Origin of the sequence: Bacillus sp. AFS002410 (assembly GCF_002556365.1) — a bacterium.
Lineage (GTDB): Bacteria > Bacillota > Bacilli > Bacillales > Bacillaceae_G > Gottfriedia.
On record NZ_NUEU01000019.1, the window covers coordinates 1 to 115,343 of the forward strand.

The following is a 115,343-nucleotide window of genomic DNA, read 5'->3' on the forward strand; positions in this document are numbered from 1 at the left end:
CCTGATTTTATTTGCGATTCCTCATTTTTATTTGCGATTTCCAGATTTTAATTGCGATCCTTCATTTTTATTTGCGCTTCAACTCTTAATTGCAGTTACACTTCTTTTATTTGCACCATTACGTTGATTCGACGATACGCCCCTCCTTCATTTCCACTGATTCAATATTTCCATCTATTTAACTCCAAATAAAAACAAAAAAAGCCCAGGACCATTTAATCCTAAGCTTTTCAATATTTTACTTTGTTGATTGGCGAATTTGAAGATGATGAGGAAGGATAACTGTATTGTCTTCCACCGTCTCTTTATTCATGTACTTCGTCAATAATCTCATTGCAACTGCACCAATATCATACATTGGTTGTGCAACAGATGATAGTTTCGGTCGAACCATTAGTGCAAGTCTTGTGTTATCAAAACCGATCACCTCTAGGTTATTTGGTACTAGAATACCGTGGTCTTGAGCACTGTGGATTACACCAATTGCCATTTCATCAGATGCGACGAAAATTGCACTCGGAATTATGTTACGTTCATGGAATGATTCAAATGCTTCACTTCCAGATTCATATGAGTTATCACCATATGTAACTAAATCCTCATCGAATTCAATTCCATTTTCTTGTAAGGCACGTTTGTATCCTTCTAACTTACTTTGTCCGATAATATTTGTTTCTGTTGGACCGTTTACGAATGCTACTTTTTGATGACCTTTTTTAATTAAGTAATCTACTGCATCAAAAGCACCTTGTGCATAGTCAATATTTACTGATGGAATTTTATTCGTTTCATCAAATGTAGTTGCTAATACGATTGGAACGCCAGCTTTTTCGTACTCTTCATTATGAATATCGGTAATTGTACCACCAATAAATAAAATTCCGTCAACTTGCTTTGCTAGCATATTATTGATTAATGTAATTTCTTTTTCTATATTCTCATCTGAATTACTTAAAATAATATTGTATTTGTACATTGTTGCGATATCTTCAATACCTCGAGCAAGTTCTGCATAAAACGTATTTGAAATATCCGGAATAATTACTCCTACTGTTGTTGTTTTTTTACTTGCTAGCCCTCTTGCTACAGCATTTGGTCTATATCCTAAACGACTGATCGCTTCATTTACTTTTTTGCGTGTTGTAGGCTTAACATTTGGATTGCCATTAACTACTCGTGAAACTGTAGCCATGGAAACGTTTGCCTCACGTGCCACGTCATAAATGGTAACCGTCATTTTCATCACTCCTCTATTTTATTCTATCTATTATGTAGTTTGTTTTTATTTAAGTAAAATAGTCATAAAACGTAATATTCCACAAAAATAGTGCTTCTTTCTATCTTATAGTGAAACGAATATTCGTTCAATAGACCTATTAGTAAAAAATGTAAATTATTCGTAGTTTATCACTATATACTGCTAATTTAAAACAAACGTTCACAAATTATTCAAAAAGCGCCGACTGATTTTGTTCAGCCAGCGCTTTTATGATGATTATCGATTTATGAATGAATTAACTTCAGACATAAATTGGTCAAATTGATCAAAATTCATTTGCTGTGAAGAGTCACTTAAAGCAGTAGCAGGATCAGGATGAACCTCTGCCATAATACCATCAGCACCAATCGCTAGTCCCGCTTTCGCTGCAGGTATTAGTAGGTCTCTTCTTCCAGTTGAATGAGTTACATCCACTAATACTGGTAGATGAGTTTCTTGTTTTAAAATTGGAACAGCTGTTATATCTAATGTATTTCTAGTAGCTTTTTCATAAGTTCTTATGCCACGTTCGCATAGAATTATTTCTTGATTGCCTTCTGACATTATATATTCAGCCGCATAAATGAATTCTTCTATTGTCGCTGATAAACCTCTTTTTAATAAAATTGGTTTATTTACAGAACCTGCTGCTTTTAATAGTTCAAAGTTCTGCATATTTCTTGCGCCGATTTGAATGATATCAACATAATCTAATGCCATTTCAATATGCTCTGGGCTTACTATTTCACTAATAATTGCCAAACCATGGTTTTGGCCAACCTCTTTTAAAATCTTCAAGCCCTCTTCTCCGAGTCCTTGGAAATCATAAGGTGAAGTTCGCGGTTTGAATGCTCCACCGCGCATAATTTTTATTCCTTGCTCTTTTAACACTTTAGCAACAGAATCAACTTGTTCATAGCTTTCAACTGCGCATGGACCTGCAATAATAATTGGGCTTCCATCACCAATATTGACACCATTTACATTTACAATAGTGTTTTCAGATTTTCTTTTTCTTGAAACAAGTAGTACTTTTTTGTCATCTTCTTCTTGAAGCTCCAAACTACTTTTAAAAATTTCTTTAAATATGTGTTGGAGTGTTGCGGTACTAAAAGGACCTTCATTAATTTCTGCTATATGATCAAGCATTTTTCGTTCTCTGACTGGGTCATAACGCTTAACGCCTTGATCTATTTTAGCAACTCCAATTTTTTTAGCGATTTCGCCTCTTCTATTTAATAACTCAAATATTTGATGATTAATCTCGTCGATTTCACTTCTTAATTGTTCTAAATCATTTTTAGTCAATTTAAATCCTCCTTGCAAATACCATTATCTCTTTTGTTATTATGACACTTTATTGAAAGCTAATCAAAACATGAGCATTATTTTAGTAAAATGTTTTTTTAATGAATATTTTGTATCTTAGTTGAAAATACTAGCAATCCAAATAAAAAAGGAAGAGTTATTTACGTAACTCTTCCTAAAAGTATGTTCACATTAATCCTTTGTAATAATAACCCCTTCTATGTTTAGCACTCTATCTAGCCATTCATTGATCAACGAGTTAAATAAATTTTCTTGTTCGATTTGAAGATTATGGCCAGCTTTATCTAAAATCGCAAATGTTGCTCTAGGATAATTTTCTAGTACGCTCAATGCGTCTTTAAATCCAACAACTGAATCTTGTAGCCCTAATAAAAATAAACTAGGAGCATTAAACTTAAACTTATCTATCTCAAAAGAAAAACCGTAATGATTCTTTATTTTAGATAAGAATTCCTGATCAGCAATTGAACACCCACTTGCAATCTCGTTTTTATAACGCTCCCAAGTTTTTTCAACTAAAACAACATTGTTTGAACGAAATTCCTCTACTTCATATTCATTTAATTGCTTTATAAAATTTTTGTCTTCCACTATGATTGCGTGGCTAGGAAGCAACCTTTTTTCAAATTCTGGAATAATCACCGGACAAATAAATGCAGCACCTACTACTTTTTCTGCTCTATTTGCAATAATTCCTCGTGCTAAATAACCCCCGTAAGATTCTCCGGCTAATAAAAAAGATTGACCCGGTATTATTGTGTCAATAAACTCTAATACAATGTTCAGCATATCGTCTGTCGTATTAACGTTTACTCCGCCCTTTGTTTTCCCCATGCCTGGAAGATCAAAGTAAATCCTTTTATAACCATTTCTTTTCTTAAAAATAGGTTCCATACAACCTTGCATTAACCTTAAGTCTGGTGTAAACCCATGAATCATTACTATTGGTTTACCTTCTCCTTTAATTTCATAGTTAATGTCTATATTATTTATAGTACAAAAAGGCATTTTACTTACCTCCAATTTAACTATTCATTTTTGTTTATTTCACTGATTTTAATATTATGAGGTAATATGGCATGAACACCCTTCATATGGTTAACAATTTGAGTAATTCTCAAATCAACACATACGCTAGCTAATGCAACTGCCTCGGTTTTTTCGATTCCATAAAGCTCTTGAATTAACGCGACCATCCCATTTAATGCTGTTACGGTTGCTTTATTTAAATCTTCATCAAATCCAAATGTAATCCACCCTGCTGGAGTATTAGCGCGTGGCATCGTAATGTCCAAATCTTCTCTAACTGTAAGGGTAAGATTTACTTTTTCAAAAGGTGCTTCGATCGCCTGACCTGATACTTCTCCATCACCCTGTGCAGCGTGACCATCACCTGCGGAAAAAAGTGCACCTTCTACAGCGATTGGTAAGTAAAGTATACTTCCTTCTACCAACTCCTTGCAGTCAATATTTCCACCACAATACCTCGGTGGAATTGTTGAATGAACTCCAGTTTCAGAAGGTGCAGTGCCAAGAACACCTAAAAATGGAACTAAAGGCACTGAAACTTCTAGGTCTTTAATTTTTGTCTTTGCTATATTGTTTTCATTATTAATTAACCAATTAAGTGTTACTTCGGGATCTCCAGAGATACCTAATGCATCGTTTTGCCAATTTCCTTTTCCACCAGCACAATTCCATCCGTACCAATCAGCTTTTAATTCATTTATTCTAATTTCAAGTGTCATCCCTGGCTTTGCACCTTCTACATAAAAAGGCCCAATCATAGGGTGACCCCAGTCTTTCTCATTCTCCCTTGACTCGAATCTTACTCTTTCACCATTTTGATTCGTAAAACCCCATCCGATATCAATAGTGTCAAACTCGATTGAATCACCAGAACGAATGATTTGTATAGCCTCATACTCGTTACTATAAGAAGCATGCAAAAGCTGATTAGATGTTTTAAATTTATATGTTTCTGGCATCAATATTCCTTCTTTCAACTTTCTAATTAAATATGTAAAAATAATTTAACTATAACTATTTCTGCAAATAACTTAATTTCCCTTGTTTTGAATTACCTTTCTCTTTTCAATCTCATCTTTGGAATTCGTATAATCCGCTCCCCCAATTTGAATTACACATCCTTTTCATTGTATTGTATAGTTGAGATTTCCAATTTTAGGAATATCCAATTTATTATACTGGAGGAATAAAAATGGCAATTACTTTTAAACAAATGGTTACAGAAGCACGTGAGAATGTACAAGGAATTAGTTCAGCTGATGCTCGTGAAAAAATTAATTCGAATCCAGAGACATTTGTCATTGATGTACAAGATGCTACCGATGCAGGTGCATGTGGTTTAATTCCAAGTAGCATGAATATCTCACTTGGTATGTTACCAATCCGTGCAGACCTAGAGTTACCAGAACACTTACGCGAACCTAAATTAGCAGATCGAAATCGCCCAGTTCTTGTAACATGTGGTGCAGGAGGTCAAGCAGCATTAGGGGCATATTTACTTAAAAAAATGGGTTTCACTGATGTAGCTTATATCGATGGCGGAACTGCAGCGTGGAAAGCTGCTGGTTTTGATGTAGAGTAATTTCAAGTTATCCAATCGGTAAAAGTACTTGAGAATTTGTCTATACTACATAGTAAGAAAGATTTATAATCTCTAGTTCTATTTATAAATAAAAACTGCACCTTAAATTAAAATTTAAGGTGCAGTTTTTTGTTATTTTTTTAATAATGCTTTTTCAATTTCATCCTTCTTAATCGAAAAATGAGATGTATTGTAAACTACATTTCCATTTTCAAAAATAAATAATTGAGGTGACTCATGTTTTAAAGCAGTCTTCTCAGCTATATAATTTGATAGCTCTCTGTCATCTTGAACTTGTAAATAGTATAGCGGTACACTTTCATACGCTGAAGCAAATGCTAAAAATTCAGTATAAGCTGCATGACTAATCGGGCAAGTTGTACTATGCTTTAAAAACACAAATTTTTCTTCGTTGTTCACTAGCTCATCAAATTGTTGAATCGTTGATATTCGATTTACCATTTTTCTTTTTTCCCTCACGCTTCGTTTTATACTTTTCCCATAAATCCAATGCTGTTGTTCCCCAGTTCATAACTTGGGACATTTTTTCTGTACTAACTTTTACAGTATTTGATACATTATTAGCAGTATCTCGTACTCTTTCGTTCATTTCTGAAATTGTAACTCCAACTTCTTCAACTGACTTAGCTAATACATCAAGGGATTTTGCACGTTCACGCATATCTTTCGTAAGTTCATTAGAATTATTCACAAAAATTTTCGCTTCATTTGCTAAATGATTTGAAGTATGTACTAATTGAACGGCTTCTACACATACATTATGTAAATCTTTTTGTGTCTCAGAAATAGTTGATTCTACTCCTCTAAACACTTTTTCAAGTCGGAATAAAGTACGACTAATAAAAACAACTAAGATCACAAATGCAATCGCTGCAATTAATGCACTAACTGAAATTATACTCATTCGAAAAACCCCTTTCCATCATGGACTTCCATAAATTTCATCACTTATTTCGTATTATACTACAAATTTTACCAAACACTAAACTAGTCGTTAAACAAGTTTTCAAATTCTTTTGTAAAAAAAGAATACTATAGTAAACAAAACTGACTAAATAGTTTACAATAGGTATATAGTTATAATTATTGGAGGGAATTTTCAATGAAAGATCCACGTATTTCAAAATTAGCTAAAAATTTAATCAATTACTCAGTAAAATTACAACCAGGAGAAAAAATCTTAATTGAAAACTTTAAGCTTGAAACTGAATTAGTTACAGCTTTAGTTAAAGAAGCATATGCTGCTGGCGGCTTTCCTTTCGTATCAATTAAAGATCATAAAGTAGATCGCGCATTATTAATGGGTGCTACTGAAGAACACTTTAATAAAGTAGCAGAATACGAAGCAAATGTAATGAAGGATATGGATGCTTATATCGGATTACGTTCAGGTGTTAATATTAACGAACTTTCTGATGTGCCTAGTGAAAAAACTAAAATCCATGGTAAAACTGTAGGTCAAAAAGTACATAGAGAAATTCGAGTTCCAAAAACGAAATGGGTAGTATTACGTTTCCCAACTGATTCAATGGCTCAATCAGCAAAAATGAGTACTGAAGCATTTGAAGATTTCTATTTCAACGTATGTAATTTAGATTACGGTAAAATGGACAAAGCAATGGATGCTTTAGTTGATTTAATGAACCGTACTGATAAAGTACAACTTAAAGGTCCTGGAACTGACCTTACATTCTCAATTAAAGATATCCCAGCCATTAAATGTGCTGGTGAAATGAATATTCCTGATGGTGAAGTATTTACAGCACCAGTTCGTGATTCAGTAAATGGTACACTTTCTTATAACACGCCATCTCCTCAAAATGGTTTTACATTTGAAAATGTTCAACTTAAATTCAAAGATGGTAAAATTGTTGAAGCAACTGCTAATGATACTGAGCGTATCAACAAAATCTTTGATACAGACGAAGGTGCACGCTTTATCGGTGAATTCGCAATTGGTGTAAACCCTTACATCTTACACCCAATGGGAGACATTTTATTCGATGAAAAAATCGATGGAAGCTTCCACTTTACGCCAGGTCAAGCTTATGATGAAGCATACAATGGCAACAACTCAAATATCCACTGGGATATGGTTTGTATCCAACGTCCTGAATACGGCGGAGGAGAAATCTATTTCGACGACGTATTAATCCGTAAAGACGGTCTATTCGTAATCGATGAATTACAAGGATTAAACCCTGAAAATTTAAAATAAGAATTAGTGGCAATCTTAAAAGCCTCTTAATATGCAGAAAATCCACAAGGTTATTTACTTCCCTTGTGGATTTTTTGTATTTTTACTTGAATCAAATTCCTTCTAACTTATCGAAACATACACTAGACGAATACGCTTAGTAATAAAGTAAAGCCTAATCCGCAGACCGATATGATTGTTTCTAATAATGTCCACGTTGCGAACGTTTCTTTCATACTTAATCCGAAATATTCTTTAAACATCCAGAAACCTGCATCGTTAACATGTGATGCAATTAAGCTACCTGCTCCTGTAGCAAGTACAACTAATGCAAGATTTACATCAGTTGTACCTAGCATTGGAATCACTAATCCAGAAGTAGTTAATGCCGCAACAGTTGCCGATCCTAATGATATTCGTAAAATTGCTGCAATAAGCCAAGCTAGGATAATTGGTGACAAAGATGTTCCTTTGAATAATTCAGCTACATAGTCACCTACGCCACCACTAATTAGAACTTGTTTGAAGGCACCGCCGCCTCCAATAATTAAAAGCATCATACCAATATGTGAAATTGCTGTAGAACAAGAATCCATCACTTCTTTAATTGGTATTTTCCTTGCTAATCCCATTGTATAAATTGCCACTAATAATGAAATCACCATTGCAGGAGATGCATTACCAATAAAGCGAATAATTGCTAGTGCTTTATTATCTTCAAATCCAATTGTTTTTTGAAGTAAAGTAATAATTGTAGCAATTGACATTAAAATTACTGGAAGCATTGCAGTAAATACACTAATTCCAAATCCTGGAGTTTCTTCAAGTTTAAAGACTTTTTGTTCACCTAAAGAAGCAATATTCCCAGTTTTCTCAAATGATGCTGGAACCAATTTTTTAGCAATCTTTGTGAATAAAGGACCAGCGATAAAAACAGTTGGAATGGAAATGATTATTCCGTAAAGTAATACTTCACCAATATTTGCTTTATATTCGCCAGCAATTACAGTCGGACCCGGGTGTGGCGGTAAAAAACCGTGCGTAACTGATAGAGCTGCAGCCATCGGTATTCCAAGATACAATATAGAAACTTTTAATTGTTTTGAAATTGCAAATACGATCGGAATTAATAGTACTAACCCTACTTCGAAAAATAAAGCGATACCAATTATGAATGAAGCAGCAACTACTGCCCACTGAATATTTTTTTCTCCAAATTTATCTACAAGAGTCATTGCAATACGTTGGGCTCCCCCAGAATCTGCAATCAACTTACCAAGCATCGCTCCTAGTCCGAAGATTAATGCTAAATGTCCAAGTGTTCCACCTAATCCAGTTTCAATTGTCGTAACAACATCATCTAACTTCATCCCAAGGGCTAGAGCTACGCCAAATGAAACAATGATTAATGAAACAAATGTATTTAATCTTAAACCCATGATTAAGATCAGTAATGCTACAATTCCTATCCCTACTATAACTAGTGGCATTGTTATTCCCCCAATTAGTCTAATTTTTTTTATTAATTAATCCTCTTTGATAATTAGCAATTTTGCTATAATCTTTTTCTAATACTCTCGATAAGCTAATGAAAATTGGCAATAACTCTCTATATTCTTTTACTGCATCTTCATTAGGTGTGTGTCTGTGGGTATTACCAACCATCTCAGAAACGATTTCAAATGATTCGATTTTGCCAGTTGCATATAGACCTAAAATACAAGCTCCTAGACATGAACTTTCATAGCTTTCTGGTACAAGTACTTCTAAGTCAAAAATATCGGACATCATTTGACGCCATTCATTGGACCTTGCGAATCCACCAGTTGCTTGGATTCGTGACACTGGTCCATCCATACATTCAATTAAAGCTAAAAATACTGTGTATAAATTGTATATAACACCTTCAAGTGCCGCTCGAATCATGTGTTCCTTCTTATGTGCCATCGTTAATCCGAAAAATGAGCCTCGAACGTCAGGATTCCATAATGGTGCACGTTCACCCGCTAAGTATGGATGAAATAACAAACCATCTGCTCCTGGCCTTACACCTTCAGCAATCTTTGTTAATACTTCATATGGATCAATGCCTAGTCTTTTCGCTGTTTCAACCTCTGAAGCCGCAAACTCATCACGAATCCAGCGTAAAACCATTCCACCATTGTTAACTGGTCCACCAATTACCCAATGTTTTTCCGTTAATGCGTAGCAAAATATTCGACCTTTTTCATCAGTTTGTGGACGATCAATAATCGTTCGAATCGCCCCACTTGTCCCAATTGTGACTGCAATTTCTCCTTTTCGAATCGCATTCACACCAAGATTCGAAAGAACTCCATCACTTGCCCCAATGACAAATGGAGTTTGTGGATCAATCCCCATTTGTTTAGCTAGATTAGGATTACAGTTTGTAAAGATCTCTGTAGTAGGTACTAGTCTAGATAATTGGTCAGGTGTGATTCCTGCGATTTGTAACGCTTCATTATCCCAATCCAGCGTTTTAAGATTCATCATTCCCATAGCTGAGGCAAGAGAATGATCTACAACATATTGGTCAAAGAATTTTTTAAATATATATTCTTTAATCCCAATATATTTTTTCGCTTTGTTAGCGATCTCTGGTCGATCATTTACAATCCACGTAATCTTGCTTAAAGGGGACATCGGGTGAATTGGAGTACCTGTTCGTTTATAAACTTCTAAACCATTTAATTCTTCATTAATTTTCCGTGTCCAAGACTCACTTCGATTATCAGCCCATGTAATACAAGCCGTTAATGGTTGATCATTTTCATCCATAGCAATTAAGCTATGCATTGCACTACTAAAAGAAATAAATAAAATCTCTTTTTGAGGCTGTTGCTTCACTATTCTTGTAATCCCCTGCACCACAGCCGCAAAAATTTCTTCCGGGTCTTGTTCTGCTGTTGAAATATCAGGTGTGTAGAGTGGGTATCCTATATTCTCTTGCTGTATAACTTCGCCAGTTTCACTAAATAAAACGGCTTTTGTGCTTGTGGTACCAATATCTAAACCTAACATATAGCTTGTCATTATTCTTGTACTCCTTTTGAAAGCATTTCTTGAGATTTCCATAAATCCTCTACTTTTCCTTGAACATCATCAAAGTTTTGATGTAAGGATTGAATCATAAGCTCTCTATTCTTTGTATCAATCGCATCGATATATAGCTGATGATTTTCAACGATTCGTGGAAAGTCTTCGTACTGTTCCTTGAAACGTACTCTCATCGATAATAGAATAAACGCTTCCATTACCGGTTTTGCATTATTCCAAATCATCATGATATATGAATGATTAATTGCTCGAATGATTGTTTCATGGAATATTACATCTTGAAGTGAAAACTCATCAGCATCTTGAAATTTAATGGCGATTTTCATCATTTCAAGAATTTTCCTCAGTTCCTTAACCAATTCTTTCGTATCTATTTTTACTAACCGTTCAAATACAAATGTTTCAATAAGTAAACGGACATCATAAATTTCTTCTATTTCTTTTTCAGTTAATCCAACAACAACTGCACCCATTCTCTCTAATCGAATCAAGTTTTCTGTTGCTAGTGTTTTTAAAGCTTCTCTAATTGGAGAACGGCTCACATTAAAATCAGCAGCCAATTTATTTTCCGATAACTTGGTACCGCTTTCAATCAGTCCAGAAATTATCTGCATTCTTAATTCATACGTTACACGATCACCAGCTGAAGCTTTTGATAGCCATTTTGTAGGATATAAACTTTGCTCTAAATCTTTCATTTTTTACCCTCATTCCATACTAGTGTACTTGTATACAAGTATTATATTTTTTTTGAAATAAAAATGCAAGCGCTTTATATTATCTTGAATCTTGTTAAGACTATTTTTACCAAACTTTGGTAAAAGCTGAATAGATGCTATTGGAAAAGCAAACTGCTTTAAAAGGTCACTTGCACTAATTTTTATCTTATCCAAAATAGGAATTTTGTTATGTGAAACGAAAAAAAGCAACTCCCTATATTCAGTGAGTTGCCAAAAATAAGTTGTACCTTTTATTTCCATTACATCCTTTGTAATAAAGGTACGCCCGCTGTTTTTCTAATCTGATAAAAAGAAAAAAAAGATAATAAGGACATTAACCTTACTATCTTTTCATTGAAACATTATGCGGCTTTTTTGCCGTTAGTCAATCTCTCAATTAACATACTAACAGATAAATCGCCTGTTGCATTTAACATAGTTGCAGGTGGATCAATTAGCGCACTAATTGCGGCAAGAATTGGTAAAGATTCGATTGGCAATCCAAATAATGAAAGAATTAACATTTCTCCAATCATTCCACCATTCGGGATTGCTCCCATTACCATACCAACTAATAATGCAATACCGATCGTTACAAGATAAATATTTAAGCCTGAAAAATTCATGCCAAATACGCCAAAGGCAAAGGCAATTTTTACTACGCCACCCATAACTGAGCCATCTTTGTGAAGTGCACTAGCTATAGGAATGACAGCTTCACTTACATTTTTAGATACACCCATTTTTTCAGCATTTTCAAAATTTGTTGGAATCGTTGCTGCACTACTACAAGTTCCTAGCGACGTAAATGTTGATGGCCATACATTTTTCCAATAAATTTTAAATCCCTTACTACCACCGGCCATATAAGCAACAATACTATAAAAAATAAAAAAGAATAGAATAGCAGTTACATAATATAAAATAAACACTCTCTTATATGAACCTAGTAATTGCTCGCCATATGTTGGAACAAGATATGCAAAATATGCCCCAAGTCCTAAAGGTGCAAGATACATAATGTAGTTAACCATATTCATGATCACTGTATTACCGCTTGATAATAATTTCTTTACAATATCAGCTTTATCGCCAGCTTTATTTGTAGCTAGTCCAACTAATACAGCAAAAACAATAATTGCTAACATATTACTTCTTGAAAATAAACCAGAGAAATCATTAACTGTAAATGTATTTACAATTTGCTCTGCTACTGATACTTTATCAGCTGCATCTGGCTTAACTAATGGAATATGAACACCATGTGCAGGTGGATAAATTTTCAGTACAACAAGCATTATGATCGCAGCAACAATACCAGTAAATAAAAATACCCCTGACATATTACGAATAATCTTACCGAATCTTTCTCCTCCACCATTTGCAAAACTTGATGCAACTGAGAAAAATACAAGCGGTACAACGACTACGAATAGTAAGTTTAAAAAGAAATCGCCTATTGGTTTAAGGGCAACTCCTGCGCTTGGAACTTTATAACCGATGACTGAACCAATGATGATACAACTTAGTAAAATCAAAGGGAAAGCGTAATTTCTAAATGAAAATCTCATAACTTCCTCCTAAAATAATTGCTATAGCCTAGTATACCGAAAAATTGATAGTTTGTACTCCAAAATTTTAATAAATCCTACAAATTACTACATAAACATACAAAAAAGAACACTTAGTATGATTCTACAAGTGTTCTTTTTTATAGGGTTTAGGAATTTTAGCTTATTATTCTAAACGAAAAGCTATACAAAATTCACATCCATGTGTAATTAAGTAATTGCCCCCTAATCATGCCCTTATTATCTTAAAACTTCATCAAAAGCAGCAGAAACTTTTTCAAACTCTTCTTCTGTTTCAATGTCATAAAACTCTCCGTCTTCTGCCACTCTTAAAAAGTAAACGTCCATTGCCTCTTCACTTTCTTGTTCAACATCATCTAATAATCCTACAGCTATGTATTCTGATTCCTCAATCGTAATTGAACCTAATACTTCGTAATCTTGCTCGTCTCCTTCTTCATAACTAAGTGTTAGAATTTGACCAACTTCAACTTTTTCCATAATATCTTTACCTCTCTTATTTCAAATTCATTTTACATAAAGTAAATCTTTATGTGTCATAAGTGTATCAGAATGACGCAAAACGTGAAACTTTAAATACACTTAAAGCTTTTCTAAATCCTCACACTTTTAAACCAAGTAATTTTCTTTTACATCATTTCATTGAAAAAAACAAAAAAATTTAAGAATATTTTTACCAAAACAGTAATATGATTTAGAACAAGCTAATGTGATGTTTCTTTAAATTTTATTAAGTTGGACAAGCTCTATGTCTTCAAATAATAGATATTTTCTATATTTAGGGAGGATAACTGAATGTCAAAATTAATAATGATTCAAGAACAAAAAACAACTAAAAAAAATAATGTGAAATTGAAGTCATTCTTTCAACGTTTTACGAAAAAAAAATTAATTGATGAAACACCTTCCCAACTTTTACATAATGAATTACGAAGCTTACAAAGACTATTAGAACTGAAAGAAACCAATTTTATTTATGCCGAAACCGAATACATTGATGTCGCGATTATGGAATTAGAAGCTATTCGTACAAAATATAGCATTACTGTTAGACAATTAAAGGAATTAAATGCGACGAATGTAATATAAAAAAAGGCCGTCCTACTAGTCAGCATAACTGACAAATAGGCGGCTTTTTTCAGATCAAGAAGTGATTTTAGATGTATGGATAAGTGTCATCAATTTAAATTAGGGGTATATTTCAATTCATGTTGAGTTTACGATCACCATTTATAGAGATTTAGTAGTTAGCTTCACTTTTTTAGTCGGTATAGAAAGAAATAGAGGAAACTTATTAAATTCCCATATTTGTGTAGCTATTTTTGAATAATTATTACGGATAAATCCCCTAACCGGTATAGGGATTATCCCATCTAATTTCGTATTCTAGGTAATTTAATTGCAGTTTTACTAATTTTATTTGCAGTTCGGTCATTATTTGCAGTTGCTGACTGCTTAATTGCACTCCAACATTTTTATAAACGTTTCTTCTTTCAATTACACCTATAAATATAAAAATGAGGATGCCCAAAATTGGGACATCCTCATTTTTAACCTTTTATCAAGAACTAGCCTCATACTTAGTTTCATATGTCTTAACTTTTTTAAATAAATTGGTGAAGATCGTTAGACATGGTAATAGCCATAAAAAGATTGCATATGGTAAATACTGATGTAATTTCATATTAATGACAGTACCGCTCATGATCGCAAGAACATTCCAAGGAATCATCGCTGGAAATAATAGAGTCGTGTCTGCCATTAGCCGTGCCAATTCTTCTTTATTATATTTATTTGACCAGTGGCCTAAAAAAGATCGACCCGTTAAAATAATTGGCATCGTTTGGTTTCCTGCAATGACACATATGACGGCTGTTGCGCCAATCGTTTTCAGTGAATCAGATATCATTGAAGTTGAGGTTTGAAGCCATTTATCTAGCATCGGCTGAATAATATTGAGTTCCTCCAATAAAGCATTATAAACTCCTGCTATAGCAATAAATAGTAATAAACTATACATATGACTTAGTCCTCCACCAAGCCCTTCGATCCCTTGCCAAAAAGAATTTACAATTTTACTAAACGAAATTCCATTAAATAATGCTATTAAACTACCTGATAAAATACTAATCACGTAAGAATAAATAATATTAATTCTAAATAAAACGAGTACAACTAATAATATTGGTGGTATAAATTGTATGAACGATACATTCTTATTGCTCACGATTGCATGATGAGCTTCTGTAATGCCTTTAGCAAATTGTAAATCCATTATGCTAAAAAATAAGATTGTTACAATCACGGCAGTAATTGATGTAAAGAGCATAGCTTTACCTTGTTTTTTTACAGTCGTTTCAAGAATATTTGCTAAAAGTTGATGTGCACTTGAAAATGGTGAAGTTCGATCACCTACAAATGCCCCTGAAATAACCGCCCCTGCTGAAATCTCAACTGGTATATGTAGTAATACCGCACTACTAATAAGTGGCACGCCTAAAGCACTTAATGTTCCAATCGATGATCCTAAAATCATTGAAAAAATCATCGTCGTTAGAAAACAAAACACAAAAAAATGATGTGGATTAATTGCTTGCAATGTAATAGAAACCATTGAAGTAATCGTACCTGATAAATACCAAGAAGGAAGCAAAAAACTAATTAAGAATAAAATAAAAAGTACTATTTTAACTTTACCGACTCCTTGATAGCTTAACCTCATTATACGTCTAACTTTATATCCCCTTTTTAAACTTAAAACGAGTAAATAAATTAGCCCAGGTAATATTCCAAATACTAGGGAAATATGTAATACAACGGAACTAATAATTCCAGCTAAAGTTACTAATATTAAAAAACTTGCCTGTTTAACCGAATATTGATCCATTCTTATCCTTCTTTCAAATAAATTTAATACGTATTGTTTACATGTGATTTATTAATTATATAAGCATTCGAATAATAATACACCAAAAAGCACTACTTCATTTTTAAAAGTAATGCTTCAAAACTTATAAACTATTTAACTAAAATGAATATCCGTTCCATAGTGAACTAATTTTAATTTTCTTGCGACTGCTTGTGATGCGTAATTATCCCACGATGTACTATATAATGCTATTCGTCCCTGACTTTGTATGTCCGCAGCCCATGCTTTTGAAACGATTACCCCATATTCTTTTCCACGAAAATCTTCAAGTGTATATACACTTGCCTCGGAAGCTTCGTCAGTTTGCCTTGCACTGCAGCAAATTGAAACGGCAATATTATTCTCAATAATGGCGTAACAAGGTTCCTTTAATTCTAACTCATCATATGTATAAGGAAAGTTTGGAAGTAAACATTGTTTATTTGAATTGTTAATCTTTACTGCCCTTGGTGATACTTCACTAACTTGTTCAAATACATATGCAGGCCCAATCCATAGATCGTCTATCTGATTGTTTTTACTTAAAATTTGTAGGATATTTACGAAAGGTACACTTGAATTTTCATTTAAGACCTTCTCCAATATACTTAGGTCCTCTTCGTTTAGACAATCTAAATACTTGATCACATTTCCTTCCCTTGTACTTCCTATATAAAATCTTGGTGCTATGTCATATGGTGGTTCATTAATATGTGTTATTTTACCTTTTTCATTGTGTTTAAATAATACTTTACTATGCATTTCCATAAGATGTAGCTCAGATTTCAATAGAATTCCCCCTAATTTATCAATTAGTTACTTTATCGGTTTAACTTTTACGAAAGTACCCTTTGCCGATTTTTCAATCGCTTTTGTATTCATTTTTGCAATTTTAGTAGATAAAAGAGAGGATTGTTGGACAGTTTTCCCGTCTAGCGAAACAGTAAGATCAATTATCCTTTTTTTCCCTTTTCTATGTACGTCATAATCTTGTTCATTCTCTTCAAGCTCAACTTTTGCATTTAAACGATCGATTAACGCTAAAATTTCACGATCATTGCTTTCTTGAATTAACTTTATAAACTGCATATCGTCTAATAATAAGTCATCCAAACTAATAATCGCTTTATTTAAAGCAAGCTTTATAATCTTTGCAAGTGAATCGTAAGAATAGATACTGATTGGACCTAAAAAATAATCGATAGCGAGCTTATAGTAAATTTCTGTAAACCACTCTGCCATTTCAATCGAGTTTACACAGATTTCTCCATTTACAATAATTAAAGAATTTAAAAATGCTTCTATTTCATTTTTAGGTGTTCCGAAATAATGATACATATCTCTTAGTGTGTAATCTATTCGATCTGCACATAGCTTTGGTAGCTCTTTTTCAAGTAATTCCCATCTGTCTATGTCAAAAATCACTTGAATATCAATAGCATGCTTTTGGAGTATTACAGGGATCTCAGAGTTTAAAATGACTTTTTCAAAAATTGTTTCATGATAATTTTCTTCATTTATATCGAAAACAAAATCAATAACATGAGAAAATGCCGTATGGGATACGTCATGTAATAAACCAGCTATTTGTTCCTCTACAGAACCTCCTAGTCTTTTTATTAGCAGCATCACCCCGATTGAATGATCGTACCTAGTACCATTAAAGCGATTATCCAATAAATAAGTAGCGCCAGCTTGATGTATATTCTTTAATCGTTGAATAGGCTTAGTATTTATTAATTCCACAAGTACTTGATCTATTTTGAATTGCCCATAAAGTTCATCATTTAATAACATTCTATTCTCCTTTTCTAGGTTATATTTGAAATTGCATCTCTTTCACGTAAACAGCATCTCCAGTAATTTCTACTTCATAATTCGAATTAACCTTTTTTACTTTTACTTTTACACGTCCGTCTTTCTCGATTTCTGTACCTTGTTCAACGACTAATTCAATTTCATCATTTACACCTTTATTAATATACTTAGCATAATAAGCTCCCATAATGCCAGAGGCAGTTCCTGTAACTGGATCTTCCATTGTTCCTGAAAATCCCGAAGAAAAATGACGAGCATGGAAATCTGCATTTGAATCATATGTTTCTAAACAAAAAGGATGTACAGACGCTTTCGGAATTTCACTTAATATACTAGGAAATAATCGATTATTAGGCTTCATTTTATCAAACGAAGACAATTTTTTAATTGGTAAAAGTAGGTTCCAAGCACCAGTGCTTCCATATAAAACTGGTAAACTTAAATCAATTTCCTCTACACTAATACCGATTGAAGATGCTAACTCATCTAAAGATCCATTAAATTCTTCAAACTCTGGAGCTTTTTGTTGCATCGTAATAGAAAATTCACTATTAGACTGACAAATCGTAATTGGTAAAATTCCAGCTCTTGTTTCAATTGTTAATGCATTTTTAAATTCAATTATTCCTTTTGTAACTAGGGCATATATTACAGCCATTGTTCCGTGCCCACATAAATCCATTTCATGGCCCGGCGTAAAATAACGAATTTTAAAATCAGCAACATTCGATTTTAAGAGAAAAGAAGTTTCATTAAACCCTACTTGTTTTGCAATATCTTGCATTTCGCTCTCCGCCAAAAAATCTCCATCTAAAACAACCCCAGCTGGATTTCCTTTATTAGGTATTTTACTAAAGGCATCATAGTGATATACAGTAATGTTTTTCATTTTTCCACCTCAATTAGTTACTATTATTCATTAATTATATATTTTCTGACATCAATCGAAAAATAGAAAGTCCTTTTAAAGAAATATTAGTTGCATGTATGACCTTCGTTTAGTTCAACTGCAAATAAAATAAATTAAAAAGTTGTAAATCTATGATTATAAATTTTCCCAATATTTTTAATGTTAATATTTTGATAAAATGTAATTAGACTTACAACTATTGGAGGAATATATGTCATTATTCATTACAGCTTTCGGTATAAAGTTTCTAGCATGTATTTTGTTTACGCTAATCTGCTTCTTAATTGCATGGCCTGTAGGATTGTATTTTAAATACAAAGATGCTCAAAAAATGAAAGAAGTATTACGCGATCAACCACTTAATAGACGAAAATACTGGTTAAAGCAATTTTTAAAGTTAAGTTTATCGATTTTGGTTTTTTATGTTGTCTCTTTTATCATTGCACTTTATTTTGAGATGTCTTTCTCATCAACAGCACCATTTGTTGGACTTTTCTCTCTATTAATTATGCTTTATATTAAATTCGCCCCACGCACAACTGGTGAAGTGACACCTGATGTTGACGGTTGGTATAAAACATCTATTATCGTCGACCCTGATGAATATTTTACGTCAACAGGTGCAACAATTATTTTTGGATCATTTATTTTTACTGCTTTTGAATTTATAAGTGTTCTTTATTAAAAACTTTAAATGATTAATCTGGAAGAAGAGCATTACTGCTCTTCTTTTCCTTCATATAGTAGATTCATTTATAAGTCTCTCTAGTTCCTCATCTATTCTGCTAATATCAATTCTTTCAAAAAGAGGTTTCACATCGTTAAGTTTTACTAAATTAGAAGATATTTCATTCCATTCAAAGCTTGGTATATTAAGCATTTCTTTTATTTCATTACTTGAAAACGGTAGGAATGGATGCAAAATTTGCGCTAAATTGGTAATTGTATATATACAACTCGCCATTGTATTATGACACTCTACAGGACTCTCTTTGACTTGCTTCCAAGGCTGAGTTTCATCAAAGTATTTGTTTGCAGATCGGATAAACTCAAAAATTTCTTCTAGTGCTTTTTTGAAATTAGTCGCTTCAATATGTGAGCCTACAATCTTGTATAGTCTTGTAATCCCTAAACGAATTGTTTTGTCTATTTCTCCCTCTGGGACTTCTCCATTATAGTATTTTTCAATAAACTTTAATGTGCGGTTTATAAAATTACCATATGCTCCAAGCAATTCACTATTATGACTGTATATGAATTCCCTCCAAGAAAAATCAGTGTCACGATTTTCCGGTGCATTCATTGTTAAAAAATACCGGATTGAATCTGGGTGATATTTTTGGATTATATCTGGGACCCACACTGCCCAGTTTTTACTAGTAGATAATTTTTTCTTCTCAAGTGTTAGATATTCATTAGAAACGATATGGGTTGGAAGCGCCTCTTTCTTAAGACCAATTAAAATTGATGGCCAAATGATTGTATGGAATGGAATGTTGTCTTTTCCGTGAATATAATAAGATCTTGTTTCTTTATTCCAAAAGTTTGCATCAACTTTATTGGTTATACTTGCCCATTGTTTACTTGCTGAATAATATCCAGACACTGCTTCGATCCACACATAAATTTTCTTCTGTTCATATCCTTTAACTGGTACGCTTACCCCGTTTGGTAAATCTCTCGAAACGGCTCGGTCATGGAGTCCTTCGTTTAAATATCGCTCAGTTAATTGGATCGCATTTGAGCGCCAGTTTCCGTTTTCTTTAGAAAAATTATAATATTCCTTTAGTTCATCTTGTAATTTGCTTAATGAAAAATAAAAGTGCTCAGTCGTTTTAACAGATGGAGGATTGCCACATAATTTGCATGTTTTATTTAATAAATCTAAAGGATCTAAAATCGCAGAGCAAAAATCACACTGATCTCCACGAGCATGCTGACCACAATTTGGACAAGTTCCTTCTACATATCGGTCTGGGAGAAACTGTTGATATTCTTCACAATAGCATTGTTCAATCTCCTTTTTATAAATTAATCCACTTTGCAATAAATTTAGAAAAATGTCTTGAACGGTTGTATGATGATGTTCTGCGTCCGTTCTTGTATAACAATCATAGGTAAATCCCAATGTTCTAAAATTATTTTCGAATTCATTATGGTAACGATCTGCAATTTCTTTATAAGTCACATTTTCTTGTTTTGCTTTAATTGCAATTGGTGTTCCATTACAGTCACTTCCTGAAACATACAACACATTCGCCTTTTTTAATCGATAATATCGAGCTAAAATATCACCTGGTAATAAAGCAGCGATATGACCTAAATGCAAGGAACCATTTGCATAAGGCCAAGCTCCACCAATAAAAATATCCATATATAATTCCTCCTAATGTTTATAAAATACAAAAAACCTCGCCCCTATCTTTAACAGATAAGGACGAGGTTTAAAATCCACGTGGTACCACCTTAGTTCACAACGTATTTGCATACGATTGTCTTTACAAGTACGAGCATAGTTGCTGATACTGTGACTTTGATAACAAGTGCCAACTCTTGTCGTAGCCTACTAGTAATTAGTTTACGTTCAGTACGAAGCTCCGAGGCCATTTTTCAAATGAGTATTCATGCTTCTTTTCAGCTACCAAAGCTCTCTGTAAAAAATAACTTCATTTTACTTTTCCTCTTCATTGCCTATATTTAGATGTTAAAAAGATTTTATATAAAAGATATTGAAAAGTCAAACTATTTATAAGGAATGATCAGTTTCTATCTATATCATATTTGATGCAGATTAAAAGTTGATTCATTTACTAAGTTTTTTGTCGAAACAATCATTATTATGTGTGAAGGGATTTTAAAATGAAAGTTAAATATATTCAATAATCAATGTTTTAGGAGGAGAATTCATGTCTAACTGGAAGACTGCATTATTTGAATTACAAAAAACAGATATGTCATTTTCGACGTTTAAAGAGGTAAAAGCTGAGCACTTAGATTTCAATAATGTAAGCTTGGCTAATTCAAAATTTACAAATGCCAATATGAGAAATTTAGAATTGAATGATGTGAATTTATTTGGTACCCAAATATCAGATGTCAATTTATCTAATTCGAAAATACAAAATGGTAATTTAAGAGATTTAGTCATTGATCATGTTCATTTAGCTGGCACAAGCTTTCGTAATATTGTTGTTCCTGAAGATCTTAATCATGATAGTCAATCAAATTCTATTAAATTTGAAAAATGCAATCTAACAAATAGCCAGTTTACTGACTGTGATTTGAGTAATATCGAAATTAGTAATTGTAAACTGACAGGGATGAAAATAAATGGAATCTTAATTGAAGATTTATTAAATAGTTTTAGCGAAAGAAAATAATTTTTTCTATATTAAAAGAGGCTATCTCAAAAGTTCATCAACTTTAGAGATAGCCCTTTTTTTCTTTATTTAATGGTCGTCCAGAACGACATTTCTGTTGGTATTTCCTGTTAACTGCGCCTCGAACATATCAATTATATGCATAAACCGATCTGCTTCTCTAAATACATGATCTGCAAGTAGTGGATGAATAATACTTTTAATTCGGCAAGCTTCAATTAAATCGCGAGCTGTTTTCTTAAACTCTCTAAGCGATTTAACTGAAACACGGTTTTCATTAAGGAATTGGTCAAGTATCGGAACGGTTTCCGATTGCGGTCTCATTGATTCTAAGTCCACAGCCTGGTATAAAAGTTGGTCAAAATCATGGCTAAATTCTCTAGCTTGATCGACTAATTTTCTTTCTGATGGATCTAAAAGATGTCCGATAAATTTTGCATGGTCTGCCATAATTCTTAAAAAGAAAACATTCTCTTGTATAATTGCAGCTGGTAGCGGCTGAAGTTGACCATTATTCAATTCGGTTAAGCGATTTGCAAAATATGCTGCTTCTCTACTAGTATGATCAACTAATAAAGGAAAGTTATTACCAGTTATTTTACAAGTAAGAAGTAAATTAAGAATTTTTCTCTTATATGCCCAAATCATTGAAGCTGACTGATGCACCTCATTATTAAACTGTTTAATTTGCTGAGGATCCGTTTGCACTGAAAATGATTGTGCTTTATTTCCAATCGTATCGAACACATTATAAAAATGGTCTGCCTCTTGGATTAACTCTGTATCATCACAATTGAACCCTAGTTTAAGAAAAAGGGAATGCTCTTTCATGATCCTCGACCAAAACAGTATCTCATCCAAGGACCTCGCTACAAACGCATCTGACATCAGGACCCCTCCTAACTCTATTTCACTTCCCTTTCTAATATATTGATATTTAAATGAAATATTACATATACACCTTATTAAAGTGGAATTGTCTACTAGATTCCTAATAACCATAAAATCCAATAAAAAAAGCATTACTTCAAATCGAAGCAATGCAATATATTTCCATTCATTATGATTTCAAAATATCATGGTCAACGTAACGATTACCATTTAACTGGCTAATGACATTAATCGCAACTTTTGCTCCGTCACCTGCTGTAATAATTGTGTGCACGCTCGAGCCAGCAACAGTACCCGCTGCCCATACTCCCTCAATATTTGTTTTACCTGTTGAATCAACATCAAGTATAGTCTTAATGCGCGGTTCTGTACCAGGCTTTGTATTTAGGCCAATTTTTTCAGCTAATTCAACACTTAAGCCTGTAGCTAAAATAACTTGATTCGCTTCATAAGTAGCCGTTTCAGTTTCAATAGTGAATGAATTTTCTGTTGGAACTATGTTTTGCACAGTTCCTTGAATAATTTCAGCACCAAATTTTCTAACTTGATTTTTTCCTGTTTCAACTAAATCTGGGCCAGTAATTTCTGATACCCCATAATGATTTTCAATCCATGCTTTTTTCGTGATACTTTTGTCATTATCTAGGACTAAAGTTTTTTTACCAGCTTTTGCTGCAAATAAAGCAGCACTTGCTCCTGCAGGTCCGGCGCCAATAACTACGATCTCATACATTTTCAAATCGCTCCCTTTTACAGATAAGATTGATTTAGTACAGTAATACTAATTCTGCCGGCGCCTTATTTATCCCTGCAAGAATGAATAACAAATTATTTAAATCCTGGGAAATTAGAGAGATCCGAATAGTTAATCCATAATAGTACAAATCCAATAATGCCTAATAATAATATTGTAAAAGTTTGTTTAAACGAATCTTTCACTCGAATATGTGCAATTATTCCACCGATTGCTACAACTCCTAATAATAATCCACCAGCTGGGACCCAACTTGCTTCCCAAAATCCAATGATTAATGAAGCTACACCAATCAATTCCACTAATCCAGTAATGACTCTAAACCACTGTGGTAATTTCAAATGATTAAAGCTTTCAACACTTGAACTAGAACCAAAAACTTTCCCAAACCCAGCAATCAAAAACATAAGAGCTAATAAAATTTGTAATATAGTTGATAAAATATCCACTTTTTATCACCCCTTTGCTTAATATATATGCAATTTTAAAAAGAACATATTACTTTAAAATACTTATTTCACTTAAAATTTTGATTAGAACGTTTATTAAAATTGTAAAATATTGTTAAAACCCTCGATTTAACTTGCTTTCATTTTGATAATTACAAATTGAAAAAGGTCATTTTAAGCAAAATAAAAAAGCAGTTTTACCTGCTTTAACGCTGCTGCGAAAAGAATTTGTCAATTAATCAACAATATTTTCAATGTAAATGAAGCTGTTTGATATTGATTTCCACTACAGGATTCTCGCTTTCCATGGGGCGAGACCTGAGCCTCCTCGGCAAGCCTGCGGGGTCTCAGGCTTCCCGCTTTTCCCATAGGAGTCGAGAATCCTTCCGTTCCAATCAACTTCTTCTACAAAAAAGCTTACATCAAAGAACGGAATTATGATTCTTAATTTAGAAATAGAAATTAATTACTCAATATCTTTGACAATCTCGATAGATCCTCTATATTTAATCTAATCATTTGATTTTTTTCTTCAAAAGTTTAAAAACTAAATATTCATAGATTCTGAAAAGGATAAACCATAAATTTTGTTGTTATTCTATAAATAAACGATTAGTTAAAAACACCAATACAACATCATCAAAAGATTACTACTTAATCATCAAATATTTCACTTAGTGTACTTTTTAAATATTGACTTTCAACACTTTAAAATAAAAAAGCAGTTTACCTGTTTTCAAGTGTCTCGATAAAGTTCCCAAATACTTATCTACTATAATTTAAAGCCCAAAATGCTGTTTCGCTAATTCCTTATATCTTATTTCGTCAATAACCTCTTTTGTTACTACGCCGTTAACCCATTGCGTAAATGAGCTATTCGTTAATGTTTTATTCCCTTCATCTGTAAGTTGAGTAATTAAAGGATTTTTATTGAATGGAGATTCCTCATGCTCAGCAATGATTGTTTGGATTTCATTAAATTCAGATACATCCGAAATTATGTCATTTGAATCAAAGGCGTAACCAATTCTCCAATTAGTATCTTTATGCTTTAGCTTTATTAACAATACATAATCCCCATATTCAGTGTCCTTTTTCTCAATTCGGAATTCACCATTACTTGAACTGATCAGCACTCCAGTTAAGGGTACTGCTCTTAAAGGGAGATTTGCACCAAATCCTGTATCGACTAAATACGTTTCTTCATTATGTGTCAAAAGGATTGTGACATGTGTTCTTCCAAATGTAGGGTATTTTTGAGTTACGTTGTCATACACAACACCTCTTGATAACCTAACGTTAAAACCATGTTCTAGTAAAAATAAATATAATAAAGAATTCAATTCATAGCAAAGTCCGCCCTCATTTTTTACTAATAATTTGCTTATTAAATTCTCTCGTGTGATTCCTTGAGTTTTATTTTTCATAATACATAGATTTTCAAAAGGAATATTTTTTGCTGTCTTTTCGAGAATTAAATCTAAATGACTAAAATTAAGTTCTTCTTGAATTTGTAATCCAATTCTTTTTCGAAACAATAAGTTAAACTCACTCATTAATTGTCCCTCCATCTCATAAATCTCTTTCATTAATATTATCATTTAAGCTAACAAAAAAATAATAAGCCACTTATGCGGCTTATCATTTATAGTCTCTTTTCAAAATAGTATTGATTATATCCCTTTGGATGATCTTCAATCACTCCAAAAACTTTATATCCATGCATCTTATAAAACGCTGGAGCTTGGAAACTAAAAGTATCTACTTTAATAAGACGGCAATCTTTTTCTATTGCAAATTCTTCCATTTGTTTGATCAAATTGCTACCAAAACCTTCGTGCCTATAATCTTCTGATACCCATAAAAATTCTATCGATAAATGATGCCAGTATATTCTACCAGTAATTCCTCCTACTATATCATCCTGATCATTTCTAATGACAAAGCTTACATTTTCAGACGGCGCATTTTTCTCATCTGGTAGGTTATTAGAATTATATTCAATTACTTTTTTTCTTATAAAATCACTATCTTCTTGCACCCATTGTTTTACTATTTTCATCATTTTTTCTCCTATTATATTTACATACTTTTTGATAAATTACTGACTTAATACTGCATATCCAAGCCATCCAACTAAAATATAATTTGGTGAAATTAAAAGTAGCAAATACTTTGTTTTATATTTTTTATGCATCTTAAATGCCGCCAATAAATAGAGAAGCGGAAATATTAATCCCCAAATAAAAAAAAGCGGTGTTGCTGCTAAATAAAGTGACATTGGTGTAAATAAAATTGTTGTAATAATTAGTAGAGAAGGCTTCTTTACTATTAATGCTACTATCGATAAAAAAATAGAGACAATTGTAAATGGCCAAAATAAGATCAGCATATATACCTCCTAAAAACTACTTTCTCTAAAGATATCTATATTCCTTTTGAAGTTTAGTCATTCTTAAACAAGAATTAGATATAAAAAAATAAAATATTCATATAAATTAGAAAGCTTTAATATTAAAAACATGGTATAATCTTCCAAAAAGGAGTGAGTTAAATATGCATGGTGACGCATTTTATTCTCTTTTTGCACTCATACCGCTTATTATTTACGTCGCACCAATCGTTTTTATTATTTGGTTTTTATTAAAATTCCTAAAGCTCCAGCAGGAGAAAAATCAAATTCTTAAAAGTATTTCCGATAAGCTTGATAACTTTACTAACGATCATTCAGAATCTTAAAGAGCATTTTGCTCTTTTTTTTTGCTTTGTAAAAGGAGATTTATAAATTATCAGTAAAAAAGACAATTTTCCCAAATTACAATTACTCATTCCTTCTATATAATTAATTTAATAATGAAATATTTATAGAGGTGTAAGGAAAATGTTGTTACTAAAAAAATATTTAAAGTGGATTTCTAAAAATAAAGCTAGAAGGTATGACCTTGCTGAACTACTGTCTGGGATAATTTTTGTACCTACGATGTTTATTGGACTTGAGTTGCTGCGTCCCAAGTATTCTGTATGGTTTACGTTATTAATACTGTTTTTGATAATAAATTTGTATATATTATGTGATAATTTATTTTTGGGTATTTTGGGTAAATTTAATGTTAAAATTTCAAAATGGACGATTGTTATTCCGTGGTTTTTGGTGTTCACTTATTTTGTTTTAAGTGATTTTTAAATAAAAACAAACCTTAAACATTTTTTATCCAATATTTATAATGGTTGATAAAAAATCGCATTTGTTAGCAATGCTCTTATTCAGCTAAATCACGTTTTAGTTCAACATCACAAAGCTGCTTCGGTAGCTTTTTTTTATCCAAGTAAATGGCATATTAGTTGAAAAAGGAAAAATAGAGGAATATATAAATATTTCAAGTATTTGTATGTGTATGTGGTGTATTTTCACTGAATAATGGTTTTGGAGGATTTTATATGAATCATATTACTACGCCTGACCTTTCATCTAGGCCCTTTGGTTTAATCGTTGAAAGATTAATGGAATCATCCCCAAATTTACTTTATAGAGCGTGGACGGATCAGTTTGATCGTTGGTGTGCAGCTCCTGGTACAGTGTTAATGACAGATGAAGTCAATACCGTTTTCTTTTTCGAGACTTATTTTGAAGGAAAACGTCATCCACATTACGGAAGATTTCTAAGACTCGTACCTGATCGTCTTGTAGAGTTGACATGGGTTACTGGAGATGGAGGAACAAAAGGTGTTGAAACTGTTGTAACAGTAGAAATTGAGCCTAATGGTAACGGTACTCGATTGCGACTCACACATAAGGGTTTTCCAGATGAGGAAACAAAAAATGGACACGAAAATGCTTGGGGCTTTGCACTTGAGCACTTGGATAAGAAGATGTTGGAAAAATATAATTTAAACTAGTACTCTTATTGAAATGAAAGGAGTTAATAGTCATGGAATTGACTAATGCACAGCTATCGGCAATAGAATACATTACTAATTATTCTAGGAACTTTAAAAGTGATGCTAAAGCAACAATTAAGCACATTCTTCAAATGTCTAATGTCTCAAGTAATTTATATGAAAATGCAGTCGAAAAGCTAAAGGCTCATGCTAAGGTTGCTCTTCATTTTCACCCAGATAGACCAGTTTCCAATATGAAAAATGTTTCTGAAGCGCTTCTTCAGCAAGGAGTTTATAAAAGTCAATTTGAAACATTTATATCAAATGGTAGCGTGTCCGCCTATCCTGGGGGTGAACGTGATTTATGGGAGAAAAAGATTTTTGGAGGAGCATATCAACAAAAAGGAGCAACCAATACCCAGCGTCCCAAATATGGGGCATTAAATTTAATGCTACATCCCGATGGTCCTTCACCTCGTTTTGGTTCTTGTTATTTTCTCCTATCATCAGAGGCATCACATCGTTGCACATTTACGTATTTGGATTCACACCAAGATCCAAAGGAAAAAGGCACATATAAAGAGTTTGATCTTATTTTGGCAGCTCTTTTGGAAGAGGTTTACATAAGAGATTTTGGAATCGGTGAAACAAATCTAACCCCTTCAAAATTAATTAATCATTTGCTAGTTAATCTTGAAAAACCGTTCGTGGACCCTAAAAATATGGAAGCAAACCGCAATCTTAATCACTATATTGAAGCTCAAGTTCATGGAGATATTTCGCTTAATGAGGACGTGGAAATGCTTGTTGCAGATCCATCTTTCAAGAATACACCTGTAGGTATTTGCTTAGAACAAATATGCTATAAATATTCAATTGAACTTTATTGGCATATGGGGTTTGTACTTACTGTCGACGAGGTTCCCGTTGACTTTAGAGGTCCTTCTATGCCCTCCTTAGCAAAACGTATTGCATGCAATAACATTATCGATGCAAATGTGATAGGTTCTGCGGTAATGAGCTTAGAAAGTACTCCTTTATCTTGGAGCGACCTGGGAACATATAAAGAAGTACTTCAAGAGCTAAAACTATTGTGGCATGTTCTAGTAAGATATGGGAAGCCCATTCGAGATTTTTCATAATATTGATTACCTAGAATACTTAGTTTTGTGTAACTAACGCATGCGATTCTTCAATAGAAGATCGCTTTTTTTATTTCACAAAATGGCAGTCTCGTTGAAAAAGGAAATGATATAATTGAATTAAAAATACAAATGGAATATTACTATTTTGCCCAGTTTTTTCTTATGAGAAAGGTCGATAAAATTGAAATTAACTTCTAATCTTACAAAACAATATAAAGAAATGTTTAAAGAGACTTTATTTCCATTAGGGTTTATTATGAAAGGTTCGTTATTTATTAGGGTGACAAATAATGAGATTATTCAAACGATTAATATCTTTAAAAGTTCACCAATTGATTTCACCCTAAATATAGGCATTTTCCCATTTTCAAGGGATAACGATAAAAGTCTATTAAAAGAAGGTTCATTTAGATTGTATGATTACGGAGATTACGATTCTGGTGAGTTTCAATATAATCCTTTGAGTTTAAAAAGTATTCAACAAGAACTTGAAAAATGTAAAAATCAGTTCAAAAAAGAGATTTTACCAATTTTTGAAAGTGTTCAAACTGAAGAAGAGTTTTTGAAATTCGAAATTGAATCTGATATACGAAATTACGGGGAAATAAGTTTTATTAGTAATGAAAAACTAAACTTATATTTAAAATTCAAAAATTATGAAGATGCATTAAAAGTAGTAGAAGCATTCATAAATCAAAACATCTCAGCAATAATTGATAATCATAGAAGTGAATTCAATAGTGAAGAAGAGTTTCAAATTTTCTTAAAAGATGAACTTAAAGAATTGAATGAATTAAAGGATGCAATCGAATCAAATAACACAAAATTTCTAAATCAAATTGTGATGACAAATATTGAAAACACAAAAATTATCTTAAAAGATTATGGATATAAATTCATATAAGTCTTATTCGACTAAAGCATGCTTTAGTTGAATAGCATTTTTTATTATGTTCTTTTAGATTTCTTAATTAATCTATTAAATAGTGCAATAACTCCTGGGATAAAAGTAGTTATGGCTGTTATTACTAAACTAATTAATGGTTATGTTTTTTCATTAATTTAGTATCGAATACTCACTGTAAATCAAAATCAATACAATAAGAATAAAAGCAATCTTATTCCATAGACGATATTTAGATGACTTATTATTTTCTGAATCACTTTTTTTATTTTTCGAAGTAGACATTGCATAAACAAGTGGAGCCACTCCAACTAAACAAACTATTAAGTTAAAAATTATTTCCATTCTTTCCTCCCATTTCTAAAGATGTGTTACTTCTATTACAAATTCTTTTCATAAGACTTTAACTTGGGGAATTTCGCCTTTTTTACTTGAAATTTAATATTTCTAATTCTACTAAACTGCCATTTAGTCGAATAAGAAAAAGCCACCTGAATTGACAGCTTCTATTCAACTCATGCATGCATTAGTTGAATAAGGTATAAAATGGCTGTTAATTACCTGTGAATCTTATCAAAAGGTCTATAAAAAATATAATAACCACTAATATAATCATAGGAATGCAGCCTATTTTTGATATTCCATTTAAGTCACCCGACATTGAATTGTTAACTGCATCATTGAGGTTTTCAACTGGATTCTTTTTAATTTTCATAGCAACCTCCAAAAATCCAGCCTGTAAATACTCTAATTACTCTTTATTCTTCTAATTTTGTTTGAGAGCGAACGCAATGCGTTAGTTACATAGTGATGTTTATTTATGGTTAATATCTAAAACTACTGCCATTTCTTTACCAAATCGATCTCCATGATCAATGAATCCTAAACTTGAATATAAATTATGTGCTCCTAGGTTTTCAGGATGATAGCCTACAACAATTTTTTTTGCATTTGGTAGTTTAGCAATTTCATCGATCGTTAACTGAGTCGCCTTTTTACCTATGCCTTTTTGTTGAAAGTTCTTATCAACCATTATTCTATATATCCAATAGCCATCAAGCTCTTCCTCAGTAGTATTAAACATTAAAAATCCAACTATATTGCCTTCAAATTGAATAGCAAATGGCTTTAGTGAAGATTCAAATTTCGATTGAGCAATCGAGATTGCATTTGGTTCGATGTAACTCTTTTGATCTTCAGATACCTCTAATTGACAGCATTTATACCAGTTTTCTGAATTTAACTCCACAAGTTCTATGTTTTTATCCTGCATAATTTCTCCTTCGTTTCAGTTGTTTGAGCAAGACTTGCTCTAATTATAATTTTAACAAATATTTCCAACGTTTAATTGGGACATTTATACTAATTCAATTAATCTGGCATTTACTGAAACAAAAATAGAGTCACCGAAGCAACTCAAGTAATTGAACTAATGAAGTCCTTTAGTTAAATAAGAGTTCCAAAGGATGTCTAATTAGACATCCTTTTTTAGTTCAAAAATCAACATATTAATTTAAAGAGCCTATTTTTTCGAAATCGGAATCCATATCTCACTTTTAAAAGTTGGTGAAGTAATGTCCTTATGCTCATTCCACAAAATTTCAGGCCCTTCTTCTTGTTGGTAATTTGATGAAGGAAACCATTCAGAATAAATTCGTCCCCATACTTCTTGCAATGCTTCTGGGAATTTCCCAACAGCTTCGAATACTGCCCATGTTGATGCAGTTACCTCAAGTTGTATGAATTCGTCCGGACACTTATTTGTAGTGGCAACACCAATATAATGATCAAGTTCACCTTTTTCTTCCATCCTACTTTCAGAAAAATTTGTTGATGCGCTTATAATGCCATTTGGCTCAACGTTTGAGAGCTCTTTTAATTGTGTGATTTTATCCATCGTTAAACTTTTCCACATCGAGGCAATTTCCGGATTAACTCCATTAAAAATAATCGGAACTCGCTTTTTTATACCAACGATTCGAAACGCTTCTTTTTCTTCAATTCGATAGTTCATTTCATTTCCCCCTTTAATTGATAATTGGAAGGTCATTCGTGGAAATGCTTTAAGTGAATTGCCATTAACTCTCGCTTCTGAAGGAGTTATTCCATGTAGATTTTGAAATGCTCTCGTAAACGAATCCGGAGAATTGTATCCGTATTTTAAAGCAAGATCAATTATTTTTGTGTTATGTTCTTTCAGTTCAAATGCTGCTAGTGTAAGACGGCGACGACGAATATATTCCGACAGTGAAATTCCAGCAAGAAACGAAAACATTCTTTTAAAATGATACTCGGAACAAAAAGCCCTCCTAGAAATTTCTTTATAATCCATAGTACTTGTAAGATTTTCTTCAATATATACTAGTGCATCATTCATATTCTTAAGCAAATCCATTTGACTACCTCCCTTATCAATAGAATAACAGGAACAAAAATAACATATCCGACATTTCATGTTTAGTTATGTAGGGTCTTAATTTACTAAAAAAAAGAGCTACCTTCCTTAAGTAGCTCCCAAAATAATGTATTACATCGATAATTTATATTCATCGTTAACATTCAACTTCTTATTTACTTTAACGTAAACCAACACTGCATTAAATAATAATAGTGCACTTGTTACAAAGAATACGTATTTTACGCCTAAATATGCTCCAATTTGGCCACCTAAAACCGATCCGACAAATACGCCTAAATAACCAGCTGACATATTTAACCCAAATACTCTACCCGTAATAGCATCTGGTGTGATTCGTTTAACTAATGTATTAACAGAAGGAGTTAACCCTGCGGTTGCTAATCCTAAAATAAATCGTAGCCCCATCAACTGCCAGGCGTTTTTTACAAAAGCTTGCGGAATAACCATCAGACCTGAAACAACCAGTGCAACAAATATAACTTTATGTGGACCAATTCGATCTGAAATCTTCCCTAATCTTGGAGCAGCTATAATACTTGCTAACCCTGAAGCTGAGAATGCCATACCTGCTAATAATGCAACATGTGTAGAATGAGCAGACAACTGAGAAATATAGACTGTAATAACTGGCTCGATTGAATAAAGAGCGATTGTTAAAACAAAAAAGGTAATAAACATTGTGATCATTAAGCCTTTATCGGGAATAATATTCCATATTTCCTTCATTTTAAGCACCTTTTTATCTTGGCGAGTAAAGGATTCTTTAACAAATAATGCTGTTGTAATGAATGCAACCATGATAAGTGCACCCGTCACAAAAAATACATTTTGTAAACCTACAGTCTCTCCAATATATCCACCAATCATAGGTCCAAGTAATGAACCTCCTATACTTGCTGTTGAAAGTGTACCTAAAGCCGATCCAGCATGCTCTTTATCAGTTTGCGTAGCGATTAAAGTAGTACAAGCTGTTCCATAACCAGTGATGACACCTTGTAAAAGTCTTAAACCAATTAATATATAGACATTATGTGCAAAACCCATACAAAAAATAATAATCGACATACCAAGGCTTGCTCTTAGTAGCATTGGTTTTCGACCAAATTTATCTGCTGCCAAACCCCAAATTGGAGAAAATATTGCAGATATAATGAAGGTTACTCCAAACGCTATCCCAGAAAATTGACTAATTAGGGCAGAATTATGAACACCTAGTTTATCAATATATAGAGGTAATACTGGACCAAGTTGGCTCATTCCAATACTCGTTACGAACATCCCAAACCAACAGACAATTAGATTTCTTTTCCACAATAACATAATATCCCCCTCTCTTTTTGATAAAAATAAATCAATATAATAAGTCCCGAAAATGAGACTAATAAACAATATCTCATTAGTTTAACGATACATATAAGACTAAACTATATTTTATAGTTTGTAAATTATATAATATAGTTTACTAATTATTAACTAAAGTGTTAAACTATTTTTAGTAAAAATAAGTGGGAGTGAAAAAATGGTTCAAAAAAGAAATTTAACTAAAGAAAAAATTATTGATGTAGCTTTTCAATTGGCTAATGAAATTGGTCTTAATCAAGTTACTTTTCCGAAGATTGCAGAGAAACTAGATATTAAATATCCATCGTTATATAACCATTTCGCTAATATGGATGATTTAAAATTAAAGATGACAAATTCACTTTTAAATAAGTTAAATTCGAATTTAATGCAAAGATTAGTTGGTAAAAGCGGTGAACAAGCAATTCGAGAAATTGCTTATGTATACCGTGATTTTGCATTTGAAAATAGAACTGGTTATGGGCTTTTTATGAATATTCCAAGTACAGAAAATGAAGATGTCAAACAGCTCGCTAAAGAAACAACTGGAATTATTCATCAAGTATTAGAGTTTTATATTACGGACCGCACCTTACTAATTCATCAAGGTCGAGCATTAAGAAGCATTTTACACGGATTTGTCTCAATGAACTTCCTTGGATATTTTCAGCATCCGGTAAATGTGGATGATAGCTTTGATGTTATGATTGATGACTTTATTACTTCCGTTTCAAAAGCTCAAAAATAGTTTCAAGTTTTTAAAGAGATATAAAAAATGTGAACACTAAGCTAAGAACCTTAAGAAATTAAGATACCTAGTTTAGTGCTCACATAAAATCAAAGGGAGGTGCGGTAAGAGCATAGCGCTTTTACCCTACAAATGAAAATAGATAAAGGTATTGAAACAATTGAATTAGTAATGAACTTTATGGGATCAGAAAGAATTATTCATCCCACATTACTTTGGGATGATCATGAAGTAATCTTAGTAGATACAGGAATGCCAGGACAAACTGGAGAAATTCGTGAAGCGATTGAGAAAGCTGGTTTAGAATTTAACAAACTGTCTAAAATCATACTTACACATCAAGATATAGATCATATCGGTAGCCTTACTGCAATTTTAAAAACTGCAGATCAAAACATTGAAGTGTTAGCCCATAATGAAGACAAACCTTATATTGAAGGCGACAAAACGTTTATTAAAATGAATCCTGAACGAATCGCAAAAATGATCGAATCACTTCCTGAAGAACAGGCTCAAAAAATAAAAGCGATGTTCGATATACAACTTACTACAAAGGTTGATACTACAGTAACTGATGAAGAGGTATTACCATACGCTGGAGGAATTACTGTCATCTATACTCCTGGACATACTCCTGGTCACATTAGTTTATATCATCATCAAAGTAAAACTCTAATTGCAGGAGATGCGCTAACTTCAGAAAATGGTGTAATCATGGGGCCAAATCAAAGTAATACACCTGATATGGAGACAGCTCTTGAGTCCATTAAGAAATTCACTAAATATGATATCGAAACTGTTATTTGTTACCACGGCGGAGTAGTAAATGAAAATGTAAATGCACAGCTTTTAGCATTAGCTAATTCTAACTAAATTAAAAAATAAAGGGCACCTGTATAGGTGCCCTTTGTCTATTTAATTAAGCTTGTTTTTACCTTTCATAAATGAACATAAAACTAATACGATTAAAATTCCTAAGCATACAAATATACTTAATCTATTGTCTTTACTAAAAGCAAATGCTATACAACTCACACCTAATGCAAGGACTGTGAAAGAAGTTATATATGGAAATCCCCATACTCTAAAGTGTGGCATTTTCGTATACGTTTTGCGAAGCTTTAGTTGTGCTAAACAAATGCTGATCCATACTATTGATACCGTAAACCCAGGAATCGCCATTAAATAACCAAATACGCGATCTGGAGAGAAATAAGCTACGAATGTGCCTCCAATTAAAATAATTGCACTTACAATGACCGCATAAACTGGTACACCATTTTTTGAAATTTTTGCAAAAGCTTTCGGAGCTTCCCCTTCAGTTGCTAATGAATACATCATACGTGTACAGCCATAAATACCAGAATTGGCTGCAGATAATACTGCCGTAATTAAAACAAAGTTCATAATATGAGCTGCACCGTGAAATCCAACTGTCGATAATACTTGAACAAATGGACTTTCTTGATTACCGATTTCATTCCATGGAATTAAACCGCAAATTATCAAAATTGGAAGAGTGTAGAATAAAACAATTCTCCAAATAACTCCTTTAACAACTTTTGGAATTACTTTTTCAGCGTCTTTTGTTTCTGATAAAGTCAATCCAATTAGTTCTGAACCACCATAAGAAAAAATGACAATTAATAAAGCAGAAAATACGCCAGACCAACCGTGTGGTAAAAATCCTTTATGTTGAACATAGTTATGAACATAATCACTATTTCCACTTGGAATTATGCCAAATAAAATCCCTGCGCCTAACGCAATAAATAAAACAATCATTGTAACTTTAATTCCAGCAAACCAGAATTCTATTTCGCCATATCGTTTCACATTCATAAAATTAACGATCACAATAAAAATTGCACTAATAAAACTTAAAGACCATAATGACATTGAAGGAAACCAATATTGTAAAAAGCTTCCAGCTGCAATTACTTCAATCACACAAACAACTAACCACATAAAGCAGTACAACCAACCGATCACAAAAGATACTCTTGTACCAAACGCTTTATGAATAAATCCTTTCATATTTAGACCAGGAAAAGCAATCGCCATCTCCGCAATCGCACTCATTACAACAAGAAGTAATAATCCAGCAAATATATAAGAAAAAATAACCGCTGGCCCCGCTATCGATACAGTTTCTGATGTTCCTTTAAAAATACCAGTTCCAATTGCTCCGCCGAGTGCCATGAAACGTATATGCCTTGGCAATAAATTTTTTTGTAATTCCATCTCTCTATCTCCTCTTTCTAGCTGTATATTTATAAAAAAAAATCGCCCCTGTCACTTATGACAGGGACGATTTACACCGTGGTACCACCCTAATTGCAGATAAATCTGCCTCTTGTTTTAGTTAACGATCAATGACCGTCTTTCTCTAATAAATGTCGACCTTTATTTCGAAAAAGATGCTCCAGGATTGTAATTCATGTTTATTTTTGTACTGATTCACACCATCCATCAGCTCTCTTAAACAGTGAAACAAACATTACTGTATTCCCTTCATTGCAGTTCATATATTAAATTTTAAATAATAAAAAAGTCCCTACTGATTTACTCAGTAGGGACGAATTGTTCGCGGTACCACCCTAGTTGCAGAATTAATCTGCCTCTTAAAATTTGATAACGATCATAATTGACCGTTTTTCCCTCAGTAAAGATGAAACTTTACCTCGAAAAAAATAGCTCCAGGACCGTAATTCATCCTTATCTTTGTACTGATTTCCACCAACCATCAGCTCTCTATTACAGTGAGATAAGCACTACTTCAATACCCTTCATTGCTTAAAACTATATTAATCTACTATTAGTAACTTGGTTCTTTTTTTAATATGTTTTGTATTATAGAGGTTATTTAACAATTCTGTCAACACCTTTTTTTACTAGTTAACTCTACTTCAATTGAAAAACGCTGCTATATGTAAATTGTAACCGTTTAACTTTAATTGGATTTAATCAGTCATTTTCATACCATTCCATAACTTCCGAAAGCTTTTCTCTTATACTTTGTAAAAGTTGAATTGGCTCTTTAACTTTAGCTTCTTTTCCGATTGAAATAAATAGTTGAGCGATAAAAGGAATTTCATTTTGACCAATCCAATCTTCAATAAAACCAGTTCCATCTTCTCGTACTTGTACTTTAAACCTCGGATCAATTATTGTCTCACATCTTTGAACTCCGTCTCTACTAAGCTCTACATAAAACTTAATTAATCTCTCTTCTTTCATACTTGCTAATTTCTTTCCAAGCGATATATGTGGCAAATTTAACGGTTCATTTTCCACATCATGACAAACTGAAAGAATTTTATCGCATCTAAATAGTCGATAATCATCACTATTAAAACAATATGCTGGACAATACCATAATCCATTGTTCGCATAAATTCCGATTGGCTGAATTTCTCGTTTCGACCTCCCTTTATACGAATCATATTCAATGCTAATCACACTTTGACTAATAGCGGTTTCTAAAAGTATTGAAAGAAATTCGGATTTCGCTTGCTTTGTAGGGATTATAAAGTCAAAACGATTTTTCATTTCATCAATTCGATTTTTCACATCAGATGGTAAATAGGCGTAAAACTTTTTCAACGCTGACTTTGACTCTGCTTCAAAGGGAAGCGTAGAAAAATGCCGCAATGCATGACTAGCAAAAAATAATGAAACTGCTTCTTCTTCAGTAAATGTAATAGGTGGCAGAACTCTTTCGTTCAACACTTGATATCCACCATGAGGACCCACTTCAGAATATAACGGCACCCCTAATTCACTTAACTCTTGCAAATCTCTTAAAATCGTTCTTGGTGACACATTAAATTCATAGGCTAATTCCTTAACCGTAAACTTGCGCTTTCGATTGACAAGCATCATTAATTCAATTAATCGTTTTGATTTAGCAGACATATTTTCACCTTTTTTGATAACTATGACAATTTTTGTCACTATTATAATCTATCATATGTCTTAAGCCAAACAAAAAAGGAGAATTTAGCTATGAAAACAATTGAACAAAATAATAAAGAATTAGTAAAAGAATTTATTGAAGTTTTTTGGAACAAGAATAACCTAGACAGTACAGCCAATTTATTATCACCTGAATACATTGATTACTCTTATGGTTCAACAGAGGGATTAAAGCAATTCGCTAGTGTAATTTTTACAGGCTTCCCAGATAGCCATTACACGATTGAAGAAATCGTCTCTAATGAAGACACTGTCATTACAAGACTGGAATTTACAGGTACACACTCTGGATTATTTAGAGGAACTCCACCAACTGGAAATTCCGTAAAGGTTACTTTATTTAGAGAATTTAAAATCGAAAATGGCAAAATTTTATCTCACCGCGGATTATTTGATACAGCAACACTAATGAGCCAATTAATGACAAAATAAAAATATAAAGCTACCAATCATATTTAAATGATCGGTAGCTTTTTATAATCTTCTTTAAACACAAAACTCTCATTACCTCTTCCGATTATACTTCTCAAAAGAAACTGACTGAACTTCGTATTTCTTTCCATTCCAATCATAAATTAACATCAAATTCCCGATTGCTCCTCCGCCATCCGTTGAAATCATGACGACAGCATCGGCAATTAATTTTTTCTTTTCAACAATATAATCAACTGGAACATGGGTATATACACTATCGTCGGAAGAAGTATCTTTAAATCCTAACGATTTCAAATTAACTTTATATGTTTTTTTCTTAGTTGTAATCGTGACAATATCCCCTTTTTTCTCCATTTCAACGAGTCGCTTAACTGCCTCAGGTACCGATTCTACTGGTACTTCCTTATATTCTTCGTTCTGACCATCACTTCTAATTTGCAATAAATGAATAGGATCATTGAAATTATCCAGCGAAATGATAATTTCATCCTGCCTGTCCTTATTCAAGTCTTCACTAAACATTTTTGTACCGTACTTCCCACTTTTCCATGTTGGAAAATGATATAAAGCTCCCTCATTTCCAATTTGGACATCAAAATTACGATATTCTTTCCAATCAATTCGATCAGCAATAAGATATATATTTTCCTGCCAAACTTCACTCGGAAAACTATTCATAACTACACGCTCAGCTGCTTGTGCACTGACAGTTGAACATGAGAATAATGTAAAAATACTAGTAAGAACTATGGTTAAATGTCTGCTCATCGAAACACCACCCTTTTTAATTAAGATGTCCAAATTAGGTAAATATAACCATTTATTTAACTTGAACACATTCCTGAAAATTGAAGAGAATACTTTTTCTTTCATCGAGGACTTTGCTTATTTTTTGTCATAAAGTGGGGGGTATCTATGTAGAATTTTTCATAAATCATTGAATTTATGAATCATAATTTATAGAATACAAGGAAATTTCATCAATTTTGATATGATTTAGTAGGGATTGGGGCAAATTTGATAGTTTTCCATTTGAACGGACTGCTTTGAAGTAAATATTTAGTAGAAATACCCGACCTGGTATAGGTATTTTCTCAACTTAATTGAGGTGCTATGGATTTTAATTGCAGATTCGCTAATTTTAATTGCACTTTCACTATTTTTATTTGCAGTTTTGCCAATTTTAATTGCACTTTCACTATTGTTATTTGCACTTCACCTTTTATTTGCAGTTTCTCACTTCTTATTTGCACACTTCCTATTTTTATTTGCGGTTTCTCACTTCTTATTTGCACCCTTCACATTCTTATTCATATTTCCTTTTTGCATTTTCTCACCTCGTATTTGCACTTCGACTGATCTGCAGTTGAGCATTCAAGATTATACAATCATAATATAAAAAGGGCTCTCAAAATGAGAAACCCTCTTTTCAAATCAAGAATTCACTTCAACTGAATGCCCTTGCTCCTGTAATACTTCTCCTTTAATTCTTCTTTCTAATGCAGGTGTAATTCTTATAAATATAAGAATTCCGATTACACCTAGGCTTGTTAAAAAGATGGATGTTGAAAGTTTTGATAAATACGCGCTTAGTGAAACAGTCATTGAACATATAAACATCGCTAAATTGAACGATAAACCTGCAACTGCCATATATGAACTTCTTGTTTCGTCAGCTGGTAAATTAGCCATGTAATTTTGTTGTACTGGTACTCTTAAAACTTCGGCAACAGTTGCTACAAACATCGCTATAAATAAAAGCAAAATGGAATTACTATATGAAATTACTGCATAACCACTTACAAATGCTATACAGCTCCAGATTAGCGTTTTTTGATCGTCCAATTTGCTTACTATTTTAGACGCAAAAAGTGCCATTACAACTACTAGAATCGTATTTTCTGTGCGAAGGAAACCAGTCATCTCGATTCCACCAAATGTCCAGTCAAATAAATGTTGTGTGTGGAAATCGTTCGCTAATCGAATACTAATATAATTTGTTAATTGAAATTCCATCGAGAGTACTAGTAAGCCTGCTAGTACATAAAGGATAAAGAGCCTATCTTGAAAAACGTCTCGATAATTTGAAATCATTTTATGAGCGTGATGACCAATCGTCTTCGTTTCTGTCTTTTCAGTGACCAAACTTTCTTCAACAAAAAAGGTAATTAAAATCCATGTAACTAGCGAGGCAAATGAAAGAGCTATTAATAATTCAAAAAAATATGTTTTAAATAAAAATCCGCCAAGCATTCCACCAATTGCAATTGATAAATTATTCGACCAATACATAATCGAATACATAAGCTTTCGTTCTTCCGGTTTACTTACATCGATTAACATTGCTTGATTCGCAGGACCTGCTAGTCCCCAACAGATACTATTTAAAGTCATCATCAAGAATGTAATATGAGGAGATGTATACCAAGGTGAATTACACAACATCATCGTAATAAACGCTAATAAACGTAATGTTTCAGCAAATACCATTGTCTTTTTTCGACCAAATTGATCTGAAAAATATCCCCCAAAAAAGTTCATTATAATTCCAATAAATACATTTACAAGTAAAAGCAAACCCGCTTGTTTTACACCAAAATGCTTTGATAAATAAATCGCCATAAATGGGAAGATCATACTTCCGATCGATGAACTTAAAAAAGATTCGAGTAATCGAATTTTTATATTTTTGTGAAACTTAAGTATCCCCATACTTATTCAACCTTTCTTTCCCCAATAAAAGAGCTTTTGTTGTACTGCTTTTAGGTCTATATTCAGGCATAAAAATTATTCGCATGAAAATTCCCCCTTTTTAAACTTTTCACTAAATTAGAATATCAGTAATTTTTGAGTATGCCAATATCAAACAATCAAACTTTTCTCCTATAAAAAAAGAGAGTAAACTTCTCCACCAGCTATTTTTTCAAAAATCGATAGTTGAAATAATAAAGTGATTAGATTATTATCTAATTAGATAATAATAAAAGTAGGTGCTTAATAAGTGCAGTTAAATAAAATTGTAGAATTTCACAAAGCTTTAGGTGATCTTACTCGTGTACGCATTATTGCTTTATTACAACAAGGTCCATTAAACGGGCAAGAAATTGCAAGTAAATTAGGTCTTAAGCCACCAACGATAACTCATCATATGACAAAGCTTAGAGAAGTTGGGCTCATAAAAGAACGACGTGATAAAAATACAATCTATTTCTCTTTAAATACAAAAATTTTAGAAATGAGTGCGAAAGCAATTTTCACCGTAGGAACAGGAGGAGATTCCAATATGGAAATGGCAGTTACTGAAAGTGAACGCACAAGCATTATTAACAATTTCTTTACGAAAGAAGGAAAACTTAAAGTTTACCCTGCACAACGAAAGAAAAAACTCGTCGTTTTAGAGCATATGATTAAGGGACTAGAATTTGGAAGGGTTTATCCAGAGAAAGAAATAAACGATTATTTAAAGGAATTTCATGAAGATTACGCTACGTTAAGACGAGAGCTTATCATGTGTCAGTTTATGTACCGTGAAAATAATCAATATGAATTAAACCCTGTTGAGTTATGGTGGTTGAAGTAAGGACAGGGAATAGAAATGCAAAAGCACCTCGCTAACATCTTAAATAGATGATAACAAAGGTGCTTTTATTTTTTATTACTTATGTGATTGTTTAGAAATATATTGCTGAACTACTTCAACTACATACTCTTGGCATGCTTCAGCAGTCGTTGCATTGTATTGACCACCATTTGTTTTATTGTTTGATAAAACACGAATTCCTAAGAAAGGTACATTATAAGCTTGAGCGATTTGAGCTGCAGCAGCACCTTCCATTTCTTCTACTGAAGTACCATAATTAGTATGGAACCATTTAATGCGATCAACTTCATTATTCCATACGTCTGCAGAACCGATTGTACCTTCTACAACTTTACCTTTAGTGTATTTATTTTTTACTGCATTAGCAGCCGCTAATAAATCTTTATTACCATCGTAAAAGCGTGGTTTTTCAGCATTTGGGTCTTCACCAGCGCTACCTTCTGAAGCCATTAAGTCCATTGGTTTCCAAAGAGTTGCATCAATTCCTTGGTTTTCGTCTTTCGTTTCAGTTTTTAAAGAACCAATATTAGTTGTTTTTTGACCTAATACAATATCAAAAACATTTAATTTTGGATCGTGGCCACCAGATGTACCTTGGTTAATAATTGCAATTGGTTTATATTTTTCAATAGCAATTGCAGTAGCAGCTGCTGTATTTTCCATACCTTTACCTGTCTTTGCTACGATAACTGGATATTTATCTAAATTACCTTTGTAAAATACGAAGCTACCTGATTTTTCTACTTTTACATTTTTTAACTTACTTGCAAATTTTTCAGCCTCTATTGGCATTGGACCTTCAATTATAATTGGTCTTAATTCCTTAGTTTTTGCTTCTGCAATATTTGATTTAAAGTTATTACCTACAGATACTGAGATTAATAACGCACTAGCAATTCCTAATAAACCGTACTTTTTTAACATAATTTTTCCCCCTTGATGTATCACACTCGATGCTTTGGCCCAAAAAAATGGTCTAGAAAATGTAGAACAATCTCTACCTTCTAGACCTACGTAAGTTAAAGTATAGGTAAGCAATTAATAAAACTTAAATGCTTGACACTAATTATCGGCAACATAAAATGATTACCAATATTACTTTAACTCGTAGTCCAGTTCTTCCATTGGGAACCAGGTAGAGACGCTCAGACCATATTACTGAGCATATACGAGTAATGTTTTATGAATGATTACAATGCTAATATATCAAATCAGAAATATATTTTCAAGATAAAATATGAACTTTTAAAACTTTTTTTTATAAATCGTTCGTATTTTAGTGGATACAGAAGGAGAAAACAGAAAAAAAGTTAAATAAATAACGTTTTTAAACAATCTCTTAAAATCTACGAAATAAATTTTCACTTTATTGGAATTCGAATTTTAATGGTCTTAAAAATAATTCTTCTAAAGTTTCTTTAGCGTTTTTATGTTCAAAAATTATATCAAACAATGCGTTACAGATTGGCAGTTCAACATCATACTGATTAGAAAGCTGCTTTAGTGCCTTAATTGTAGAAACCCCTTCTGCTAATTTATCAAACGGTTTTCCTTCGACAAATGCTTGCCCAAATTTTCGATTATGACTGTGCATTGAAAATAATGTTGCTTCATAATCTCCTAAATGACTTAAGCCGTAAATGGTTAAATCATTTCCTCCCATTGCTCTTATTAAACGTGAAATCTCTCTAGTCCCTCTTGCCATCAAAGAACCCTTTAAACTACTATAATTCAATCCATCAAGCATTCCTGCTGCTATTCCCATGGCATTTTTAGTTGCTGCTCCAACTTCATTACCAATTAGATCTTGCCCGTAATAAAATCTTATTAACTCACTGTTAAATGCCTTAGTAATCTGTTTTGATACTTCTATATTCTCAGAACCAATAACCATACAATTTGGTATATTCCTTACAAAGTCTTGTACGTGTCCAGGTCCTATCCAAACGGCTACATCACAGTTTTTTCCTACTTCTTCACTAAAGACTTTTGTCAGTCTTTTTCCTGTGGCAGATTCTAAACCCTTCATACAAAGTATAAAAGTTTTTCCTTGTATTCCATTATTTTGACTTAAACGCTTTGCAAATGTTCTTAGCTCTTGAGCACTAATTGAAATAATAATGATTTCTCCAAATGATATTGCACCTTCCAATGAACTCGTTAATTCAATTTCGTCCGGTAAGCCTAAATAATCATTTTTTCTTGTCTGTTTTAAGCCTATATAATTACTAGAGTTTTCTCTTCCCCATATAACTACTTCGTGACCAGTACGATTAGCATACCAAGCTAAAAAACTTCCCCAACGTCCGCAGCCTAAGACAGATACATTCATACATTTCTCTTCCTTCCAGAACTTAATAAAGAGTAACAAGATGATCGAGTTAGATTTTTTCTGTTTTGGGCTTTTTTTCTTACTCATGAACCCTCTATGAGTAACATATTTTCTCTTTTTGGCTCTTTTACTTACTCATGAACCCTCTATGAGTAACACTTTTTCTCTTTTTTCCTCTTTTACTTACTCATGAACCACTCATGAGTAACATTTTTTCTGTTTTTGGCTCTTTTACTTACTCATGAACCCTCTATGAGTATCACTTTTTCTCTTTTTTCCTCTTTTACTTACTCATGAACCACTCATGAGTAACACTTTTTCTCTTTTTTCCTCTTTTGCTTACTCATGAACCTTCTATGAGTAACACTTCTTCTCTTTTTCGCCCTTTTACTTACTCATGAACCCTCTATGAGTAACACTTTTTCTGTTTGTTCCTCATTTACTTACTCATGAACCACTCATGAGTAACACTTTTTCTCTTTTTCGCCCTTTTACTTACTCATGAACCCTCTATGAGTAACACTTTTGCTCTTTTTCGCCCTTTTGCTTACTCATGAACTTTTATGAGTATGAAATTTCATCTTATTATTAAAAACCCCTATTTTATATAGTCCAATTAATTAGCAATCCAGCGTGCGTTAATCCACCACCAAAACCATATAATAAAACTTTATCTCCATATTTAAGCTTTCCATCATTCACTCCTTTAGTTAAAGATAAAGGAATTGTTGCTGATGATGTATTTCCGCAATCTACTAAACTATGCAGAGTTTTTTCAATAGGGAATTCACTTCTTTCGCAGATCGATTCAATCATTCTTAGATTGGCACTATGCGGAACAAACCAATCAACTTCATTTATTAAAGTCGAACCGTTATTAAGTACAGCCTGCATGCCCTTAGGTACAGTTGTAACAGCCCATTTATATACCTCGCGTCCATTTTGAACAATATAATTGGTGTTCATAATATCTTCACCAAACATTTGATTCGATAAGTTTGAGCAGTATAAGTGTTTACCTTTTTCACCTTCTGAACCTAAATATGAAGAAATAAAACTAGGTTGCTCTTCATCGTACTCTACTAGGGCTGCACCGGCACCATCTCCAAATAAAATGCAAGTTGTGCGATCTTCGAAATCCGTTATTTTAGATAAAGTCTCTGCTCCAATAACTAAGATTTTTTTATTTAATCCAGATGTTATTAATCCATTTGCCATATACAACCCATAAGTAAATCCAGCGCAAGCAGCGTTTAAATCGATTGCCCCAGCATTTTTTATCCCTAGCTTTGCCTGAACGATTGAAGCAACACTTGGCGTTTTAAAATCTGGTGTTAATGTACAAACGATCATCATATCAACATCTTCAACTGACTTATTGTATTTTTCCATTAAGTTTTTTACTGCCATATAACTTAAATCACTTGTATGCTCATCTTCTTTTGTCATTCTTCTCTCTTTAATTCCAGTACGTTTTACAATCCACTCATCATTTGTTTCTACTATTTTTTCTAAGTCCTTATTTGTTACTATTTTTTCTGGTACATAAGATCCAATTGCTGTGATACGTGCTTTCGATTTGTGCATTAATGTCACCTCATTCAAATTTATTTATAGCTTACAAAGATTATAACACCAGATATTAATACTAGGTACTAATTTTATTTAAAATTTTTTTATTCTTAAGGCTCTGTTAAATTAGAGTGTTGATTATCTTATGTAACGAATGGTAGGTTAGTCGAATAAGGTTAAATGGTAAAAAAAGGTAATTTTGATATTTTTGTCGAATATGAATGTAAAGTATAGGAGGCGAGATACAATGAAATATATACAAAGAGTTTCTGTATTTATTTTGATTATAATATTATTATGTGGGTGTCAGTCAAAGTCTGGTGATGTTCAAATGAAGACAAAAATTTTAGAAATTCCAAATACAAGTGAATATGTAATCTTAAGGGTTCAAGGTGTTGATAAAGGCGTAGCCTCTGAAGCAACAACAATGACTATAAAGAATAATAAAAAAATTGAAGTGTTTATCGAAAAAGTAAACAAAATGGAAGTGGTTCAACCTTCAAAAGATGAATTAATGGAAAAATCCAAAGAGTTAAATAATAAAGGGAATTACTTCTTTATATTGTCGGATAAGGAATCAATGGACAACAAAGTATATATAATGAATTTTTTTAAAGATGGAAGGATAATTTTTCAGAAGCCTAATGGAAAGAAAGTAAGTTCAAATGGCAAAGGGCAAGAAATGATGTATTGGTCAAAAGTAAAACATCCAGATTTACTCACTGATTTAAAAAATCTATTAAATATAAAGTTTTAAAGCTGTTGGATTACATATCATAAAGAGTTGAATATTCCACATTAATTTTGTTCAACTAGCTAATGCTTTAGTTACATAATAGTTCCTAAGGTTGTCTAAATGGACAACCTTTTTTTAGTCCCAAAATCAACATTTTAATTTAACAGAGCAATTAAAAAAAAGACAGCACTAACTATTAGTAGTGAGATAATTAATTTAGGCAAAAAAAAATTGCTCAACAGCAACTTTTTCAAAAACCTACAATTCTAATGTCATAAAAACACTATTCGGATCCTCTTTATAATCAGCAAATGGACTACAATATTTAAAACCAGTTAATTCATATAATTTTTTTGCTGGATTAAATGCTTCCATCGAACCTGTTTCCAAACTTAGTCTCTTATACCCTCTATTCTTCGCCTCGGTGATAATATGTTGGAGCATTCTTCTTGCTACACCTTTTCTTAGTTGTGCAGATGATGTTCTCATAGATTTAACTTCTCCATGCAATGAATCAAGTTCCTTTAATGCACCACAACCAACTAATTCATCTTGATCCCATACACTCCAAAACGTAATTTCCGGCTTCTTTAATCCTTCAAGGTTTAGTGCATGAATGCTTTCTGCTGGAGAGTGTTGTGTCATCCCTTGAAGATGTTCATTAATTAGTCCAACAATTTCAGGTCCTTTTAAATCATCTACTTTAATTTCCACGTAAATCCCCCCTTGTCATTAATATTATACTAAATTGTCAGTCTACTTCATTTTTTTAATCGATAATATTGAAGAAGATGGATTTTCATAAAATAGAATTTTATGGAAAAAATAACAAAACTAGACGAATTAATTAACGGCAAAAGAAGGAATTTAAATGAATCGTAAATTAAGTATAACTGGGTTTCAATTTTTTTGTATGATTTTTATATTTGGGGTAGGTGCTTCACCACCAGTTGAAATTTTTATGAGGGCTAAGCAAGATGGATGGATTAGTTTATTAATAGGACTTTTTTTAGCTTGTTTACTATTCACTGTGTATATTAAGTTATACTCATTATTTCCAGACCTACTATTCACAAAATATATTCAAATTATTTTAGGTAAATATGTTGGAAAAATACTAGCATTAATTTATATATTATATTTTATTTATATTGCAGCACGTGATTTACGCGATTTTGAAGATTTACTTAAAATTACTTTATATAATGCTTCTTCTCTACTTTCACTCGGAATAGTTATGATGTTATTAATCATGTATGCAATGTCTAAAGGACTTGAAACATTCGCACGAGCAAATGAATTTATATTTATCATGATCATGTTTCTTGTTATTATTTTTATTGGCTTTGAAATCATTTCTAAATTAATTAAACTAGACAATTTAAGACCTGTTTTAGAAAATGGATGGAAACCAATTTGGAAAGCTGCTTTTCCAATTTCAATGACTATTCCATTTGGAGAAGTACTTACGTTTACGATGATTATGCCGCATTTAAACAAGAAGGATACTGCAATAAAAGTAGGAATCCCAGCATTATTATTTTCAGGTTGCATATTAACTTTATTCGCAGTCTTAAATACTGCAATATTAGGACCAGCAGTTATTGAAAGAACAACCTATCCACTTCTAACAGCTGTTAGTTATATTAATATTGCTGACTTCGTGCAAAGATTAGATACTTTTATCGTTGTCATTGCAGTATGTAATGCCTTTGTAAAAATTACAATCTATTTTTATTGCGCAGTATCTGGGGCCGCAGATTTATTTAATATAAAGAAAAGTGATCAGCTAGTCTATCCGCTTGGAATTATTACTGTCATTTGTTCATTATGGATAGCGACTAGTATTCTTGAACAGCATGATGAGGGAATCCATTTAGTACCATATTTACTTCACATCCCACTTCAAATCGTTATTCCAGTTAGTTTATTATTCATTCTACTATTACAAGGGAAATTAAAACGTAAAAAGACTTAAATAATAAATAAAATTATTCCACACTATTTTGCACATTATTAGGTAATATAAAAAGGCTCCAGTTTTCACCAGAGCCTTTTTGTTTTATTTTATAATTTGCAAATTTGATATTATTGTGTAACTGTTATAGTTTTAGGTGTTGTTGTAACTTTAAAACCATCTTTCGTAACAACATCTACTGTAACCGTATATGTGCCACTTGGAAGATCTTTTTCTGGTGCCCATTGTGTGCTAAAAGTATGCTCATTTTCGAATGTAGATGAATCTACGAGGTTCCCTTTAGCATCTTTAATATTAATCGTCCAGTCTACTCTGCTATATCCATATAGAGAAATTCTTGCAGGCTTAGATGCACTTACACCAGTAGATGGAGAAATACCCCAAGTTACCATCGCCATACTTTGCTTATTATAACTTTGGTCTCCCCATGTTGTCCAAGCCATGTTTCCTGCATAATCATTATATCTGAATACCATACCTTTTGGTTCTGTATTAACCGTTAGTTTCGTTACGCCAGGATTTAGTTCATAAAATGTTCCATTTACATAAATATCGGCATAATTAAAGTCAGTTGCATTATCAGTCGCATTAAATGTAATATCATATTTACCGTTGTTTGGTGTTACCTTAATATCAGAAATTTTTGGTGCAACTGAATCGACAATCATTGGCATTTTAACAGTTTGTGGTTTAGCATTTGGATAAGCTAATGTTGTTTTAATTACGTAATAGTAAGTACCGTCTGGAACAATATTCCCTGATGCGTCTTTCATATCCCATTGATATAAATTATATCCATAGTCTTGATTAAACATCATGTTTTTATTAAATCTCCATGGTTGTCCCGTTCCAGTGTATTCACTATAATCACCTAGATATCTAAGTTGTTTTCCTTTTGAATTTTCAATCGATACTTCTGCTTTATCTAAATTACGTAAAACAGCCATTGAACCATATATTCCTTTATCAATGTAGTTTGGAGAAAAAGCAATATGGTTTAAATCAAAGTTTAAGCCGTTGAATCCTAATGGTGTACTTTCTGAACTATCATTCCAAAGAGCAGTATAACCTGCAAACGCATCTTTATCCCATGCTGGAGCATCGATATTTCTTGGTGCATCCCATTTCCCATTAAAGCCCATATAAGGAATTGATAATGGTACCGCTTTTGTTGGATCCTTTGGAACAAGTCGGACAAAACCTTCAACGAACGCATTATCTCTTAACGTTCTAGGCAGGCGAATTTCTACATTTAAATTCTTCTCTTGTCCTGGTTTAATTTTAAATGAAGTACCATCTGTACTTGATACCTTTTCCCCATTTACATAAACTGAAGCACCTTCAATTTGTTTACTACTTAATGTTAAATAATCTTTTGAATCTAGCGTTCCATCACCATCTAAGTCAAATTGCTTCGTTTGAGTTCCGTCTGTTAATAAGTCAACATTAACTGTATATTCATATTCTTCCTTAGATTTCTTCACTTCAAGAGATTGTACATTTAAATTAAAGATCGCTCGGTCATTTTTAATTTCTTTTAATGCCACTGCACCAGCTTGCTCAAGTGGAGTATCTTTTCTTGTTACGATAACTGGCGTATTAATTGCATTTTGAATTTGCATTAAGCCAGAACCTTGAACGCGCGGTGAATAAGGAACTTCACTATTTGTTCTAGGATCCATAATGATTTTAGATGTATTCATTAATGCAACTTTAGCTTTTAAAACAGTATCTTCTGAATGCTGTAATCCTTTTTCATACAGTGACTGTAATACTAAAGCTGATCCACCTGCAACGTGAGGTGTCGCCATTGATGTACCACTCATCACTTCATAGCTATTTCCTGGTATCGTTGAATAAATATTTCCACCTGGTGCCGAAATTTCAGGTTTGAAGTCTAATGTTGGTGTTGTACCCATTGATGAAAAATAAGACATTGTGCCTGCGTCAGGGTTATCTACCCAGTAATCGCCTACATTTTTCATACTTAAATATTGACCAACAGGCATCTTGCTCATTTTATCTAGTAATGCAGCACCAATTGCTTTACTAGTTTCTGCAGTTGGTGTTGCAGTTGGTGTTACTGGCTGTGATGCATAATCAGGCATTTTTGTTGGTGGAATCATAATAATAGCCTTTGCTCCTGCTGCCTTTGCAGCAAACTGAATAGATGAAACAGTACTATATGAATCTAAAAGTTTAACAACTGCAATATAGTTCGTTTTACCTTTTGGATAATTAGCAGCTGTTTTCCCTTCACCTACGTATACTAAATCATAGTTAGTATTTGGTAATAAGTTTTTAGATACTTCAAAATTATATGTTGGCCCATATTGAGAATGATCTTTGAATGGTACTGTTAAACTACCATCAGAAATTGCATTCATATGGATTTTAGTATTTTCATATGACGCAACTGATATAGCGTACGGGCTTACCCCCGGTGAACCAACTGTTCCAATATCTGGATCTTCCGCATATGGTTGTAATGTTGAAGGTACTAGTAAAGCTTTTGAGCTATACGCAGAATTTCCGGCTGCTACAACTACTAATGTACCTTGTTCTGTTGCCATGCGAATTGCTTTTTGGATTGGATCATAATTTTCGTCTACATAGCCTGCGTCAGAACCTAAACTCATATTAATAACGTCTGCGCCCATAGTAACCGCGTGCTCGATTCCTGCGATAATATCGTCTTCCATAGCCCCGCCGCCATTATCAGAAAATACTTTTTCTGATAAAAGCTGTACTCCAGGTGCAATCCCTTCAACTCCACCTGTCGAATCATCACCATTTGCTCCAATTGTTCCAGAAACATGTGTTCCATGAGGACTACCTTTTGGACCAGGAATAACATCCGTATCGTTGTCTGCCCAGTCATATCCAGATGGTACTTTATCTGAATACCAAGTTTCGTTTACAGTAGTTGTTTCAGCAAACTTTTGAAATTTATCTTGTGTCCATTTTTCTTTCGCTTTAGCCTCATCTGGTAGTGTCATGTCTTTGTGCTTCCAATCAATACCGGAATCTACAACACCTACTAATAGTCCTTCGCCTTTATAACCGTATTGCTCCCAAACCTTTTGAGCCTGTACTAATTCTTTACTTGCTGCCATCGTTTCGTGGAATGTTCTAGCAACCTCTACATGTGTAACTCCAGGAAGTGACTCGACATCCTTCAAGTTCTTAAATTTTGTCTCTACACTGAATCCGTTAAATCCTTCAAAATAACGGTGTTTTAGTTTAAACGTTTCATTAGATTTAGTCGTTTTTAATTTTGAAATTTTATCGATTACTTTATCTTGTTTTTCTTTAAATAATGTTCTTTTATTTTGTTTTGTTACTTCACTATCACTTGGTTGATCAACTTCTACAATTAAATGAACAAGATCATCTGGTTTATGGTTGCCTAATTGCTCATTCTTTTTAGCAGCATCATAAATCGAATCTTTTTGAGCTGGCTCAGCTCTCTTAAGTAACATCGGTTTAACTTGTTCTTCCGCTGAAGAAAATGAAATATTGTTTTTTTCAGCAAAAGCTGTAAAAGATGTGAAAAGTAATGAAGTTAATGCCGCAGTAGACAAAACTTTAACCGCTTTCAATTTCCCGTTTTTCATTAACAACTCTCCTAAATATAATCTAGTATTTATTTAAATCCACTTTGCTTCCAAAGAGATTAATAGTTAAATAAAAATGACAAACTAAAGATTTACTATTCACCTATCTCGTGGCCATTAATAAATACAGTTAAATTTTACATCCCAAAGAATTGAACGTATATTGGGGGAATTCCAATCAATTGTTCTACAGCAATTTTCATCAAATAGTACTTAGAATTGTCAAATAAACTTTATAAATATGCTTTTTCCTGGAAGATTATTAGTATTTTTGTCGAATTATTGATTTTTTTACTTAAAATATAAAACTGAAAATTGGGAAAAATTCAACAAATTTAACAATAAATCAATCTAATTTTATCCAAGTTTGGCGAAAAAACAGGATAAAACACCCATAAAAAACGACAAATAATACCGAAAAATCTATTCAATTGATCAAATGTATATACGAATATTGATTCATATTTTTATAAATTTATAAAAGGTTATTTTCAAATAAAAAAGACGTATGCACTGATCTAACTCAGTTCCTACGTCTTAATCAAAATTACCTTAAATATATAATTTTTTACAATTTACCTAATGAAAAACCTTCAAATAACTTTCCACCAAAAGGACGCAAAATCTCGTTAACTAAATCAATAATTCGATTCTTATTCCCAGTTGTGTAAAATAGATCAAAAGCTTCAATAAATCTAATTGCAAAACCTTCGTCATATTGCTTTAATGCCCGTACAATCCACTTTGAAGATCCAATCCATTTACGATTTGTTCTTAAAACGAATTCACTTGCTAATTCAGCTAGTGTATTTGCAATAAGTAACTCTTCTCCTCTAATAGATGAGCCAATAAAATCATTTAATGCATCCGTTAAAAAATACCGTTTCATTTTTATTGTTTCGTCTGACCATTTTTCTGGTCCGTTATTTAAGAGATCATTTGCTTCTTTCTTAATATCATTCATTATCCCTTCGTCTTTTAAAACAATTCCCTCTGATACCATTCTTGGCAATGAAGGCCTAGCTCTTTTATAGTCACTTTCAAAATAGGCTTTATAGGACGATGAATTATGAACAAAAACTTCAGTATCCCAACCAAATTCAATTAGTGACTCTCTATATGATGACTGTAGATTTTGATCGAAAATAACAATATCAAGATCTGATGTTTCCGTTGCCTCACCTCGGACTACACTACCAGCTAATAATGCACCATTACAGGTTGGAAAATGTTTATTAATAAATTGTTGTGCTGCTTCAATTGGATTTAGTTTATTTATAGATTCCATCCTTTGCTCCTCTTCTTTACTTCTTTCCCTACCAATATACGATTCAATTTAAAAACTCGGATAAGAAATTTTATACTTTTTTGAAGTCTCAATCAACTTCTGAATTTTTTCAGTTGAAAGTGGACCTTCTGGCTTTATGAATCCTTTTTGAAACGGTACAGATAATTCTTTTACAAATTCATCAAATCCAGATGGATATGCAGTTACAATGAACTTCGTTTCTTCTGAGAGCACCTTAAATGTATGAGGAATCCTTCGCGGGGCAAATACATAGTCTCCAGCTTTTGCAGAAATTTTCTGATCACCTATGAAAAAAGCAATCTCTCCTTCCAATACATAAAACGTTTCATCTTCCAGCTCATGAATATGAAGAGGTGGTCCACCATCTTTTTTCCCATTACAATGCAAGACACAAAATGCCCCGTTTGTATCCTCTCCACTAACTAATATGGAAGTAAAATCATTTAAAAAGAAGTAGGTATTGTCTTCTGTGATTTTACGATGCATGAAACCTGCAATACTTTTTTGTCCAAAAGTCATTTTTTTAATCTCCTTTTGAATAGTTTAAAAGTCTTTAGGTAAATCACTGTAAACATATATTCTATAAGTCTCATAATTTATTCGTTTTTATTTCATTTAAGCTTTTCCCTATTTGGCTTTAATTGAATTGCTCAAAAAAATAGCCATACGTGATAACGGATGGTTTGCTCTACGGCTAGAAGCCTTTGTTACTGACCAAACCCTAAAGAGCTACTGAACGTTTCGCCATTACATTATCTATTTGTGCATAAATAGGTGACTTTTGTTCATAAACCAGCGAGTTTTGTGCATAAACTGGTGGATTTCGTTCATAAAACACAGACTTTTGTTCATAAAGACCTTTCCGCGCTGAATTATGATGGCAATTCAATGAACAACATGAGGAATTATGTCCGTCGTTGATTAAGATGTGTTGTATGTTCTAGACTATTACTTTCTTTTGACATAAAAATTCCTCCGAATGCTGCTATTTTGGCTGGCGAACCAAAAATAGTTTAGGAAATTTTTTAATACCATGCTGTAAGCTTTTTGGAACCCTAGACCTAGCTTAGAGTTTTCGTTTCCACAATAAAAAAAGGCTAGCATGGCTAACCTTTCTCTTTAGTAAAATTTTAATTTTTAGGGTAGAGAATCTCATCAATGATTCCATATTCTTTCGCTTCTTCTGCACTCATGAAATAGTCTCGATCTGTGTCTTTTGAAACTTTTTCAACAGATTGCCCTGTTCGGTCGGCAATTATTTGATTTATATGTTCGCGCAATTTTAATATTCTACGAGCAGAGATTTCAATTTCTGTTGCCTGGCCTTTTGCCCCTCCTAATGGCTGATGGATCATGATCTCGCTATTTGGAAGTGCAGAACGCTTACCCTTTGTTCCTGCTAGCAAAAGCATTGCGCCAAAGGACGCTGCCATTCCTGTACAAATTGTTCTAACATCGGGCTTAATAAATTGCATTGTATCGTATATAGCAAAGCCCGCTGAAGTTGACCCACCAGGGCTATTTATATAAAGTGAAATTTCTTTATCTGGTGCATCTGCTGCCAAAAATAATAATTGTGCAACTACACTGTTTGCAACATGGTCATTGATCTCGTCACCTATAATAATAATTCGATCCTTTAACAAACGGGAATAAATATCGTATGAACGTTCACCACGATTAGATTGTTCAATTACATAAGGAATTGTCGTCATTAAAAAAATCCTCCTTAAAAGCGTTAATTGGCTATGCCGCCATGCAGAGAGTGCCTGAAGGAGATTTAGTTTTAGATACGCCGAAATTACAGAATAGCATTTTAGGTCCATCAGTAATACTATCAATGGAAGGAATAGCTTGAATAAGGATAGAAGGATCTTGAACTTCTAATGCTATATTAAATAGTTCCTCAAGCTCTTTTCTTTCTTCTTCATTCCAATATTGTTCAACTGAATTGAATTCTTCTTCGCTATTCGTCTTATCTAGACGCTTTTTTGCTCGATGATGACTAGATTTGATCGCTATTTCTGTTGTTCCAATTATTTCTGCAATTTCTTTAAATTTGTATTGAAAAGCTTCTTTAAGAAAAAAGATAACTGCTTGTTTTGGAGTAAAATACTTTAGTAAGTGCTCCACACAGTTGATTTTATGATCAACTGAATGATGATCTGCAATATGGGAAAGGTCAAAGTCAGGACAAACTGTTTCATCTTTTCTTTTTCGTAAAGTATCAATCCAAAGATTGTAAGCTATTTTATTTAATAAAGCTGAGCTTAATTTTTCAACACTATAGTATTTTACTGCTTTAAAAAAGGCTTCCTGAGCAATATCATCGCCATCCCATTCATTCTGAGATAAAAAATGACAATAGCGTTGCAGCTTCGGGTAATACTCCTTCCAATAAAATTCATCTGACCTCTGATCCTGATTTCCCTGTTCAATACTATGCAGTCTAAGCTTACTAGTCATATGTGTTCACTCCTTTATTAACACTCTCTACCTTATAAACGTAAAAGAAGTTTAAAAAGTTACGGGGTCAAAAAGTTTTTTTATTTAATTTATGTAATAGTAATCAAAACTCTTCTATATTTATCTTTATTTTTTACTTTAAAGCATTTTAACATAATTAAGGTCATTTTTAATAATGTAAAAAAGCGTGAGACTATTATCTCCGCTTTTGGCAATTTTTTCACGCAGGACTTAGTTGCTTACTTATTAGTTTAATTAGCTTCTGTTCCTTCTTTTATTGCTCCAATCACTGAAATAACAGAACCAATCGCTTGGATCCAGCTACCTGTTGCAACCAATAATTCGGATTCAGATTGGTCATCACTACTCTCAAGATGATCATCATAAAAATAACCAAATTTTTTTTGTTTATTTTCATTCTCTCTAATACTTTCTAATGCCTCTGACCACCCTATTGCCTGCATTGTATTTCCTATAATTTGTGTTATGCTTCCTACAATATTTTCAGACTGACCAGGGAATGGTGTCAGTTCTATCGCTTCTCCAACATTTACCCCTAATCCAAGAGCCTGTAACAAATTACCTACAACGAATAATTTATAAGATGATTCTTTTCGAAGGTCCAAAATAAGTCCTGAAAATACAACAACATTACCACTTGCTGTAATTTCTTTTCCAACTGCTCTAAGTAAAGTCCCATCTGCTTCAGCATCAATACCATTTCCTGTAGCCTGCAAAACATTTCCGATTACAGATAAATCATCACGCACACTAGTTTTTAAATAATTGGTCGGCGTAGAACCAATTGCAGCTGTTATTGTTCCAATCGATACAATCACAGATCCAACTATTGATTTAGATTCACCATCCAATACAACCACCAACCTGCTATAAGAAGCCTTTATAGTAGTTGTATGAATAATAGCCTAATATTGTGCCTAAAGTTCTTTTAAATGAACCTATATTATCCGTTAATACTTTTTCTTAAAAAACTCTAAAATTTCCTTTTAATTCCTTTAAAAATAATAAGTTTTATCTAAATTTCCCCAAACTATGAACCTATAAAATAATCATTATTCATCAATAACTAACAAAATTCATTAAAAAGTTCACTTAAATTGACATATCGAAATAGAACATTGTCTTATTTTGTCTATTAATTTCAAGTTAAAATATTCCTAATTTCCCCAATTTACTAAAAAATATACGGGTTATATAGTAAATATTGTAATGATTTAGTCACTTTAATAAGAGTTAGTTTTTCGTAACTAGCAATCTCTTATTAAGGCGTTAAAGAATCATAGTTCTTACATAATTTTAATAATGAATAGGAGAGTTTTAATGAAAATCAGTAAAATGAGTGCGTTTAAAGTAATGACTACGGCCGCTATATCTTCATTAATTTTTTCATCTTATACTTCTCTCGCTTACGGCAAAGAATCGACACCCCTATCTAAACATCTAGCCGTTCAAAAGCCACAATTACTTACTACGGCCCAAAAAGGGAAAGAAAATCTATATAATAATGCTAAGAATGCAGCAAAGGATTACAAGCCAACTGACAAAGTACGTTTTATCGTAGAAGTTGCAGAGCCATCTTCTTCTACTGTTTCTCAAACTCAAAAGAGAGCATTATTTAAAGAAAAACAAGACAAAGTATTGGATGTAATCCAAAAGAATAATAAAGCTAAATCAATTTCTCCAAAGTTAAAACAGCGCTTTTATGAAGGATTTAATGGATTCAGCGTTGAGACCGAGTATCAAAACTTGAATGAGATTAAGAAGGCTCCAGGTGTAATTGGCGTACATATTGCAAGAACATACCACGAAACGATGGCAGCTAGTAAAGAATTAGTACAAGCTCAAAAAGTGTGGAATCAAAACGGTTATCAAGGTGAAGGATTACTTGTGGCGGTAGTTGATTCTGGTATCGACTACACACATAAAGACATGACAATTACAGAAAAAGGTAAACAAAAAGAAAAATTAACTAAAATTGGCATTCAAAGTAAACTAGACGCTACCGCTGTAGGTGATATCTGGTATACGGATAAAGTTCCTACTGGATATGACTGGGCTGATCATGATACTGATGTTATTCCTAGAGGTGATGGTAGTCCGCACGGTACACATGTTTCAGGTATCATTGGTGCAAATGGTGACGAATCAAAAGATGGTGTTCAAGGTATAGCTCCTGGTACACAGTTATTAGCTGAAAAGGTATTCTCGGATAATGATACAGGTGCCTATGAGGACGATATTATCGCTGGTATTGAACATGCTGTTACGATGGGTGCAGATGTAATCAATATGAGTTTAGGTGTAGATGCAGGTTATGTAAGTGAAGATGATGATCCTATTCAAAAAGCAATTCGTGTTGCAACAGAACAAGGTACACTAGTTGTCGTAGCAGCAGGTAATTCGGCATATAGCTCTGAGTTTCCATTACCTTACCCTTCTGCACAACAACCATATGCAGAAGATCCTGATATTGGGACAGTAGGTGCGCCAGGTGTTAGTCCTTTTGCTTTATCAGTCGCATCCTATGAAAATACGCAAATGCATTTAAATACACTGGCAGATGCAAACGGTTTTAAACTACCTTTCCAAGACCAAACAATGTTTGCTCCAAGTGTGAATTTTAAGCTTTCTAAAAACTTAACTCTTGGTCAAGAGTATGAAATGGTATATGTAGGTGAAGGATCGAATAAAACTGATTTTACTGATAAAAACGTAGAAGGTAAAATCGTTGTAGCAAAAATGAAAAATCAGTATACTTCATATTCTTTTGTTCAATTTAATGCAGCAAAATATAAAGCAAAAGCAGTTATTGTAATCCCACCTGATGTTTTAAATGACTATTCATACTTAGGCTTTAGTCAACTTTCAATACCGGCTGCAACGACGGGGAAAGCTGTCGGACAAGAGCTAATTAACAAACTAACTAGCGGTCAAATCGTAAAAATGAAATTAGCAGGTGGCACTTGGGTTGAAAATGTTAATAAAAACAAAATGTCTAGTTTTTCATCATATGGCACACCATCGACATTAGATTTTAAACCAGAAATTTCTGCTCCGGGTGGAAATATTTATTCGACTGTTCCTGGAAATGATTATGAAGTAATGAGTGGTACATCGATGGCAACTCCTCATGTTGTAGGTGGATCAGCATTGGTGTTACAGTCTCTTTATGAAAAAGGATTGCAGCATTCAGAAGATACAGCTTTAAAAGCTAAAGTTGCGTTAATGAATACATCTAAAATTGTTATGGATCCTAGAACAAATAGTGAAGTTCCTTATTCACCACGTGTTCAAGGTTCTGGTTTAATGCAAATTCAAAATGCGATTAGTACGCCTGTTATCGTAACAAGAAAAGATACTCCACTTGAGCAAGCTAGCGCAGTAGCATTAAAAGAAATTAAAAATGACCGAACGACTTTTAAATTAAACGTTCAATCGCTTGAAGCAAAGAATCCAAAACAAGAATATGAGTATACAGTTAATGTAGACTTATTAACAGATGCAACTGAAACGAAGCAATTTGACTTAGATGGTGATGGTACATTAGATTCAAAAGATTATTTAACTTTAAGTAGCAAACAAATTGAAGGTGCTTCAATCTATGTAAATGATGAAAAGGTATCTAGCACAGATGGTACTACATTTAAAATTAAACCGGGACAAGAGAAGAACTTAAACGTAGAAATTCGCTTACCTAGAACATTAAGAAAAAATGCATTTGTTGAGGGATTTGTTCGCCTTATACCAAAGGACTCAACGAAAGCAGTACCTTTATCAATTCCTTATATGGGCTTTAATGGTAGTTGGGATGAACCACGAAACATTGATGCTCCAGCCTGGGATAAAGATGCGTTTTTAGGCTATACAGCACTTTGGGATGAAAATTCTGGAAGTGCACCAAAAGGTTATGATGCGAAAACTGGAACGTTTAATTTAAACAAAATTGCAATCTCACCGAACTATTACATGCATGGTATTTATGCCGGATTTACAGCATTACGAAACTTACAAAAAACAGAAATGTATATCGAAAACGCAAAAGGCAAAATGGTGAATTACTTAGGAGACTTTAGTGAGTACACAGGAACTCCATGGAAATTCAGAAAAAATATTATGTCCTATGGTGATTATGGCTACTCAGATAGCTATTATTGGAATATGACAGATCAATCTGGAAACCTTGTACCTGATGGAACATACCAATATGTAGTCAGAACAACTTTAGACTACCCAGGTGCAAAACCACAAGAAGTAAAAATGCCAGTAATAGTAGATGCTACTCTACCAAGTGTTACGGACATTAAAGTAACACCAACGAATGGAAAATACGAAATTTCTTGGAAAGGTACTGATAATGTAAATGGAAGTGGTTATGTTGCTTCTTCTGTTTGGGTTAATGGTACTAACTATACGCCGGGAGCAGCACAAACATTAACAGTGAATGCAGAACCAAAAAGTATTGTTGTAATAGGTGCTGACAATGCATTTAATCATTCTTATACAGTTTGGGGAGATCAAAGCTCAAAATATATGAGCGAGTGGATGGTTCTTTCAAACACTAACGTCTCCCCTTCTACTAATTTAAATAAAGATAGACTTGCAGGTGTTAATTACTTTGCTCAAAACAGAAGCGACTGGACATTCTATGTAAAAGATGCGAACGGTAATATTGTTGATACATTCGCAATTAAAAATCAAAAAGAAGTTCATACCACTTGGGCACCAAAACCTGAACTACCAAATGGTACGTACTATATCACTGCTGAAGTTGTTGCGAAGGATGGATTTAAAATTACGTCTACGCCTAAAAAAGTTACTGTACTTCAATAGAAACGCTAAAAAAGCTATCATTCCAAAAGTTTTGATAGCTTTTTTTATATACTCTCTTAAACGATCATCTACTTTATTTAGGTAATCAAAAATCCAACTTAGAATATGTGTGAATTAAGGTCCCCAGTAAGAGAATAGTATTTTAGACATTAAAAGTAGGATGACTTGCCGAATTTTCATTAAGTGACTGGAGAAATCAAAAAAGATAATCGTTACTCTCCCCTTACCCCCTCATTTTTACAACTTCTATTAAAAAATCGGTAACGAATTTTATCGCTACCGATTTTAATATGAAACTATTATTCAATTACTCTAATCCAAGATCCGTTAAAACGTCGTCTAAAGTTTCACCTTTATATTTCTTAGCAGGCTTAACTGTATTGTCACCCCATGGATTTTGCATAAAGTAGTTATCAATTACATACTGCATATCTTTTTCATCAACTACACCATCATAGTTAATATCTGCATCACGTTTATTTGTGCCCCAATATGTTTGGATGTATAGAGCATCTTTCACGTCGATTACATTATCTTTATTCACATCACCACCAGGGATGTAGCTATAGTCAACTGGTTTAGATCCAGCAGTCACTTTACCATCTTCTTTTAAGCCAATTGTAAAATCTTTCTTGAAAGTGAAGTGACCTGGTACATCAATTGATAATGTAAACGGCTTTTCTGTAATTGGTAATCTAGATGTAAAGCCTTCTGGAGCAGATGCACTAAATCCTAATGGATCAGATACTCCGTACTCTTTACCATTAGCATCTTTCACACTAATTTTTGAACCAGCCTTATTATAATCAAGTTTCTTCATTATTGCATTCCCTAAATTGTCAAGCCCCACAGCTAATCCTTCTGGCTGAACTGCTCCCCTCATAAGAGAATAAGTAGGAGTAATATAGAAGTAAGGTTGAATACCTTGAGTTGTTACAGTACTATTATCCACATTTGTATAGACAGCTTTAAAGAATCTAGAAGCACCAGTTGGATCTTCGAACTGCATTCCTCCTTTGTAGTATTGGTCTTTTGCTTTAAAAGTCAAATCTACTAAAGAAGTATCCCCAACAATACCTGTCGTAGCAAGATCACCAGTTGCTGTTGCAGTGATTGTCATAACATTGTAAGTAGTGTTGAAAGCTGTATTAGTATATTTAACATCTAGTTTTCCATCGTATGATCCATGTGCTTTTACATTCGTAACATCTAAGAACTTAGCTGGATATAAGAATGAGTATTCAGCTTTTTTCACATTAGTTGTTAAATTTTTCGTTGAGAACGTTACTGTTGTAGAATCCCCCATGTTGATTCTTTGTTTATCAGAAATCGCTGACGTATATGCAGTTCCTTTTTTTACAAAGTAAATATCTCTAAAGCTTCCATAATTTTCGACAGTTGATTTATCTCTGTCGTAGAAGTCATACTCAGTGATTGGCAATGATATTGGTCCAGCTGTAGCCAATGGAATAGTTGAATTAAAGTTACCATTTTGATCTACTGGAATATTAATTTCAGATGAAGTATTTGGATTATAGTAATACATTTTATTGTCGCCTTGTGAAGCAGTAATGCCTGCTGCTTGCATTTCAGCAATGTTTTTGTCAAATGCATTTCCTGTTACCGAAACAGTTTTATCAGTTGCATTAGCAGTTTCTACAATTTGACCTGCTTCGTAGTTCATAGTAACTTTTGGCTCTTTTTCACCATAATAAACTGGAGCATCTTTAGTGAATGTTTCACCTTTATCATTTGTTCCTACCAATCTAATTTTCCATAGGCCTGGATCTATTTCATTGAAACCAAATGCAATAGGGTTATCTGGATCTCCAGTTAATGGACTATATTTACCACCATTTAATACTCCTTGGAAATAATAATCAATATTTTCATCTGCGCCCATACCATCTGCTGTACCAAGATAACCGATTTCTTCATTTGTTTTTGGATCTACTAAGAAGAAATCGAACGTACGCATATGAGAATTTAATTTAAAGCTTGCTCCAATTGACCATTTTGTCGCATTACTGCCAGCTTCATACGGTATTGTAAATGCTGATGGGGTACCTGTTACATAGTCGATACCTTCTTTTACTGTATGAATAGCAAATGGAACTTTATATGTTTCGTCAGGATTTTTTTGATTCGTGTATACTACATATCCTTCATATGTTCCAAGCTTTGCAGTTTTAGGAACATTAATTGTAGCATCCATATTCGCACTGCTGTATCGTTTAACTTTTAATGATGACTTCACATCTAATGTAACTCCATTAGTTGAAGCATCTTGGTCCGCTCTAGAATCATTTGTGAATCGTGCATCCAAAGTTTGGAATTGAACCTTTACATCAAATGTTTTATCTTCAGATCCCTTATTAAAGATCGTCATTGAACGTGAATCTGAAAGATCCTTACCTTCAACAGCTTGTTCACCAAAGCTTATTGCTCCAGTAATGTTTTTAATTGTTTTGATGCCTTTACTTGCAAGCGTAATCGTACCATCAGTATCTTTAGCGTTACTGCTTAACGTTTTCGTCTTGTCTTTCACTTGAATTTCAGTTTGTGCATGAACAGCTTTATATGGGTTTACAAGACCTGCCCCTACTTCATATACACTATACTTGTCATTTAACGGATCAGCTGTATTCATAAGTGATGCTTTAATATCCGCTGGCGTCATGTCTGGGTGAGCTTGTTTTAATAAAGCTGCTACCCCTGAAACGTTCGGCGTTGCCATCGATGTACCTGATAAGCGTTCATAAGCATTTTGATAATCAGTTAATGCGTTACCGTTATTATCCTTATGCATATATGCTGGTACAGTTGAGAATACAGAAACACCAGGTGCAGTAACTTCGGGTTTAATATCATAAAGTACACGTGAAGGACCACGAGAACTAAAGTCTGCTAATTTATTACCTGTTGTAACTATTTGACTCATATTTCCGAATGTAAAATCGATTGTAGAATCTAACATTGCTGTAGTTAATGGCAATTTACTAGCAATTGCATTACCTTGGCTGCTATTTATTAAAAACGTTGGGATATATCCAAATGTATTTCCTAAAAATACGTCCTGTAGAGCATCTCCATCTGCATTTGTTAAAATAACTGCCTTTGCTCCATGCTTTTTAGCAGTATTGACGATATCTGCTATACCAAAGCTACCACGTTTTGCAATAACAATTTTTCCATTCACATCTCTTGGTATCGTTAAGTTACCATTAGCATCACGTTTATAATAAGAAGTATCCGCACCAGCACCAACATTTACTAATTTTAATGTTTGTCCTTGTAAATCAGCCAAATTATCAGTATTTCCTTGGGCAGCTAATTTCAGATTAGCAGATAAATCACCTGTTGACGGATGAGCAGTTGCTGTATACGTTGGAATCGTAACAGAAGTATCACTTGCTCCAACTGTAATTGCTAAAGGAGCATTTCCAGGCGAACCTAAAGTATACATTTTATTTCCAGAGTTTCCTGCTGCAACGACTGCTGTTACTCCAGCAAGAACTGCATTATTTACTGCGATTGCCGTAGGATATAACGGATCATTGTAGTTTGCACCTAGTGACATACTAATAATATCCATTCCGTCAGCAACTGCTTTATCGATACCAGCTAAGATAGCTGAAGTTTGACCAGAACCATATGCTCCTAGAACACGATAAGCATAAATATCAGCATCCGGTGCAACGCCTGTTACCGCATAGTCTGCATTGTTTTTACCTTGACCTGCAATAATACCTGCTACATGTGTTCCATGCTCAGTGTAATAAGCTTCACTGCCGTTTGATTCAGGTTGGCCCGATTTCTGCCAATCTGCATATGATGTCTCCATTGGATCATTGTCATTATCGACAAAATCGTATCCGCCTTTAAATGCACCTTTTAAATCTGGATGATTATAGTCAATACCAGTATCAAGAATACCGATTTTTACACCTTTTCCTGTATACCCTTCTTCATGAAGCTTTTCAACTCCAGGGAATGTTACCATATTATGAGTTGGACCTTGTTCTCCAGAGCCTTGTACTTTAGTAGTTGGATCATCTAGTTGAACTTTAAGGTCACTCCATACTGCTTGAACAGCATTCGATTTAAGTAATGATTTTACTTTATTAGCAGGGAGTGTCATTGAAACCCCATTAAATGTTTTCTTGTAAGAACGTTTAATTTTGTATGGATTTTTCTTTTCTTTTAACTCTTTACTAAAAATTGTTTTTAAATCTTGATTAAATGTTTCGTGTGAAGCGTCAACTTTTGCTTGTGCATCTGTTTCAGAAAGAGTTGTTCCTTCAGTTTCTGCTACCATTACTGCTGTTTGTGCTGGCTTGTCCTTAAATTCGACAATGATTGATGTTTGAGCATCACTTGTTAAATCTAAATCTGGTGATACTTGAAGCCCAGATTTCTCACTAACTTTTAATTGTTTAATAGCCTCGCGTTGAGCTGGTGTAAGTGCTGATAAAACTTGTTCCACCTTTGACATTGATTGTGCATTAGCATTGTGTGTAACCGAAATTGGATTAAATACGCTAGCTACAAGACCCGTTGTGATTGCCAGGGTTGTAACATTTTTTTTCATTTTCTTTTTCATCTTTTTCTTTCCCCCCTCTATTTATAGCTTTATTATAATGACATTTGACAGAATTTTATTTTTAACAAATCCCATCAAATTCAAATTTTTTTATAATTCGAACATTTTCAACAAAAAAGGAGAAAAAGCCCCAAAAGCAAGACCAAGAAAATGCAGATTTAAGGGAATAGAAAAAGATTTAGATAAAAAAAAGCAAACGGCCAGCACTACACTAATCCGTTTGCTTTTTCTATACGTAAAAATGTTAATATCAGGTTCAGGGGTTTTTAAAGTTTTATTTGCCTAACTTTCTAATGACCTTTTCAACTCGTTTTCGTTTCGTCTCTTTTTCAATATCATCCAACCTAGAATTAAGTGTCTCAATAAATAAATGTTTATTTTCTTCATTAATAATGTCCATTGATCTCTCTGCATACATCGGAAGCTGGTTTGTTGGACTTTTAACTAATTGATCAATTAATAGCTTAAATGTCACTTCTTCATACGTCTTAATAGAACATAGTTTAATAAGGATATTCACAACTTGATCTTTCGTAATGACTGAACCTTTATCACCCGCTCCAATGATTTGTTCTATATTAGAAAATATGATTTCAGGGACATCATTTGTCATACTATTTATTGCGGTCATTGCTCCCCATTGAAGTCTATTACTTTTACTATTTAAGAGTGAAAAAAATTCATTTGAATAATCAATTAATAAAGAAGGTTTGCGATCACCGATTTCATATAAAACTTTTATACAATCATTTTGGATGTTTTTATTTTTATTAGAAAGGTGTTCAATCAACTCTTTTACTGCCTCTTCATCATTATGCACCACAACTTGAGTTGCTAACTCGATGTTTGGTTCTTCGTCTCTACGGTCTAAAGCACTTGCTAATTTCTCTATTACTGTCATTCATCTTCCACCTTTCAAGCTGACCTTTTTCTATTATTAGTATTTATCAGTATGTACCGTGGCTCAGGCTAGTACACGACTTATGCAATTTAATTAAGTCTATTGATTCAAAGACTAAATACATAATTTCTAATGAAGAAACCATCCTATTGTCAGGAGGTGTTTAAAAATGTCCGAACCAATACAACCAGGGAATAAAAAACTTCCCGATTTCAACGAATTAAATGATCGAATTATTGCTGAGCATGGTACAACTGGACCGACATTAGTCATAAAAACGAATTTGGATCCAAAAGATTCTACTGAAGATAATCCTTATTATCGAAACGAAACGCATACACCTAAAAAACCATTTAAAAATTATTTTGAAGAGTAATACGAAAAGTGAGTCGGTTTGCAACGACTCATTTTTTTGTGCACATACCATCACTTGAATGATTTTAATTCTTCCGTACATACTAAGAAAAATATGGCAATTTCTAGAGGGAAAATGTTACTACTTCTCAAAGTACTAGGAGGAATAAGATTTTGAGTCCAACAAAAAGTATGCTATCAGTCTTTGCCCTGGGCGGTATCAATGAAATTGGAAAGAATATGTATGCCATTCAATATTTAAAAGAAATCATTCTAATAGACTGTGGTTCGAAATTTCCGGACGAGAGTTTATTGGGTGTTGACTTGATCATTCCAGATATAACTTACCTAAAAGAAAACCAAGAGAAAATTAAAGGCTTATTTGTTACGCATGGTCACGAGGATCATATCGGCGGAATCCCATACCTTTTAAAGCAACTAAATATTCCAGTTTATGCTTCTAGATTAACACTAGGATTAATCGAACTAAAATTGAAGGAACATGGACTACTTGGTGAAACAAAACTAATTTTAATAGACTCCGATTCAATTATTAAATTTGAACACTTTTCAACTTCATTTTTTAAAACGAATCATAGTATACCCGATTGCTTAGGGATTGCATTTGAAACGCCTGAAGGTACGGTTGTACACACCGGGGATTTTAAGTTTGATTTAACTCCTGTAAATAATCAATATCCAGATATTCATAAAATGGCTGAAATCGGTAGTAAAGGTGTTCTATTACTATTATCAGAGAGCACAAATGCTGAACGGCCAGGCTCAACACCATCTGAACGGATTGTTGGCGAACATATAATTGATGCTTTTATGAAAGCAAAACAGCGAGTTATTATTTCAACATTCGCCTCTAATGTTCACAGAGTTCAACAAATTGTTGATGCATCGATTATCACAAATCGCAAGTTAGCTTTACTTGGAAGAAGTATGGTTAACGTAGTTCAAGTTGCTATGGAGCAAGGCTACTTAACCGTTCCAGAGGGTCTGTTGATTGATACGAATGAAATTAATAATTTTGCACCTGAAGCCATTACAATTTTATGTACAGGTAGCCAAGGAGAACCGCTTGCCGCTCTTGCTCGATTAGCTAGCTCTAGCTTTAGAGATGTTGATGTTTATCCTGGTGATACTGTAATTTTTGCTGCTTCTCCAATACCTGGTAATGAACGTGGCGTTTCGCGAATTATCGATAATTTTTACAATCTCGGAGCAAATGTCATATATGGCTCAGGAAGTTCAACAGGAATGCATGTATCCGGACATGCTTATCAAGAAGAGCTTAAACTCATGCTAACATTAATGAAACCAACATACTTTATTCCAATTCATGGCGAATATAGAATGCTTCATCATCATCGTGCACTTGCCGAATCAGTTGGAGTAGAACGCAAAAATATCTTTATCATTAAAAACGGCGATGTTGTCGATATTTTACAATCAGAGGCAATTCAAAGCCGAAGAATACCAGCAGGAAATATTTACGTAGACGGAATGGGAATTGGTGATGTTGGTAACATCGTATTAAGAGATCGAAAACAACTTGCTGAAGATGGCATGCTTGTAATCGTCATTACGATTAATAAGGCTGAACGAAAAATAATCTCTGGCCCTGATACAATTTCAAGAGGATTTGTTTATGCTCGTGATTCTGAAAGCTTACTAAAGGAAGTAAATAAAATCGCCATATCTTCTGTAAAAGAATTACTTGATGAAAACAAACTCCAATGGGGCGTTATGAAGCAAAATATTAAAAAATCCCTTGGGCAATTTTTATTTAATAAAACAAAGAGAAAACCAATGATTTTGCCGATTATTATTGAAATATAAAATCAAAAAAACTCCCTACAAATTTTATTTAGGGAGTTTTTACTTTAATTGGCTTTCTTTAATTTTAGAAATTAAATTCACTAATGAAATATTTTCTTGCTCAAAATAGTCTTCCATTGGGCAAGGACTATTTTCTAACCGATTTAAGACAAAAGGAATTGTAAAAGTTTCAATTTTTAATTCATCATTTACCTCATCCCAAAAAAGAGGAGCTGCAACTGTCGGTTTCTCCTTCCCCCTTGTTGAATATGGGCAAATAATTGTTTTTCCTTTTGCATGCTGTACATAATCAATATAAAGACGGTTGTTTCGATTTTTCTTTAATCTTTCTATCGTAAAATCATCTGGAAATTTCTCAATTAAATAATGCGCAATAAAAGATGTAAATACTCTTGTATCATCATAGGTTAGTGAATTTTCTTTAATTGGAATATGAATTTGAATCCCCTTACTTCCGGACACTTTTGGATAGCTTTTAATTTGAAAAGAGTCAAAAATTATTTTCATTTCCAATGCAGCTTTTATAGCTAATGAAAAAGCATCCGTATTAGGTGGATCCAAATCAAATACGATTTCATTCGGATTCTCCGCATCATATGTTTGAAAAGGGATATGGTACTCAATTGCCAGTTGATTCCCTAACCAGAGTAAGGTTGATACATCATTACAAATGATAAAATTGTTTCCTTCTTGTTCTTCAGTTTTAATAAAACTTGGAGCATATTCTGGACAATTTTTTTGAAAAAAAGATTCATCTTCTATTCCATTAGGAAAACGAATCGTTGTTAATAAACGATTTTTCAGAAATGGAAGCATATAAATAGCTATTTGGGCTAAATATGATAAAAAACTCTCCTTATTTATATAAGGACTTTTCCAAATTACCTTTTCCGGACTGGTGAGTGCTAGTTCTTGCTCCGCAATTAGATTAGTTAACAGCAGGCCATCCCAAGTACATTCTTTCCATGCTTGCTGTAACTGAAATGATAAAAATTTTGCATTTTTTAATTTTTCATTTACAATACTTTGAAACTCCAATTCAATACAAATCCCAGGATCCACCGTAATTAAATTATTTTCCGTCCCCTTTTTATTAGCTTCTATAGCTTGAATCAAAATGCGCTTTTCATCTTCACTAATTCCTTTTGAGAAAGAGCCAATTTGTACAATATCATTTCCTTTTATGACCCCAACCAAGAATTTCTCTAGCTTTAAATCAAATCCTAAAATAAAGAAAAGACCTATATAATTTCGATCTCGTTTACTAAATACGGATTTTTTCATTCCTTGCCCTCTAATCTGAAAAAGTACATTCTTTAGGATTTTTATCAACAAACGCTTGAATACTTGGTTGTCGCAATGAATGTCCTTCAGTCCATTCAATAAATTGAACTTTAACCGTTAACAATGGCTGAATCCATTGAATTTCTTTTATTCTTTTTGGCTGATTACTAAACGGATTTTTTTCAATTTTGATTGATTCAATTACCGTCGTAAGATCCTTCCAATCTGAGTTCGTCAATTTTCCTGTTCCCACATGTCCAATATAGATGAACTCATTTTTCTCATTATAAAGCCCAACTAAAACTGAGTTAACAACACCTGACCGATATGTTACCCCGCCAATGACAGCTATAATATCCTTATAATTTTTTACTTTTTGCCAAGCATCGTTCTTGCCGTTAATTAAATATTTGCTCGTGAGTTTTTTACATACAATTCCTTCTAAACCATGTTGTTTCGCAACATCAAATAATGCAACTCCATCTGTATTGCTTGGAACTACTTGTATGTGCTTGTTTGGTTCAATTACATCTGATAATAGCCCCTGTCTTTCTTGTAATGGCAGATCAGTTACCCATTCACCATTGTAAAAAAGAATATCAAATATCATATAGAAGATTGGTACGGCTTCAATAGCTGAATCGATTCGGTCCAGACGTCGAATTCCATCTCTACGCATAACCTCATGAAAAGATGGATTGCCATTTTGATCTAAAGCGATGACTTCTCCATCTAAAATGATTGACTGTGCAGCAGTATAAGATTTTAGATTCGTTAGTTCTGGAAATATGTTTGTACGATCATTTAATTTGCGATTAAATAATTTAACTTCCGTCCCATCAAAATATGTTAGGATCCTTACTCCATCCCATTTTATTTGTGAGATCCATTCGGGACCAGCTGGAACTGAATTAGTGGCAATTGGTTCAAAAGGAAAAATTGGATTTAGCTCCATTATTGCCTCCTATTTAACTCGTTGCCTTTTTTGGAGCTCTTGTCTTAGGCTTTTTCGGTGGTGTTGCCTGTCCTTTTGTTCGATCAATACTAGCTTGTAATGCCGACATTAAATCAACAACATTTTTTTGTTCTGCTGGTTGCTCTTGACCCGTTGCTATATAATCATTTTTATTAACTTTTTCAGAAATTAATTGCTCCAACGCCGTACGATATGTATCTGTATAGTTTTCTGGGCTAAAAGTCGTCGTTAATTGTTCAACTAGCATCATTCCAGCCTGTAACTCGCGCTCTGCCAATCCAGCTTTTTCAGGAACACCGCCAGGAAGGCTTTCGATTGCTCTAATCTCATCTGGAAAATGTAAAGTCTCTAGTATAATTGCGTTTTTGTAAGGTCGAATCGCAGCTAAATGCTGTTTGCTTCGAATTGTTATTTTAGCAAGACCGATTTTTTTACTTTTCTTCAATATTTCTGAAAGCAACGCATATGCCTTTGTACCCCCTGCATCTGGGCCAATATAATATGTTTTATCGAAATACACAGGATCGATTTCTGCAAGCTTAACAAAATCAATTATTGATACAGTTTTCAGCTCAAATTCTTCCTTTAACTTATTAATTTCCTCTTCAGTTATTTCTACTACCCGACCATTCGGTGTTTCAAAAACTTTAATAATTTCTTCCTGAGTTACTTCCTCATCACAACTAGCCACTTTTTTATATGAAATCGGCGATTTACAATCCTTATGGTATTGGCGAAACTTAATATCCTTGTCTTCAACAGCAGAAAATAATTTAACAGGAATCGTTACTAATCCCATACTGATCGTACCCTTCCAAACTGTATGCATACTTTCACTACCTTTATCATTTTTAAGAATAGCTTTTGTTAAAAGAAAAGGTTTAATTCAATTAGCTCTATTTAGCAATTCTTTTAAACTCGATAAAAATAGAAGTTAAAAAATATCACTATAAATAAGTGAACTTACTTATTATCCCTTTATGAGTAACATTTTTTTAGATTTATGCTCTTTCTCTTACTCATGAACCCTCTATGAGTAACCATTTTTCAGATTTCTACTTTTTTACTTACTCATGATCCTTTTATGAGTAACTCTTTTACAGTTTTCTACCTTTTTACTTACTCATGAACCTTTTATGAGTAACTCTTTTTCATATATCTGCCTTTTTTGTTACTCATGAACCCTCTATGAGTAACTCTTTTTCAGATTTCTACCCTTTTACTTACTCATGAACCTTTTATGAGTAACTCTTTTTCAGTTTTCTGCCTTTTCACTTACTCATGAAGCCTCTATGAGTAACTCTTCTTCAGTTTTCTACCTTTTTACTTACTCATGAACCCTTTATGAGTAACTCTTTTTCATATTTCTACCTTTTTTGTTACTCATGAACCCTTTATAAGTAACTCTTTTTCAGTTTTCTACCTTTTTTTGTTACTCATGAACCCCTTATCAGTAACTTCAATTTTCAATATTGAATTTTATCTCAATACAAAAGAAAAAAGTTCACTAATAAATAAGTGAACTTTACTTGTTACCTTGTGTCACTGGTTCTGGTTCTTGTTTTGGTTTAATAAATTTTATCGCTAAAATAACGCCAATTACAGCTAAAATAATTGATAAAAATAACATATAGTTGTCTGGCTTTTTCATTAAAAATGCAAAGGTTGGCGGTCCTGCAGCTACACCTACGAATCGTAAAGAACTATATAAAGACGTAATAGTTCCTCTTTCTTCTTTTTCAATTCCCTCTGTTATTAATGCATCTAAGCTTGGTAGTGACAATCCAATTCCCACTCCACTTATTAATAAGCTCGTAATAATCATATAAATGCTTTTCATAAAAATAGGAATTACAAAAGAAAGGCTAATAAGAATGAAACCAATGACGATACACTTTTTCATTGCCTCTTTTTGGTTTCCAATTTTTTTACCTGTCTTATATGATGTGTATGATAATGCTGCCAAAGGAATTGCCAATACGCAGCCTTTTAAAATACCAATAATTTGATAACGCTTCTCTAAAATTGACGATAGATAAAAAAGCATTCCAAATAAAACGAACATAATGATGGCACCTAAAATAAATGTTGTATAAAGCCATTTACCATTATTACGAAATATTCTCCGGATTGATCTTATAAATAATTTTAATTTTTTCTTATCTTTTTTTCCTTTTGGTTGTTGTTTTGGAGGTTTTACAAATAATAAAATTAAAATAATTGAAATAAGGCATAGCAACGGAATTGTTAAAAAAGGCAAAAACCAAATGACTGCTGCTAATACTGACCCAAGTATTGGACTTAGTACTTTCCCAAAAGTATTGGATGTCTCAACTAAACCTAGCCCTTTACTAACTTCTTTTTCATCTTTAAACATATCCCCTACACATGGAATAACTACTGGCATTGCCCCTGCTGAGCCGATACCTTGAACAATTCTCCCAACGATCAACCACGTATATGGATTTTCTAATTTCCAGCATACCCAACCAGCAATAGTCCCACCAATTCCAGCAATAATTAAACTTGGAATAATAACCTTTTTCCGTCCAAAAAGATCTGATAAATACCCTGCTATAGGAATAAGAATAATCGCGAAGACTGAATAAACAGTAATAATCATCGATACTTTGAATCCTGATATATTTAGTTGTTGTTCTAATTTTGGTAGTACGGGAATCAACATTGAATTACCTAAAGTCATTACTAGAGGTACTGTAGATAGAGCCCATAAACTCCGCTTTTGTGTTTTATTCATACAACCTCCGCAATTAAGAAACTAAAAACAATCACAATCTTCATTTTCCCCAAGTATTGTATTTCGTTCGATTGTAATTTTTACTAATTACGATTTGATAAGTAAATGAAAGGGTAAAATGTAAAAAATACCATTTTAGAAAGTGAGCAATTATTTATGACAATTCAAACTAATACTTCAAATCATTATTTACATCTAAATCTATATTCAGGCGTTTTATTCGGGCTTGGGTTGGTGGCATTTTTTGATGAGGTGGTTTTTCATCAACTTCTTCACTGGCACCACTTTTACGATAAGTCAACTACTAGTGTAGGGTTAGTTTCAGATGGGCTATTTCATGCTTTTAGTTGGTTTGCAACAATTGCATCTTTATTTTTGTTTGCAAATTTAAGAAGAAAAAAAGCACTCTATCTTAAAAGATGGTTTGGAGGTTTGTTACTTGGAGCAGGAATTTTCCAGCTTTATGATGGAACCGTTCAGCATAAATGGTTGAAACTTCACCAAATCAGATATAATGTTGATCCTCTTCCTTACGATTTAACTTGGAATATTACTGCCACTGTTATGACTTTGATCGGTATCATTCTACTATTTAAAACGCGAAACAGAAGTGGTCAAATTGAACAATAAATTTTTTCATTACTTTCATTTGAATGCATTTGAATTCTTTATTATCTTGTTAATAACACTTTTAATTTTTAGTTATTTATTAGCTGCAACGAATAATAAAAAAAATGATTGGCCGAAAACTCGTTCTATATTATGGGTAACAGGAATGCTTTGTATATTAGTTTCTGTTATTGGACCTATAGCAAACTTAAGTCATCATCTATTTGTTTTCCATATGATTATGCACTTATTATTAGGAATGTTGGCACCTTTTTTTATAGCTTTATCTCGGCCAATCACATTATTACTTATATCACTACCAATTAAACATGCTAGGCGTTTATCGCGAGTTTTGAGAAGTACTCCAGTCCAACTATTAACTAATCCTGTTAGTACTTTGATTTTAAACATTGGAGGTCTCTGGGTTCTTTACACTTCTCAAGCTTTTTATTTAATTCATAACAATCTAACTCTGTTAGTACTTTTACATATTCATTTGTTTTTAGCGGGATATTTGTTTACAACTTCAATTATTTCAATCGAACCAACCTCCCATAAATACAGCTTTATTTTTCGTTCATTGATTATGGTCATTGCATTAGCTGGTCATGATATTTTATCGAAATTACTTTTTTCGAACGGGCTAGATCATTCTTTTTATGATGTTCAATCTGGAGCAGTGTTAATGTACTACGGAGGAGACTTTATCGATTTGCTAATAATAATTGTACTTTGTTTTAATTGGTATAAAGCAACTGCTTTTACTAAACAAATGAGTTAATGTAAATGGACTTAATTACCAACAATATTCTAGAATTGGATGCACAAAATAATCTTAAAATGCGAATTTTGATTTCTTGGCTCAAAAAAAGTGTGAAAAATAAAACCTTATCGGATAGCCCGACTAAGGTTTTATTTTTCGACTTCGCTATTCTTATGAATAAAATCTTTATAAGATTTAATTTTTTGCTCTAGCATTTGGTTCGTTTCATTTAACGTTTTTAACTGATTTTCGATTGACTGTTTATGCTCCACTAATAATTCTAATCTAGCTAGTGAGGTGTGATCACCTTCTGTATATAAATGTGCATATTCTTTAATTTTATTAATGGGCATTTGTGTTTCTTTTAACTTTAGGACAAATCTTAACCACTTAATGTGTGATTCGGAATATAATCGTTCACCATTAGTAGTTCGATCTGGAAGTATGATATTTTCTTTTTCATAATATCGTAATGTATGAGTGCTTATTCCTAACGCCTTAGCAACTTCTCCAATTGAGTACATAGAGACCTCCAGTTATAGTAATAATATTTAAGTAAAAAACAGTTTGACTTAGAGTTTACTCTAACCAGTATAATGAATCTGTAAATGTTACACAACTAATTTAATTTTAGTATAAACAAGTTTATTAGGAGGAATTAAAATGAAAAAATATACTGTTATTACAGGAGCGAGTTCAGGAATTGGATATGAATCGGCACTTGCATTCGCTGCTCGTGGTAAAAATTTAATCGTTGTTGCACGTAGAACGGAAGAGCTTGAAAAGTTAAAATCTGAAATCGTAAAATTAAATGCTGATCTCGATGTTGTGATTAAAACCGCTGATTTGTCTGTTGTTAAAAACGCGTATGAGTTATATGAAGGGCTTAAAGAATATCAAATTGAAACTTGGATTAATAACGCAGGTTTTGGGAATTTTGCATCAGTTGGAGAACAAAATTTATCAAAGATTGAGAACATGCTTAATTTGAATATTGAATCCTTAACGATTTTAACTTCACTATATGTACGTGATTATTCAACAGTAGAAGGCACACAAGTAATTAATATTTCATCAGGTGGTGGATACACGATTATTGGAAATGCCATCACATATTGCGCAACTAAATTTTATGTTAGTGCTTTTACAGAAGGACTTGCCCATGAATTAAAAGAGCAAGGTGCAAAAATGAAAGCAAAAGTTTTAGCACCTGCAGCCACTGAAACGGAATTTGCGAAAGTATCATATGATTTAGAAGAAAACATCAAATTTGAGGGCGTTCTACCAAAATATCATACTGCCAAAGAAATGGCTGGTTTCATGTTGGACCTGTATGACAGTGAAAAGGTAGTAGGAAAGGTTGATGGAATTACATATGAATTCCAATTATTAGATCCTCTCTACCCTTATGCTTCAAGGCTAGAAAGAACAGAATAAGAGGAAATAGGGAAACCCTTAGTTCTCACGTATTCCCTACCCCTTGCCCTATTAAATGTGGATATTTAGTAGCCCTGTATTCTGTAGGGCTACTTTTTATATATTTTTTAAATATACGACTAAAGTAATTTGAATCTTGAAAACCAATTCGGGTCGCAATTTCTTGCATGTTTAAATCAGTCATTTCTAAATAAAAAATCGATTTTTCGATTCTAAGTCTATTTAAGAAATCGATTACACTTGTTCCCATTTCTTTTTTGAACAGATGACTAAAATGATACTTACTTAAACAACAATATTGTGCAATTTCCTCAAGTGTAATACTTGATTGATGATTTTCCATAATATATTTAGTTGCTTTTTTAATGATCGGTGTCATTTGATTATTAAAGGAGTTAAATATTTGGACTGTTAACCAATAGGCATATTCACAAACCTTAGTAACGAATTTATCATAACGAATAATATGATACAGTTCTTGAATTATTTGTGCGTTTTTCGACATTATGAGTGTTGCACTCACCCCGGACTCTACAACAACTCTTGAAATTAACATGATTAAATCGACTACTTCAGTCTTAAATACATCTTCATTTAATCTACATGCATTCGCTACTTTATCAAGAAAAGTATTTAACTGTTTTACGACCCCATCTTCGTCACCCATTCGAACAAGTGCTAGTAATTCAATTCGGTCTTCGGTTGAAAGTACCCTTAATCTATTTTCCTCCACAGGTCTAATTCCACTATGAAAAATCAGCTTGTTCCCTTGGAAAAAACGACCTGACATCGATTTCCTTGCCTCTTCAAATGAATGGAATAAAAGATGCGGATCACTGTATTTTTTACCAATACCAATAGAAACCGTAATTTGAATAGATTCTAACGAATTTTGAATAGATTCTGCCATACTATAAATCTTTTTATTGAATTCTAACTCACTATCATTCTCTTCCAGTTCAATTAAAAGAGCAATTACCCCTTCTTCTATCCAATTCCATAAATAAGGAACTTCTATCGTTTGTTCAAGTTGATTAATGAGCTTATGGCCAATATCTTTTTTCCATTGCACTGGGCTTTCTAATACTAAATCAGGATAACGATCAATAGAAATCACCATTACAACGTTCGGACAAGTATTAATGCCACATCTTTTTTGAACCTCATCAAAAGTTCCTACATGGACAAGTGTGCCAGAGAGTAACAAATTTGAAAAAGCTGATTGTGTGGCATTTCGATTCATTTTCATTCCCCTTTTTTAACTATTTTTTAGTGTCTTAGTTTAGCGATTATTAGTAAATTTGAACTTTGAATAAATGAAAAAAAAGAAGCAGTTGTACTCTAGAGTATAACTGCTTCTTTAACATTTTCATAATTCCATGACACCTATTTTCTCTTCAACAAGTGAAATAATTTCACCTTCATGAATCAGATGACAAATTATCTCAATATCCGAATAAAAATATCGGTCCTCTTCGACTGTTGGAACTTGATTTCTAATTAACTGGTGAATACTTGCTGTTACTGGTGATGGTTTTAATGCATCATGGAAATCTAGAGCCTGAGACGCAACCATCAGCTCAATTGCTAAAATATGCTCAAGTTTTTTAGAAATTTGATATGCTTTTCTAGCAGCATAATAAGCAAAGCTAACAACATCTTCTTGGTTAGCACATGTAGGTGTATTATCAATTGTTGCAGGATGCGAAAGAACTCTTATTTCATTAAGCAGCCCCGCCACAGTATATTGCGGAATCATATAGCCACTGTTTAAACCAGGATTGGCAACTAAAAAACTTGGAAGTTCACTTACATGATAATTTACTAGTCGATCGATACGACGCTCTGTAATTTTGGCTAGATTTGCCATTGCTATACACATCGTATCTGCATCAATCCCTATATAAGAGGCGTCAAAATTCCCGCCCATTAATGCAATGCCGTCTTCTTCCTCCGGCCATATAATCGGATTATCACTTGAAGAAATCATTTCATTTTTTATATTTTCCAAAGTATTTTTAAATACTTTTTTAACTGCACCATGAACTTGTGGTATACATCTTAAACTAAGTGCATCTTGTAATCGATAGTCTTTATACTGCTCTGCGATCTCACTATCATGTAAAATCATAGAAATGATTCGAGCAGTATTTGCTTGTTCTTTATGTTTTTTTACCGAGTGAAGACGTGGATCTAAAGCATTTATCGTACCTTTAAGTGCTTCTAATGACAAGGCTCCTGCGACATCTGCTGTTTTTACAGCTTGAATTGCATTATAGTTAGATAGTATTGCAAATGCCGTTACTGAAGTAGTACCACTTAAAAGTGCTAATCCTTCTTTGCATTCAAAAGTTACTGGCTTTAGTTCAGCCCGCTCTAATGCCTCAAAGCCACTCAGTAACTCGCCTTTATACCACGCTTTTCCTTCACCCATTAAAACTAATGCCATATGTGCTTCAGGAGATAAGTATGCAACTGAACCATCGCCAGGAACAAAAGGCAATATGTCATTGTTCAGCAGTGAAGCAATTAACTCTAAAACTTCTATTCGAACTCCTGAATAGCCATGTCCTATATTATTTAAAATCATTAATTGAATAGCTCTTACTACTTCTTTTTCAAGTGGCTCACCTACAGAAACAGCATGAGATCGGACGATATTACGTTGAAGAGTATGTGCATCTTCCTTAGAAATCACTTCTGTAACATTGCTTCCAAAGCCAGTAGTTACTCCATAAACTGCTCGTTCTTCTTCAAGGAACTTTTCAATTAAATTACGAGAATGATTTATTCTAAGAATGTAGTTTTCTGTGAATGATACTTTTGCTCCATATCTTGCAACTGCAATCACTTCGTTTATCGACAACTCATGATCTCCAAGAATAACCTCTTTAATATTTTTTGGATGAATAAAATCGTTCTTGGCCATCACTTACACCTCTTAATATTGAATATCTTCGTTTAATGGATCGATACTGATTGTTTATTCGTTTCAACTAAATCCTCTTCAAGTAAAGGATTACTAGCTTCATTTAATGATAGTGATTTTGTCTCAGGTGCCCAAGCGATTGAAACAATCGTACCAATAAATAAAATGATAGACATACCAATCATTGAAGGTGCCATTCCCATTGAACTAACACTTATAGGTAATAAGAAAGTCCCAATAGCTGACCCAATTCGACTAACTGCTGTTGTCAATCCAACTCCAGTTCCACGAACTTCTGTAGGAAATAATTCAGCAGGATAAACTAACGTTAAATTAGATGCTGCAGACATTACAAAAGTAAAGATTGCAAAGACAATGATTGCGATTGTATGTAGTCCTGGCGGTAAAACTGTTAAAGCAAATAATGAAATCGTTAAAATAATAAATGTATTAATTGTAAATCCTCTACGAGTTAATTTTTCAGTGCACCAAACACCAGCAACTGCCCCTACTAAAAGGAACAAGTTCAGTACCATATCCACCCCAAATGTTTCTTCAAATCCCAATTTACTTAAAATAGTTGGTAGAAACGTATAGATTGCAAAATAAGGAACTACTTGACACATATAAAAAAGCGATCCGAATGTCGTACGTTTCCAAAGCTGTTTATTAAATAAATCCGTAACTTTGTATGCTTGTTTAGAATGAGTACCAACTGTTTCATCCATTATAGCATTTTCACCAATATACTTCCGAACGATGGCACGTGCTTCTTCAACACGACCCATTTTTAATAACCAAAGTGGAGACTCCGGTGTACCAAAACGTAACAGTAAGACAATCAAACCAGGAAGTGCAGCACTTACTAGCATCCAACGCCATGCGTCTGGACCCGTTTTTTCTAAGTAATAGCCTACTAGATTTGAGGCTACATATCCAACTGTCCATAAAACGTTTAATGAAGATAATAACATCCCTCTATACTTTCTAGGTGCAAACTCCGCTAGTAAAGTTGATCCTACAGCATAATCCCCACCAAGTGCTACACCTATTAAAATCCTTAATGCAAATAGCGTATATGGATCGTGAACAAAAAACTGCAGGGCAGATGCAATTGTAATAATCACAAAGTTTGCTAAATAAATTTTCTGCCTACCAATACGATCTGACAATCCGCCTAAAAACAAACTACCGAAAAAAAGTCCGATTAAAGCAGAACTACCGATTAACCCTTCCCAAACTGAATTTAACTTCATTTGTGGGCCAAGTAGCGAAAGTGCCATACCTATAATTCCTAACGCATAGCCGTCTGAAAAATTCGATCCAAACGTAAGCGCAGTAATCCGAATATGAAATTTATTAAGCGGTGCATCATCCATCATAAATGTTTTTTCCTTCAAAAAAATACCCCCTTATTTAACTATTTAGATAAAATTAAGTTTTAAAAAATAGTAAGTAATAAATAACTACTTACTTTATGTCCATAAAGCGCTTACAAAATATTCTTTATATTTAATAAATTATAATAATTACTCATAAAATTATCTCTAGATAAAGTTTCGGATTACTAGCACAATATTGCTGAAATATGCATATGGGTCTGTTTTGGTAGAAGGATGACGGCATGGGCATAGGGGAAATTTAATAGATTGCTATTTTGTGTACAATCAGATCTATGAAACAGCGTTCTTAGTTCTGATCGTGTTGAAATATAGCTTAGCCAATTTTAGAAAATACGAACACTTTTTGAACTTTATTGATAAAGTTGTGAAATTTGTTGATATAGTTGGAGTTTTTGTTGATATAAGGGGAATTTTTGTTGATATAGTTGGAGTTTTTGTTGATATAAGGGGAGTTTTTGTTGATATATCGGAATTATTCGTTGATATAGCGTGGAGCTTTGTTGATATTGCGGAATTCTTCGTTGATCTAACGGGGAGCTTTGTGAATATTGCGGAATTCTTCGTTGTTCTAACGTGGAACTTTATTGATATTAACGAATTCTTTGTTGATATTGCAGAATTCTTCGTTGATATAGTGTGGAGCTTTGTTGATATTTCGAGGATTTTTGTAAATATAGCGACGTTCTTTGTCATGAAAATGTACTATCAATAATAATTTAACGGGCAGATCATTTTTTTGATTAATTGAACAGACTTTTTGCGATTTTTACGATTTTACTAGTATTTACATTGTTAAGGCTGCTGATCAATAAGTTTTATTGCCTTTCACTCACTCCATTTCAATGTGTTCCACTGACTTATTTGCAGTTTTGCCATTTTTATTGCAGATTTGACTTTTTTATTTGCAGATATACCAAATTTATTTGCAGTTTATCAATTTTCATTTGCACTAGCCTAGATTTATTTGCAGTTTCCCTGATTTTTATTGCAGATTTCGCTTTTTTAATTGCAGTTTTGCCATATTTATTTGCACTTCCCCCGGCCTCGTAATATTAACCTGTTCAATAAATAAAGAGATAGCCTATTAGCTATCTCAAAAACGATCTAAGGAAAACATGCTCAAATCAAAGGCAGACTTTTGTTTTGTTATTAGGTCAGCAATGATTTCTCCTACGACGCTTGCAAATTTAAAGCCGTGTCCAGAGAAGCCTGTGGCAATAATTATATTTTTATTTTCAGGATGCTGATCAATGATAAAATGCTCGTCTGGAGTCATTGTGTATAAGCATGTTTTTCCTTTTAATAGTTTGCCATTGGCGTTTGGCATATATTGACTTAAAAAACTTCGTAAGTCAGCCTCATCTTCTTTGTATTCCCCGAATTCCCTGTTAAATTGATTCGGGTCCACACTATGTCCCCCATCATGTCGTCCAATTTTCAGTCCGCTGTTATGAAGATTCGGAAAACCGTAGTAGTGCTCATCAATTAGATCAATCGTGAATGCTGGTAGCGAATTAGAATCATAAAGATTTTTATTGCATTCAAACCAACCAACTGTTTTACGGGTAGGCATTAGCGGAATATGTAAGCCAGTCTTTTCAAGTATTTTCCCAGACCAAGCACCTGCACAGACGACAAGTTTATCTGCTGTGTATATAGCATCCTCTGTACGTACAATGGCTATATTTGAATCGATTTCAATATCCACAATTGGCGTGTTTATTTTAAGCGTATTACCTTCCTGAATATATAACTCTCTATATGCTCTAATACAATCCTCACTAAAAAGGATTCCTGACGATGTTTCTAAGCAACCTATAAACTCTTCTGGCAAATTCATACCAGGCCATCTAGCATTTATCTCACTGCCATCAAGTATTTCTAGTGGCAATGAAAATTCTTCTGCACTTTTTATTACTTCTTGTGTAAAGGTAGAACCGGGTGCTCCTGCGCATAAAACTCCTGTTTTGGAAAATAATTGTCTTCCGGAAATTTTTTCTAACTCTTCCCATAACTTTTGTGCCCGTAATGCTAATGGTACGTATTCTCTACTTTCGCCGTATGCATGGCGAATGATTCTTGTATCTCCGTGGTGGCTACCAAAGCTATGTGGTGGATCAAAGGCATCTACTAATAGAGTATTTTGATTTCGTTTTGATAAATAGTACCCTGCTGCCATTCCCATCGAACCTGCTCCAACAATGATTACTTCATAGTGTTTATTCATTATTTTACTCCTTTACTTGTTTCGCTCGTTTGACATATTCTTTTTACTATTATGATATACCTTCTTTTTAGGAGGAGGAGTTTGGGTATGATATCAATTTTACTGAATTCCAAATAAAAAACCCGCCTATGAATACCTCATAGACGGGTTTACAGTTTTTTAAAGTTTTTCGTAAGCTGCTTGATATTTTTGAATATCACCAGCACCCATAAAAATTAGAACACTATTTTTATGGTTTTGTAAATTACTGATATTGTCATCAGTTAATAATTCTGCACCTGCGATTTTGCAAGAAAGGTCACTAATTGTTAATGTTCCCTTTTCTTCTCTTGCAGAACCAAAGATATCACATAAGTAAACTTTATCTGCTTTTTCTAATGTACTAGCAAACTCATCTAAAAATTTACTTGTTCGTGTAAATGTATGCGGTTGGAAAACAGCTACAATTTCACGTTCAGGATATTTTTGACGTGCAGCTTGAATCGTAGCTTGGATTTCAGTTGGATGATGAGCATAGTCATCAATTAACACCTGATCTCCAAAGCGCTTCTCACTGAAACGACGTTTAACGCCACCATATGTTAATAATCTTGCTTTAATAATCTCTGCATCGATTTCTTCATAATGGCAAAGCGCAATTACTGCTAAAGCATTTAAAATACTATGATCACCATATCCTGTAATTTCAAAAGTAGCATAATACGTATTACGGACGAATACATCAAATGTTGTACCATTTGTATGCTTTTCGATATTACGAGCTTGGAAATCATTGTCCTCGTTAAATCCATAATACATTACAGGTACTTTTGCATAAATACGTTGAAGATGTTCGTCATCTCCGCATGCAATGATACCCTTTTTAACTTGATCAGCCATTTGTTGGAAAGCATCGAATACATCGTCTACACTCTTATAATAATCTGGGTGATCAAAATCAATATTTGTCATGATGCAATAGTCTGGAAAGTATGATAGAAAATGACGACGGTATTCACAAGCCTCAAATACAAAATACTCGCTGTCTTTTTCGCCTTTACCAGTACCATCCCCAATTAAAAAAGAAGTTGGACGTGCACCTGAAACGACATGAGCAAGTAAACCTGTAGTTGAGGTTTTGCCATGTGCTCCAGTAATAGCAACGCTAGTAAATTTATTCATATATTCACCTAAGAATTTATGATAGCGTGCCATCGGGATTCCTTTTTCAATAGCAGCTGCAATTTCTTCATGAGTGTCAGGAAATGCATTACCTGCTATTACAAATTGGCCTTCTTTAATATTTTCTTTATCAAATGGTAAAATCGTAATATTTTTTTTTCGTAATTCATTTTCAGTGAAAAAGTGCTTTTCATAATCTGATCCCTGAACGGTTAAACCAGAATCATGTAAAATTTGTGCCAAAGCACTCATTCCAGTACCTTTGATTCCTACAAAATGGTAAACTGTCATATTAAAAGAACCTCCAAAATCGATCACTAATACAACGGCCTATCTCTTAGACAGTATATGTGTGAATAAAAGAAATGGCATCAATATTTTATAATTTTGATGCGTTATTACTTTGCCGAGTCTAGTTATTATTTAAATGATAACTAACTTAAATTTTTACGCAATTAGTATTATATCACTTTAACCCTCATAGGACTATTTATTTTAAGTCGCACAATAAGGAAATAGATGGAAAGTTAATCACTTTAAGCCATCTATTTATATTAAAATATCATAAGTTTTTAATTAAAACTACTTAAGCCCTTCATAATCTAGGGCTCATTTCTACTTTTTCTAGTCGTGGGTTTTCACGAAGCTTTCTTCCGGCTTTTGCTTGCATAATACCATTTAGCGCGACATTATCACCTGTAAAGCCTATGTTAACCTTTAATAAACTTCCGCCGACACCATATAAATCTACTGGTACACCTTGTTTTTCAAATGCTAGAATTCTTTCAACTGTAAATCCCCCGCTTACGACAATCTGTACATGATGATAACCTTCTTGATCAAGTGCATTTCGTAAAGCGAAAATTAAAGGTGGATTTACCCCCCTCGGATCGAAGCTTCCTAACAAATCAGGATTACCAATAAAATATTGATCAATCATTGTTTTAGAAGTATCTACACGGACGGCTTTTAATTTACTACCAAATTCACGCGCGACTTTTAATGCATCATTTATCACATCATTATTATAATCTACTAGGACAATTAAATCATCTTGTGGATACACCTCTGTATAAGCACGAGCAGCCTCCACAATATCACCATTATACATTTGAATAAGAGCATGAGGCATTGTACCCATACCTTCATTGCCCCACCACTCATTCATAGCATGGGTTGCTTGCGCAGTAGATCCACCAATAAATGCCGCATAACCGTCACCTGCTTGGGTCGTAAAATGATCATCGCGATCACCCATGAAAATAATAGGTTTTTTAATGCCTGCAGATTTAGCTGAATGTTTTACGTTGTATACATTTGTTGCTACAGATGTACGGCGAGCCAAAATACCATCAATTATTCCTTCTAAATAGCCGAAATCAGCATATTTACCGGTAATCGTTAATACAGTCTCAAACGGCTCAATCTTATCTCCATCCTTTAATGAATGGACAATAAGTTTTTCCGGATTGTCTGCAAAAGTTTGTAAAATAGCAATGGCCTCATCAGTCCCACAAAGTACTGCACTTTCTCTCTGGAAAAATTGCATCGTTACTTCAGTGTCTGGCTTTTTATGTCGAATAATTTCTCTAGTTTTTAAAAAGTATACAGCTGAAAACCAGCCTTCACCGATTCGATCGTCAAATTTAAACGTTTGGTTCGTTAATCGGTTTATTTTACCTTGTAATTTTAAATCTAATTCTTTTTCCATGAATCTTCACCTGCTGAAAAGTATCGTTCTTTTTTTCTAGTATGGGTTAAAAAAACTTTAACATTCGTTACTTAAATTTTACCGCTTTTCTAATGATTTACTCGGAACGAAACTCCTCAAGTGTAATAAGCACATCACGTGGTTTACTACCATTTTGACTTGATACAATTCCATGATCAAACATTAGGTCAATTAATCTAGCTGCACGGTTATATCCAATTCGGTAACGTCTTTGTAGCATTGAAACAGAAGCACCTTTTTGATCAATTACAAACTCAACTGCTTCATCAAAAAGTTCATCATCGACATCCTGTGCGTCCGCCTTTGCAACAAGCTCCTCTTGGTTAAATAAGTAATTCGGTTTTTGTTGGTCTTTTACAATCTCTACAACATGTTCGATTTCATCATCTGATACATAAACTCCTTGTAATCGAATTGCTTGAGATTTTCCATTATCTAAGAATAACATATCTCCTCGCCCAAGTAACTTTTCAGCTCCGCCAATATCTATAATTGTTCTAGAATCTACTTGTGAGGATACCGTAAATGCAATACGAGTCGGTATATTTGATTTAATAATACCTGTAATAACGTCAACTGAAGGACGTTGAGTCGCAACGAGCAAATGAATTCCGCAAGCTCTAGCTTTTTGAGCAATACGGCAAATATAAGTTTCTACATCTCCAGGAGATACCATCATTAAATCAGCTAGCTCGTCTATAATAATGACTAAGTACGGTAACTCATCATTATAAGCACCTTTTTTCTTCGCCAAATCGTTGAATCGTTTTATATCCCTTGCGCCAGCATGAGCAAATAAATCATAACGGCGATCCATTTCTTCACAAGCCCACTTTAAAGCTGCAGTCGCTGCTCTAGCATCAGTAATGACTGGAGAAATTAAATGTGGAATATGATTGTATGGTGCAAGCTCAACCATTTTTGGGTCAATTAATATTAATTTCACTTCATGAGGTTTCGCCTTATATAAAATGCTTACTAGAATTGAATTAATACATACACTCTTTCCTGAACCAGTGGCACCAGCAATTAGACCGTGTGGCATTTTTGAAATATCGGCATAGACAGGATCTCCACCTATATCGAGACCAAGAGCAACAGTTAAAGGCGATTCGCTTTGCAAAAATTTCTCCTGGCTTACCAATTCCCTTAAATACACAGGCTTGCTCTCTTTATTTGGTACTTCTATTCCAATAGCACTTCGCCCAGGAATTGGCGCCTCAATTCGAATATCCCTAGCCGCTAAGCTTAATTTAATATCATCTTGTAAGTTTGTTATTTTATTAACTTTTACACCAGGTTCTGGCTGTACTTCGAATCGGGTTACTGTTGGACCTTGAGTTGCAGCAATTACTCTAGCTCCTACATTAAAATTGTGTAGTGTTTCTTGTAGTAACTGTTTTTGGTCTTCAACCCAATCCCCATCATTAAATTGTTCCATTGGAGGTTCGATTAATAAATCTAACTCTGGTAATTCGTATAGTACAGGAGGCATACTTGGTAACTCTTCAATTAATACTTGTTGTTCATTATTTTCTACAGACTCTACTTTTACGCTCATTTCGATTTCACTTTTTTCGCTACCAACTTCAAGTTCTTGCCTAGGCTGAACTTCTTCATTAGCAATTACTTCAACAATTTCTTCACTTTGTTGAACTTCAGTTTGTGAAGATAAAATTTCAGTTTGTTCATTTGTGCTAGCATTTTCAATCACTTGATCATTTTGCTTTGAATCGACTTCTTCACTAATCTTTTCGATTGTTGCAGCTGATTCATTCTGTAACTCACGAAGCTGTCTCATTATTTTTGCTTTTCTCGTTGCTTCAACATCACTACGAAGCATCATGACATTAAAAGGAAAATGACGTTTTTTCTCGCGTTTTTCAACTGGACTAGCTTTTACTTCATCTTTTTCTTCATCTGTTGAATGAGAAATAGAACTTTGAGTTTCAACTGGACTCTCTACATTGCTTGAAAGTGCTTCATCTGAAGTTTCTTGATGTACTACCGCTTCTTTGACATCATCAATTTCAAGATTCGATTCAACTTCTTCTTGAGATTCGTTTTCTATCTCTTCAATGATTTGGGTAGTAGCTACATTTTCTGTTTGCTGCTCATTTACATCAGACATGCTATTTTCAATCGTAATCTCTTCAGTATGTTGATCTAATTCAATGATTTGGGTAGTAGCTACATTTTCTGTCTTCTGCTCATTTACATCAGACATGCTATTTTCGTTCGTAAACTCTTCAGTATGTTGATTTAATTCAATGTTTTCGACTTCATTTTCATCAATCTTGACCATACTTTCGACTTCTTGTTCGTTTGAATCATCCACTTCATCAAAAAGTAGACTAGTAGTATCTTGATGTACTATTTCATTCTCATTAGAAGTTAGGACTGTCTCTTTTATCTCTTCTTCATCCTCTATTTCAAAAGTAGGTGGATTAGATTGTACTACCATCGGTTCAATTTGTGGAGTCTCAATCTGTTTAACTTCTTCTTTATTTACTATTTCATTTTGCAGTGACTCAAATTGTACCACTTCATTTTGATGAGTTTCAGTTATTCCGCCTTTAACTTCATCTGTATATTCAGTTTCACTTTGAAGTAGATCAAGTGGTTCCTCTTCGTTTTTCACTTCTAATACATTTTCAATTGTTTCTAGTTGTTCCTCTTTAATTTCTTCTTTTTCAGCAACGTTTAACGTTTCATTTATGTCTTCTGTTTTCTCACTTAAATCACTATTTTGACTGTTAAAGGAATCACTAAGACTAAGCTCTTCCATAACCATATTATTTTGTACTACTTCTTCTTTTTCTGTTGAAGTTTGAAGTAGATCAAGTGGTTCCTCTTCGTTTTTCACTTCTAGTACATTTTCAATTGTTTCTAGTTGTTCCTCTTTAATTTCTTCTTTTTCAGCAACGTTTAACGTTTCATTTATGTCTTCTGTTTTCTCACTTAAATCACTATTTTGACTGTTAAAGGAATCACTAAGCTCTTCCATAATCATATTATTTTGTACTACTTCTTCTTTTTCTGTCGAAGTTTCATTTACTGTTTCTTTCTCTTCTTTTATGGTTGGTTTTTGATACCCATAAATTGGTGAAATATATTCACTTGGACGAAATGGTGTTTTTCTTTTCGGTTTAAAGACAATATCAACCTTTTCTTCTTTTTCTTCCATTGATGGTTCTTCATTGTTAATTACAGTTGAATTTTTATTAAGTCGACTAGTTAAATTACTATGTTCATTTCGACTAGTTAAATTACTATGTTCATAATGACTACTGCCAAAACTATTCTTTTGATTATATGTAGGTTGATTATTTTCTCGTTTTATTGTATTTGTCGTTTGCTGTAATTTTTGCCAAAAATCATCTTGTCTTTCTTGTCGAGATACTGAAACTGGCTCAACTTTTGTTTCTTTTATAGGATTTGTCTTCGTTAATTCTTCATCTAATTCGATTGGAAATCTAAATTTCGGACGCTCAAGAAAAGCGTTTCTATTTCTTTCGATAGAGTGTGATTGATATACTTTCTCCTCAACAGGCTCATCTTTAATCTCTTCTTCAATCTCATTAAGGCTATTTGCCTTAAAAAGGCTTTTTAACCAATTTTTCATTTTTCTCACTCTCTCTATTTCTATTCGTACCTTTTATTTTACCATGTGACATAGTGACAAAAAACACATTATTATTACATTTTGTGCTATTACAAACATATTTCGATATCTAGTATGTCAGACCGTTGACAAATGCTCGCCTTCATCATTCATTCACTTGTTTTATTACTGTATGACATTAAGCAGAGTGAGCGATGCCTATCTAGAAACTTAAAGCATTTCAATGCTTTATTAAACATAGCTCCAATAAAATAAAAAATGCTAGAACCAAGTTATGGTCTAGCATTTATTTGTTATTTAATTAGTTAAAAAAAGCTTTCCCAATTTCAGCATCGGCTTCTAAAACTAAAATGCCTTTTTCTTGTGGTGCGTCTGGTAAGTCAAGCTCACGTGCAGAACAGATCATTCCGAATGAATCAACTCCACGTAAATTAGCATCTTTAATAACTAAACCTGATGGCATTACTGCACCAACTTTTGCAACGACAACTTTTTGTCCTTGATCAACATTCGGTGCGCCACAAACAATTTGTAATTCTTCAGTACCAACATCTACTTTACAAATGTTTAATTTATCAGCATTTGGATGTTTTTCTTTTTCGATTACATATCCGATGACAAATTTAGGAGAAAGGTCTAATACTAGTTTATCTTCAAACCCTTCTTTTTCTAATAATTCATTTATTGTATTTACAATATGTTCAGTGATTGTCACAACACCGTTTTCTTGAACATCTACATATGTTGATGCTTCAAATACGTTAATTGCAACAGTTTCATTTGTAACTACACTATAAACACGTGCAATATTCCCTTTTCGTTCAACTTGGCGATCTTCTGATGGAATTTGTTTTAATGTGATTAAAAGCGTATCGCCAATTCCTTCTTTGTTATAAAAAATATTCACAGATTTCTTCCTCTCTATTGCTTCTTTTGTTTCCCTAAAATAAATACTGGCATTAATTTATCGTTTTCGTAAGCAAACGATAATGATGTAATTGGTATTTTCCCACTTGCAAAGAAACTCATATTCATTTGCGCCATTATATCATAACCTATGTTATTTCGAATGTCAGCAAGGATTAGCACGTCTCCATGAGGGATTCCTACTAATAATTCACCTTTAATTTTCGATTGAATTTCTTTAATAAATAAACTGTTCAATACTCTGCTTGCATCGTATCCATCATTTGTTCGGATAAAATAAAAAGTATTATCTGCAACAACGTCTTCTTTCACTTGAACAGGCATCTTTTGTAAATTAACAATAGCAATCGAATGAATCTGCTCTTTTGTATAGCCAGATTTGACTAATAAATTTTCATCGATTAATTGGTATGTTTTATCTGAATCAATAGCATAGTAGATTCTAGTTTCTGCTGTATGTTCAGTTGTTACGAAAGAGTTGCCTTCTTCCTTTTCAGTTGGGAATGAAGTAGCTCGAATAACAGGTCGAATCTGCTCTTTGAGGAATGCGGCTTGAGAATGCATAGCCAAAAGAGCTTCTTTTATATAGTAAATTAATTCATTAAATGCCGCTTCACCATCTGCTTCATACTTTGCTACTGCACTGTTTAAAGAGACACTCATTCCTTTTTTACTTTCAATCCCTTCAATTCGAAGGTCTTCTTTTTCACGATCGTATATAAAACGCCATTCTTCATTTCCAAGGCGATTTTCTATCATTTTTTTTATGTCTAGCGTTGTTTTTTTAGCCAATTGTTTTACCTACCTTATTAACCTCTTAATCCTTCAAGAAACTCTTCTACTTGTTCCTTGGTTTTACGGTCTTTATTTACATATCGTCCAATTTCTTCACCTTTATTGAATGCTACAAAGCTTGGTATTCCAAAGATATCTAGGTTTTGACATACCTCAATGAATTGATCACGGTCTACATAATAAAACGTAAAATCTTTATTTTCATCGATTATTTCTTGGAAGAACATATCTAAAAATCTGCAGTCTGGGCACCAATTTGCTGAAAATTGGAATACCACTTTTTCCCCTTGTTTTGCTTGTTCGAATTGCTCAACTGAAGTAATTTTTTCCATTCTGTTTCCCTCGCTTAATTCGTTTTCTTTTATTTTACTTTATTTTTATCGATATGCAAAAAGGACGGCTTTCAAATCGTTTTTTCCTTAAGTTTTTTGAATTCATACTGTCCTAATAATAGCTCACAAATATGTTCAAAAATTTGCGTTCTTGTAATTCGACCATTTGTAAAAATACCTACTGCCCCTTCTTTACTACGAATATCTTTTTCATTCGTATAACGTTCCATTAAAACAGCCAGTTCAGTGCCGTTTTGCAAATCGCTTATAAATTCGCTTGGCAGTAAAATCTTTGCACCGCTTGCTAAAACAACATCATTTTCATAAACAAGTGCTCCCCAGTTACAAAGGAACAGTTTACCGTTCTCAATAATCACTCCACCTTCTAATCCAATACCAATTTCAGATCCACCTGCCAATCGAGCGTTATGCGCTCTGTTTACAGCGCCATTCATCGTTTCTAGATCTGTCAAAGGTTGATTCGAAACATTTGATGGAACATTGATCCCTGATACTGAAAAATCTTTAAATACATTTTGTACTGCTCCTACTTTTGTAGGATTAAGTGAGCCGATCGTTATTTTCATTGCTATTACCTCGCTCATTTGAATTTCTTATATCACATTCTCTTTATGAGTATCGCCTCGTTCAATTTAGACTAATCTCTTTTATTGCTCAAAAAAGAAAAGAAGCCCCAATGCTGAGGCTCCTTAGCTTAATAATTACGCAGTGTTTCAACAGTAGTTTTATCAGTCGCTTTAACTAGTTTAACAAGTAATTCTTTCGCAGCTAAATAATCATCAACATGAATAATTGAAGCCGCTGTGTGAATGTAGCGTGAACAAATACCAATTACAGCAGAAGGTACGCCATCGTTTGAAACATGTACTCGTCCAGCATCTGTTCCACCTTGTGATACAAAGTATTGATAAGGTATATTATTCGTTTCTGCAGTATCTAAAATAAATTCACGAATTCCTTTATGTGTAACCATCGTACGGTCTAAAATTCGTAGTAAAACACCTTTACCTAATTGACCAAATTCAGATTTCGCACCCGACATATCATTTGCAGGGCTCGCATCAAGTGCATAAAAAATATCAGGTTTAATCATATTTGCTGCAGTTTGTGCGCCTCTAAGTCCAACTTCTTCTTGAACAGTAGCACCTGAATATAAAATATTAGGTAATGTTTCATTTTGAACTTCTTTTAATAATTCGATCGCAAGTCCACAACCGTAACGGTTATCCCAAGCTTTAGCCATAATTTTTTTCTCATTAGCCATAGGCGTAAAAGGACATACAGGTACAATTTGTTGACCTGGACGAATACCAATATTTAAGGCATCCTCTTTGTTATCTGCACCGATATCAATTAACATATTTTTTATGTCCATTGGTCTAGCTCTTAGCTCATCGCTTAATAAATGTGGAGGAATCGAACCAATTACTCCGATAACCGGACCTTGGTCTGTCATAATTTGAACTCTTTGAGCAAGCAATACTTGACTCCACCAGCCTCCTAGTGGTTGAAATCTTAACATCCCGTTTTCCGTAATTTGAGTAACCATGAATCCAACTTCATCCATATGTCCCGCTACCATTACAGTAGGTCCATCTTCAGTTCCACGTTTAACTCCAAAAATACTTCCTAGGCGATCTTGTACAATTTCATTCGTATATTTCTCAAGTTCTTTTCTCATAAAATGACGAACTTCATGCTCAAATCCTGATGCACCTTGTAATTCTGTTAAAAACTTAAAAAGCTGTAGAGTATCTTGATTCATATTTTCGTTCCTCTCTATACAAAACATTTCTTCCATTTTTTATTTTATCTAAAAATAACATGTAATACCAATGCTAAACGTTGAAAAGTTGCCTCTATTTGACTAAGATAAGTAGTAGAATATTTATTCAAGCGCATAATACTTAAATAGAGGTGGTACAAATGAAACTTAAACGCGTCCTAATTGGCTTAGGTTTAGGTGTTGCTGGTGGTCTATATTTACAAAAAAAATTATCTTCGCAATATATTCCAGCAGAAAAAGCATTAAAAACAATTAAACCAGTGTTTCTTTCATATGGCAATGTAACTGGAACTTGGATTCACTCAGAACCAAAGTGGGCTGACTTACCAGATTATGAAGGTGATGTTTATGAAGGTGGTTTTACAGTAGTAGAATCAGACAATGATACTACTAACTATTCATTCATCATTAATGCTGTAAACGGCGAGCTAATTTCAGCTCAAATTGTTTAAAAACGATATACAAATTATTTGGAGCGTTCGATCGACTGTAATACTTGTCCTTCAGCGCTCCATTTTATTGCTCTATACACATCATCGTGATAAAAGGTAAACCAAGAATTTTTTTGCATTCCAAAATTGACCCATTTTTCTTTTGCATAAATTGATGTCATTGGATAGTCATCATACGCCATCACCCATAACGGAGATTGATGCGCATGTGTAGGCATTAAATCCCCCATATGCAATAATAGTTCATTCTCAGTTTCTATTTTAATAATGCTATGTCCATCGCTATGGCCACCTGTATGGATAATCGTCATTTCATCTGATAGAACATACTCATTTTCAAATGTAATAATTTGATCTTGAATCGCTTCCCAATTTTCTTTCCAATATGTATTATTTGAACGGATATTAGGATTTCTCATCTCATCCCATTCGATCCGGGAAGTAATAATTTTCGCCTTTGAAAACACAGGTTTAAATTCACCGTTTTCAAATTTCGTTAATCCACTTGCATGATCAAAATGCAAATGAGTCATTATGACATAATCGATATCATCTAGCTTTAAGCCATGCTTCGCTAATGATTCTTCAATTGCAGAATCCTCTGTTACCCCAAAATTTCTTTTTTGCTTTTCATTTAATTTGTTCACACCAATTCCGCTATCAATGATAATATTTAAACCATTTGTTTGAATAAATACTGGATCAGTTCGTAATGGAATTTGGTTCTTTTCATTAACAACATACTTTTTAGACCAAAGTGCTTTTGGAACAACTCCAAACATCGCTCCACCATCTAATTGGGTGTTTCCTCCAGTAAGCCACTGAATTGTACAAGTTCCAATCTTTAATAGCTCCATACTAATCCCCCTTCTTTTTTAATAGACGTAAATATTATACCACTTTTTTAAATTTACTGAATATTATAAGCTTGGGTTAAGGAAAAGATAAGTGAATTCAGGAATGAGCGAGTTTGCTTTCTGTTTATTTAGCTAAAAATTTTAAAATTTAACATTCAAAATCTATTTCAAAAATGGCAATTTGAGTCAAATGAAAAATAGTAAATCATAAGAATAACTTATCAACATTCATAAACAAATGGTAATTTCCTTATTGTTTAAGGTGGATTAAGATGGATTTGAGTAAACATAATTAACGTGCAAAATGAGAGGAGAAAAGAGAATGGCAGACAAAGAATTCATCAAACAGCGTGTTCAAGGTCAATTTGGTAAAAATGCAGAAAAGTACGTTTTAAGTGAAGGTCATGCGAATGGTGAGGATCTTATTAATGCAGTTACATTCTTGCAACCCACGCTTGAAGATGTCGTACTTGATATCGCTACTGGGGGTGGACATGTAGCAAAGACATTGGCACCTTTTGTGAAAAACGTAACTGCAACAGACATAACAGAGAAAATGCTTGAAACTACACGTATCCACTTGACCGAAAAGGGCATACAGAATGTAACCTATGTATTGGCTGATGCAGAGGAACTTCCATTTTTAAAGAACTCATTTGACATTGTCACTTGTCGTATCGCCCCCCATCATTTTCCAAACCCAGATGCATTTATTCGGGAAGTCTCACGCGTATTGCGACCAAATGGACGATTCCTATTAATTGACAACATCGTGCCAAATGACAAGACATTGTCCGATTTTATCAATCTTGCTGAAGCAATTAGGGACCCAAGTCACGTCAAATGTCTTACTAAAGATCAGTGGAGAACATTATTTAAGGAACATGGGCTCAAAGTAGAACAAGACATTCTAAGAAAGAAAAAACATCCTTTTAATTCTTGGCTAGACAGAATGGCCCCAACTGAAGCTCATAAATTGGCGGTTACGTCTATGCTCCTACAGGCTCCAGAAAATATTCAATCTTATTTTAATATCATTATAGAAGACGAGACGATCATTAGTTTTGAAACAGATCAATGGAGCGCACTCGCAACCAAACAGTAGAAGATAAAAAAAGCAGGATATCAGGTCAAGAAAGTCTTATAAAGCCTTTCTCTAGCCCTTATCCTGCTTTTCCTTATCCTTACTTTCTATACGCAGCTTCTACTCGATAAATGCGGTTACCTTTTGACGAGAATTTTTCTTCGTATTCTGTCATGATATTGCCTTCGAACTCACTGTTATGAAGGTCTAAACTTAAGAAATGCATCGTCATTCCATAGTTAGCCATACTCATAATTGAAAATTCAAATAAACTTTGATTATCTGTTTTAAAATGAATTTCTCCATCATTTTTTAAAATTTGTTGATACATACTTAAAAACGTTTTATATGTTAATCGACGCTTTTCATGACGAACTTTTGGCCATGGATCAGAGAAATTTAAATAAACTCGATCTATTTCTCCGTCTGCAAAGAAATCCGTTAATTTTTGAGCATCTACATTTAAAAGTTTTAAATTTGGAACTTCCGCTTCAATTAATTTATCTAAAGCATCTGAAACTACACTTGTATACTTCTCAATTCCAATATAGTTAATATGAGGATTGGCTTTTGCCATACCTATCATAAAACGGCCTCTTCCAGTACCAACTTCAATATGAATCGGTTGGTCATTTTGGAATACATCTTTCCAATTTCCTTTTTGCTCGCTCGGATTTGGAATTACATAATGAGCATATTGCTTTATTTGATCTGCCGCGCCGGGCTTATGTCTTAATCTCATAAGTTTTTTTACTCCCTCTCGATTTTGCAATTTGTATCTTCTCATAAAAAAAACCAAGCACTATAATGGCACTCGGTTATTTAGGTAAAGTATAAAATCATATCGTGTAACACAAACTATTTCAAGTGTACTTATTAAAAAAAGGATGTGAATTTATGCCTTTAAATCATGAGCATCAATTAACAATTTTACGCGATATTTTAATGAATCACCAATCAGATTGCTGTGGAACTGTATCAGAATGTGAGCAACTTGAAAGACTTGTTCAATCTTTACTAACAAACGATCAAGTAACAGATGATGTAAAAGCTATGCTAAATGATGTTTACTATTACAGTCAGTCCGGAAAGTACTCTTCTGATTTAGACCAGCACATTAACAACCATCAAAATCAACTCTCTCAATGGGTGTCGGATTTCAATACGTATTCTTAATCTATGACAATTTCCGAGGAAATTTTTATTTAAAGTCTAATATTTTCTCAAGCAGGCTCTTCATTTTTTGAGTCTGCTTTTCATTTTCACGCAAAGTGTACCATTTGATCCAGATGATTGTTTGAGCAACAACATACCAAGTCATTCGGTTCAATAATTCATCTGTTAATTTTATTCCATAATTACGTAACCATTTTCCCCAGTCGTTTTGGTCTACATAAGTAAATAAAAACATACCTAAATCAAATGCTTTATCAGCAATAATTGCCTCATCCCAATCGATTAAATATAAATTATTCGCCTCAGTTAATAACCAATTATGATGATTTAAATCACTATGACAAACAACTAAGTCTTCTGGGTCAAAAGATGGCATATTTTCTTCTAAATATTCAATGCCTTTAACGATAATCTGGCTTTGTGTAAATTCCTCAGTTAAATTTCCTACAATTGTTTGAAGTAAATCTTGAGGTTCTAATGGATTAATCCCTAGCTTCGTTAACATATATAACAATTCTTTGGAAGAGTGGATACGATATAAGAATTGCGCAACCCCTTTCGCAGACATCTCGAAAGGTTCAAGACTACGTGCGATCACCCACTCTTGAGCAGTAAGTACATCACCATTTTCTAGTCTTCTAGTCCAAACTAATTTTGGAACAAAACCAGCTGCTGATAAAACTGCTAAAAAAGGAGATGAATTTCGTTTAAGAAATAATCTCTTATCATTGTTTTCAGCTATATACGCTTCACCAGTGAAACCACCGGCTGGCGAGATTGTCCATTCTTTTCCGAGTATTTCTTGTATATGATTATCCATTGATATCCGTTCCTTGTTGTTATATATGTTTGTATTTTAAAATTATTTTATTACAAAAAGAAAGATAGCCTATTACAATTAGCTGTAATAAGCCACCTTTTACAAGTTTACATCGTTTAATTAGAATCTGCAAGTAGTTGCTAGTATTTTACTAATACAACAGTAGAAAGTAATGGTATTGGTAATTTATTACATTCAGCTTTTATCCCTTTTTCAACATAATGTTTAGTACCATCCCATACATATTCCCAATTGTCTTCATTTCCGAGATCAATAGTAGTATCCTTTAGGCCGTTATGAAATAACACCATTATTTCTTTAACACGGTCAATCTCTTCTATTCCACTAATGCGGTAGCCAATTATATTTTGATGGACCTTGACTGACTTTATATGCCTTACTATTTCTTCTTTTAAAGAAAAACGGAGGCAATTAAAGCGCTTTCGAATCGCAATAAACTCTTTTACTATATTTATATAACTCGATTCACGTTCTGCTCTAGCCCAATCAATGCTATTAACAGTGTCCCCTGAATTATAACTGTTCTCTATACCTTCCTTTGTTCGAAAGAACTCTTGCCCGCTATGAATAAACGGTACTCCAAATGAAAACAGGGCAATACTAGTGCCAAGTATGTGTCTCTTCTTTAGTAATTCTTCACTATCTTTTCCATTTGAAAGCTTCAAACGGTCCCACATAGTGTGATTATCATGCGATTCAACATAATTTATTGATTGATAAGGCTCTTGAAATAAAGATACCTGGTTATTAATCCCGACGCTACCCAATAGTAGATCGGACAAATAATCATGATTAAGTTTCCCTTGGATAAATCCTATTTCTTGAACCGAAAAAGTACTTCCTTTTATTCCATCCCTGAATTTATCGTTAAAAAATCCAATCTTTGATAATTGATGACTTTGGTTGATTGTTGCTTTTCGAGATGAAGGACTTAATGAAGTATTCAAATCCCAGCCTTCTCCAAAAATAATCATTTCTGGTTTTAAGATTGTCAATTCAGTTACAATCTGATTCATTGTATCCGTATCCAAAATTCCCATTAAATCAAACCTAAACCCATCGATGTCATATTCTTCAGTCCAATACTTGAGCGATTGAAGAATAAAACGTCTTGCCATCAATCTTTCAGATGCAAAATCATTCCCTACTCCAGTGCCATTCGAAGGTAAACCTCGTTCATCCTGTCTAAAATAATATCCAGGCACAATTTTTTCAAAATTACTAGTTTGTAATTCGTAAACATGATTATAAACAACATCCATGATAATCCGTAATCCATGCTCATGATAAACTGATATAAGTTTTTTTAGTTCAGTGATCCTTGTCATCGGTTCTTCCGGTTTTAAACTATAACTACCTTCTGGTGCATTAAAGTTTAACGGATTATAGCCCCAATTATAGCTTTGGAATGGGTTATTCTCTTCTATCCCCTCAAAATCAAAGAATGGCAGAAGTTCAATATGTGTAACACCTAATTGGCATAAGTAATCCAACCCTGTTGATAATTCATTGTAAGTAGTACCTTTTTCATGAAATCCTTCGAAGGATCCTTTTTTATGAACTCCACTTAATGGGTGTGAAGTAAAATCTCTTATACTAGCTTCATAAATAATACAATCCGTATACTTACTTTGTAGAGGACTATTTACCTTACTAACATGGCTACCCTTAGACAAGTCAATTACAACACCATTTTTACCATTTAAAGTCACTGCTTTAGCGTAAGGGTCAACTGCTTCTCGCCAAATCAGATTTACACATACTAAATAGTTATAAACTAACCCATCACAATTTTGATCGATTATTACTTTCCATGTCCCTTTTCCGTCACGTTCCATTAACTTTTCAGTAAATTTTTCTTCATCACCATGACTTTGATAAATTCTTAATTTAACCTTCGATGCAGTTGGTGCCCATAGCTTAAATTGCGTGGAATGATTTGAATAACTCGCACCTAAATCTTCTCCGTCATAAGCATATTTTTCATCAAAATCATTTGAACGTATGACACCGCCAACTTGTAAATCTGTACGCACTCCAAATTCATCTTCAATCTCATACTTGTTTTCTAATGAAAGATCCTCAGGTGTGAAAACAGTATATTTTATAAACCTTTCAAACTCTATTCGTGTAACAATAGGAAGCTTAGTTTTCCGATTATCCTCATAAATTAGTTCAAAATAAGAATGCACTGTATGTTTGTTCGATTTGGGAATAATCATTGTTATTTCTTGAAATCCATCTATATAAGCTTCGTAAGCCCTTTTAATATGAAACAACGCTATTCACCATCCAGACTGTAAATTTAAAACTTTACTATAAAAAACGACTGATTAATATTTTCGTTATTTCCATCGATATGATTAGTATATTCACAAATAGGTAAAATGGATTCAAATCCATCAATTAACGAAGCAAGATCTTAGTCTTATTTCACCAATTCCCCCAAGATTTTGCCAATTTGTTCACTTCAATTTAATTGACGCTACACTTTGATAACTTGGTTTCTTAGAAGGTTGAATCTTATATAAAATGATTTCATCCGCTTCAAATTTTAGTGGGTCTTCCTCCCAGGTAAATGGGACCTTAAATTCTTTATCGAATATATCATTATATTTTTTTGCGATTGTAATATGCGGATTATAAGAACGTTTTTCAACTGAAAATCCAATTTTTTCACATATATTACTTATTCTATGTTGTAGATTGATTAATTCAATGCTATTTTCAAGACCAAACCACCATACACGTGGCTTTGCGTCATTCCCAAATATCCCTAAATGTTGGACGGTCAAGCTAAAGCTTTTGAAATCATCAAGCTCTTCTTTTAATTGATCCATTAGTTCTACACTTTTGGTATATGTAACTGGGCCTAAAAATGATAAAGTAATATGAAAATCATCTTTAAAAGTCCATTTTTTAAATGGTAATTTTCCGACCCACTTTTGTGAAAAATCATCTAATTTTTCTTTAATTTGTATTGGCAAAGGAACAGCAAGAAAATAATGTTCACTCAACTCATGCAATCTCCTTTTTATGATTAATATTTGAATCCTTTTTTAAGTATTGCATGATACCAACTGCAACTATACTAAGCGTTCCAAATAAAATATAAATTGCTTTAATTGAAAATGCCTCTGATATAAACCCACTTACAAAAGTACAGAACCATTCTCCCATTCCTAAGCCTAAACCAGAATAAATTGTAACGGCTGTTGCCTTTAAAGAATCTGGTGCTTGTTCTCTTACAAATTGGAGAGCCGCAGGAATAAATAATCCAACTGATAATCCTTGTGTAAGACAAGATAAAAATAAGATAGGCATCGGAGGATTTGTAAAATAAAAATACCATCTTAAAGCCGATACTAAAGCGGTTGCAATTAATATATTATATATCCCAAAACGATTAATTAATCGTTTAGCTACTTGTAAAAAAGGCGCTTCGCTTCCTGCAGAAATTAGAAAAGCAATACCAATACCTGTTAATGTTCCACCTAAGGATTGAATATATAAACCGAAGTAAGTATTATTTGCACTAATTGGTCCAAAAACTAAAAAGGCACAAATTAAAAATAGCAAAAATCTTTTATTAGATAGCAAAATTGGGACACCCTTTAAGATTGGCTCCCTTTTACTAAAGGTCGTAGCATTTGGAATAAAGATTGAAATGCCTAAACCAACTAAAACACAAAATGCAAATATGAAAAATATAATTGCTAAACCAAATAACTCAGCTAATCTTCCTGAAACTAACACAGCAATAGCAAATCCAATTGAGCCATATAATCGAATAGCTCCGTAATTCCCACCAATTTTTTGGACATAATTCAGTGCAATACTATCTGAAAGAGGAATTAAAGCACTTTGTGTCATTGATAACAAGACGACAACAAATAAAAGCATGCCATACGAAGTGATTGTAGAATAGAAAAGTGCAATTACAATTGTGGAGACTTGCGCTATAAGCAACATTTTTTTAGGATTTAGCGTCATGTCACTAAGCATTCCCCATAGAGGCTGTGAAAAAATTGCAACGATCGGCGTAAGAGACATTAAGATGCCAATTTGTGAAGTTGACAAATCCAACACATTTTTAAAGTATGAAGAAAGTAACGGTCCTAGCGATCCTATTGCAAAAAATAAACAAAAATAATAGCCCTTAAAAATTAGTAAGATGCTATTTTTACGTGCTTGTACTGTGTTCAAAATAATCTTCAACTCCTAAAAACCTACATAAAAAAGGGGAGGAATTTTTCTCCCCTTACTTTTACTATTTTATTTAACTAATTCAGCAATCGCCTGAGCATAAATTGCAATCGCTTTTAATAAATCATCAATTTCAGCATATTCATCTTTTTGATGAGCTACTTCTGGTTTACCTAAGAATAACGGTCCGAAAGCTACGCCTGCGCTTAATGAGCGTGCATATGTACCTCCACCGATTGTTAATAATGTCGCTTCTTCACCTGTTTGCTCTTCATATACTTTTTGTAAAGTTTGAATTAAAGGATGATCCTTTGGTACATGGTGAGGGGTTGAATTTTTAATTTCATTATATTCAAAGCTAAACTTATTTCCACGTTCAGTAAGTGTTGAAATAACAAAGTCAATATTAGTTGTCACTGGGTAACGTAAAGTTAAACCAAATGTACCACCTTTATTTTCTTCATATTGCATGATCCCTAAATTAATTGTTAAATCACCAGTAATATCATCATTAAACGCAACACCCATGTTTTTACCACGTGAATCACCTTTGAAGTTTTCAACGATAAAGTTTAAGAAACGATCAGCATTTACATTAAAACCAAATTGGTTTAAGAAGCTTGCTAATGCAATACCAGCATTTTTACCTTTATCTGGCTCCATGCCATGAACTGAAACGCCTTCTACAACTAAAACTTGGTTGCCGTTTTCCTCAGATATTTGAGCTTTGCAACCTAATTCACTAATGTGTTTTGTAAAAGCTTCTTGATCAAAGCTTGGTCCTGAAACGATTGCTTTTGCATGATCAGGTACCATGTTTACTCTTCTACCTGAAGAGAATGATACTAATTTATACTCACTCTCATTATCTTCAGATAATTGTACTTGGTTGAAGTTAATATCTAATATTCCCTTTTCAGCGTAAATAATCGGGAAATCTGCATCTGGAGCAAAGCCCATCGTTGGCATTTCTTCATTTTCAAAGTAATGGTCTACACAACGCCATTGACTTTCTTCATCTGTTCCAAGAATCATTCGTACACGTTTATTAATAGGAAGCCCTAATTCTTTTACAATCTTCATCGCATAATATGCAGCCATTGTAGGACCTTTATCGTCAATTGCACCTCGTGCATAAATATTTCCATCTTTAATAATTGCATCAAATGGATCATGAGACCAACCATCACCAGCAGGTACTACATCCAAATGGCAAAGAATACCTACTAATTCTTCACCGCTTCCCATTTCCAAGTGGCCAGCAAATCCATCAACATTTTTTGGAATAAAACCGTCTTTTTCACCTAAATTTAACATGTATGTAAGTGCTTCATTAATCCCTTTGCCCATCGGTGCTTCTTTTGAAATTGTTGACTCATCATATACACTTTCAATATTCAGAAGCTCAATCGTTTGCTTAAGGTAGTCTTCTTTACGTTTTAAAACTTCTTCCATCCAATTAATTTGTGTCATAGAAATACCTCCTTTAATATAAATAGTTTAACATCTTTTAAAATTTAAACATAATTTATTCATAAATGGAACGAAAAAAGAAGGAATATGACACTCTTTGTAGAATATATTACCTTAAACTTGCAAAATGATTACGTTTGCGCAAATTTTCATTAAATTTTTGTATTATTTTCATAAATTTCGTTATGAAACTACCGAAAAAGAGTAAAATGAAAATATAAGCTTTCTAGTAAAATACTTAACTAACCTGTTATGAAACAATGCGGTAGGTAAAGGAGTGGTTTTTTGAATTCTGGAACTTCTCGAATGCTGACTCGAATTAAAGCCATTTACATGTATATTAGCGAAAATGGCACCGTTTCTACAAAAGACCTAGTGGAGGAGTTTGGTATAACACCTAGAACAATCCAACGAGATTTAAACATTTTAGAGTTTAATAATCTAGTTTATAGTCCAAGTAGGGGAAAATGGGCCGTAACAGGGAAAAAAGTAAAAGCTTCTTCTTAAAAAGAAAAACAAAAACCCATGATGTCTTGTCTGACGTCTTATCAAGGGTTTTTGTTTTTCTTTTGGCTCTCGTCTTCATTACATTAATTCTTATTCACAAATTTAGGAAATGTAAAAATCAAAGCTCACATTCCCTACATCTATTATTTTTCTTCGTTAACAGACTTTAACATGTCGATCTCTTCATCAGTTAATTCTCTATATTCACCTAACTCTAATTCCTCATCTAATTTTAAAGGACCCATCTCAAGTCTTTTTAAATAAGTAACTGTCTTTCCGACTGCTTCAAACATTCTTTTTACTTGATGGAACTTACCCTCCATAATAATTAATTCTATTTCTGATTCCGCGTCAGATTTAAGAATTGTTAAATAACCTGGTTTCGTCAAATAACCATCTTCTAAAGTTACACCTTTTTCAAATGCTTTAATGTCGTCTTCCGTTACAATTCCATCAATCGTTGCGTAATACTTCTTTGGTACATGTTTTTTTGGAGAAAGTAGTTGATGCGCCAAATGACCATCATTCGTTATTAATAACAAACCTTCTGTATCCTTATCTAAACGACCAACTGGAAATGGTTCGAAAATTATATCTTCATATTCTAATAATCCGATAACTGTTTCATGTTCTGAATCTTCTGTAGCAGATATAACACCTGGAGGCTTGTTCATCATTAAATACACAAATTCTTTATACTCTACTACTTCACCGTTTACCGTTACTACTTGTTGTTCAATATCTACATGCTCTTTTGGGCTTTTGACAATATTGTCCCCTACTTTTACAACACCTTGTTTTAGTAAAGATTTAACTTCTTTCCTACTTCCATATCCCATATTGGATAAAATTTTATCAATTCTCATTAACTAACACCTTTTCTTTCTAATTAAAAATTAAAGAATCCCGCCGATTGGCAAGACTTTGGCAACGACGAAAGCTTTGATGCACCTATTACTATTCATCTGCCGTTAATTTATTCTTTCTTAATGTGTAAAAAAGGTGAACCACTCCTAAAAGACGGTTCACCATATGTTTTATCCTCTTTTTCCGAACTTAAAACGATTCTGCAAGCGAGTACCTAATATAATTTCAAATAAATTAAATTTATATGCAACTCCTAGATAAACTACCGCTCCGATCACTGCACCGATGATAATTAGGAACATTGAAATAATTCGACCATCTTTATAAGTCCAAAAGAAGCCTAATAAATATTCAACGCCAAAAACTGCTGCAGCCATTAGTAAAGATAAAATAATCATAAAGAATATTCGTCTAAACACTCTATTGAATGAGAAATTTGCGTGTTTACGGATATAATAGAAATTATATACGATTGAAAATGAATAGCCTAATGCTGTCGCTAATACTGCACCATATGTCTTAAATGCATAAATTAGTGGTACATTCAACACTATTTTAATAATTACTCCGCCAACTAATCCAATAATCGCATATTTTTGTTTATCTAAACCTTGTAATATTGCCACATTTACTGTGAAAAGTGAGTAAAGTAATGCTACTGGCGCATAAAAACCTAAAATACTTCCACCAAGTGTACTTTTTTGATAAAAAGCACTATAAATTGGTTCAGCCAATACCGAAATACCTACTACAGCAGGGAGAGTTAAGAAAAACACAACCTGGTAGGTTTGGGTAATTTGACTTTGTAGTTTTTTATGATTGTTATTTACGAAAGCTTCAGTGATTGCAGGTACAAGTGTTAAACCGAATGCTGTTGCTAGAGAAACTGGAATCATAACTAGTTTGTGACTCGTGTATGAAAACATTACATAAGTATTCTCTGCAATATCTTTTAATCCAATGGCTTCCATTGCCCTATTGTAAGTAAATTGATCAACTAATTGATATAACGGGATTGCAAGTCCAACAAATACATACGGAATTGAATATGAAAATAATTCTTTAAACATTACCATTTTAGTCGGATAAATTAATCCTTTTGATTTCGGGAGAAGTTCATCTAAATGTACTTTTCGTTTTTTCCAATACCAAAGTAAGTTTAAAATTCCACCTACAGCACCGATCGTAGCTGCAAATGTTGATAAACCAACTGCTTGAGTTATTGTTCCACCAAATACTTTTAGGATTAAATAACTTCCAATTAAAGTAAATACAATACGAACAATTTGTTCAATTAACTGAGAAACAGTAGTTGGACCTGTTGATTGATGTCCCTGGAAAAAACCCCTATATAAACTTTGAGAAGGTACTAAAATTAATGCAGTACTAACTATTCTCATAACTGATACTACATCTTCTACACTATTACCTTTCGAATCTGTTGGAATCATAAGCGGTGCTATATAAGGTGCAATAATATACAGTGTTAAAAATGACAGAATACCTGTACAAATTAGGAGCAACTGACTTGCATGAAACAGCCTCCTACTTGTTTCATATTCTTCGATTGCATTGTATTTGGAAACGAACTTTGCTACAGCTAACGGAACACCTGCAGTAGCTATACTGATAAATAATGTATATGGAACGTAACCATAATTATATAATGCAGACCCTTTTGAACCAACTAACGCATAGAAAGGGAATGTATAAATCATTCCAAGAAATTTTATAAAAAATGTACCAGCAGTTAATATGAAGGTACCACGTAGCAATTTTGAATCTGACATAAACTGCCTCCTACTATTTCGATCAAACCAACTAATCTATCTTACCATATCATATAAAAAGAAAAAATTAAAAATTAGTAACAAGTTGGAGCATACATGAAATAATGTTAAAATTTAAAAACAGATAAAGCAGGAAAATCAAAAAATGGATATTATATCCTTTTAGATCTCTCTTGCTCATACAAATAATGGATCCAAAAATTAACGAAAGTAGTGAAATAATGAATTATGATGTAATAGTAATAGGTGGCGGAACTTCTGGTCTGATGGCTGCAATTAGCGCTGCTGAAAACAAAGCTAAAGTACTTTTACTTGAAAAAGGAAATAAATTAGGACAAAAACTACTTATTTCAGGTGGTGGACGCTGTAATGTAACGAATCGATTACCTGTAGAAGAAGTTATTAAACATATACCTGGAAATGGCCGTTTTTTATATAGCGCATTCTCTATTTATAATAACGAGGATATCATACAGTTTTTCGAAAAAATGGGGGTCGCTTTAAAAGAAGAAGATCACGGAAGAATGTTTCCTGTTTCGAATGATTCAAAATCAGTATTAAATGCATTAATTCAAAAGCTAAAAAAACATCATGTCGATATACAAATTAATCGAAAAGTGAAAGAAGTACTCTATGAAGAAGGAAAAGTAGTCGGCATCTTACTTGATGACCAAACTGTTATACACACAAAAAGTGTTGTTCTTGCAGTTGGCGGTAAATCTGTACCTCATACAGGTTCAACAGGCGATGGTTATGCATGGGCAAAAAAAGCTGGGCATACAATTACAGAACTATTTCCAACAGAAGTACCAATCACTTCAAGCGAAGACTTTATTCAAAATAAATCATTACAAGGTCTTGCTTTAAGAGATATCGAATTAAGTGTACTGAACCCAAAAGGTAAAAAAGTTATAGCACATAAAATGGACATGCTATTTACTCATTTTGGAATTTCTGGCCCTGCTGCTTTAAGATGTAGCCAATTTGTATATAAAGTCCAACAAAAATTTAAAACAAAAAATGTCATGATGGCAATTGATTGTTTCCCTGACCAAAATGAAGAAACACTTTTTCAAGAAATGAACTATATCTTAAAAGAGGAACCTAAAAAATCCATTAAAAATGTACTAAAAGGATTTGTTCCTGAAAGATATTTATTATTTTTACTATCAAAATGTGGTATTGATGAAGCCACTCCTTGTAATGAAATTGCCGCTATAAAATTAAGAGAGCTTGTCCAATCATTTAAAAGCTTTACATTTGCAGTAAACGGAACTCTTTCAATTGAGAAAGCATTCGTGACAGGCGGAGGAGTCTCTACAAAGGAAATACATCCAAAAGAAATGTCATCTAAAATCATGAACGGCCTATATTTTTGTGGCGAAATTCTAGATGTTCATGGATATACTGGAGGATACAACATTACTGCTGCGTTTGTAACGGGTAGACTAGCAGGAGCTTCAGCTGCCGAGTATTCAAAAACAATTTTCTAATATAAACAAAGGACCGAACGAATACTTTTTTTCGCTAGGTCCTATTTTCATTACATATAGAAAAGCATAAGATTTGTTTATTAATAAACTTATTAAATACAAATCTGTTATTTCTAAAACGAATGATCATGCCCTTATTCAAAAAGCGATCGAACTGTTTTTCTAAATTTTTCTTATGCTTTTCGTCTAATATATTTTTCTTTGGCACAAATCCACCGTCCCTAATTTAAGGTCAAAGGCGAGCACTCGATTGTTCGTGATGCAAATTCACTAATAAATAAAATCGCCCATCCTCTTCAACATAACCATCTGCCAATTGAAAAGTTTGGTTTAAATCTTTAAAGAAAAACTTACCTATTAAATACTTTGATGAATACAATTCCATATGCCCATCTTTAAATTTACCTATTACTTTATCAGTAATATCAATTTTCAATGTTTTAGGCAAATCAACCCCCTCCTTTCTAACAAGCAAGGCCTCAATGAAAAAATATATGAGGTTCTACTTTAATATATGTCACAACTACATGGTTAATATACCTAACTCAAAAAAACATTAGCCCATTTAATCATGACAAATAAAAAAAACCAACGAAATCGTTGGATTTTAGTGCAGTAGACAAAGTAAAAAAATTATTTATTCAACTTCGCCTTCCCAGGCCATCATACCGCCTTCCATATTAGTCGCCTTATAACCTAGCTCATTTAAATACTCACAAACATTCTCACTACGAACGCCTGCCTTACAAATGAAAATGTATTCAAACTCTTTATTAAAAACATCTAATTTACTAGGAATTTGCCCCATTGGTATATGTACTGCTTCCGGAATTTTACCGTACTCAACCTCATAATCCTCACGTACATCTACTAAAAATAGCGTTTCACCTGCGTCTAAACGCTCTTTAACTTCATTTGCTGTAATTGAATTCATAATTGCACATCCTCTCTATATAGCAACATCTTAACAACTAATTAAAATCTATGCAAAAAGTACGTCTAATTGGAAAACCCTGTAGAAAAGGCGTAATTTGCAAGACTTTGTTCAAACCCTTCTTACAGATCACAAATGCTTTTAGAATCCCCAATTGTAGGGGGTATCTTAACAGAGTTCTTTCAATTGAAGCCTATTTTATTAATAAATAGCTAATTTTAATCTTATTTTGTAACATTTGAGACAGTAATATCGTTAATTATAATTTTTCAGTTGAAGAAAGTTCCATCTAGACTATTTTTGTATGGTAATACCTCAACGGGTATGGGTAATTTTTCATTTTATTTGCGATTATGCTAGATTTAATTGCGATTTCCTAATTTTATTTGCGATTCCACTTTTTTACTTGCGATTTTCTAATTTTATTTGCGATTCCACTTTCTATTTGCGATTCCCCTAATTTATTTGCGATTCCACTTTTTTATTGCGATTCCCCTAATTTATTTGCGATTCCACTTTTAATTGCGATTCCACTAATTTAATTGCGATTTCCTAATTTTATTTACGATTCTCCCCTTGATTTACGATGCTCTACTCCATTTTAAAAGTAGCTTTTCAATTTTTATCTACAAAAATAGAGGGTCCCTATAGAAAGTTATACTTTTGGGACCCTCACATTTTGTTTTATTTAGTTAGCAACAATATTAACTAATTTACCTGGTACAGCAATAATTTTTCGAACAGTTTTTCCTTCAACTTGTTCCTTAACTGCATCATCTGATAATGCAATTTGCTCCATTTGCTCACGAGAAGCATCTTTTGCAACAAGTAATTTTGCTTTTACTTTACCATTAATTTGTACTACGATTTCAATTTCATCTTCTACAAGCTTAGCTTCATCGTATGCTGGCCATGTAGCATATGAAATTGAATCATTATGACCTAATTTACTCCAAAGTTCTTCACCAATATGCGGAGCTACTGGTGCTAATAGTTTAGCGAAACCTTCAACCATTTCTTTTGGTAATTGTTCAGCTTTATATGCTTCATTGATAAATACCATCATTTGAGAAATGGCAGTATTAAAGCGTAGGCCTTCAAAGTCCTCTGTTACTTTCTTCACTGTTTGGTGGTATGTTTTATCAAGACTGCTTGAAGTTACACCTTCAACGATTTTATCTGATAGCTCTTCGTTATCCGTGATAAATAAACGCCATACTCGGTCTAAGAAACGACGAGAACCATCTAATCCATTTTCTGACCAAGCGATTGATGCATCTAATGGGCCCATGAACATTTCGTATAAGCGTAAAGTATCGGCACCATGGCTCGCTACGATGTCATCAGGATTTACAACATTCCCTTTTGACTTAGACATTTTTTCATTATTTTCCCCTAAGATCATTCCTTGGTTGAAAAGTTTTTGGAATGGCTCTTTAGTAGGAACTACTCCTAAATCGTAAAGGAATTTATGCCAGAAACGAGCGTAAAGTAAGTGAAGAACTGCATGCTCTGCTCCACCAATATATACATCAACTGGTAGCCAATGCTTTAGTAATTCAGTATCTGCGATTGCTTCGTTATTAGTTGGATCAATATAACGTAAGTAATACCAGCAGCTTCCGCCCCATTGTGGCATTGTATTTGTTTCACGTCTTCCTTTTTTACCTGTTACTGGATCTACTACATTAACCCAATCAGCAATATTTGCTAATGGTGACTCACCAGTACCACTTGGACGGATGTCTTCAGTTTGCGGAAGAATTAATGGTAGCTCCTCATCAGGAACAACTGTCATCGTACCATCTTCCCAGAAAATTACTGGAATTGGTTCTCCCCAATATCTTTGACGAGAGAATAACCAATCACGTAGACGATACGTAACTTTTTTCTCCCCTGCTTTTGAAGAATCTAACCATTCGATCACTTTTGTAAGTGCTTCTTCTTTATTTAATCCATTTAAGAAATCAGAGTTAACATGTTTACCATCGCCAGCGTAAGCTTCTTTTTGAACGTCTCCACCTTCAACAACTTCAACGATTGGTAATTCAAATTTAACTGCGAATTCGTGATCGCGCTCGTCATGTGCAGGTACTGCCATAACTGCACCAGTTCCATAGCTTGCAAGTACATAATCAGCAATCCAAATTGGAAGCTTTTCGTTATTTACAGGATTAACTGCATAAGCACCTGTGAATACACCTGATTTATCTTTCGCTAAATCAGTACGCTCTAAATCACTTTTCGATTTAACTGAATCGATATATGCTTCAACAGCTTCTTTTTGATCAGCTGTAGTAATTTTACTTACTAAATCATGTTCTGGAGCTAATACAACATAAGTTGCACCGAATAATGTATCAGGACGAGTTGTAAATACAGTTACTTTTTCATCGAATCCATCAATATTAAAGTAAACTTCAGCACCTTCAGAACGTCCAATCCAGTTACGTTGCATTTCTTTTAAGCTTTCAGGCCAATCTAATTCTTCTAGATCTTCTAATAAACGGTCAGCATATGCTGTGATTTTTAAGATCCATTGTTTCATTGGACGACGCTCAACCGGATGTCCCCCGCGCTCACTTCTTCCATTGATTACTTCTTCGTTCGCTAAAACTGTACCAAGTGCTGGACACCAGTTAACTGGAATTTCATCAACATAAGCTAATCCTTTTTCAACCATTCTTAGGAAAATCCATTGAGTCCATTTGTAATAGTTAGGATCAGTTGTATTAATTTCACGATCCCAATCATATGAGAATCCTAGTGCCTGAATTTGGTTACGGAACGTATTAATATTCTTTTCAGTAAACTCAGCTGGATCATTACCTGTATCTAAAGCGTATTGCTCTGCAGGTAGACCAAACGCATCCCAACCCATTGGATGAAGTACATTATAGCCTTGCATTCTTTTCATTCTTGAAAGAATATCAGTAGCAGTATAACCTTCAGGATGACCAACATGTAATCCCGCTCCAGATGGATAAGGGAACATATCAAGTGCATAAAATTTCGGCTTGCTTGTATCGTCAGTTGTTTTAAACGTTTTATTTTCTAACCAATACGATTGCCATTTTTGTTCAATAGAACGATGATTAAAACTCATATTATAGCCTCCTTATTTCATATAAATGGCTCGGCTGTGGCTCGCGCTTTAAAAAATAAAAAAATCCCCCCATCCCAAAAGGGACGAGAGGATTTCCCGCGGTACCACCCAAATTAATGTAAAAATACATTCACTTGTTTCCGTAACGTGGAACACGACATTTATTACTAGGTAATAACCGTTCACAAATGTGGCTTATGGGCGAGTTCATGAATAGAATGGATTGACTTTCACCAGCCGTCAACTCTCTAAACCTCTTCACATTCACTACTATTCCCAATCATTGCCGATCATTTAGATTTAATTTATACCATTTTATTATAACCAAAGAAAAAGGTCAATTATACATCGCCTATTTTTAAGAAGCAAAAGTTTGATTTTCAGCTTTTACTACCTTTTTTGCTAGTCTTTCATAAAGAACAGAGAAAATCATACTAATACCTAAAAAGACAACTAATACAATAAATAATACTCTCATATTAAATGTATCAACAACTGCTCCACCTATTACAGGTCCTAACATTCTCCCTACAGTTGCTGCGCTATTCACAATCCCTTGATACATTCCAACACGATCTTTTGGTGCAAGCATATTAGCGATCGTTGGAACCGCTGGCCAAACAAACATTTCCCCAATTGTTAAAATAATCATACCAGTTATAAACATTGAGAACTGATGAGCTGTACTCACAAAAATCGTTGATGCAATAAAGAATCCAATCCCAAATAGCATTTGCTTTCTCATACTTAACTTATATTTACGAATAGCACTTGAAATAATTGGTTGAGCTACAACAATAAGCGCGCCATTTATAGTCCATAACAGACTATATTTCTTTAATCCTATGTGTAGGTTTTGCATTTCAGAAGCAATAGTAGTTTGCCATTGAACATAAACTAACCAACATAATACGTACGCACAACAAACAATCATTAAAGCCTTCACTGAAGGAGTAAATGAAAATTTTTGTTTTTCAGACTGAGCAACTTGGATTTCATTTACGACTTTAGGAACTCCAATATCTCTAAATCCAAATAAAGCGACTAGAAAGAAAACAATATATAATAGCAAATTAGCGGAGAAAATATAATTAATATTAAAGTCTGCAACCATTCCACCTAAAGCCGTCCCAATCGCAACACCAAGATTTTGAGCTACATAGATTGCATTAAAAGCTTTACGACCACCTTCTGGCCATGCTGCTCCAACCATCGCGTACATTGAAGGAAATACAATTCCAACTCCAAACCCTAATACTACAAAGAAACAACTATAAAATGTCCAAGAATGATTAATAACCAAACCTAAGATCGACAAAAATGTAATACTAATACCAGTTAGGATTGACCTATATCCCCCAAGTTTATCAAATAGCCAGCCACCGAGCATATTTCCAAATACACCAGCCAATGAATTAAACATTAAAATAAGCCCTGCAACAGACAAGGACTTTCCTAAATACGTATGGATATATACTACATTGAATGGCCATAAAAATGAATTACCTGTTACATTTAAAATCATACCGATTAACAAAAACCATAGTTTTTTTGGCATCCCATACTCCCCTCAAAGCTGTCCCTTTTTATCTATTTTTATCTCGTTAACTCATTAATTGTAGAGGAGAATCTACCTAGTTTCAAGAGGCATGCTTCAAGTGTAGAAATTGGTAAAAGAAAATGGCAAAGAAATTATAGAAAAAGTACTATAAAAGGCCTATTCAAAAAAGAAAGATGTGCCAATTTTGGCACACCCTCTTTTCTTACTCGTCTTATTCCCTTTACCTTTAATACACGCTTAGCCCTGCTGGGATCTCTGTGGTTGACCTTTTTTAGCGTTGTTCATTTTTACTTGATCTACTGCTGAAAGTTCATTCGAGAATTCTGTATTTGTTTTGTTCTTTGTTGTTTGTTCAGGATTATTACTTTTTGATTTCTTCTTTACCACTTTTGGTTTCCTCCCAAGGATTGCATATTCTTGAACGTATTCTTGCATATTTTTGATCTCCTTTAGTGCGGAGTAATAATCATTTGATGTTGTAATTGTGTTAATTGTCTGCGTAAGCGATAGAACTCATCCTTATTTTCAGCATTTGCAAGATTTGCAACTTTTTCTAGTTCCATAAGTGCTTCTTCAATCCCAGCTTGTGCTTGTGAATATTCAATATCATTATAATGCTCTTGTCTCATACCAATTTCTAATTGTGCTACTGCGTAATCATACGCCTCTTTTGCTTTTTGTACTTGGTCTTGTCCGAATGCGCGATCTGTTATTCCCAAGAAAATACCTCCTTCAGACTTTAATGAAGTATCCGATATGTAGGCTACCTCAAGGATAGTATTTCCGAACCTTCACCTGAAAGTACTTTTATTTCTTTACAAATAAGAAAGGTTTTTCCATTTGGTTTTCTTTATATAGCATGATAAAATCGAGAATAGTGACTTAAATTAAGGGAGGGATGAGGAATGACGAAAAACAATCCTTTTCCATATACAATAGATCATAAAAGATATCATTCGTGGAATTACCACTTAAGACAAGAATTCGGCGGGAAGGTTTTTAAAGTTTCAATTGATGCTGGATTTGATTGTCCTAATCGAGATGGTACGGTTGCGTTTGGAGGATGTACTTTTTGTAGCGCTTCTGGTTCAGGTGATTTTGCTGGTGACCGTGCTGAGGATGTTGTAACTCAGTTTCACAAAATAAAAGATAAAATGCATGAGAAATGGCAAAATGGACAGTACTTAGGTTATTTTCAAGCCTATACAAATACACATGCACCAGTAGAAGTATTAAAGCAAAAGTTCGAGCCTATTTTAGAACAAGAAGGTGTTGTTGGTTTATCAATTGCAACAAGAC

General features: G+C 33.4%; 102 protein-coding genes, 1 riboswitch and 4 other annotated features (1 of these 107 running past the window's edge). Of the genes, 27 read left to right on the plus strand and 75 right to left on the minus strand.

The annotated features are described in order from the left end of the window. Positions 1-238 precede the first annotated feature (238 nt). The 4 genes from ccpA to CN692_RS12270 all read right to left on the minus strand — a co-directional run bounded on the left by ccpA (position 239) and on the right by CN692_RS12270 (position 4,575). Positions 239-1,237 (minus strand): catabolite control protein A, encoded by a 999-nt coding sequence (gene ccpA, locus CN692_RS12255; protein ID WP_098119449.1) that lies wholly within the window; start codon positions 1,235-1,237, stop codon positions 239-241. A 258-nt stretch (positions 1,238-1,495) separates the two neighbouring features. After that, a complete protein-coding gene (locus tag CN692_RS12260; RefSeq protein WP_098119450.1) occupies positions 1,496-2,566 on the minus strand; it encodes a bifunctional 3-deoxy-7-phosphoheptulonate synthase/chorismate mutase in 1,071 nt (356 codons plus the stop codon). Positions 2,567-2,758: 192 nt separating this feature from the next. Then, complete coding sequence (locus CN692_RS12265) at positions 2,759-3,595, minus strand: alpha/beta fold hydrolase (RefSeq protein ID WP_098119451.1); 837 nt, start codon at positions 3,593-3,595, stop codon at positions 2,759-2,761. Between the two features lie 20 nt (positions 3,596-3,615). Next, positions 3,616-4,575 (minus strand): acetamidase/formamidase family protein, encoded by a 960-nt coding sequence (locus CN692_RS12270; protein WP_098119452.1) that lies wholly within the window; start codon positions 4,573-4,575, stop codon positions 3,616-3,618. 233 nt (positions 4,576-4,808) lie between these two features. Here CN692_RS12270 and CN692_RS12275 point away from each other — a divergent pair, with 233 nt between their 5' ends. Then, complete coding sequence (locus CN692_RS12275) at positions 4,809-5,198, plus strand: rhodanese-like domain-containing protein (protein WP_098119453.1); 390 nt, start codon at positions 4,809-4,811, stop codon at positions 5,196-5,198. 132 nt (positions 5,199-5,330) lie between these two features. On the opposite strand, the gene ytxJ is transcribed toward CN692_RS12275, so the two are convergent. Both ytxJ and CN692_RS12285 read right to left on the minus strand, forming a co-directional pair. Then, complete coding sequence (gene ytxJ / locus CN692_RS12280; protein WP_098119454.1) at positions 5,331-5,660, minus strand: bacillithiol system redox-active protein YtxJ; 330 nt, start codon at positions 5,658-5,660, stop codon at positions 5,331-5,333. After that, positions 5,626-6,123, minus strand: coding sequence for a DUF948 domain-containing protein (locus tag CN692_RS12285; protein WP_098119455.1), 498 nt, complete (start codon positions 6,121-6,123; stop codon positions 5,626-5,628). Before CN692_RS12285 ends, ytxJ begins: the two co-directional genes overlap by 35 nt. A 198-nt stretch (positions 6,124-6,321) precedes the next feature. On the opposite strand from CN692_RS12285, the gene CN692_RS12290 reads away from it, so the two are divergent. Beyond that, complete coding sequence (locus CN692_RS12290; RefSeq protein ID WP_098119456.1) at positions 6,322-7,437, plus strand: aminopeptidase; 1,116 nt, start codon at positions 6,322-6,324, stop codon at positions 7,435-7,437. 122 nt (positions 7,438-7,559) lie between these two features. Here CN692_RS12290 and CN692_RS12295 read toward each other — a convergent pair whose 3' ends face one another. From CN692_RS12295 to CN692_RS12320, 6 genes are all read right to left on the minus strand, one after another. Further along, entirely contained in the window at positions 7,560-8,906 is a 1,347-nt protein-coding gene (locus tag CN692_RS12295; RefSeq protein WP_098119457.1) for a GntP family permease, read from the minus strand. 19 nt (positions 8,907-8,925) lie between these two features. Beyond that, positions 8,926-10,470 (minus strand): gluconokinase, encoded by a 1,545-nt coding sequence (gene gntK / locus CN692_RS12300; RefSeq protein ID WP_098119458.1) that lies wholly within the window; start codon positions 10,468-10,470, stop codon positions 8,926-8,928. Then, positions 10,470-11,192, minus strand: a complete 723-nt coding sequence (locus CN692_RS12305) for a GntR family transcriptional regulator (protein WP_098119459.1) — start codon at positions 11,190-11,192, stop codon at positions 10,470-10,472. The genes gntK and CN692_RS12305 overlap by 1 nt, the downstream gene beginning before the upstream one ends. Positions 11,193-11,201: 9 nt before the next feature. Further along, a complete protein-coding gene (locus CN692_RS12310) occupies positions 11,202-11,474 on the minus strand; it encodes a hypothetical protein (RefSeq protein WP_098119460.1) in 273 nt (90 codons plus the stop codon). 101 nt (positions 11,475-11,575) lie between these two features. Further along, positions 11,576-12,784: a dicarboxylate/amino acid:cation symporter gene (locus tag CN692_RS12315; RefSeq protein WP_098119461.1), complete on the minus strand. Its 1,209-nt coding sequence runs from the start codon at positions 12,782-12,784 to the stop codon at positions 11,576-11,578. 240 nt (positions 12,785-13,024) lie between these two features. After that, entirely contained in the window at positions 13,025-13,285 is a 261-nt protein-coding gene (locus CN692_RS12320; RefSeq protein ID WP_098119462.1) for a DUF1292 domain-containing protein, read from the minus strand. Positions 13,286-13,600: 315 nt separating this feature from the next. Between CN692_RS12320 and CN692_RS12325 the strand changes: the two genes are divergently transcribed. Further along, positions 13,601-13,894: a hypothetical protein gene (locus CN692_RS12325; RefSeq protein WP_098119463.1), complete on the plus strand. Its 294-nt coding sequence runs from the start codon at positions 13,601-13,603 to the stop codon at positions 13,892-13,894. A 472-nt stretch (positions 13,895-14,366) separates the two neighbouring features. Here the strand turns inward: CN692_RS12325 and CN692_RS12335 are convergent, their stop codons facing one another. The 4 genes from CN692_RS12335 to CN692_RS12350 all read right to left on the minus strand — a co-directional run bounded on the left by CN692_RS12335 (position 14,367) and on the right by CN692_RS12350 (position 18,420). Further along, the gene (locus tag CN692_RS12335; protein WP_098119465.1) at positions 14,367-15,692 is read right to left on the minus strand and encodes a Na+/H+ antiporter NhaC family protein; all 1,326 of its coding nucleotides are present in this window, start codon (positions 15,690-15,692) and stop codon (positions 14,367-14,369) included. A gap of 135 nt (positions 15,693-15,827) precedes the next feature. Next, entirely contained in the window at positions 15,828-16,502 is a 675-nt protein-coding gene (locus CN692_RS12340) for a GNAT family N-acetyltransferase (protein WP_098119466.1), read from the minus strand. A 27-nt stretch (positions 16,503-16,529) separates the two neighbouring features. Beyond that, the gene (locus tag CN692_RS12345) at positions 16,530-17,510 is read right to left on the minus strand and encodes an HD domain-containing protein (protein WP_098119467.1); all 981 of its coding nucleotides are present in this window, start codon (positions 17,508-17,510) and stop codon (positions 16,530-16,532) included. Between the two features lie 19 nt (positions 17,511-17,529). Further along, on the minus strand, positions 17,530-18,420 hold the full coding sequence (locus CN692_RS12350) for a PhzF family phenazine biosynthesis protein (protein ID WP_098119468.1): 891 nt from the start codon (positions 18,418-18,420) through the stop codon (positions 17,530-17,532). A gap of 232 nt (positions 18,421-18,652) precedes the next feature. Here CN692_RS12350 and CN692_RS12355 point away from each other — a divergent pair, with 232 nt between their 5' ends. After that, positions 18,653-19,126 (plus strand): hypothetical protein, encoded by a 474-nt coding sequence (locus CN692_RS12355; RefSeq protein ID WP_098119469.1) that lies wholly within the window; start codon positions 18,653-18,655, stop codon positions 19,124-19,126. Positions 19,127-19,177: 51 nt separating this feature from the next. Here the strand turns inward: CN692_RS12355 and metG are convergent, their stop codons facing one another. Then, on the minus strand, positions 19,178-20,815 hold the full coding sequence (gene metG / locus CN692_RS12360; protein ID WP_098119470.1) for a methionine--tRNA ligase: 1,638 nt from the start codon (positions 20,813-20,815) through the stop codon (positions 19,178-19,180). A gap of 56 nt (positions 20,816-20,871) precedes the next feature. Further along, positions 20,872-21,138 (minus strand) — a binding site (T-box leader). Positions 21,139-21,347: 209 nt separating this feature from the next. On the opposite strand from metG, the gene CN692_RS12365 reads away from it, so the two are divergent. Then, positions 21,348-21,821 (plus strand): pentapeptide repeat-containing protein, encoded by a 474-nt coding sequence (locus tag CN692_RS12365; protein WP_098119471.1) that lies wholly within the window; start codon positions 21,348-21,350, stop codon positions 21,819-21,821. Between the two features lie 69 nt (positions 21,822-21,890). Here the strand turns inward: CN692_RS12365 and CN692_RS12370 are convergent, their stop codons facing one another. The 6 genes from CN692_RS12370 to CN692_RS12395 all read right to left on the minus strand — a co-directional run bounded on the left by CN692_RS12370 (position 21,891) and on the right by CN692_RS12395 (position 26,307). Further along, positions 21,891-22,709, minus strand: a complete 819-nt coding sequence (locus tag CN692_RS12370) for a DUF2935 domain-containing protein (protein ID WP_098119472.1) — start codon at positions 22,707-22,709, stop codon at positions 21,891-21,893. A 172-nt stretch (positions 22,710-22,881) separates the two neighbouring features. Beyond that, on the minus strand, positions 22,882-23,445 hold the full coding sequence (locus tag CN692_RS12375) for an FAD-dependent oxidoreductase (protein ID WP_098119473.1): 564 nt from the start codon (positions 23,443-23,445) through the stop codon (positions 22,882-22,884). A gap of 95 nt (positions 23,446-23,540) precedes the next feature. Beyond that, the gene (locus CN692_RS12380) at positions 23,541-23,915 is read right to left on the minus strand and encodes a DoxX family protein (protein WP_098119474.1); all 375 of its coding nucleotides are present in this window, start codon (positions 23,913-23,915) and stop codon (positions 23,541-23,543) included. 779 nt (positions 23,916-24,694) lie between these two features. Then, positions 24,695-25,471, minus strand: a complete 777-nt coding sequence (locus CN692_RS12385; protein ID WP_098119475.1) for an arylamine N-acetyltransferase family protein — start codon at positions 25,469-25,471, stop codon at positions 24,695-24,697. 89 nt (positions 25,472-25,560) lie between these two features. Continuing rightward, a complete protein-coding gene (locus tag CN692_RS12390; RefSeq protein WP_098119476.1) occupies positions 25,561-25,977 on the minus strand; it encodes a GNAT family N-acetyltransferase in 417 nt (138 codons plus the stop codon). Positions 25,978-26,016: 39 nt separating this feature from the next. Beyond that, positions 26,017-26,307: a hypothetical protein gene (locus CN692_RS12395; RefSeq protein WP_098119477.1), complete on the minus strand. Its 291-nt coding sequence runs from the start codon at positions 26,305-26,307 to the stop codon at positions 26,017-26,019. A 1,046-nt stretch (positions 26,308-27,353) separates the two neighbouring features. Between CN692_RS12395 and CN692_RS12410 the strand changes: the two genes are divergently transcribed. From CN692_RS12410 to CN692_RS12420, 3 genes are all read left to right on the plus strand, one after another. Further along, entirely contained in the window at positions 27,354-27,812 is a 459-nt protein-coding gene (locus tag CN692_RS12410; protein ID WP_098119480.1) for an SRPBCC family protein, read from the plus strand. Between the two features lie 32 nt (positions 27,813-27,844). After that, on the plus strand, positions 27,845-28,936 hold the full coding sequence (locus CN692_RS12415; protein WP_098119481.1) for a DUF3626 domain-containing protein: 1,092 nt from the start codon (positions 27,845-27,847) through the stop codon (positions 28,934-28,936). Positions 28,937-29,120: 184 nt separating this feature from the next. After that, positions 29,121-29,843: a DUF4304 domain-containing protein gene (locus CN692_RS12420; protein ID WP_098119482.1), complete on the plus strand. Its 723-nt coding sequence runs from the start codon at positions 29,121-29,123 to the stop codon at positions 29,841-29,843. Positions 29,844-29,996: 153 nt separating this feature from the next. On the opposite strand, the gene CN692_RS12425 is transcribed toward CN692_RS12420, so the two are convergent. The 4 genes from CN692_RS12425 to CN692_RS12440 form a co-directional block, all read right to left on the minus strand. Further along, positions 29,997-30,188 carry a hypothetical protein gene (locus tag CN692_RS12425; protein WP_098119483.1) on the minus strand — a complete coding sequence of 64 codons (192 nt, stop codon included), beginning with the start codon at positions 30,186-30,188 and terminating at the stop codon, positions 29,997-29,999. Between the two features lie 469 nt (positions 30,189-30,657). Next, complete coding sequence (locus CN692_RS12430) at positions 30,658-31,116, minus strand: GNAT family N-acetyltransferase (protein ID WP_098119484.1); 459 nt, start codon at positions 31,114-31,116, stop codon at positions 30,658-30,660. Between the two features lie 249 nt (positions 31,117-31,365). Continuing rightward, a complete protein-coding gene (locus CN692_RS12435) occupies positions 31,366-32,238 on the minus strand; it encodes an AraC family transcriptional regulator (protein WP_098119485.1) in 873 nt (290 codons plus the stop codon). A gap of 132 nt (positions 32,239-32,370) precedes the next feature. After that, positions 32,371-33,582, minus strand: coding sequence for a multidrug efflux MFS transporter (locus CN692_RS12440; protein WP_098119486.1), 1,212 nt, complete (start codon positions 33,580-33,582; stop codon positions 32,371-32,373). Positions 33,583-33,781: 199 nt separating this feature from the next. On the opposite strand from CN692_RS12440, the gene CN692_RS12445 reads away from it, so the two are divergent. Together CN692_RS12445 and CN692_RS12450 are read left to right on the plus strand one after the other, a co-directional pair. Beyond that, the gene (locus CN692_RS12445; RefSeq protein ID WP_098119487.1) at positions 33,782-34,351 is read left to right on the plus strand and encodes a TetR/AcrR family transcriptional regulator; all 570 of its coding nucleotides are present in this window, start codon (positions 33,782-33,784) and stop codon (positions 34,349-34,351) included. A gap of 132 nt (positions 34,352-34,483) precedes the next feature. Further along, a complete protein-coding gene (locus CN692_RS12450; protein ID WP_098119488.1) occupies positions 34,484-35,224 on the plus strand; it encodes an MBL fold metallo-hydrolase in 741 nt (246 codons plus the stop codon). A gap of 42 nt (positions 35,225-35,266) precedes the next feature. Here CN692_RS12450 and CN692_RS12455 read toward each other — a convergent pair whose 3' ends face one another. Next, entirely contained in the window at positions 35,267-36,595 is a 1,329-nt protein-coding gene (locus tag CN692_RS12455) for an amino acid permease (RefSeq protein WP_098119489.1), read from the minus strand. Between the two features lie 59 nt (positions 36,596-36,654). Continuing rightward, positions 36,655-36,878, minus strand: a binding site (T-box leader). Between the two features lie 44 nt (positions 36,879-36,922). After that, positions 36,923-37,153, minus strand: a binding site (T-box leader). Between the two features lie 165 nt (positions 37,154-37,318). Continuing rightward, complete coding sequence (locus tag CN692_RS12460) at positions 37,319-38,269, minus strand: helix-turn-helix transcriptional regulator (protein ID WP_098119490.1); 951 nt, start codon at positions 38,267-38,269, stop codon at positions 37,319-37,321. Between the two features lie 90 nt (positions 38,270-38,359). Here CN692_RS12460 and CN692_RS12465 point away from each other — a divergent pair, with 90 nt between their 5' ends. Beyond that, entirely contained in the window at positions 38,360-38,761 is a 402-nt protein-coding gene (locus CN692_RS12465) for an ester cyclase (RefSeq protein WP_098119491.1), read from the plus strand. A gap of 72 nt (positions 38,762-38,833) precedes the next feature. Here CN692_RS12465 and CN692_RS12470 read toward each other — a convergent pair whose 3' ends face one another. Further along, entirely contained in the window at positions 38,834-39,532 is a 699-nt protein-coding gene (locus CN692_RS12470) for a hypothetical protein (RefSeq protein WP_098119492.1), read from the minus strand. Positions 39,533-40,198: 666 nt separating this feature from the next. After that, positions 40,199-41,476, minus strand: a complete 1,278-nt coding sequence (locus CN692_RS12480; protein WP_098119494.1) for an MDR family MFS transporter — start codon at positions 41,474-41,476, stop codon at positions 40,199-40,201. Positions 41,477-41,765: 289 nt separating this feature from the next. Here CN692_RS12480 and CN692_RS12485 point away from each other — a divergent pair, with 289 nt between their 5' ends. After that, positions 41,766-42,344, plus strand: a complete 579-nt coding sequence (locus CN692_RS12485) for a DUF2087 domain-containing protein (RefSeq protein ID WP_098119495.1) — start codon at positions 41,766-41,768, stop codon at positions 42,342-42,344. Between the two features lie 75 nt (positions 42,345-42,419). Here CN692_RS12485 and CN692_RS12490 read toward each other — a convergent pair whose 3' ends face one another. The 3 genes from CN692_RS12490 to CN692_RS12500 all read right to left on the minus strand — a co-directional run bounded on the left by CN692_RS12490 (position 42,420) and on the right by CN692_RS12500 (position 46,284). Further along, positions 42,420-43,289 carry a 5'-methylthioadenosine/S-adenosylhomocysteine nucleosidase gene (locus CN692_RS12490; RefSeq protein WP_098119496.1) on the minus strand — a complete coding sequence of 290 codons (870 nt, stop codon included), beginning with the start codon at positions 43,287-43,289 and terminating at the stop codon, positions 42,420-42,422. Between the two features lie 164 nt (positions 43,290-43,453). Beyond that, positions 43,454-43,557: riboswitch (purine riboswitch) on the minus strand. 174 nt (positions 43,558-43,731) lie between these two features. After that, positions 43,732-44,784, minus strand: coding sequence for an NAD(P)H-dependent glycerol-3-phosphate dehydrogenase (locus tag CN692_RS12495; RefSeq protein WP_257144023.1), 1,053 nt, complete (start codon positions 44,782-44,784; stop codon positions 43,732-43,734). A gap of 516 nt (positions 44,785-45,300) precedes the next feature. Continuing rightward, a complete protein-coding gene (locus CN692_RS12500; RefSeq protein WP_098119498.1) occupies positions 45,301-46,284 on the minus strand; it encodes a ketoacyl-ACP synthase III in 984 nt (327 codons plus the stop codon). A gap of 232 nt (positions 46,285-46,516) precedes the next feature. Between CN692_RS12500 and CN692_RS12505 the strand changes: the two genes are divergently transcribed. Next, a complete protein-coding gene (locus tag CN692_RS12505; RefSeq protein WP_098119499.1) occupies positions 46,517-47,026 on the plus strand; it encodes a hypothetical protein in 510 nt (169 codons plus the stop codon). A 237-nt stretch (positions 47,027-47,263) separates the two neighbouring features. Here CN692_RS12505 and CN692_RS12510 read toward each other — a convergent pair whose 3' ends face one another. Beyond that, positions 47,264-47,719 (minus strand): GNAT family N-acetyltransferase, encoded by a 456-nt coding sequence (locus CN692_RS12510; protein ID WP_098119500.1) that lies wholly within the window; start codon positions 47,717-47,719, stop codon positions 47,264-47,266. A 157-nt stretch (positions 47,720-47,876) separates the two neighbouring features. On the opposite strand from CN692_RS12510, the gene CN692_RS12515 reads away from it, so the two are divergent. Further along, positions 47,877-48,983 carry a GerAB/ArcD/ProY family transporter gene (locus CN692_RS12515; protein WP_098119501.1) on the plus strand — a complete coding sequence of 369 codons (1,107 nt, stop codon included), beginning with the start codon at positions 47,877-47,879 and terminating at the stop codon, positions 48,981-48,983. 110 nt (positions 48,984-49,093) lie between these two features. On the opposite strand, the gene CN692_RS27030 is transcribed toward CN692_RS12515, so the two are convergent. From CN692_RS27030 to CN692_RS12545, 6 genes are all read right to left on the minus strand, one after another. Beyond that, positions 49,094-52,600, minus strand: a complete 3,507-nt coding sequence (locus CN692_RS27030) for a S8 family serine peptidase (RefSeq protein WP_098119502.1) — start codon at positions 52,598-52,600, stop codon at positions 49,094-49,096. A gap of 568 nt (positions 52,601-53,168) precedes the next feature. After that, entirely contained in the window at positions 53,169-53,888 is a 720-nt protein-coding gene (locus tag CN692_RS12525) for a nucleotidyltransferase domain-containing protein (RefSeq protein WP_098119503.1), read from the minus strand. A 48-nt stretch (positions 53,889-53,936) separates the two neighbouring features. Then, positions 53,937-54,428 (minus strand): quercetin 2,3-dioxygenase, encoded by a 492-nt coding sequence (locus tag CN692_RS12530; RefSeq protein WP_098119504.1) that lies wholly within the window; start codon positions 54,426-54,428, stop codon positions 53,937-53,939. 611 nt (positions 54,429-55,039) lie between these two features. Continuing rightward, the gene (gene clpP, locus CN692_RS12535) at positions 55,040-55,624 is read right to left on the minus strand and encodes an ATP-dependent Clp endopeptidase proteolytic subunit ClpP (RefSeq protein WP_098119505.1); all 585 of its coding nucleotides are present in this window, start codon (positions 55,622-55,624) and stop codon (positions 55,040-55,042) included. Positions 55,625-55,655: 31 nt separating this feature from the next. After that, positions 55,656-56,375, minus strand: a complete 720-nt coding sequence (locus CN692_RS12540; protein ID WP_098119506.1) for a sigma factor-like helix-turn-helix DNA-binding protein — start codon at positions 56,373-56,375, stop codon at positions 55,656-55,658. Between the two features lie 251 nt (positions 56,376-56,626). After that, positions 56,627-57,247, minus strand: a complete 621-nt coding sequence (locus tag CN692_RS12545) for a DUF6944 family repetitive protein (protein WP_098119507.1) — start codon at positions 57,245-57,247, stop codon at positions 56,627-56,629. A 469-nt stretch (positions 57,248-57,716) separates the two neighbouring features. On the opposite strand from CN692_RS12545, the gene CN692_RS27035 reads away from it, so the two are divergent. Continuing rightward, a complete protein-coding gene (locus CN692_RS27035; RefSeq protein ID WP_098119508.1) occupies positions 57,717-61,226 on the plus strand; it encodes a S8 family serine peptidase in 3,510 nt (1,169 codons plus the stop codon). A 307-nt stretch (positions 61,227-61,533) separates the two neighbouring features. Here the strand turns inward: CN692_RS27035 and CN692_RS12555 are convergent, their stop codons facing one another. Next, positions 61,534-65,829: a S8 family serine peptidase gene (locus CN692_RS12555; protein ID WP_098119509.1), complete on the minus strand. Its 4,296-nt coding sequence runs from the start codon at positions 65,827-65,829 to the stop codon at positions 61,534-61,536. Positions 65,830-66,103: 274 nt separating this feature from the next. Continuing rightward, a complete protein-coding gene (locus CN692_RS12560) occupies positions 66,104-66,730 on the minus strand; it encodes a HEAT repeat domain-containing protein (protein WP_098119510.1) in 627 nt (208 codons plus the stop codon). 169 nt (positions 66,731-66,899) lie between these two features. Between CN692_RS12560 and CN692_RS12565 the strand changes: the two genes are divergently transcribed. Both CN692_RS12565 and CN692_RS12570 read left to right on the plus strand, forming a co-directional pair. Next, positions 66,900-67,106: a hypothetical protein gene (locus CN692_RS12565; RefSeq protein WP_098119511.1), complete on the plus strand. Its 207-nt coding sequence runs from the start codon at positions 66,900-66,902 to the stop codon at positions 67,104-67,106. A 170-nt stretch (positions 67,107-67,276) separates the two neighbouring features. Beyond that, complete coding sequence (locus CN692_RS12570; RefSeq protein WP_218923550.1) at positions 67,277-68,932, plus strand: ribonuclease J; 1,656 nt, start codon at positions 67,277-67,279, stop codon at positions 68,930-68,932. A gap of 39 nt (positions 68,933-68,971) precedes the next feature. Here the strand turns inward: CN692_RS12570 and ligD (CN692_RS12575) are convergent, their stop codons facing one another. The 4 genes from ligD (CN692_RS12575) to CN692_RS12590 form a co-directional block, all read right to left on the minus strand. Beyond that, positions 68,972-70,216 carry a DNA ligase D gene (gene ligD, locus CN692_RS12575; RefSeq protein ID WP_098119513.1) on the minus strand — a complete coding sequence of 415 codons (1,245 nt, stop codon included), beginning with the start codon at positions 70,214-70,216 and terminating at the stop codon, positions 68,972-68,974. Positions 70,217-70,226: 10 nt separating this feature from the next. After that, complete coding sequence (ligD, locus tag CN692_RS12580; protein WP_098119514.1) at positions 70,227-71,171, minus strand: non-homologous end-joining DNA ligase; 945 nt, start codon at positions 71,169-71,171, stop codon at positions 70,227-70,229. Between the two features lie 13 nt (positions 71,172-71,184). Further along, a complete protein-coding gene (gene ku / locus CN692_RS12585; protein WP_098119515.1) occupies positions 71,185-72,021 on the minus strand; it encodes a non-homologous end joining protein Ku in 837 nt (278 codons plus the stop codon). Between the two features lie 696 nt (positions 72,022-72,717). Further along, the gene (locus CN692_RS12590; protein ID WP_257144024.1) at positions 72,718-73,950 is read right to left on the minus strand and encodes an MFS transporter; all 1,233 of its coding nucleotides are present in this window, start codon (positions 73,948-73,950) and stop codon (positions 72,718-72,720) included. A 156-nt stretch (positions 73,951-74,106) separates the two neighbouring features. Here CN692_RS12590 and CN692_RS12595 point away from each other — a divergent pair, with 156 nt between their 5' ends. Further along, positions 74,107-74,580 (plus strand): DUF2243 domain-containing protein, encoded by a 474-nt coding sequence (locus CN692_RS12595; protein ID WP_098119516.1) that lies wholly within the window; start codon positions 74,107-74,109, stop codon positions 74,578-74,580. After that, positions 74,570-75,340 (plus strand): cytochrome c oxidase assembly protein, encoded by a 771-nt coding sequence (locus CN692_RS12600; RefSeq protein ID WP_179865481.1) that lies wholly within the window; start codon positions 74,570-74,572, stop codon positions 75,338-75,340. The genes CN692_RS12595 and CN692_RS12600 overlap by 11 nt, the downstream gene beginning before the upstream one ends. Before the next feature lie 131 nt (positions 75,341-75,471). Here the strand turns inward: CN692_RS12600 and CN692_RS12605 are convergent, their stop codons facing one another. Next, complete coding sequence (locus CN692_RS12605) at positions 75,472-75,846, minus strand: MerR family transcriptional regulator (protein ID WP_098119518.1); 375 nt, start codon at positions 75,844-75,846, stop codon at positions 75,472-75,474. A gap of 139 nt (positions 75,847-75,985) precedes the next feature. Here CN692_RS12605 and CN692_RS12610 point away from each other — a divergent pair, with 139 nt between their 5' ends. Next, positions 75,986-76,759, plus strand: coding sequence for an SDR family NAD(P)-dependent oxidoreductase (locus CN692_RS12610; RefSeq protein ID WP_098119519.1), 774 nt, complete (start codon positions 75,986-75,988; stop codon positions 76,757-76,759). A gap of 25 nt (positions 76,760-76,784) precedes the next feature. Here CN692_RS12610 and CN692_RS12615 read toward each other — a convergent pair whose 3' ends face one another. The 3 genes from CN692_RS12615 to CN692_RS12625 all read right to left on the minus strand — a co-directional run bounded on the left by CN692_RS12615 (position 76,785) and on the right by CN692_RS12625 (position 81,088). Then, positions 76,785-78,002 carry a helix-turn-helix domain-containing protein gene (locus CN692_RS12615; protein WP_179874430.1) on the minus strand — a complete coding sequence of 406 codons (1,218 nt, stop codon included), beginning with the start codon at positions 78,000-78,002 and terminating at the stop codon, positions 76,785-76,787. A gap of 126 nt (positions 78,003-78,128) precedes the next feature. Further along, positions 78,129-79,688 carry a histidine ammonia-lyase gene (gene hutH, locus CN692_RS12620; protein WP_098119521.1) on the minus strand — a complete coding sequence of 520 codons (1,560 nt, stop codon included), beginning with the start codon at positions 79,686-79,688 and terminating at the stop codon, positions 78,129-78,131. 32 nt (positions 79,689-79,720) lie between these two features. Then, entirely contained in the window at positions 79,721-81,088 is a 1,368-nt protein-coding gene (locus tag CN692_RS12625; RefSeq protein WP_257131641.1) for an MFS transporter, read from the minus strand. Between the two features lie 346 nt (positions 81,089-81,434). Here CN692_RS12625 and CN692_RS12630 point away from each other — a divergent pair, with 346 nt between their 5' ends. After that, complete coding sequence (locus tag CN692_RS12630; RefSeq protein ID WP_179874431.1) at positions 81,435-81,803, plus strand: hypothetical protein; 369 nt, start codon at positions 81,435-81,437, stop codon at positions 81,801-81,803. Between the two features lie 381 nt (positions 81,804-82,184). Here the strand turns inward: CN692_RS12630 and solA are convergent, their stop codons facing one another. The 9 genes from solA to CN692_RS12675 form a co-directional block, all read right to left on the minus strand. Continuing rightward, positions 82,185-83,318 (minus strand): N-methyl-L-tryptophan oxidase, encoded by a 1,134-nt coding sequence (gene solA / locus CN692_RS12635; RefSeq protein ID WP_098119523.1) that lies wholly within the window; start codon positions 83,316-83,318, stop codon positions 82,185-82,187. A gap of 159 nt (positions 83,319-83,477) precedes the next feature. Further along, positions 83,478-84,770 carry a UDP-N-acetylmuramate--L-alanine ligase gene (murC, locus tag CN692_RS12640; protein ID WP_098119524.1) on the minus strand — a complete coding sequence of 431 codons (1,293 nt, stop codon included), beginning with the start codon at positions 84,768-84,770 and terminating at the stop codon, positions 83,478-83,480. Positions 84,771-85,074: 304 nt separating this feature from the next. Continuing rightward, positions 85,075-86,190 (minus strand): nicotinate phosphoribosyltransferase, encoded by a 1,116-nt coding sequence (locus tag CN692_RS12645; protein WP_098119525.1) that lies wholly within the window; start codon positions 86,188-86,190, stop codon positions 85,075-85,077. Between the two features lie 97 nt (positions 86,191-86,287). After that, positions 86,288-89,836 (minus strand): DNA translocase FtsK, encoded by a 3,549-nt coding sequence (locus CN692_RS12650; protein ID WP_098119526.1) that lies wholly within the window; start codon positions 89,834-89,836, stop codon positions 86,288-86,290. Positions 89,837-90,137: 301 nt separating this feature from the next. Next, on the minus strand, positions 90,138-90,743 hold the full coding sequence (ytpR, locus tag CN692_RS12655; RefSeq protein ID WP_098119527.1) for a YtpR family tRNA-binding protein: 606 nt from the start codon (positions 90,741-90,743) through the stop codon (positions 90,138-90,140). A 14-nt stretch (positions 90,744-90,757) separates the two neighbouring features. Next, positions 90,758-91,555, minus strand: a complete 798-nt coding sequence (locus CN692_RS12660; RefSeq protein ID WP_373604961.1) for a DUF1444 family protein — start codon at positions 91,553-91,555, stop codon at positions 90,758-90,760. Positions 91,556-91,572: 17 nt separating this feature from the next. Next, positions 91,573-91,890: a thioredoxin family protein gene (locus CN692_RS12665; RefSeq protein WP_098119528.1), complete on the minus strand. Its 318-nt coding sequence runs from the start codon at positions 91,888-91,890 to the stop codon at positions 91,573-91,575. A 71-nt stretch (positions 91,891-91,961) separates the two neighbouring features. Beyond that, complete coding sequence (locus CN692_RS12670) at positions 91,962-92,477, minus strand: DUF84 family protein (RefSeq protein ID WP_098119529.1); 516 nt, start codon at positions 92,475-92,477, stop codon at positions 91,962-91,964. A gap of 128 nt (positions 92,478-92,605) precedes the next feature. Then, positions 92,606-93,676, minus strand: a complete 1,071-nt coding sequence (locus tag CN692_RS12675) for a M42 family metallopeptidase (protein WP_098119530.1) — start codon at positions 93,674-93,676, stop codon at positions 92,606-92,608. 161 nt (positions 93,677-93,837) lie between these two features. Between CN692_RS12675 and CN692_RS12680 the strand changes: the two genes are divergently transcribed. Then, positions 93,838-94,149, plus strand: a complete 312-nt coding sequence (locus CN692_RS12680; RefSeq protein ID WP_056473349.1) for a PepSY domain-containing protein — start codon at positions 93,838-93,840, stop codon at positions 94,147-94,149. Positions 94,150-94,163: 14 nt separating this feature from the next. Here the strand turns inward: CN692_RS12680 and CN692_RS12685 are convergent, their stop codons facing one another. Then, positions 94,164-95,006 carry a YtnP family quorum-quenching lactonase gene (locus CN692_RS12685; protein WP_098119531.1) on the minus strand — a complete coding sequence of 281 codons (843 nt, stop codon included), beginning with the start codon at positions 95,004-95,006 and terminating at the stop codon, positions 94,164-94,166. Between the two features lie 322 nt (positions 95,007-95,328). Between CN692_RS12685 and CN692_RS12690 the strand changes: the two genes are divergently transcribed. Then, a complete protein-coding gene (locus CN692_RS12690) occupies positions 95,329-96,111 on the plus strand; it encodes a class I SAM-dependent methyltransferase (RefSeq protein WP_098119532.1) in 783 nt (260 codons plus the stop codon). 79 nt (positions 96,112-96,190) lie between these two features. Here CN692_RS12690 and trmB read toward each other — a convergent pair whose 3' ends face one another. Further along, entirely contained in the window at positions 96,191-96,832 is a 642-nt protein-coding gene (trmB, locus tag CN692_RS12695) for a tRNA (guanosine(46)-N7)-methyltransferase TrmB (protein ID WP_098119533.1), read from the minus strand. A gap of 155 nt (positions 96,833-96,987) precedes the next feature. On the opposite strand from trmB, the gene CN692_RS12700 reads away from it, so the two are divergent. Next, complete coding sequence (locus CN692_RS12700; protein WP_098119534.1) at positions 96,988-97,266, plus strand: YtzH-like family protein; 279 nt, start codon at positions 96,988-96,990, stop codon at positions 97,264-97,266. 25 nt (positions 97,267-97,291) lie between these two features. Here the strand turns inward: CN692_RS12700 and CN692_RS12705 are convergent, their stop codons facing one another. From CN692_RS12705 to pepV, 5 genes are all read right to left on the minus strand, one after another. Further along, entirely contained in the window at positions 97,292-98,086 is a 795-nt protein-coding gene (locus tag CN692_RS12705) for a phosphotransferase family protein (RefSeq protein ID WP_179865479.1), read from the minus strand. A 140-nt stretch (positions 98,087-98,226) separates the two neighbouring features. Further along, positions 98,227-100,386, minus strand: a complete 2,160-nt coding sequence (gene pulA, locus CN692_RS12710) for a type I pullulanase (protein ID WP_098119535.1) — start codon at positions 100,384-100,386, stop codon at positions 98,227-98,229. Positions 100,387-100,572: 186 nt separating this feature from the next. After that, positions 100,573-101,124 (minus strand): RNA 2',3'-cyclic phosphodiesterase, encoded by a 552-nt coding sequence (gene thpR, locus CN692_RS12715; RefSeq protein WP_179865478.1) that lies wholly within the window; start codon positions 101,122-101,124, stop codon positions 100,573-100,575. A 1-nt stretch (position 101,125) separates the two neighbouring features. Continuing rightward, positions 101,126-102,313 (minus strand): MFS transporter, encoded by a 1,188-nt coding sequence (locus tag CN692_RS12720; RefSeq protein WP_179874432.1) that lies wholly within the window; start codon positions 102,311-102,313, stop codon positions 101,126-101,128. 69 nt (positions 102,314-102,382) lie between these two features. Continuing rightward, the gene (gene pepV, locus CN692_RS12725; protein WP_098119538.1) at positions 102,383-103,786 is read right to left on the minus strand and encodes a dipeptidase PepV; all 1,404 of its coding nucleotides are present in this window, start codon (positions 103,784-103,786) and stop codon (positions 102,383-102,385) included. A gap of 306 nt (positions 103,787-104,092) precedes the next feature. Between pepV and CN692_RS12730 the strand changes: the two genes are divergently transcribed. Then, a complete protein-coding gene (locus tag CN692_RS12730; protein ID WP_056473526.1) occupies positions 104,093-104,293 on the plus strand; it encodes a DeoR family transcriptional regulator in 201 nt (66 codons plus the stop codon). 143 nt (positions 104,294-104,436) lie between these two features. Here CN692_RS12730 and CN692_RS12735 read toward each other — a convergent pair whose 3' ends face one another. Beyond that, on the minus strand, positions 104,437-105,159 hold the full coding sequence (locus CN692_RS12735; protein ID WP_098119539.1) for a pseudouridine synthase: 723 nt from the start codon (positions 105,157-105,159) through the stop codon (positions 104,437-104,439). A 171-nt stretch (positions 105,160-105,330) separates the two neighbouring features. Beyond that, positions 105,331-106,950 carry a putative polysaccharide biosynthesis protein gene (locus CN692_RS12740; RefSeq protein ID WP_098119540.1) on the minus strand — a complete coding sequence of 540 codons (1,620 nt, stop codon included), beginning with the start codon at positions 106,948-106,950 and terminating at the stop codon, positions 105,331-105,333. Between the two features lie 221 nt (positions 106,951-107,171). Here CN692_RS12740 and CN692_RS12745 point away from each other — a divergent pair, with 221 nt between their 5' ends. Then, positions 107,172-108,443, plus strand: coding sequence for an NAD(P)/FAD-dependent oxidoreductase (locus CN692_RS12745; protein WP_098119541.1), 1,272 nt, complete (start codon positions 107,172-107,174; stop codon positions 108,441-108,443). Positions 108,444-108,675: 232 nt separating this feature from the next. Here CN692_RS12745 and CN692_RS12750 read toward each other — a convergent pair whose 3' ends face one another. The 6 genes from CN692_RS12750 to CN692_RS12775 all read right to left on the minus strand — a co-directional run bounded on the left by CN692_RS12750 (position 108,676) and on the right by CN692_RS12775 (position 114,763). Then, positions 108,676-108,891, minus strand: coding sequence for a DUF2553 family protein (locus tag CN692_RS12750; protein WP_179865476.1), 216 nt, complete (start codon positions 108,889-108,891; stop codon positions 108,676-108,678). A 189-nt stretch (positions 108,892-109,080) separates the two neighbouring features. Beyond that, the gene (locus CN692_RS12755; protein WP_098119543.1) at positions 109,081-109,377 is read right to left on the minus strand and encodes a rhodanese-like domain-containing protein; all 297 of its coding nucleotides are present in this window, start codon (positions 109,375-109,377) and stop codon (positions 109,081-109,083) included. 688 nt (positions 109,378-110,065) lie between these two features. Beyond that, complete coding sequence (gene leuS, locus CN692_RS12760; protein WP_098119544.1) at positions 110,066-112,483, minus strand: leucine--tRNA ligase; 2,418 nt, start codon at positions 112,481-112,483, stop codon at positions 110,066-110,068. A 76-nt stretch (positions 112,484-112,559) separates the two neighbouring features. Continuing rightward, positions 112,560-112,776 (minus strand) — a binding site (T-box leader). 65 nt (positions 112,777-112,841) lie between these two features. Further along, complete coding sequence (locus CN692_RS12765; protein WP_098119545.1) at positions 112,842-114,041, minus strand: MDR family MFS transporter; 1,200 nt, start codon at positions 114,039-114,041, stop codon at positions 112,842-112,844. A gap of 240 nt (positions 114,042-114,281) precedes the next feature. Then, positions 114,282-114,479, minus strand: coding sequence for a glycogen biosynthesis protein GlgD (locus CN692_RS12770; RefSeq protein ID WP_098119546.1), 198 nt, complete (start codon positions 114,477-114,479; stop codon positions 114,282-114,284). Positions 114,480-114,493: 14 nt separating this feature from the next. Further along, entirely contained in the window at positions 114,494-114,763 is a 270-nt protein-coding gene (locus CN692_RS12775) for a YtzC family protein (RefSeq protein ID WP_257131640.1), read from the minus strand. Positions 114,764-114,949: 186 nt separating this feature from the next. Here CN692_RS12775 and CN692_RS12780 point away from each other — a divergent pair, with 186 nt between their 5' ends. Further along, positions 114,950-115,343: the 5' portion of a TIGR01212 family radical SAM protein gene (locus tag CN692_RS12780; RefSeq protein ID WP_098119547.1), read on the plus strand. It continues 569 nt past the right edge of the window; 394 of the gene's 963 nt are visible here — the first part of the coding sequence; the start codon lies at positions 114,950-114,952; its stop codon lies off the right edge, out of view.

Bases quoted from the DNA above. Each gene is read 5' to 3' on its own strand.
- ccpA (WP_098119449.1), bottom strand. From the start codon at position 1,237: ATGACGGTTACCATTTATGACGTGGCACGTGAGGCAAACGTTTCCATG.
- CN692_RS12265 (WP_098119451.1), bottom strand. From the start codon at position 3,595: ATGCCTTTTTGTACTATAAATAATATAGACATTAACTATGAAATTAAA.
- CN692_RS12270 (WP_098119452.1), bottom strand. From the start codon at position 4,575: ATGCCAGAAACATATAAATTTAAAACATCTAATCAGCTTTTGCATGCT.
- CN692_RS12275 (WP_098119453.1), top strand. From the start codon at position 4,809: ATGGCAATTACTTTTAAACAAATGGTTACAGAAGCACGTGAGAATGTA.
- ytxJ (WP_098119454.1), bottom strand. From the start codon at position 5,660: ATGGTAAATCGAATATCAACGATTCAACAATTTGATGAGCTAGTGAAC.
- CN692_RS12285 (WP_098119455.1), bottom strand. From the start codon at position 6,123: ATGAGTATAATTTCAGTTAGTGCATTAATTGCAGCGATTGCATTTGTG.
- CN692_RS12290 (WP_098119456.1), top strand. From the start codon at position 6,322: ATGAAAGATCCACGTATTTCAAAATTAGCTAAAAATTTAATCAATTAC.
- CN692_RS12295 (WP_098119457.1), bottom strand. From the start codon at position 8,906: ATGCCACTAGTTATAGTAGGGATAGGAATTGTAGCATTACTGATCTTA.
- gntK (WP_098119458.1), bottom strand. From the start codon at position 10,470: ATGACAAGCTATATGTTAGGTTTAGATATTGGTACCACAAGCACAAAA.
- CN692_RS12305 (WP_098119459.1), bottom strand. From the start codon at position 11,192: ATGAAAGATTTAGAGCAAAGTTTATATCCTACAAAATGGCTATCAAAA.
- CN692_RS12310 (WP_098119460.1), bottom strand. From the start codon at position 11,474: ATGGAAATAAAAGGTACAACTTATTTTTGGCAACTCACTGAATATAGG.
- CN692_RS12315 (WP_098119461.1), bottom strand. From the start codon at position 12,784: ATGAGATTTTCATTTAGAAATTACGCTTTCCCTTTGATTTTACTAAGT.
- CN692_RS12320 (WP_098119462.1), bottom strand. From the start codon at position 13,285: ATGGAAAAAGTTGAAGTTGGTCAAATTCTAACACTTAGTTATGAAGAA.
- CN692_RS12325 (WP_098119463.1), top strand. From the start codon at position 13,601: ATGTCAAAATTAATAATGATTCAAGAACAAAAAACAACTAAAAAAAAT.
- CN692_RS12335 (WP_098119465.1), bottom strand. From the start codon at position 15,692: ATGGATCAATATTCGGTTAAACAGGCAAGTTTTTTAATATTAGTAACT.
- CN692_RS12345 (WP_098119467.1), bottom strand. From the start codon at position 17,510: ATGTTATTAAATGATGAACTTTATGGGCAATTCAAAATAGATCAAGTA.
- CN692_RS12350 (WP_098119468.1), bottom strand. From the start codon at position 18,420: ATGAAAAACATTACTGTATATCACTATGATGCCTTTAGTAAAATACCT.
- CN692_RS12355 (WP_098119469.1), top strand. From the start codon at position 18,653: ATGTCATTATTCATTACAGCTTTCGGTATAAAGTTTCTAGCATGTATT.
- metG (WP_098119470.1), bottom strand. From the start codon at position 20,815: ATGGATATTTTTATTGGTGGAGCTTGGCCTTATGCAAATGGTTCCTTG.
- CN692_RS12365 (WP_098119471.1), top strand. From the start codon at position 21,348: ATGTCTAACTGGAAGACTGCATTATTTGAATTACAAAAAACAGATATG.
- CN692_RS12370 (WP_098119472.1), bottom strand. From the start codon at position 22,709: ATGTCAGATGCGTTTGTAGCGAGGTCCTTGGATGAGATACTGTTTTGG.
- CN692_RS12375 (WP_098119473.1), bottom strand. From the start codon at position 23,445: ATGTATGAGATCGTAGTTATTGGCGCCGGACCTGCAGGAGCAAGTGCT.
- CN692_RS12385 (WP_098119475.1), bottom strand. From the start codon at position 25,471: ATGAGTGAGTTTAACTTATTGTTTCGAAAAAGAATTGGATTACAAATT.
- CN692_RS12390 (WP_098119476.1), bottom strand. From the start codon at position 25,977: ATGAAAATAGTAAAACAATGGGTGCAAGAAGATAGTGATTTTATAAGA.
- CN692_RS12395 (WP_098119477.1), bottom strand. From the start codon at position 26,307: ATGCTGATCTTATTTTGGCCATTTACAATTGTCTCTATTTTTTTATCG.
- CN692_RS12410 (WP_098119480.1), top strand. From the start codon at position 27,354: ATGAATCATATTACTACGCCTGACCTTTCATCTAGGCCCTTTGGTTTA.
- CN692_RS12415 (WP_098119481.1), top strand. From the start codon at position 27,845: ATGGAATTGACTAATGCACAGCTATCGGCAATAGAATACATTACTAAT.
- CN692_RS12425 (WP_098119483.1), bottom strand. From the start codon at position 30,188: ATGGAAATAATTTTTAACTTAATAGTTTGTTTAGTTGGAGTGGCTCCA.
- CN692_RS12430 (WP_098119484.1), bottom strand. From the start codon at position 31,116: ATGCAGGATAAAAACATAGAACTTGTGGAGTTAAATTCAGAAAACTGG.
- CN692_RS12435 (WP_098119485.1), bottom strand. From the start codon at position 32,238: ATGGATTTGCTTAAGAATATGAATGATGCACTAGTATATATTGAAGAA.
- CN692_RS12440 (WP_098119486.1), bottom strand. From the start codon at position 33,582: ATGTTATTGTGGAAAAGAAATCTAATTGTCTGTTGGTTTGGGATGTTC.
- CN692_RS12445 (WP_098119487.1), top strand. From the start codon at position 33,782: ATGGTTCAAAAAAGAAATTTAACTAAAGAAAAAATTATTGATGTAGCT.
- CN692_RS12450 (WP_098119488.1), top strand. From the start codon at position 34,484: ATGAAAATAGATAAAGGTATTGAAACAATTGAATTAGTAATGAACTTT.
- CN692_RS12455 (WP_098119489.1), bottom strand. From the start codon at position 36,595: ATGGAATTACAAAAAAATTTATTGCCAAGGCATATACGTTTCATGGCA.
- CN692_RS12460 (WP_098119490.1), bottom strand. From the start codon at position 38,269: ATGTCTGCTAAATCAAAACGATTAATTGAATTAATGATGCTTGTCAAT.
- CN692_RS12465 (WP_098119491.1), top strand. From the start codon at position 38,360: ATGAAAACAATTGAACAAAATAATAAAGAATTAGTAAAAGAATTTATT.
- CN692_RS12470 (WP_098119492.1), bottom strand. From the start codon at position 39,532: ATGAGCAGACATTTAACCATAGTTCTTACTAGTATTTTTACATTATTC.
- CN692_RS12480 (WP_098119494.1), bottom strand. From the start codon at position 41,476: ATGGGGATACTTAAGTTTCACAAAAATATAAAAATTCGATTACTCGAA.
- CN692_RS12490 (WP_098119496.1), bottom strand. From the start codon at position 43,289: ATGTTAAAAAAGTACGGTTTATTAGGAATTGCTAGTGCGTTATTAATC.
- CN692_RS12495 (WP_257144023.1), bottom strand. From the start codon at position 44,784: ATGAGTAAGAAAAAAAGCCCAAAACAGAAAAAATCTAACTCGATCATC.
- CN692_RS12500 (WP_098119498.1), bottom strand. From the start codon at position 46,284: ATGCACAAATCGAAAGCACGTATCACAGCAATTGGATCTTATGTACCA.
- CN692_RS12505 (WP_098119499.1), top strand. From the start codon at position 46,517: ATGAAATATATACAAAGAGTTTCTGTATTTATTTTGATTATAATATTA.
- CN692_RS12515 (WP_098119501.1), top strand. From the start codon at position 47,877: ATGAATCGTAAATTAAGTATAACTGGGTTTCAATTTTTTTGTATGATT.
- CN692_RS27030 (WP_098119502.1), bottom strand. From the start codon at position 52,600: ATGAAAAACGGGAAATTGAAAGCGGTTAAAGTTTTGTCTACTGCGGCA.
- CN692_RS12525 (WP_098119503.1), bottom strand. From the start codon at position 53,888: ATGGAATCTATAAATAAACTAAATCCAATTGAAGCAGCACAACAATTT.
- CN692_RS12530 (WP_098119504.1), bottom strand. From the start codon at position 54,428: ATGACTTTTGGACAAAAAAGTATTGCAGGTTTCATGCATCGTAAAATC.
- clpP (WP_098119505.1), bottom strand. From the start codon at position 55,624: ATGACGACAATTCCTTATGTAATTGAACAATCTAATCGTGGTGAACGT.
- CN692_RS12540 (WP_098119506.1), bottom strand. From the start codon at position 56,375: ATGACTAGTAAGCTTAGACTGCATAGTATTGAACAGGGAAATCAGGAT.
- CN692_RS27035 (WP_098119508.1), top strand. From the start codon at position 57,717: ATGAAAATCAGTAAAATGAGTGCGTTTAAAGTAATGACTACGGCCGCT.
- CN692_RS12555 (WP_098119509.1), bottom strand. From the start codon at position 65,829: ATGAAAAAGAAAATGAAAAAAAATGTTACAACCCTGGCAATCACAACG.
- CN692_RS12560 (WP_098119510.1), bottom strand. From the start codon at position 66,730: ATGACAGTAATAGAGAAATTAGCAAGTGCTTTAGACCGTAGAGACGAA.
- CN692_RS12565 (WP_098119511.1), top strand. From the start codon at position 66,900: ATGTCCGAACCAATACAACCAGGGAATAAAAAACTTCCCGATTTCAAC.
- CN692_RS12570 (WP_218923550.1), top strand. From the start codon at position 67,277: ATGCTATCAGTCTTTGCCCTGGGCGGTATCAATGAAATTGGAAAGAAT.
- ligD (WP_098119513.1), bottom strand. From the start codon at position 70,216: ATGAAAAAATCCGTATTTAGTAAACGAGATCGAAATTATATAGGTCTT.
- ligD (WP_098119514.1), bottom strand. From the start codon at position 71,171: ATGGAGCTAAATCCAATTTTTCCTTTTGAACCAATTGCCACTAATTCA.
- ku (WP_098119515.1), bottom strand. From the start codon at position 72,021: ATGCATACAGTTTGGAAGGGTACGATCAGTATGGGATTAGTAACGATT.
- CN692_RS12590 (WP_257144024.1), bottom strand. From the start codon at position 73,950: ATGAATAAAACACAAAAGCGGAGTTTATGGGCTCTATCTACAGTACCT.
- CN692_RS12595 (WP_098119516.1), top strand. From the start codon at position 74,107: ATGACAATTCAAACTAATACTTCAAATCATTATTTACATCTAAATCTA.
- CN692_RS12605 (WP_098119518.1), bottom strand. From the start codon at position 75,846: ATGTACTCAATTGGAGAAGTTGCTAAGGCGTTAGGAATAAGCACTCAT.
- CN692_RS12610 (WP_098119519.1), top strand. From the start codon at position 75,986: ATGAAAAAATATACTGTTATTACAGGAGCGAGTTCAGGAATTGGATAT.
- CN692_RS12615 (WP_179874430.1), bottom strand. From the start codon at position 78,002: ATGAATCGAAATGCCACACAATCAGCTTTTTCAAATTTGTTACTCTCT.
- hutH (WP_098119521.1), bottom strand. From the start codon at position 79,688: ATGGCCAAGAACGATTTTATTCATCCAAAAAATATTAAAGAGGTTATT.
- solA (WP_098119523.1), bottom strand. From the start codon at position 83,318: ATGAATAAACACTATGAAGTAATCATTGTTGGAGCAGGTTCGATGGGA.
- murC (WP_098119524.1), bottom strand. From the start codon at position 84,770: ATGACAGTTTACCATTTTGTAGGAATCAAAGGTACTGGAATGAGTGCT.
- CN692_RS12645 (WP_098119525.1), bottom strand. From the start codon at position 86,190: ATGGAAAAAGAATTAGATTTAAAATTACAAGGTAAAATAAACCGATTA.
- CN692_RS12650 (WP_098119526.1), bottom strand. From the start codon at position 89,836: ATGAAAAATTGGTTAAAAAGCCTTTTTAAGGCAAATAGCCTTAATGAG.
- CN692_RS12665 (WP_098119528.1), bottom strand. From the start codon at position 91,890: ATGGAAAAAATTACTTCAGTTGAGCAATTCGAACAAGCAAAACAAGGG.
- CN692_RS12670 (WP_098119529.1), bottom strand. From the start codon at position 92,477: ATGAAAATAACGATCGGCTCACTTAATCCTACAAAAGTAGGAGCAGTA.
- CN692_RS12675 (WP_098119530.1), bottom strand. From the start codon at position 93,676: ATGAATCAAGATACTCTACAGCTTTTTAAGTTTTTAACAGAATTACAA.
- CN692_RS12680 (WP_056473349.1), top strand. From the start codon at position 93,838: ATGAAACTTAAACGCGTCCTAATTGGCTTAGGTTTAGGTGTTGCTGGT.
- CN692_RS12685 (WP_098119531.1), bottom strand. From the start codon at position 95,006: ATGGAGCTATTAAAGATTGGAACTTGTACAATTCAGTGGCTTACTGGA.
- CN692_RS12690 (WP_098119532.1), top strand. From the start codon at position 95,329: ATGGCAGACAAAGAATTCATCAAACAGCGTGTTCAAGGTCAATTTGGT.
- trmB (WP_098119533.1), bottom strand. From the start codon at position 96,832: ATGAGATTAAGACATAAGCCCGGCGCGGCAGATCAAATAAAGCAATAT.
- CN692_RS12700 (WP_098119534.1), top strand. From the start codon at position 96,988: ATGCCTTTAAATCATGAGCATCAATTAACAATTTTACGCGATATTTTA.
- CN692_RS12705 (WP_179865479.1), bottom strand. From the start codon at position 98,086: ATGGATAATCATATACAAGAAATACTCGGAAAAGAATGGACAATCTCG.
- pepV (WP_098119538.1), bottom strand. From the start codon at position 103,786: ATGACACAAATTAATTGGATGGAAGAAGTTTTAAAACGTAAAGAAGAC.
- CN692_RS12730 (WP_056473526.1), top strand. From the start codon at position 104,093: ATGCTGACTCGAATTAAAGCCATTTACATGTATATTAGCGAAAATGGC.
- CN692_RS12735 (WP_098119539.1), bottom strand. From the start codon at position 105,159: ATGAGAATTGATAAAATTTTATCCAATATGGGATATGGAAGTAGGAAA.
- CN692_RS12740 (WP_098119540.1), bottom strand. From the start codon at position 106,950: ATGTCAGATTCAAAATTGCTACGTGGTACCTTCATATTAACTGCTGGT.
- CN692_RS12745 (WP_098119541.1), top strand. From the start codon at position 107,172: ATGAATTATGATGTAATAGTAATAGGTGGCGGAACTTCTGGTCTGATG.
- CN692_RS12755 (WP_098119543.1), bottom strand. From the start codon at position 109,377: ATGAATTCAATTACAGCAAATGAAGTTAAAGAGCGTTTAGACGCAGGT.
- leuS (WP_098119544.1), bottom strand. From the start codon at position 112,483: ATGAGTTTTAATCATCGTTCTATTGAACAAAAATGGCAATCGTATTGG.
- CN692_RS12765 (WP_098119545.1), bottom strand. From the start codon at position 114,041: ATGCCAAAAAAACTATGGTTTTTGTTAATCGGTATGATTTTAAATGTA.
- CN692_RS12770 (WP_098119546.1), bottom strand. From the start codon at position 114,479: ATGCAAGAATACGTTCAAGAATATGCAATCCTTGGGAGGAAACCAAAA.